Here is a 115343-nt window from a genome sequence, read left to right on the forward strand (position 1 = left end):
AGATAGGAGGAACGCATTTCCTCCTCAATGGTCACGGGCAGCAGGTCTGAGGGCGCCGGGGCTCCGGTCTGGTCAGAAATCTCGGTCAAGGCTCATCCGTTCCATCAAGCGGCGCGCGCACCGGGCACGCCATATCCATAAGCGCGCGCCGGTTGCCACGGTGCGCCCCCGACATCTAGCACACAAAGCCGCCGCGACCTAGCACCCCGGGGCCACACAGGCCGCGCGGCCCGCACAGCCGCGGCCGACGGTGCGGCAGTATTGCTGCCTGACATTGCGCGCATGATTTGAAACAAAACGGGCGCACTGACTATATGCGGCATATATGCGGGTGGGCACGGGGGCAGCTTTAGCGTCGGCGCATGCGTTGCCAGCGGTCCAGCACGCGCAGGGCCGGGGTGACGGTAATCCCGTGCAGGACGATGGAGATCAGCACGATCCAGCCGATCACGCTCCATAGCCGGGCGGGGTCGGTAAAGCTGGCCTGGTCGAGTGCGAAGGCCAGGTAGTAGATCGAGCCCATGCCCCGGATGCCGAAAAAGGAGATCACCAGTTTTTCCCACCATGGCAGGGGCGCACCCCACAGGCTGAGCATGCCCGCAACGGGCCGCACCACCAGCAGGGTGAGAACCGCGAAAAGCACCACCCGCCAGTCCGTCGCCCCCAGCAGGCCGCCATAGGCGATCATGCCGCCGAAGGCGATCAGCAGCAGCATCATCAGCAGGCGTTCGACTTCCTCGGCAAAGGCGTGCAGGCGGCGGTGGTAGCTGTCATCGCGGCTGGCGTGGCGCAGGCCAAGGGCTGCGATGAACACCGCCAGGAAGCCGTAGCCATCCACAAGCTGTGTCAGCCCGTAGGCCAGGCAGGTCGCCCCAAGGGCCACGAACCCGTCCCCCGTGCGTGACAGCTTGGCCCGGCTGGGCAGGTGGAAGGTCAGGTAGCCCAGCACCCGCCCGATCAGGTAGCCCATGGCCACGCCTGCAAACAGTTTCCACACCACGTCATGCGTCAGCCACGGGCCAAGGTCGCCCATGCTGTAATCCACCCCCGCCAGCACGATGGCCAGGTTCACGAAGGGAAAGGCCAGGCTGTCATTCAGCCCGGCTTCGGATGTCAGGGCAAAACGGGCTTCATCCTCCAGCCCTTCGCCCGGGGCCCCCACCTGCACGTCTGCGGCCAGCACGGGGTCGGTGGGGGCCAGGCTGGAACCGATCAGCAGCGCCGCCGCCGCCCCCAGCCCCAGCAGCCGATGGGCGAGAATGGCCAGCAGCACGATGGTCAGCGGCATGGCAATGCCCAGCAGCCGCCATGTCAGCATCCAGCGCCGTACCCCCAGCAGCCGGTCTATCTTCAGCCCCGCCCCCATGAGCGAGACGATCACCACCAGTTCGCTCAGCCGTTCGGTGGTGTGGGGATAGGCCAGCGGATGCACGGCCAGCGGGCGCAGGTCGGGCAGGCCCATCAGTGCGGCACCCGCCCCCACACAGACAATGGGCAGGGAAAGCGGCATCCGGCGCAGGACCATGGGCAGCCAGGCGGTGAGCAGGATAATGACGCCAAGCCCGGTCAGGACCTCCAGATACAAGGCGTTGGACGGGTGCATGACGCTTCCTTTGCCGCCTGGGCGCGCGACAGAAAGACCGCACGCAGCACAGCACCAACGCATGAACCGCTACCCCGTCCCCCGCTTATGCCGCACGCCCGCACGATCCCGTCCGGCACCGTGCGCGCCGGGGCGTCCCGACAGCATGGTGCGCAGAGAGTGTTTTAAAAGGCTGGAAGGTCGATATGGAAAGGTTGTCGGGCGCCACCTTTTTTAAAAAGGTGGCATTCCCCGAAGCTTTTTGAAAAAAGCTTCACCAAAGACTTCTGTGCTGATTTCTCAGCCGGTGGTTTTGAAACCGTCTCTTAGCGGCCGGTGCAGATGCGTTCCACCAGTTGGCCGACACTGGGCACGAAGCCGTTGGAATAGAACGGATCTGTGGCGAAACGCCAGGCATTGGTACCGCCGAACATCAGGTTGTTGTCCATGACCTTGTCCTGGTCGGGGCCCGATGCATGGGCCACGTCCTGCAAGGTTTTCTGGATACAGAAGGAACGCGGGTCCGCCTTGTGGCCGTTGGAATAGCTGGGGCCGCGCTGGCTCCAGTTGGAAAAACGGCATTCCGACAGGCAGCCCATGCAATCCGCCTGGTCGGCCAGGATTTCGCGCGCCCGGTCGGGGGTGACGAAAATCAGCGTGGAATCGGGGGTGCGCATGGCTTCGGTAAAGCCCTGGGCTTCCCAGTTATGGGCATGTTCCAGATCCTCGGCCGCCAGAAACACCTCGCGCTTGCGCGCGCCCACGCCGTAGGGCACCACATGCGTGCCCACCGGCTCGGCCGAGAACGCGACCTGGCGTTCCGAACGGGCCTGCAATTCGCGCAGGAAGCTGTTGTTGACGGCGGAAGAATAAAACCCCGTGGGCGAAAAGCGGTTGAGATACACATCGCCCTGCTTGAGCGTGCGCAGGCGCTGTTTCCATGCCTCGGGAATGGGGCTTTCGGTCGTCAGCAGCGGGCGGGTGCCGAACTGGAAGGCGATCGGCCCCAGTTCGGGGTTGTCGATCCAGTCTTCCCATTCCTCCAGCCACCATACGCCGCCAGCCATGATGATGGGGGTGTCATGCAGGCCGAAGCCGCGCATGGTCTGGCGCAGGGCCAGCACGCGGGGATAGGGATCTTCCGGCCCAAGGGGGTTTTCGGTGTTGGACAGGCCGTTATGCCCGCCCGCCCGCCAGGGGTCTTCGTACACCACGCCGCCCAGCAGGTCCGCCGCCTTGTTGTAGGACCGCTTCCACAACGCGTTGAACGCCCGCGCGGAAGACACGATCGGATAGTAATGCACGCCGTACTGGGTGGCGATATCGGCCAGTCGGTAGGGCATGCCCGCCCCACAGGTCAGGCCATGGATCAGGCCCTTGGCCCCTTCCAGCACGCCGATGATGACGCGTTCGGCCGAACCCATTTCCCACAGGATGTTGGCATGGATACGGCCCTTGCCGCCCGCCATTTCATGGGCGATGCGCACCTGCGCAATGCCGCCCGCAATGGCGTAGTTCACCAGTTCTTCATGCCGTTCGCGGCGCGTGCGGCCATGATAGATCTGCGGCACCACGTTGCCTTGGGCGTCATAGCTGTCGGCATTGACGATGGACACCGTGCCGGCACCCCCTGCCGCGGCCCAGGCCCCGGCCGAAGCCCCGGTGGATACGGAAACGCCCTTGCCGCCTTCGACCAGCGGCAGAATATCCGCACCACCCATGCGCAGCGTGTTGATCGCCTTCATAACTGTCCTATCGTCCCTGCCGCAGCCTGTAACCTGACCAAAATCCACATGTGGTGCGCAAAAGCCACCCGCCAAGCCACCCCGCACCTGGCAGCAAGTTCAAATGCCGGTGCAAGCAGGTAGCCCGCAAGCCTGTCCGCCCGGCCCGCATGGGCGTGACAGGTCCGTGCGGACCTGCCCGCCTGCGCGCGCTGGGTGGGCCCTATGCCTTATTCGGCATCGCGGCGGGGGCCGCGCGCGGGCTTTTCGCCTACGGTTTCCGTAATATCGGCACCCGTGGCCTGGTCTACAACCCGCATGGACAATTTGACCTTGCCACGATCGTCGAAGCCGATGACCTTGACCTTCACCAGGTCGCCGTCCTTCACCACGTCGGTGGTGCGGCCAACCCGGCCCTGTGCCAGTTCGGAAATGTGAACCAGCCCGTCACGCGCACCAAGGAAGTTCACGAACGCGCCGAAATCGGCCGTCTTGACCACCTTGCCGTCGTAGATATGGCCCAGTTCGGGCTCGGCCACGATGCCGTTGATCCGCTCCAGCGCCTTCTTGGCCTGTTCGTCGGACATGGCGGCAATGGTGATGGTGCCGTCATCGCCGATATCCACCTTCGCGCCCGAATATTCCACGATCTCGCGGATGACCTTGCCACCCGAGCCGATGACATCGCGAATTTTCTCGCGCGGCACCTTCATGGTGGTGATGCGCGGCGCGGTGGAGGACACGCCGGTGCGGTTTTCGGTCAGCGCGCCCGCCATCTCGTTCAGGATGTGCATGCGGCCGTCACGCGCCTGGCCCAGGGCGATCTTCATGATCTCGGGCGTGATGGAGGTGATCTTGATGTCCATCTGCAGCGCGGTCACGCCGGCTTCGGTCCCCGCAACCTTGAAGTCCATGTCGCCCAGGTGATCTTCATCGCCCAGGATGTCGGACAGCACGGCAAACTTGTCCCCTTCCTTGATCAGGCCCATGGCAATGCCCGCCACAGGACGCTTGAGCGGCACACCCGCATCCATCAGGGCCAGAGATCCGCCACACACCGTGGCCATGGAGGAGGAACCGTTGCTTTCCGTGATCTCGGAAACCACGCGCACCGTGTAGGGGAATTCCTTGCGGTCGGGCATGAGCGGGTGGATGGCGCGCCAGGCCAGCTTGCCATGCCCGATTTCACGCCGGCCGGGGGAGCCCACGCGGCCGCATTCGCCCACCGAATAGGGGGGGAAGTTGTAGTGCAGCATGAAGTTGGTGCGGTATTCGCCTTCAAGCGCGTCGATCACCTGCTCGTCCTGGCCGGTGCCCAGCGTGGTCACGACCAGGGCCTGGGTTTCCCCACGGGTGAACAGGGCGGAGCCATGCACGCGCGGCAGCACGCCCACTTCGGGCACGATGGGGCGCACGGTCACCAGGTCGCGCCCGTCGATCCGCTTGGACGTTTTCAGCACCGCCGTACGCACGACTTCGGCTTCCAGGTCCTTGATCATGGGCTTGGCGGCTTCGACATCCAGCTCGGCCTCGACCAGGCGTTCGACAATGGCGTCGCGCGCGGCCTTGAGCTTTTCGTAGCGGGCCTGCTTCTGCTTTTCCTTGTAGGCGTCGGCAATCAGCTTGCGGCCCAGCTTGTCCACCTGCTTGCGCAGGGCGATCTGTTCCTTGCTTTCGCTCGGCAGGTCCCACGGTTCCTTGGCGGCATGTTCGGCCAGGGCGATAATGGCGTCCAGCACGGGCTGGAAGGCGGCATGACCGAAGGTCACGGCCTCGAGCATCACATCCTCGGACAGTTCGGACGCTTCGGATTCAACCATCAGCACGCCTTCGGCCGTGCCGGCCACCACCAGGTCCAGGTCCGAGTCCTTGGTCTGCTCGATGGTGGGGTTCAGGATGAACGCACCGTCCTTGAAGCCGACGCGGGCCGCACCCACGGGGCCGAAGAAGGGAATGCCCGACAGGGTCAGCGCCGCCGAACAGCCGATCAGCGCGGGGATGGAGGGATCGTTTTCCATATCGTGCGTCAGCACGGTGGCGATCACCTGCACCTCGTTACGGAACCCTTCGGGGAAGAGCGGGCGGATGGGGCGGTCGATCAGGCGCGAAACCAGGGTTTCGTTTTCAGACGGACGGCCTTCACGCTTGAAGAAGCCACCGGGGATCTTGCCCGCGGCATAGGCTTTTTCCTGGTAGTTGACGGTCAGCGGAAAGAAATCCTGCCCCGGCTTGACGCTGCGCGCACCCACGGCCGTACATAGCACCACGGTTTCACCATAGGTGACCATGACCGCGCCATCGGCCTGGCGGGCGACCTTGCCGGTCTCGAGAATGAGCGGGCGTCCGGCCCATTCGATTTCTTTACGGAAATAATTGAACATTCTGTTATCAGCCTCTGCTGTCAAAACACATCATCAGGGCCACAGAAAGCAACGGGGGCAGAACCCGGGGGCGGACAGCGCCTCGGACGGCATGGAGACTGGCGGCAACACCGCCCAGGCGCCATGTGGTCGGAAACGCCGTGGCCGGACCGGGGCACGACGTGCCCGCATGCCTGACCTGTGGCGATCGGTCTTATATAGGGACAATCCACGCGCCTGACCAGCAGCGCGACCCCGGCGGGCGACGGGCCGGGGGTTCGCACCCCACCCGCTGCCAGCAAGAAACCCCGCCCGGCCCGCGCGTTCATGGCGGGGCCGGGCGGGGGCGCGGGCTGATTAGCGACGCAGGCCCAGGCGGCCGATCAGCGTTTCGTAGCGGGTCTGGCTTTTACCACGCAGGTAATCCAGCAGGCTGCGACGACGCCCGACCAGGATGAGCAGGCCACGACGGGAATGGAAATCCTTGGCGTGGGTTTTCAGGTGCTCGGTCAGGTTGTTGATCCGTTCGGTCAGGATCGCGACCTGGACTTCGGGCGAGCCCGTGTCGGTTTCGTTGGTCTTGTATTCACCAATCAGCGCCGTGCGGCGTTCAGCGGCAATCGACATCACATGTCTCCATCAAAAAATGGTGCTGTCAGAGAATCCGCACCGGTTTCAGCCACCCGTCTTCCAGGCGGCCTATGCCCAGCACGCGCTCCCCTTCCATGACACGGACGGTCCCGGCCTCATCCGTCTGGGGGATACGCCCCATCAGACCGACAAGCCCGAGCGACTGCCCGTGGCGCAGAAGGACCGCTTCATCCTCGTTCAGGGCCAGCGCCGGGATGTCGGCCAGCGCGGTCTCGACCGGAGACAAAAGGTCCGGGGAAGCAGGGGCCTTGTCGTCGTTTGGAGCGAGTTTGTCCAGCATAATCGCATCCGCCTCGGTAAATGGCCCCACGCGCAGGCGGCGCAGCACGGCAATGTGCCCCAGCGTGCCCGCGGCAAGGGCCACATCCCGCGCCAGTGCGCGCATATACACGCCCTTGCCGGATTCCACCTCGAACACCGCCGTATCGGCATCGGGGCGGTCGATCAGTTCGAACCGGTCCACCCGGGCGGGGCGGGGCGGCAGTTCGGGCGGGCGGCCGTCGCGCGCCATGTCATAGGCCCGCTCGCCCGCCACTTTCAGCGCCGAATACACAGGGGGCACCTGCATGATGTTGCCGGTCAAGGCGGGCAGGGCGGCACGAAGCTGCTCGTCCGTCGGGCGGGCATCCGTGGTGGCGGTGACGGCGCCATCGGCATCGTCACTGTCGCGGGCTTCGCCCATGCGCAGGGTGAAGCGGTACACCTTGGTGCCGTCCATGACATAAGGTACGGTCTTGGTGGCCGTGCCGAAGGCCAGCGGCAGAAGCCCCGTGGCCAGCGGGTCCAGCGTGCCGCCATGCCCCACCTTCTGCGCGTCGAAAACGCGCTTGGCGAACCCCACCACCTGGGTGGATGTCATGCCCGTGGGCTTGTCTATGATAAGCCAGCCATTCAATGGCCGGCCGCGTCTGCGTCGCATGCGCTCTCCCGTTCCCCGTGCTTCCTGCCCCGTGCCTCTTGCACCGTGTCCCGTGCCAGGCATCGGCACGCCTGTCCGGCCCTGTCCTGTATTCATTGACCTGCGGCGGCAAAGGCGTTGCATCTAGCCGAGCGCACGCCCGCCCGCAATGCCGCACGGCACCGAAAACACCCTCTTACACCGTACCCGCGCGCGCCCTGGCGTTTCATTGCCCTGCCCGTCCTGGTCCGATCACCATGGCGTCAACCCGCCGCAGGCAGGCGCATTTTCCCCGCACCATAGGCCGCCTGGCCCGCAGGGCTGGGCTGCCAAAATGGCCTGCCTGCACCGCCGGGCCGCGAATCTCCGCACTTTTTGGCCGGTTGGGCGGGGCCATGCGCGCGCGCAATAACGCAACGCTCGGGTCTAGCCAGCGCCACACCCATGCCTTAGTGTTACGGTTACGCCATGAACAGCCCCCTTGCCTTTCCGGCCCGCAGGCCGTCCTACCCCCTTGTCGCCGGTGCTGCTGCCCCCCGCGCGCCCCGCCTTGCGCGCGACATGCGGCGCACTACGCCCCGGGGCCCCCACCATGCCGGCTGAAGCCCCAGCATGGTCCGTGCAGCCCGGCGCCCAGGGGCCAAGCCTGGTGCTGAGCGGAAGCTGGACCGTGCGCGGCGGGGGCATGACCCCTTTCGGGGCCGACGCATTGGGGAACGAACAGGGCCACGGCCACGCGCTGCGGGTTGACGCAGCCGGGCTGAAAGACTGGGATTCAGCACTGATCTCCTTCCTGTGGGGGGCCAAGCAGGCGGCGGCCCATGCGGGGCTGGACTTCGACGGCACGGCCCTGCCCGCCCCGGCCCAGCGCCTGCTGGCCCTGCTGCCGCCCAACCCCGCCCAGAGCGCGCACCCCGAACGCCACCACCCCAATATTCTCGAACGCACGGGTGAAGCCACGCTGGTCGGGCTGGAAGAAACCGGCATTCTCAGCGAAATGGCGCTGCAAAGCACGCGTGGCGCGCTGCTGGCCCTGCGGGGCAGGGGCTTCATGCGCCCCAAGGATTTGCTGAGCGACATCTGGAATGCCGGGCCCAGCGCGCTGCTGATCGTGGGCGTGGTGAATTTCCTGCTCGGCGCCATTCTGGCCTTTGTAGGGCTGATCGAATTGCGCCGTTTCGCGGCCGAAATCTACGTGACCAACCTGGTGGGCATTGCCTGCGCGCGTGAAATTTCCGCCATCATGACCGCCATCATCATGGCCGGGCGCACGGGCGGGGCCTATGCCGCGCGCATATCCACCATGCTGGGGAACGAGGAACTGGACGCGCTCCAGGTGTTCGGCATTCCCATTTCCAGCTACATCCTGCTGCCCTCGGTGGTGTCGCTGTCGCTGATGATGCCCCTGCTTTACCTGTACGGCACGCTGATCGGCATTATCGGCGGGTTTGTCGTGGCCATGACCATGATGGACGTCTCGCCCATCGGGTACTGGATTTCCACCTTCGACGGGGTGGAACTCAAGGAATTCGTATTCGGGTTCATCAAGTCGTTCTTCTTCGCCAGCTTCATCGCCCTGGCGGCGTGCCGTGTCGGGCTCAAGGCCGGGCGCAGCGCGGCGGATGTGGGCATTGCCGCCACCCGCGCGGTGGTGATCGGCATCGTGGGCATTATCGCCATGGATGCGGTCTTTGCCGTGCTGGCCAACGCGCTGGGGATCTGATCGCATGGCCGCACCCACACCCCCATCCGCCGGCCCCGCCAACCCGCAGGGCGCACCCACCCAGACCACCCCGCCGGCGGGTGAGACGCTGATCGCGGTGCGCGACGTCACCCTGGCCTTTGGCGAAAAGGTGATCCAGCGCAACGTGTCCTTCGACCTCAAGCGCGGGTCCATTTTCGCGGTCATGGGCGGGTCGGGCTGCGGCAAGAGCACCCTGCTCAAGAGCATGATCGGCCTGCTGCGCCCCACCACCGGCCAGATCATGGTGGAGGGGGAAGATTACTGGGCGCAGGATGAACAGCGTCGCACCGAACTGAACCACCGCTTTGGCGTACTGTTCCAGAGCGGGGCCCTGTGGTCGTCCATGACGGTGGGCGAAAACGTGGCCCTGCCGCTTGAAATGTTCACCACCGAACCGCCCGATGTCATCCGCCGGCTGGTGGAGCTGAAACTGGGCTTTGTGGGCATGGAACAGGCGATAGACCTGTACCCGTCCGAAATTTCGGGCGGCATGCGCAAGCGCGCGGGCCTGGCGCGGGCCATTGCGCTGGACCCCGATATCCTGTTTTTCGACGAACCTTCGGCCGGGCTCGACCCCATGTCGTCAGCCCGGCTGGACGACCTGATCCTGACCCTGCGCGACGGGCTGGGTGCGACCATTGTCATTGTCAGCCACGAACTGCCCAGCCTGTTCGCCATTGCCGATGACGGCATTTTCCTGGATGCGGTCACCCACACACCCATTGCCCACGGCGCGCCCCGCACCCTGCGCGAAACCTGCGCCATACCCGAAGTGACGGCTTTCATGAACCGCTTATCCAGTATTCCCTCCTCCGGTCCCGCACCCGGTCAAACCCCCGGCAAGACAGAAGGCTGAACGGCATGTCGGAAAGCACAAACCGCAAGACGCTGATCGGCGCCTTTGTCCTTCTGGGCGGGGGGCTTGCCCTGTTCATCGTCATGGCGTTCGGGCATATGCGCCTGTTCTCCCCTTCGCGCGAAGCGGCGGTGGTGTTCCAGAACTCCATCACCGGCCTGTCGGTGGGCGCACCCGTCAATTTCCGCGGGGTCAAGGTGGGCACGGTCAAGTCCATCACGCTGCGTTTCGACCCCGAAGACCACAAGGCCTATATTCCCGTGGTGCTGACGCTTGAACCCGACCAGATCCATGTCGTCCGGGACGGCGTAGGCGGGGGCGAGATCAATATCCAGAGCCTGATCGCCAACGGCCTGCGCGCGGAACTGAACCTGCTCAGCTTCGTGACCGGGCAGTCCAATATCGAACTGGATTTCGACAAGACCGTGGTGCCGGTGCTGCACCCGCGCATTACCAACCTGCCTGAAATTCCGGTCCGGCTGTCCACGGTCGAAAAGCTCAAGGATACTCTGGGGCAACTGCCGATCAAGGATATCAGCCGCCATGCGGATGCGGCCCTGCTGTCGGTCACGGCCCTGAGCGACAGCCTGCGCACCGAACTGCCGCCGCTGGTCGAAAGTGTGAAGGCCACGTCCGATCATTCCCGCGTGACGGTGGATACCGCGACCACCGCCATCAAGGCGTTGCAGGAAAAGCTGAGTGTGACCCTGAACAAGATGGACACGCTGCTTGAAACCGGCAACACGCAGCTGAACGCACGGGGGGCGGACTTGCACGCCACGCTGACATCGGCCACCAAGACGCTGGATTCCCTGCAGGACGTGCTGTCGCCCCGTTCGGTCGACCGGGCCAATCTGGATGCCGCCCTGCGCGATATTGCCGCCAGTGCCGCCGCCCTGCGCGGCTTTGCCTCCGACGTGGAAAGCAACCCGCAACTGCTGCTGATGGGACGCCGCCAATGACCCGCCCCACTGCTACCCCTGCCGTGGCACACCCGTCGGGCAGGCTTTCTTCTGCCCCGCAGCACGCACCAATGGGGCGCGGGCGCATGCGGGGCATGGGACGGCTGGCCACGGTCCTGGCCGGGTGCGCCCTGCTGGCCGGGTGCGCCAGCCCGCCGCTGCGGCTGTACACGCTGGGCATGCCGGCCGACCAGGAAAGCCAGCGGCCACGCCTGTCCTCACGCGCCGCCACGATCGCCATCAGCCGTGCGGTCATTCCCGATTATCTCGATTCCCAGGACATGCTGGTGCGCCGGGGGGAAGAAATTGTCCGCAGTTCGCGTTCGCGCTGGGCCACGCGCCTGTCGCTGGGCATTACGGACCTGATTACCAACGAAATTTCAAGCTACCACCCCAACGAGCTGATAACCGACCAGCCGCTGACCGATGTCGCGACCATGCGCGTGCAGGTCAATATTTCGCGCTTTGACGTGGATGAAAACGGACAGGCCACGCTTGACGCCAACTGGGCGGTGCTGCCCAGCGACCCGAACAAGCCGCTGGTGCGCGACCGCGCGCAACTGCACGACACGGGCTCGGTCGGCACGGATGCCGATGTCGCGGCCCTGATGCGCCGGATGGTCATCAAGCTGGCCGATCAGGTCAATACAAGCCTGCCCCAGGCGCGCTGAACGCGCTGTTTCGGACAGGCGCTGAAAAAACGGAAGTGTCCGGGTGTCGCCTTTTTTAAAAAAAGGCGACGTGCCCTGAAGCGTTTTGCAAAAAGCTCCGCCAGGAACTTTTATTCGTCTTTACCAGAAGATTGTTGCGTCAGTCTGCCAGCTTGGCCGCGATTTCGGCCACGCGCTTGCCGTAAAGCTCGGCGGTGCGCAGGTCGCCCTTATGCACTTCCTCCACCGATGCATCGGAAGGTGAGCGCACCAGCAGGCCCATGGAGCCGCCAAGGTTGTTGATGTCATCTGCCGTCGCGGCCTTGGTGCTGGACGGCAGCAGGCCCAGGCTGACCCAGATCCCGCCATGCTGGGAGGCCAGGGTCTGCAACGTGATCAGCGCCACCTGCTTGTCCCCGTTGGGGCTGGCCGAATTGGTGAAACCGCCGAAAACCTTGTCGGCCCAGCCGCTGCTGAACCAGATTTTGGATGTGGCATCAGCAAATTTTTTGAACTGCCAGCTGACATTGCCCATATAGGTGGGCGAGCCGAAAATAATGGCATCCGCATCGTTCAGGGTCTGCCAGTCCGCATCCGTGATATCGCCATTCGCATCGATGGCGATCAACTGGGCCTGCGCCCCTTGTGCAACATGCTCCGCCACCACCTTGGTATGGCCGTAGCCTGAATGAAAAACGACTGCGACTTTCGTCATGTTTTATGTCCTTGCCTTATGGGGCGCACGATACGCCGCAACAGTACCAGTTTCTGTTTGATACCAGGTGTCACTCTGTTTCATACTCGGGACCACGCATACCAACAAGAAGGCACCCGAGCGAAACATGGTTACCCTGGAGAAACCGGCTGACAGCCACGCCCATGGCCCGGCCTTCAACGTCTATGCCAGCGAATGCCCGGCCCGCATGGTGCTGGACCGCGTGGGCGACAAATGGGCGCTTCTGGTGCTGGACCGGCTGCGCCATGATGTGGTGCGGTTCAACGCGCTCAAGCGCGACATTCACGGGATTTCGCAAAAAGTCCTGTCGCAGGTTCTGAAAAACCTCGAACGCGACGGGCTGGTCAGTCGCCAGGCCTTTGCCACCGTGCCGGTCACGGTGGAATATACGCTTACGCCGCTGGGCACGACCCTGACACAGGCCGTGGCGGGTCTGATCCATTGGGCGGAGAAAAACATGCCCGCCATCCAGGCCGCCCAAGCCGCGTACGACGCAAAACACACGCCCTGACACCCCCCGCCGCCAATAAAGAGATAAAAGTTTTTGGTGAAGCTTTTTTCAAAAAGTTTCAAGGAACATCACCTTTTTGAAAAAAGGCGACACCCAAAGACTTTTCTCTATATATCCTTACCCTTGCGCGTTTTCACGCCGTTCCGGCCACCAGGCGGGCAATCAGCCGTTCATAGGCGTCCAGCGTGGCGCGCAGGCACAGCGTGCGTTCGGCCATCTGGCGCGCGCCCCGGCCCAGGCGGCGGGCCAGGCGTGGGTTGGCCAGCATGTTCAGAACACCCTCCGCTATGCGGTGGGGGTCGAGAAAGGGCACGAGCAGGCCGGTCTTGCCATGGTCCAGAAATTCCTCGACCGGGGCGGTGGCGCTCCCCACAATGGTGCAGCCCATGGCCATGGCTTCCCGCAGGGACCAGGATGCCACGAACGGGTAGGTCAAATAAACATGCACGTTCGAGCGCTGGAGCAGGCGTATGAAATCCGCATAGGCCAGCTTGCCCGCAAAATGCACGCGGGTCCGGTCCAGCCTTGAACCCAGTTCACGCAGCATGATTTCCCGCCAGGTGCCCGATGCCAGGGGCGCGCCGTAGCTGACACCATCGCCACCCACAATGACCACCTGCGTATCCGCCCGTTCGGCCAGCACCCGCACCAGCGCGCGCATGAACACATGGAAACCGCGATAGGGTTCCAGATCCCGCGCGACATAGGTCACAAGTTTCTGCCCCGGGGCGATCCGCACACCGCCCAGCGTAAAAACCCGGCGCGCCGCCATGGGGTCGGGTCGGCACAGGGTCAGGTCCACCCCTTCGCGCAGCACGGTCATTTTATGTCCGGCCCAGGCGGGATAGGTGTTTTTCTGGAAATCTGTCGGTGTCTGGCCGTGGCCGGGCGCGTTGAGGGCAAGCAGGTTGATGGCGTTCTTGGCGCGAATGACCGGCAACATCTGCGGAGCAAGCGGAAATTCGGGGTCGAAATCCACATCGAACCCCGGCTGTGTATGATAAAAGAATTCCATATAGCCAAGAACCGGAACGCCGGGGAAAACATCTTCCATATTCAGCAACTCTCCCCACCCATGATGGCCGATGACGATATCGGGCACAAAGCCCAGCCGCCGCAGGGCGCGGGCGGTTTTTTCCACCTCCGCCGCGCGCACCAGCCCCCGCTCCAATTCCCGCGCGCCTGCGTGGCCAGTGCCTTCGTCCGCCTGCGGCATGCGGTACAGCACGCGACGCACCCCGGCCATGGCATTGGGATTATCCTCGCTGATAAAAACAATCTCGTTACCTACGTCACGCGCGAGATGACGCAGCAGGTGCAGATACTGTCCGGGAAAATTCTGGTGTATGAAAAGATATTTCAAGCCCACGCCCTGCACGCCCCATCCAGATCGGCCCGGGTCGCACGGCACTGTGCCTGACACGCGGCGCGGGGGGTGCGCGCCATATCACGCCTGACCACGGCCCGCCCGCCGCCTTACGGCCGCGACACCAGCGCTGCCATCGGCTTTCCTGCCCCCTTTCCGGGCAGTGGCCCGTCTGGGCACATCCGGCGCGACGGCGGATGCTTCGGCTCCCCGATCGCTTCCGGTGGGTTTTCGAGATCCCTTTCCCGCGCGTGGTTTTTTCTCGATGCCAGCTTGTTCGGCAGACTGTTCGGCAGAGGGTTTTTGACGACGGTCCTTTGCTGTCGCATGGTTTACACGACCCGCTTTCGGGGCCCCGGCTTTCAAGGCGCGGGACTTTGCAACCCGCCTTTTCGCGGGTGCGCTTGCGGGCTCGCCAGTCGAGGGGGTTCCGACCGTCTGCGCACCTGCTGCCTGCGGGGACGATGCAATATCATCGCACAGCAAGGCTGCCAGATCGGCACTGGCGCCCTCTGTTGGCCCGGCATCGTCCAAAGTTGCGTCAGTCGAGATGGGCAGGATTTCCACCAGAAAAGCTTCCAGCGGCGCCAGGCTTTCGGATGCCACCGGCACGCCCGCATCGACCGGGCCCGCGCGCGTGCCATCCGTAAAACTGGCGCGCACACGGCACAGGAACCGGCGGGCTGCATCCCCTTTCAACCGCACCGCCAGCCCCAGAACCGGCAAGGCCATGCCCCGGCTGCCGCAGTAATCCCCCCCTTCCATCCAGGGCGAAAGCCAGCCTTTGCCCAGAACGGCCTGATATTCGATATCCGCCGCCCCCAGCAGGCCGGTGGGGAGAATGCCAAAGCCTTCCACCCAGACACGGCTCCCCGGCTCGCCCATCCACTGGCCCAGGGCACCCCGCACATCGCCCCGGCACTGGATATGCGCCCCCATTTCACCCCCGACCATCGCAGGGCCAGTCGCATCCATCCCCTGCGCGGGCTGCTCCTGCTCTTCCTCATGCGTGGTTCCGGGCGGCCCCGCGCGCATGGGTGCCGCCTGCGGGCCGGGGGGCAGAGGGGCTTGCGCATGGCCCCGCCGCCCATCCTGCGCGCGCCCCGCCCCCCTGCGGTGTTTGCGCCCGTGCTCCGCCGTATCCGGCCCGTGCCCCGTCGGCTCCGCGCCAGCAGGTTCCCGTCCTGCCCGGGCGGCTGCGTGCGGGGCCTGCTCTCCGCCTGAAGGAGGCAGGCTGGCGTGGTCCCCGCCCGCGTATTCATGAACCGCATGGTCATGGGCCTTGTGTTTCCCCTTGCGGTCATGCGCCGCGCGATGCCCCGCGCCATCCCTTTCCCAAGCAGCGGCAGTCTGCCCGTCTCCGCCCTCGGCCGCGTCGGGCAGGGGCCAGTCGGGTAGGGTCGTGGGGTCGGCCGTGTTCGCACTACCCAGTTGCAGCACCTGCAGGCGTGGCAAGGCGGGGGCGGGTTGTAGCCCGGCCTGGGCCGCGTGTTCCTGGTAGACGGTAATCATGATCTGGGCGGGGCCCTGGTTCACGCGCACAAGGGCGGCGTTGCTCTGCCCGCCCAGCCAGCCATCGGGCGCGAATGTTGCGATCTCCACCGCGCCGGGCTGGCAAAGCGGGGCGGGGCTGATGCGCACACCCGGCAGCCCGGAGCAGGCCGGCACCACCCGCCCCCCGGCACCCTGCGTAATGCAGAACAGCCCGGCGCCAAGGGTCATGAGATGGCCCGAGACTTTCAGATCCGTAACGCGCTGCTGGAGTGTCTGTGACATGAACGGTCTTCCATCGCGGCTGGCCGAGAGACGGGGCGTTCGGCCTCATGCGTCTTTTCATAGCAGGGAAAAGCTAAATGTTTTCTTGCCGGTTTTTCACTTTCTTCAATAAGATTTCGTTAAGTTTCGCAGCCCCCAGGCCCGGCGGCACCAGCGTGCCACCCCCCGTGGCACGGATACGCAGCGCAGGCGTGCCGATATCGAACGCCAGCACATGCAGCCCAGCACGCCACAGCTCCGTCAGCGCGAAGCACCATGTTTCCGGCCAGATGGAGGGCAGCAAAGCGATATCGGCCCCCGCCGAGCGGATCAGCCGCACCGCATCCGCCGCCGCGTAAGGTCCTGTTACAAAAATACGCTCTGTCTGCATCAGTTTTTCATCGTCGGGTGTGTGGCCCACCAGCACGAATTCAAGCGGCAGGTTCCGCCGCGCCGCATCCCGACCGGCCTGAAGCAGAACGCCATAGCCTTTTTCCACCCCGATGGCCCCGACCACGCAGACCCGCACCCGCCCACGACTTTCAGTGGTAGTGAAAAATCCACGTCCGGGGGAAACGTCATTTTTATTCGGTAATTTTCCCGAATTCTTTTCCCGCCCCGGTATCGTAGCGCGGATACGGGAGCGATCGCGCTCCAGCGGCCTTACGTGCAGCTTCAGCCCCGGGAAATGGCGATCGAACCGGGCCGCGACATCGCCCGATGGCACCACGACACGCCGCGCGCCCGCAAGCAGGTTCCGCGCGCGGTCCAGATACGCCTGCCCGTCCAGCGCCCCGGCCACCCGGCGGCCCATGCGCGCAAGGCAGGTATCGCACCCCGTAACACCCGGTTCGCCGCAATAACGCCCGCCGGGGCCCAGCAGGGTCACGCGCTGACACAGCCAGATATAGTCATGCACGAACACATCATACGGGCAGCCCAACCGGGCAGGCAGGGCCAGTGTGGCATCGGCATGGCCCGCGGGGTGGTGGATTTCGACATGGCGCACGCCTTCTGCCGCCAGCAGGCGGGCCAGCAGCCGTTCATCCGCCGCGCCGCGAAAGACCAGCGCCGGGTAGCGTTCGGGCGCGGGCCCTACCGCGCCATCTTCCAGCACACTGCCCTGCGGGCCGGGGCGCAGCACCAGCACCCGCACGCCCCGGCCCCGCCAATGCGCCACGCGCTGGCCCTCCACCCGCGCCACCCCGCCGCCTGCCGCATGGGTTATCAGCAGCACGGCGCCCGACTTGGCCGGGGTCTGGCCCATGGGTTGCGACAGAGCTTGCGAGGGCGAGGGTGGCGCATCGGGGTGGGGTGCCGGGGCAGCATGTGGCCCGCTGGCGCGCAGGCGCACAAGGTCGAACCGCCGCCGCCAGGGGTGCAGCGCATCGCGCGCCAGCCAGCGGGCGATCCGCGCATGGTAGCCGGGGTGCAGATGTTCCAGCACCATCTGGTTGCGCTGGCGCAGGCCCGCCCCGGCCCCGCCGAAGGACGCCCCGCCCGCATGGGCGACAAACGCCCCCACCGCCGCCATGTGCCACCACCCCCGTGCCGTGGCGCGCAGGCAGAAATCGTTTTCCTCGCCATAGCCCTGGGCAAATACGTCTTCTCGCAAAAAGCCGGTGCGGGCCAGGCAGTCATGGCGGATATACATGCAGAACCCGTTGGCGGTCGGCACTTTTACCCCGTGCCCGGCATTGGCCGCCTGGGCCAAGCGCATCAGCCATCGGGTTTGCGCCAGATCGGGCATGGGGTTTTGCCCATCCTGCCCGGGATAGGAAAACAGACTGGCCTCGTTCGAAAACGGCGTGACCGTGCCTGTGCGGGGGGCCGCATAGGCCACATGGCGCAGTTCGGCCAGCCAGTTGCCCACCACCAGCGTATCGGCGTTCAGTACCACCACATCATGCCCTGGCACTTCGCGCAGGCCCGTATTCACGGCAGCGGGAAAGCCAGCGTTGCAGGCCCGTTCGATAAGGGCGAACCCCGCCTGTGCGCAAAAATCGGCCACCGCCCGGCAGAATGCGGGATCGGGCGAGGCATCGTTGACCACCACCACCCGGGCGGGCCCATTGCCGGTTCGGGCGTGATCGAGCGAGGTGCCAAGACTTTGCAGGCAGGCGATCGTCCGGGCCCGATCGGCATAGACCGGCACCACAACCGCGAGGGGTGCCGGTGCCGGAATGCTGGCGGGCGGGCCAGCCTGATCGACCGATACATTGCACATGACAGGCTTGTACAGAACGCGTTTTCTTATATCCGGCGGCTGCACATGATGCTGTTTGTCCGGCACGGCCTTTCCGCCAGCGGCATTGCGCACCGCCCGCCCAGCCCCGGCCGGCGCGGGCGCATATGCGACAAGCCCTGCGGGATGCAGGGGACTTCCCGCCAGGTCGCGGCCATCGGGGCCGAGGATACGCACAAGCCCTGACCGCACGTGCCGGGGCAAGGCGGTACAGAGCAGGGAAATGGTCCGGCACCGGGCCAGCGGCCGGCCTGGGGGGGCGGTTTCATGAAAATCCCCTGCCCTGAAAGAAAGAACAGGCGTATTATCCCGCGCATCCAGCACGCATAATTCGGGCACGGTATCCGGGTCATGCGGCAGCCAGACCCAGCCATGCAGGCGGTATCCATCGCTTTCCACCAGCCCTTCGCACTGGCGCACCATGCCCATATTCAGCCCGGCTGGCGGGAACAGCGGCACCGTATCGACACTGACCCGCACCCGCCCGTCGCGGCTTGCCGGGCCGGGCAGGGCCATAGTGGGGTTTTCGTCCTTGCCTTGTGGGAATGGGCCGCACCACTCAGGCGGGCAGAACCAGTGCCCATTATGGAAAATTGCCGGCTGTGTCTGGCCTTCGCATATCAGCAATGGTGGTGTGGTGGGCTGTGCGGGCAGGCCCAGCACAAGCCGGCCTTGCCCATTGGCCACCCCGCACCAACCCGGCAGGCCCGCCGCCCGCACCACGGCGGCCACAAGAACCGCGCTTTCGGGCGTGCAGGCATAATGGGCCAGCAGGTGTTCCACCGCACCCACCGCCCGGTCCAGCAAGCGACGACAAGCCTGCGCGCCCGCCGGGCCATTACGGCTTTGCGCCAGGCAGAGCGAGGCCAGAAGCACCCAGCCTTCGCGAAACTCGGCCTGGGTGAGCAGCTTTTCCACCAATGCGATGGCCCCGCTCCCCTGCCCCACCGCCTGGCGCGCCAGTGCAAGGGCGAAGACAACATGCGGTGTCTGCGGGGCCAGGCGATTGGCCCGTTCCAGCCAGTCCCACGCGCGCGCGGCCTCACCCGCCTGCCATGCCACATTGCCACGGGCAAACGCCTGCTGCGCACTGGCGCTGGCCAGGCGCGCGCGGGCCCGGCTGGCGCGCAGGGTCAGAAAACCCACCTGTACCGCATGGCTTTTACGGTTCCGGCCCATCGTCCATTCCCCCGCCGCGCACCAGCCGGTCCAGTTCCTGCGCGGCCAGGGCAATGTTCTGCGCCTGGGCCGCGCGGTACCAGTGCCGCGCGGCATCGGGGTCGGGCTTGCCACCCAGCCCCTGGGCCAGGTAGCGGGCCAGCATCAACTGGGCCAGCGCGTGCCCGCCTTGGGCTGCGCGCCTGAACCACTGCCGGGCGCGGGCGCGGTCCTGCGGCACGTCATGCCCCCCGCCATGCATGGCCCCGGCCGAAAACATGGCCGCGACCAGCCCGTTTTGCGCTGCTTTTTCGTACCAGTGCAGGGCCTGGGCATGATCGCGCGGGCCGCCTGTGCCCTCCACCAGCAGATGGGCATAGTCCAGCATGGCCCGGGCCATGCCCGCGCGCGCAGCGCTGGCCACCCATTGCCGCCCCCGCACAACGTCCCGCCCCGGATCCTGCGCCGCGCTGGTCGCGGCTGTTCCCCGGGCCGTTCCCGGGGCCGTTGGCTGGGCCGCTCCCTGGGGCGTTGCCCGTACCGTTTTCTGAACCGTTTCCCGGGCTGTTTCAGGGCTGGCCTCCTGAACCGCTTCCTGCCCCTTGTCCGGCACGACGCCGGGGGTGGTGGGGGGGCCCGCGGTCGTGTCGGGCAGCGGGTTGTGTCGCGCGCCGTCCGTCGCTCCATCAAGCAGCAGGCGGCCATAGGCGTATCGGGCGTTCACCACGTTGGGGGCCGCGCGCCTGAACCATTGCGCCGCCTGCGCCGTGTTATCGGGGCCCGCCATGCCGCGCGCCAGCCCAAGACCGAGGTTGAACGCGCCCAGCATGTCATCCGCCCCGGCCGCGTGGCTGTACGCCTGCATGATCCGGGGCCCGTGGACCTTGGGGGCCTCCCCGGCCTGCACCAGGTTGCCAAGCTCCGCCGCCGCCTGCGTGCTGCCCTGTTCCGCCGCGCGGGCCAGCCAGTGCGCGGCCGCTGTCTCGTCCCGGGGGGTGCCGATACCCTTCAGGGCCATAAGCCCCAGCGTGCGGCTGGCCGTGGCGTGCCCATGTTCGGACGCCAGACGATACCACGCTGCGGCCTCGGCCGGGTTGGGGGCCATGTCCAGCCCGCGCCCGCGCAGGTCGCCCAGCATGGCGGCGGCCTCGGCATCGCCTGCAAGGGCTGCGCGGCGCAGCCAGCTTTCCCCCGCCGTGACATTGCGCGCCACCCCGCGCCCGGCCAGCAGCGCCATGCCGTAGCGCGCCTGGGCGGGGCGCATGTTCTTTGCGGCGGCCTGGGCATAGCAGGCCACGGCCAGCGTGCCATCATGCGCCACCCCCAGCCCGCGATCGTGCAGCAGGCCGAGCATATACAGGGCCGTGCCCAGCCCCGCATTGGCCGCCACGCGCAGGTGCTCCGCCGCCTGGGCAAAGGCCTGAGCCGTGGTTGCGGTGTCCAGCGCCGCCAGGGCCAGGCCCAGATGCCCCTGCGCGCAGCCTGCCTGCGCCGCCCGCCCGTACCACGCCAGCGCCTGTGCGGGATCACGCAACGGGGCGGGTGCGGTGGCCAGCACATAGCCGTACAGAGCCTGGGCCTGCACATGACCGGCCCGCGCCGCCTGCCCCGCCCAATGCGCGGCGGCCGCGTGATCGGGCGCGGCGGGGGCCGGGGGCGCGGTCTCGAACACGGACTGCGCCTGTATGGGGCCCTGGATATGATCTTGCGTCTGGTCCTGTGCGATCTCCGCCTCCAGACGGGGCAGCAGGCCTTGCGGCAGGCCGCGCAGGCACAGGACCGCCAGGGTGAACCGGGCATCCGCCCAGCCATCGGCCGCCGCACGCAGGCACCAGCGCAGCCCCTCGGCCAGATCGGGCGGCACGCCCTGACCGGACAGATAGGCCTGGCCCACAAGAAACATGGCCTGCGCCACCCCCTGGGCGGCCAGGTCCGCGCTGGCGGCAAAGGCAGCGCAGGGGTCGCGTTCGCGCAGTTCGGCAATGGTTTGAAGGCGGGTTTGCAGGCGGGACTGCAAGCGGGCGCGCCGCCGTAGGGTGCGGCGGTCGGCCCCCGATGCGGCACCGGATACGCCAGCGGGTGCGGACCCGTGTTCGACGCCCGGCTTGCCCCCATGACCGCCCTCATGACAGGCGCTGTGCGCGACACCCTGTTCAGCCCCGTGCCCGGTGCCGGACACGCGCGCCTGTGCCGGCCCATGCTGTGACCCCCGGCCTTGCGCCCGTTCTGGCCCATGTTGCGGCCCGTGTTCTGGCCCATGCTCTGGCCCCTGTCGTGGCCCAGCGCCCGCCCGAATGGCCGAGCACGTATTTAGGCGCGTATCCGGGCGTGTTTCCACCCCCGCCGGGGTTGAGCGCCCACCGCGCAGCCGTGCGAATAGCGGGGCCATCAGGGTTCACGCATGCCGGTTGTGGCCAGCGGCACGATGGCGTTGAGCAGGTATTGCATGATGGTGCGCTTACCCACATGGATATCGGCCGAAACCACCATGCCCGGCAGCGGGTGAAAAAAGCCGGGCACGCCGTGCAGCGTGTAGCGGTCTATGCGCAGCCGCACGCGGTAGAAGGCCTGGGCCGCGTTCTCGGGCGTCAGCTCGTTGCCTGGCCCGGCCCCGCCCGTGCCATCGGGGGTGAAGGCATCCGCGCTGATGGTGCGTACCGTGGCCTCCGCCCCGCCATATTGCTGGTAGGGAAAGGTCGCGAACTTGACCAGCGCGTGGTCCCCCAGCCGCACGAACCCGACATCGTGCCCGGACATGACGGCTTCGATCTCCAGCCCCTGGCCGGTGGGCACCAGCGTCATGACCGGCTGGGCAGGGGTGACGACGGAGCCCACCGACACCTTGCCCAGGTTCAGCACCACCGCGTCCTCATCCGCGCGGAGCAGGACCATGGTGTCATGCAGCACGGCCTTGCTGTAGGCGGCCTGCGCTTCTGACAGCCTGTGTTCGGCGGTGACAAGATCGCGATACACCTCGGCCTTCCAGTTCTGTTCGTAGCTGTCGCGCTCGGCTGTCTGGGCGGCCAGGCGCGAACGTGTGGAATCGGCCTGCTGGCGGGCCGCCACCTGCGCGCGTTCGACCTCCATCAGGTCGTTGCGCGCGGCCAGGGTGGACAGGCGGCTGCCCACCTGTTCCTTCTGCAACTGCTGGCGCATGCCCAGCACATCGGACATGACCCGCGCGCGCGCCGCGTACAGCGCCGCACTGGCCTGATAGCCCAGCAGGTCGCTTTGCAGGCTGGCGATCTGGTTGGCGTATTTGCCCACGCTCGCATCGTATTCCGCCTTGCGGCGCAAGAAGGCCTCGGCCTCGGTCAGGCTGGCGGGGTCGTTGGGGTCGGGGTGGTATTGGGCACCCGTGGCTTCGGCCTTCAGGCGGTTTGTCTCGGCCTGGTACTGCGCGCGCTGGGCCCCCAGGTTCGCGCTATCCGCCCCGGCCTGCGTGGGGTCCAGCCGGGCCAGCACATCGCCCTTGTGCACGACATCGCCCGCCGTCACCGTAATGGCGCGGATGATGGCGGTATCGAGCGGCTGCACCAGCAACGTGGCCTGGCTGGACACCAGCCTGCCCTGCGTGGACACCACGCGCGAAAGCGGGAACACCGTCATGCCCAGCAGCGAGCACGCCATAAGCCCGCCCACGATCCATACGATATGCCGCGCCGCCGGCGTGGGCGGCAGGTTGACCAGGGCCGCCGTGGGGGAATGGAATTCCAGCAGGGCCAGGGGCATGTCACCCGGTGCGAAGGGATCGTCCGCCGCACGCAGGAAGGTGTCGTCGGGCAGGATGTCGTCCTGCGGGGGCTGGTCGGGGGCTGGCAGGGCGGGCTGGGTCATGGCTGGTCCTGCATGTGGCGGTTCTGCTGCATCCACAGGGCGCGGTAGATGGCGCAGCGTTGCAGCAGCACGCCATGCGGGGCGATATCGGCCACCCGCCCCTGATCCATGACGCAGATTTTGTCGCAGTTCACCAGCGAGGACAGCCGGTGCGAGACAATGACCATGGTGCGCCCCTGCCCGATCCGTTCGAGATTGGCGTTGACCAGGGCCTCGCTTTCCGGATCGAGGGCGGAGGTCGCTTCATCCAGGATCATCAGCCTGGGGTCGGTAATGATCGCGCGCGCAATGGCCAGGCGCTGGCGCTGCCCGCCGGAGATATTGGTCGATCCCTCCTCGATGAACGTCTCGTAACCGCCGGGCATGCGTTCGATGAAATCCTCCGCCCCGGCCAGGCGGGCTGCGCGCACCACGTCTTCCAGCGTCAGGCCCGGGCGGCCTGCGGTAATGTTCTCGCGGATGGTGCCGCGAAACAGGAAGTTGTCCTGCAACACCACCCCCAGCGAGCGGCGCAGATGGGTCAGGTTGATTTCACGCAGGTCCACCCCGTCCAGCCGGAGCGAGCCGCCATAAGCCCGGCTGACCCCCTGCAACAGCCGCGTGATGGTGGATTTGCCCGATCCCGACCGCCCCACCAGCCCCAGCATGGTGCCCGGCGGGACGGCGAAGGTAATATCGTTCAGCGCCGGGCCGGCCGCCCCCGGATAGGTGAAGGTCACATGTTCGAACGACAGCGCGCCTTCAATACGCGGGCGCAGGCCGGTGGTCAGGGCCCGGGTTTCCGTCGGCTGGTTGAGGACCGACGCCGCTTCGGACAGGGAGGCCATGACCTCGTTCACCTCATCGAGCAGGCGGGCCATGCCCACAAGGGGGGCGGCCACGCGCCCGCCCAGCATCATGAAGGCCACAAGTGCCCCCACCCCGGCGGCGGAGGGGGATTTGAGCGCCATATACGCCCCCACAAGGATAATGCCCCGGTTTATGAACAGCTCCAGCGGGGTGGCCAGGGTCTGCGGCCAGTTGGCCATGCGGCCCACCCGCAGCTTCCAGCCAATGACGGTGGCCGTGGCCTGGTCCCAGAACTGGCGGCGGATAGGTTCGAGGGCCAGCGTCTTGAGCGTGCGGATACCGGCCACGCTTTCATACAGCACGGCGGCCCGCGCGCGTTCGGCCCCAAGCTGGGCCACCGTCATGCGCGATACCGGTTTCATGGCCACCACCACGATCAGCCCGATCAGGCTGGCCGCGGCCAGTGTCATCCACGCCAGCGCGGGGGACAGCACGAACAGGAACGGCAGCAGCACCACCAGCGTGAACAGGTCCAGCACGGTGGACATCAGCCGCCCGGTCAGGAAATCGCGCACCTTGTAGATGGCCATGATCCGGCCCAGCACGTTGCCCGCCTGCTGGCGTTCGAAATAATCCAGCGGCAGGGCCAGCAGCCGCGCGAACACATGCAGGGAAATGCGCGCATCGATCCGGGTTGTCAGCACCATGGACAATTCGCGCCGCCCGTAGCCCAGCAGCACTTCGTAGAACGAGATAATGACCAGCAGGCCCGAAATCGACACCAGCGTGGACATGGACCGGTAGCTGACCACCCGGTCGATCACCTGCATGACGATAAGGGGCGGGAAGATCTGCAACACGCTCAACGTCAGCGAGGCAATGCCGATATCGCGCAGCGAACGGCGTTCGCGCAGGACCATGCGCGCAAGCCAGGCCAGGCCGATGGGGGCGTCGGCCTCACTTTCGTCGCGGCGGCGCTTGATCAGTACGATCTCGCCCCCCCACAGGCGTTGCAGGCGCAACTGGTCCACCGGCACGGCGGGGGCCGTGTCGTCCTTGAGCGGATCGCGCAGCCAGACCACGTTCTGCGCGGGCTGGGTGTTGACCATGACCGCCGCCCCGCCATCGCGCAGCAGCAGCACGATGGGGGGTGAATTGCTCATTTTCACCAGGTCGCGCCACGAAATGCGCATGGCCCGCGCCACCGCCCCCTGCCCATCCAGCCACGCGACGAGTGAGGCGGGAGAGGGCGTGGCCTCTGCGGGGTCTGCGACAAAATCGTGAATATCGAGTTCCAGCCCGTGAAAGCGCGCAACGGCCAGAACGGCACGCAGCCGGATAAAGGCAGGCGCTGGCCGTGACCCCGCCCCCTCCTGCGCCGATCCCGGCGCGTGTTCGTGCGGCTGTTCGTGTGACGGCCCCTGCGACGCCCCGTGCGACGCCCCCCGTGCAGACCCCCCGCCCGGCCCCGATGCCGCCCCCTGGGTGGATCCTTGCGCGGCCCCCTGCGCCTCGGGTACCGGGGCCTGCCGGCCTTTCCCGTCTGGCCCGTTGGGGCCTGGTGCATGTTCACTGCCGTCCACGCCGTGCCCTTATTGCTCTGGCCTGTCCCGGCTGAAGAACCCGCGCAGGAGAATGGCGGGGCGGGCGGGCCTTGTCCGGCTTGCCTTGCCCAAAGACCCGCCACCGGAAGGGCCGGGGCGCGTGGACAAGCCTCAGCCTCGAAAATGGGCGAAAAACGTAAAAATCCGATAAAAATCGGGCTTGCAGGGCGTGAAAGGGCAAATTTTATCCGCCCCCGCACGCGGCCGACGGCGGGAATAGGACCGCAAACGCATAACGGGAAGGGACCGCCTTGCCCGCGCAGGCCGGGGCCGGTGCGATGGGCGGGCAGGAATGCCTATGATGGAGAGGGGGGGAAAATTCAGCCGCTGGCGGGGTGCAGGGTATAAAAAGCCGACAGGAAGACCGAAGCCCGCAACGCCTTGCGGATTGCCGCCACATGCTGCGCCGGGCAGATAACGGTCAGGCTGGTGAATGCAGGGCCCGTGCCACGCGCCTGGTTCTGGGCCTGCACCAGCAAAAACTGGTCCAGCCCGCCGCGCCCGGTGCAGCAGGCGCAGCCCCCGGGGTGGCCCGGTGTTACCGCATCCTCCGGCGCGTGCCAGTGCCAGACGGTGGCCCACCCCGCGGCCCAGCCCCCGGCCTGCGCCTGCTCCGGCACCTGCGCTGGCACCTGCCCAGGGGCCGCATCATGTCCCGCCTGCTGCGCGCCCGTCTCCGTTGCCGCCCCCCCGGCTGAAGGGGGCAGTGTCACGAACACCACGGCCCCCGTGCGGCGCAGGGCGGCATTATCGGGCGGGTGGGCGGCAACGGTCAGGGCAATGCGCCCGTCACGCATGGCTGATGGGGAAGGTGCTGAAAGCGCCATGGATTTTCCTTGTCCTGAAAGCACGTATGACGGGTACGGGCGGCACGATGGTTAGCCCGAACGTGACTTACGATCCTGCTGGCGGGACGACGGGTGGGGCCGCCAGCAAGCCTGGCCGCGGGCCGGAGACTGGCCCGACGGGTAAGGCGACTGGCGCGGCAGGCGGGGCCGACCCATCTTCGCGTTGGGCGATCCCGGCAAGCCAGTCGCGCACGGCGGCAACCGGGGTGCCGGGTGGTGGCGTGCCGGGGCAGACGACATAAAACCCGCCTTCCACCTGCAAGACCGTGTCGAACAGGCTTTGCAGGCGGCCATCGGCCAGGGAATCCGCGACCAGAAACGGGTTGGCCAGGGCCACACCCTGCCCGCCTATGGCAGCATCGATCGCGAAGGACGTCTGGTTGAACACGATCCGCCGGGGCGAGAGAATGCTTTTTCCGGGAAAGGTTTTTTCCAAAAAGCGTGGCCAGAAATGATGTGCGTCATCCAGCAGCGCATAGGCGGCCAGGTCTTCCACACAGTGCGGGCGGCCCAGTTTTTCGATCAGCATGGGGCTGGCCACCGCCACGATCCGCTGCGCGAACAGCAGCCGGGCATCCAGCCCGGCTGCAAAGGGCGGGCTGGCCTGGCGCACCGCGATATCCACCCCGTCCGCCCCGAAACCGGCCAGTTTTTCGCTGGCGTGAATGCGCAGGGTCATGTCCGGGTAATGGGCCGTGAAATCCGGCAGGCGGGGGATCAGCCATTTGGCCGCGAATGTGGGGGTGACGCTGATCGTCACGGCCGCAGGGGCTGGCTGCAAACGCTCGGTCGCCGCTCCGATCAGTTCGAACGCGCGGCGGATGCTGATGGCGTAGCCCTGCGCGGCCTCGGTCAAGGCCAGTGTGCGGGGGTGGCGTTCGAACAGCCTGATCCCCAGTTCGGCCTCCAGCGCGCGGATCTGCTGCGCCACGGCCCCCTGCGTCACCCCCAGTTCCTCCGCCGCCAGACGGAAATTGGGGTGCCGGGCCACGACATCGAAAACACGCAGCCCGTTCAGGGAAGGCAGTCTTCTGCTCCGCCGGGTCATGATACCTCCCTACTGGCCACCCGCCGGGCCCAGACTTGCCGATAGTTTTTCTACTGCATGCGGCCTGATAAACTGGTTCGTCACCCCGCCGCAGGGCGTTTATAAAGGAGCGTGCAAGGGGGTCATTCCCCATAGTCAGCAAGGCAGGATAAAGCAATGTCAGTAGAAAAAGTAGCCCTTGTTACCGCCGGTGGCAGCGGCATGGGGGCGGCGGCCGCGCGCAGGCTGCACCAGGACGGCTACCGCGTGGGCATTCTGTCGTCCTCCGGCAAGGGCGAGACCCTGGCCCGCGAACTGGGCGGGTTCGGGGTTACGGGGTCCAACCAGTCGGGCGATGACCTGCAACGCCTGGTGGATGGCGCGCTGGAACGCTGGGGCCGAATCGACGTGCTGGTGAACAGTGCCGGGCACGGTCCGCGCAAGCCCATCCTGGAACTGACGGATGAGGACTGGCACAAGGGCATGGAGGTGTATTTCCTCAACGTCGTGCGGGCCACGCGGCTTGTCGTGCCCACCATGGCCCAGCAGAAATCGGGCGTGATCATCAACATCTCCACCGCCTGGACGTTCGAGCCCACGGCCATGTTCCCCACCTCCACCGTGTTTCGCGCGGGTCTTGCCTCCTTCACCAAGATTTTTGTCGATACCTATGCGGGCGAGAATATCCGCATGAACAACGTGCTGCCCGGCTGGATCGACAGCCTGCCCGCAACGGAGGAACGCCGCGACAGCGTGCCCCTGCGCCGCTACGGCACCAGCGAAGAAATTGCCGCGACCATCGCCTTCCTGGCATCAGACGGGGCGGCGTATATCACGGGGCAGAACATCCGCGTGGATGGCGGCGTCACCCGCGCGGTCTGACGCACGGCGCACACGGGCAGGCCGACACGCACAACGCACGGCCTGCCCGCCCGGCTTTTGCCCGCGCGTTGACGCGGTGCACCATCGCCCCTAGAACTCCGCGTTTCGAACCGGCAAAGCCCGCACAGGCGCAGCCTTATTCCGCGCCGGAGGCGCCGCTTGACCATGTCCCCCACTTTTGCAGACCTTTCCCTGGCCCCGTCCCTGCTCAGCGCCCTGGCGGAGGAAGGCTATGCAAGCCCCACCCCCATCCAGGCGCAGTCCATCCCGCTGCTGCTGGAAGGGCGCGACCTGCTGGGCATGGCCCAGACCGGCACGGGCAAGACCGCGTCTTTCGCGCTGCCGCTGCTGCACCGCCTTGCCGCGACCCCGCGGCCCGCGCCCAGGAACGGTGCGCGCGTGCTGGTGCTGGCCCCCACGCGCGAACTGGTTTCGCAGATCGCGGATGGGTTCAACAGCTTCGGCCGCTATCTCAAGCCCCGGGTCACGACGATTTTCGGCGGTGTCAGCCAGGTCAACCAGGTCAATGCGCTCAAGGCCGGGGTGGACATTATCGTGGCGGCCCCCGGGCGGCTGCTGGACCTGGTCGAGCAGGGGCTGTGCGACCTGTCGCAGCTTGAAGCCCTGGTGCTGGACGAAGCCGACCAGATGCTGGACATGGGCTTTGCCAAGCCGATCGAACGGATTGTCGCCACATTGCCCCGCGACCGCCATACCGTGCTGTTTTCGGCAACCATGCCCAAATCCATTGCGGCCCTGGCCGAAAACCTGCTGCGCGATCCGGCGAAAGTCGAAATTGCCCCGCCCTCCACCACTGTCGAACGGATCGAGCAGTCGGTCATGTTTGTCGATGCAGCCAACAAGAAAGAAGCCCTGCTGGAACTGCTGCGCACACCGGGCATGGGCCAGGCCGTGGTCTTCACGTTGCAAAAGAACATCGCCAACGAAGTCTGCGCCTTCATTACCGAGGCAGGCATTACGGCCGAAGCCCTGCATGGCAACAAATCGCAGGGCCAGCGCGAACGCGCGCTGGACGCCTTTCGGTCCGGGGCCGCACAGGTACTGGTGGCGACCGATATCGCCGCACGCGGCATAGATGTCGATACGGTCACGCATGTTTTCAACCATGACCTGCCCAGCCTGCCCGAAAGCTATGTCCACCGCATAGGCCGCACGGGCCGCGCCGGCCGCAGCGGCTTTGCCATCACGCTATGCGATGCCGAACAGAGGGCCTGGCTGCATGATGTGGAACGCGAAATCGGGCGCAGCCTGATCGTGCAGGACGACCACCCCTGGCATTCGGAAGCGGCGCGGACTTCGACCATGCGCCCACCCGTGCTGGGCGGCGGGCCGGTCAAGCAGGTCAAGCCGCAGAAAAAGCGCGAACGCAAGGTCTGGACCGAAGAAGAAAAGAACGCCGCCCGGGCCGCCGCCCAGCACGGCCTGATGCAAAAATCGATCTGACAGAACCGCGCGTGTCACATCAGGCGACGCACAGCCTCCACCACGTCGCGGTGGACACGCTCGGCAAGGGAGGACGGCAACAGGTCAAAGCCGTGCACCGCATTTGCATAGACGATCAGGTCGGTCGGCACACCCGCTTTCCACAGACGGTGCGCAAATGTTACGTCTTCATCGCGAAACAGGTCCAGCGTACCGGTCATTATGAATGTTGCCGGCAACCCTGACAGGTCGCGCATGAAGGCGGGGGACAGATAGCCAAATCGCGGGTCGTCGGTTGGCAGGTCCGCGCGCACGGCGGACCATGCATGCCGGTTCTGGGCGCGCGTCCATACGAATTCCCCTGTGGTCGGATCGTCAGAAGGGGCGTCTGGCCCGCCGGTTCGCAGATCGAGCATGGGGTAAATCAGAACCTGGGCGCGCAGGGGTATCCTGCCGCGATCGCGGGCCAGAAGCGCTGTGGCAGCCGCCAGGCAACCGCCGCCACTATCGCCCATGACCATGATACGACCGGGATCGACCCCCAGTTCGCCCGCGCAGCCATGCAGCCACACCAGGGCGGCGTAGACATCTTCCAGCCCGCCGGGAAAAGGTGTCTCCGGTGCAAGCCGATAATCGACCGAGACGATCAGCGTGCCTGTTTCCGATGCCAGCCGCTCAAGTGCGCCGGCCTGCATGTCCGGTGTGCCGGCAATCATCCCGCCGCCATGGACATAGAGAATGGCGGACGTTGTCTGCTTGCTTGCGGGGGGTCGAAACAGGATGACACGCACAGCAGGCACCCCGTCCGGACCGGGGATCGACCGCTCCTCATACCTGACCGATGCGGATTTCAGGAGAGCCGTCGTCCCCTCGACCAGGTCGCGGCGGAAGTCCATCAGATCACCCTGCTCCGGATCGAAGGATGGAAACAGAGCCACCATGTCGCGCTGCTCTGCGTCGACCAAACCAAGCGTAGTCATGGGAGAACTCTCCATCTCTCTTGCGGATCAACACGATCATAAAGAGCCGTGGACCGGGGCGACAGGCCCCCCAACAACAATTTGAATTGTTCCCTGTTTTTAAAAAATCCGCATGTTTCTTCGAGCACTGCGGGAAAGCGAAAACCCCATGCCCGAGCGGGACGCAAATGATGGCCCGCCTTCCCTGCCCCCCATTTCAGCCCGTTCGAAAAGGGCGTGATCGCAAAGGGTGGGGTAGCGCGTCTTTCCAACAGGGCATGGCGCTGACAAAAAAACCCTGTTCCAGCCGGAGATTTTCTCCTTTTGGAACAGGGCCGGTCATGTGGTATTGCCTCGGGGCCGGGTGTCAGGCGGGTGGGGTGAGCAGGACCGCGGCTTCGGCCGTCAGAAGCTGGAAGGTGAAGCTTTCCTGGATATAAAGCTCCACGCTGTCCGCCGTGTGGCTGGTATAGCCGATGGAGAAATCCTGCCCGATATCAAGCTCGAAGTCGCCACCCCGGGTGGACAGCACGAAGCCGCCTTCGATGGCTGGCGCCCAGATCACCTTGCCTTCGATCATGCGTTCGATATGGCGGTAGACGGGGTAGCCGTCTTCACTGCCGCCGCTGACCGCCTTGAACGCATCCGTGCCCAGCACGACCGTGTAGGGACCGTTCACACCCGCCAGACGCAGTTCGTTCAGGGCCGTGGCGATCACGCCGGGGTAGCCCTTGGGCTCGGCCGTCAGGGCCAGGGCGGGGTTGGACGAACCCGGCCCAATGCCCTGGATGCCCGCCTGCGCGTAGCCGTGGAACACGGCCCGGTCTTCGGCAAAGGCGATGGTCTTGGCGGCTTCCTTCACCGGGTCCCAGTCGGAATCCTGCGCACCGCGTTCGACATCGTCGATCGCTTCGCGCGTGAGGGTGAAGGGCACGCGCAGTTCCACCAGGCTGAGCACCTTGCGCTGCACCGCCTGCACGCCCGCCCCCGGGCTTTCAAGCCTGTGGACATGGCCGGTATTGATGGCGGAGCAGGCATAGCCCTGGGCCTCGGGCACATCGACCACGCGGCGCGCGCCAAGGTGGCGCTTGAGCGTGCGGGACGCTTCCTCCTCGATCTGTGCCCAGGCGGCAGCGGAAATCGGCGCAAGTTCCCGGTGGAGATTGTTCATGTCAGACCTCATTCTTCAGTGAGCCGATACCAAGTGAAGACCCCTTGGCCGATGCGGGCCGGGCATCGGGTGCGGGGGCTGGCGCGGGTTGGGGTGTCGCGTCCGCCACGACAGCCTGCTCAACCGCGATATTATCCAAAAACGTGCCGGTGGGCACGAAGAACAGGCACCCCGTGACCGCCCGGCTGACATCGAGCAGCCGGTCGTAATTACCCGGCGGGTTGCCGATGAACATGTTGTCCAGCATTTTTTCCGTGCGGCTGGGGGACTTGGCATAGCCGATGAAAAACGTGCCGAATTCGCCCTTGCTGATATCGCCGAACGGCATGTTGGCGCGCAGGATCTGCAACTGTTCGCCGTTTTCTTCAATATTGGTCAGCACGTTATGGGCGTAGCTGGGCTTGGCCGCGTCATCCAGTTCGATATCGGACAGCTTCTTGCGGCCGACGATCTTTTCCTGCACCTCCACGGGAATAAGGTCCCATTTCTTCAGATCATGCAGGTATTTCTGGATGATCACGTAGCTGCCACCGGCAAACGTCGCATCCTCATCCCCGATCAGGGTGGCGTCGGCCGCGTCCTGGTCGACCGGGTTTTCCGTGCCGTCGACAAAGCCCAGCAGGTCGCGTTCGTCGAAATACTTGAAGCCGTGCACCTCGTCCGTCACGCTGGCCACACCTTCCAGGCGCGAGACGATCTGGGCTGCCAGTTCGAAGCACAGATCCATGCGTGCGGCACGGATATGGAACAGCAGGTCGCCCGGGGTGGAGGGCGCATGGTGCACGCCCTTGATTTCGCGGAACGGGTGCAGTTCGCGCGGGCGCGGCTGGCCCAGAACCCGGTCCCATGCGGCCGATCCTATGCCCATGACGCAGGATAACTGCCCGTCAGGCACCCGGAAGCCCACCCCCCGCACCAGGGATGACAGATCCGCGCACAGCCCGCGCACCGTGGCGGCTGTTTCTTCCTCCGGCGCAGCGGCCTGGCCGGTCGTGTCATGAACCGCGCCATCCTTCAGGGTCAGGACCAGGAAGATCGCGGCGTGTGTCAGCCTGGCATCAACGGGTTGCGAATGCGCTGCGGGCAACACCACTCTCCTTCATATAATGGACACGAAACTTCAGTGCAGGCCCATCCGGGCTCTGGGCGAAGGTGGCATTCTTTTGCCGATTGATCCACCCCCCGCCACAAGGGCAGGCGCAACACAGGGTTGAAAACGCCCCGCCGCGCAGGCCCCGTGCGGGTGGGGCGCGCCACATCCACGCCGCGCAGTTGTGGACAGCAACACCACTCTCTGGAATAAGGAAGGCCGCGCTGGCCCGTTCGTGCCCCCTGTGCTGTCCGCAAGGTGTTTGTCGCACGCCCCCTTGGTCTGCCCCCTGGCATGGCCCGGGACGCTGCCACGAACGCGCCCCTGCGAACCAGTCCCCCGGGGTGGTGCGGGTTGCGCGCCCGATCCGGGTTGCGGCCGGCAGCATGCGTGCGCTGGCCGGGGCCTTGTCCTTACCCCCTTTTGTCTGGTTCCGTACTGTCATGTCCACTCGCCCCGCCCTTCTCGATGCCCTGCGTGACCAGGTCCTGCTTTGCGACGGAGGCATGGGCTCGCGTATCCAGATGCTGGACCTGGACGTGCAGCGCGACTACTGGGGGCAGGAAAACTGCACCGAGATCCTGACCCTGTCGCGCCCCGAACTGATCCGCGAAATCCATCGCGGGTATTTCGAAGCCGGGGCCGACATGGTGGAAACCAACACCTTCGGCGCATCCCCCATCACGCTGGGTGAATTCGGGCTGACGGATCGTGCGCGTGAAATCAACCGCAATTCCGCCCTTCTGGCGCGCGAAGCCGCGGACAGCTTTGCCGATGGCCGGCACCGCTACGTGGTGGGGTCCATGGGGCCGGGCACCAAGCTGCCGTCTTTGGGCAATATCGATTACGACACGCTGGAAGCCGCCCTGGCCGAACAGACACGCGGCCTGATCGAAGGCGGGGTGGATGCGGTGCTGATCGAAACCTGCCAGGACACGCTGCAGATCAAGGCGGCGGTGAACGGGGTCAAGATCGCCCGGGCGGAAGCCGGCGTGGCGCTGCCCGTTTTCGTGCAGGTTACGGTGGAAACCACGGGCACGCTGCTGGTGGGGCCCGATATTGCCGCGGCCGCCACGGTCATTCACGCGCTGGATGTGGACCTGATGGGCCTGAACTGCGCCACCGGCCCGCAGGAAATGGCCGAGCATGTGCGCTGGCTGGCCGAAAACTGGCCGCGCCTGATTTCCGTGCAGCCCAATGCGGGCCTGCCAGAACTGGTGGACGGCAAGACCAGCTACCCCCTGACGCCCGACGAAATGGCCACCTGGGTGGAACGCTTCATCCGTGAAGACGGGCTGAACCTGATCGGCGGGTGCTGCGGCACCTCCACCCCGCATATCGCAGCGCTTGACGCCATGCTGCGCCGTCGCGCGCAGGATACCGGCCGCATCCGCCCCGCCCCCGTGGCGCGCAGCGTGCATTGGGTGCCCGCCGTGGCCAGCCTGTACAGCCAGGTGCCGCTGCGCCAGGAAAACGCCTATTTCTCGATCGGGGAGCGCTGCAACGCCAACGGGTCCAAGAAATGGCGCGAATTGCAGGAAAGCCACGACTGGGATGGCTGCGTGGCCCTGGGGCGCGACCAGTTGCGCGAAGGCTCGAACGCGCTGGATATCTGCACCGCCTTTGTCGGCCGCGACGAACGCGCGGAAATGGACGAGGTGGTGACCCGCTTCACCTCCTCGGTCAATGCGCCGCTGGTGATCGATTCGACCGAAACCCCGGTGATCGAGGCCGCCCTGAAGCTGCATGGCGGCAAGCCGATCATCAACTCCATCAACTTCGAGGATGGCGAAGGCCCGGCCCACGACCGGCTGGTGCTGGCGCGCAAGTTCGGGGCCGCCGTGGTGGCGCTGACGATCGATGAAGTAGGCATGGCCCGCAAGCCCGAAGACAAGCTGCGCATTGCCGCGCGGCTGGTGGACTTTGCCTGCACCAGGCACGGCCTGGCCCAGTCGGACCTGATGATCGACCCGCTGACCTTCACCATCGCCACCGGAGCGGAGGACGACCGCAAGCTGGGCCAGTGGACGCTGGAGGGTATTCGCATGATCCGCGACGCCTTCCCCGATATCCAGATCGTGCTGGGGCTGTCCAATATCTCCTTCGGGCTGAACCCGGCAGCCCGCGCGGTGCTGAACTCGGTCTATCTGGACCACGCGGTCAAGGCGGGCATGACGGCGGCTATCGTCCATGTCTCCAAGATCCGCCCGCTGCACCTGATCGCGCCGGAAGAGGTCAAGGTGGCCGAAGACCTGATCTTCGACCGCCGGGCGGAAGGCTACGATCCGCTGCAAACCCTGCTGGCCATGTTCGCGGACCGCAAGGCGTCCGAAGCCGTTGCCCGCAAGCGCGCAGAAACCGCGCCCGAACGCCTGAAGGACCGTATTGTCGATGGCGACCGCAAGGGGCTGGAAGCCGACCTTGAGGAAGCCATGCAGACCATGGCGCCCATCGACATCATCAACACCGTGCTGCTGGACGGCATGAAGGTGGTGGGGGAGCTGTTCGGCGCGGGCAAGATGCAGTTGCCCTTCGTGTTGCAGTCGGCCGAGACCATGAAGGCCGCCGTCGCCTGGCTGGAACCGCATATGGAACGGGTGGAAGGCCAGCAGCGCGGCACCATCGTGCTGGCCACGGTCAAGGGCGACGTGCACGATATCGGCAAGAACCTGGTGGATATCATCCTGACCAATAACGGCTACCGGGTGGTGAACCTTGGCATCAAGGTGCCGGTGGCCGACATGATCGAGGCCGCCCGCCGCGAAAAGGCAGATGCCATCGGCATGTCCGGCCTGTTGGTGAAGTCCACCGTGGTCATGCGCGAAAACCTTGAGGAAATCTCCCGCGCGGGGCTTGAAACCCCCGTGCTGCTGGGCGGTGCGGCCCTGACCCGCAACTACGTGGAAGAAGACTGCGTGGCCGCCTACGCCCCCACGGGGCGCGTGGCCTATGCGCGTGACGCGTTCGATGGCCTGACGCTGATGGACCAGATCGCGCAGAGCGGGTTCGACGGCTATCTGGCCGCCATCCAGAAACGGCGCGAAGGCAAGGCGTCGCGCCGCAATGCCCGCACGCCCGAAGCCGCTGAAACACGCGGTTACGCGCCGGTGGATGTGGCCGAGGTACGCGCCCGCCGCGCAAGGCTGAACGCGGACGAACAGCCCCCCACCCCACCGTTCTGGGGTGCGCGCGTACTGGAAGCAACACCCGAGGCGGTGCTGCCCTTCCTGAACGAGCGCGCGCTGTACCAGTTCCAGTGGGGTTTTCGTAAACAGGGTCGCTCGCTCGATGATTTTCTGATCTGGGCCCGGCAGGAACTGCGCCCCATCCTCAAGCGCATGCTCGACCTGGCCAAGCAGGACAATATCCTGACCCCACGTGCCAGCTACGGCTACTGGAAAGCCGCGGGCGATGGCAACGACCTGGTCCTGTTCGAACAGGACGGCGTGACCGAGGCCGCACGCTTCGCCCTGCCGCGCCAGCCCCGCGCGGATGGGGACTGCATTGCCGATTTCGTGCGCGACATCAACGACCCCGAGCGTGACGTGGTGGGGCTACAGGTGGTCACGGTCGGGCAGAAAGCCTCCGACATCGCGCGCGACTGGTTCGAGGAAAACCGTTACCAGGACTATCTGTACCTGCACGGCCTGTCGGTGGAAATGGCCGAGGCCATGGCCGAATACACGCATAAACGTATCCGTGCGGAACTGGGCTTTGCGGGCGAAGACGCGCGCGAACTCGACGCCCTTCTGCAACAGGGTTATCGCGGGTCGCGCTATTCCTTCGGCTACCCCGCCTGCCCCCGGCTGGAAGACCAGGCCCCCCTGCTACGCCTGCTCGACGCCGAACGCATTGGCGTATCCCTGACCGATGGCGACCAGTTGCACCCCGAACAGTCCACCTCCGCACTGGTCATCCTGAACAGGCACGCGAAGTACTTCACCATCTGACCCCGCCAGCCCCCGCCCGCAACCGTGCGGGGGCTGCGAGCTGGAGGGTTCGAAGAACCCCTGGTTTTGATGGGTCCTCTATGATTCCATCTCTCATCTTGTGATGAAGGATGGACGGAATGAAGCCCTGGTTTCTTTGATGTTGAAGAGCGTCTTGCTCGTCTGAGCGGGCTTGGTGACCAACTGGAAGCGTTTTCCCAGACTGTGGATTTTGAGCTGTTCCGTCCTGACCGGGACAAGGCTCTGGCGTATTCAAATAGAAGCAAAGGCGGTCGTCCACCCATTTTGCTTCGGTTCTGATGTTTAAAATCCTGGTGATCCAGATGCTGAATAATCTGTCCGATGAACGGACGGACTACCTGATCAATGATCGCCTCTCTTTCCGGCTATGCAGTTGCTCTCGCCAGAAGCCGGGGGCGCGTCACTTGAGCCGATATGAACAACGCCACTATCATTTCACTTTTCTTATTTCTTTTGCACAGAAATAATATATTCCACCATGCGGCAACGCGATGCCAAAGCGATGAACTTCATCGGGAGCAAGTCCATCGTCCTCAGGACCTGCGTCCAATTTTATATCCTCTATTACGCCAATATAATCCAGATCATAATTATAAGGCCAACCGGTGTGAATACGGACCGTATCACCTACCGAAAACGGATTTATGGCCTTTCCTTTTCTAAAAACTCTCATTTTACTGAGATCATTTCTGGTTTACCTCCTGAATAAATATGAAAAATACACATTGCCGCAACTCTCCCTTCTGTTTGGTTCACTTTCGAATGGGTCTTGGCATTTGACAAAGATCCTGAGCCGAGTGACAGCAACACCATTATCGACGGCAGATGTTGCCGTGATATCCCGTGCATTCATGTCAGTCAGCACTATCCCTCAAAGAAGAGTTTTGAGTCGTATAGAACTAAATATCAAAACATACAACTTTTTTGGCCGGGATAATACTGAGATATTTGTCTCATTTATGTCTTCTTTTCTTTTTTGTTTTCAAATTGTCTTTTTTTTCTAAGATCTGATTGTCTTGTTTCTGATGGGGGGATATCAAAGGTTATGTTCATTTTACTCTCATAGAGCCCATTTCATCACTCCGCGGCTGGAGTGTTCCGTTCTGTTGAAGTCTGTCATGCCGTGAAAGATGTCTCGCAGGTGCCTGCGGGGTGCGGCCAATAGGGAGTATGAATGCGTGGGTTGTGGTGACATCACTTATGATTATCGAACATAATATGGTCACATAGACGACATACATCGCCGATCCGAAAACACAGAGCAGGAGGCGTTGGAGGTCGGGTTATTGTGGATGCGTGCGACAATATCCCTATTGACTGGCGTATCTTACTTGGACGGGAAGTCTCTGTGGCCAGTCTCTATTGTTAATTCTTGGTACCGAAGTGACAAATAGCCTGAAAAATCCCGAGTAAAGGCACAATCAAGGATACGTTGGGGTGATGGCAGCAGATACTGGAATGGCGCGCGTTCTGATTGTCGAAGACGACGAAATAACACGCAATTTATACGAAGCCGTTTTGGTTGGCGCAGGGTTCGCAACCGAGGCCGTCGGCTCTCTTGCAGACTTGCAGGCGCGGATTAACCAAGAACGCTTCGATGTCATTCTTCTTGACCTCCGGTTGCCTGATGGCAATGCACTTAAACTGGTATCAAAGCTCCGATCCACGACATCAGCTGGCATCATCGTCGTGACATCCAGTAGCGAAGCCGCCGATCGTCTGAAGGGCCTGGAAAGTGGTGCCGATGAATATGTTGAGAAGCCTCTTCATCCACGCGAACTGATTGCCCGCGTCCGAAATCTGGCTACAAGACTGCATGAAATTGTTAGACCGGTTCCAGGTAGCCCTGTTCATTGTTTTGAAGGTTGGACGGTTGATTTGGAGGCCCGAAATATCTGTTTAGAGACGGGTGCGAAGATTCATCTGACTGAAAATGAATTCCGGCTACTAGACATCTTGATCCGCAGCGCTCCCAAGCCGGTGTCTCGCGACCGTCTCCTTGCAGGGCTTCGACACGATGGCACCGTCACTGCACGGGCTGTAGATAAAGCTATCTACCGTATACGATCTAAACTTCAACGGATACGGGGCGTGATGCCTTTGATCGAAACGGCGCATGGCTTGGGCTACCGCCTTGTAGATAAGCAGATGAATAGTACGGACTAACTTTCCCCATCCAGATGCTGGCGAGGTGGAGAGCAGATGTCCCTTTTTTAGGACAGGATTGGTCCCGAGCAATTGGGAAAAAGGAGCCTTCGTGTTTGATCATGCTATAAATGCGGTTGCTTTCGCTGTCATCGACCCGAATGGACTTATTCTCTATTGTAGCCCACGTTTTGCACGCGTCATGAATCCGCGACCGGGGCAAACGGCTATTGCGTCCCACATCGGAAGTTGGCTTGAACCCGTATCGGATAACAGCACGTCTTCATGGTTTACCGGTGATACCATTGAGGAAGGAACTTTGCGGCTCAGACAAAATGGACGCCCGATCCATTACCGACTGGACCCTATGAAAAACAGAGACCGACCGGCTGGTGCCGTGGTTTTTCTCGGTGACGATGCTTTTGGTTTAGACTTGGTCCATGCGAGAGCCTTTCATCTTAATCCTGGACTTTCTGCGGTTTCGGTCCTGGAAACGGGTGAACATCTGGATGTGAACCCCGCGTGGCTCAACGCGATGGATTATCAACGCACTGACGTAATCGGCAAGACTGCCCGCGAGATGAATATCTGGGAACACGATGCGTTTCGTTCTGAGGTCGTGGGGCAACTGACCGAGCACGGGCGCGTCGAAAACCTTGAAGGACGAATGCGGACACGCACCGGAGAACTACGGGATATTATCGTCAGTGCGGAACTCGTTGCCTATTCGGGCCGAAAACTGGCCTTCTTTGCATCGCATGATATTACGGAGGTTAAAAAGATACAGGCAGATCTCGAAACCTTGAACCGGCAGCTGGAAGCACGGGTAAACGAGAGAACTGTAGAGCTTGAAACAAAGAATGAGCAACTCATCAGCGCTGTGACACAAGCTGAAGCTGCCAACGAGGCCAAAAGCCAGTTTCTGGCAATGATGAGCCATGAACTCCGGACGCCGCTGAATGCGGTAATCAACATGGCGGAGCTTCTGATGGAACCAGGCAATGAACACGGCTACCAGCATTATGCTACCAATATCGTCAGTTCTGCGCGGGCCCTTGCTGCCATTGTAGATGATACTCTCGACTTCTCTCGAATTGAAGCCGGTCATCTCAAAATTATACCATCCGTGGTTGATGTCGGTAGAGTCGTCGAGGAGGTCGTTCGAAGCTTAGCGCCACTGGGGCATAGCAAAGGGCTCGACATAGTTCTCGCCGTCGCAAAGAATGTTCCCAAGACCGTAGTTGTCGACCCCGTCCGCCTGCGCCAGATTCTGTTCAACCTGGTCGGCAACGCCATTAAATATACCGCAACTGGCTGGGTTCAAGTGGATGTCGATCTTGTAAATGCGCAAGGCGATTGCGAACTGGTTCTGGTGGTGACCGATACAGGAATTGGTATTGAGCCAGCGGATCAGCAACGAATCTTTGGCAGATTTTCTCGTCTTGAAGACGGAGCCGACGGGGCGACAAACGGTACTGGTCTCGGATTAAGTATCGCACTTGGCATCGCGCAGGCGATGGGTGGATCGATCACAGTGAGCGGACAGAGAAATTACGGCAGCGTGTTCCGTCTTACTCTCCCCGTCATGAACTGCAGCGCGCCTGTTCCGGCTACCGTGGCGACCAATATAGCTATAGTGGGACCAGCTAGCAGAACACGCCAAGTATTACAAACCGCGTGCGTTGCCGACGGGATGCAACTTCATGTTATCGAAAGAATTGAGACCGGAAAACTGCCGCAATCTGGTTCCGTGGACATTGCCATAGTCGTAGCACCTCTCGATGAGGTTGGGCCCTCGGTGGAAGAGTGGTGTCGCTTCGCTCGTAACCAATGTCGTCATGTCGTATTGTTGGCCCCCATTGGGAGAAACATCAATAATGTGGAAGCACTTATATCCGAAGGCGTGCATGTGGAGACTTACCCCATAGGAAGGGCCAGCTTGATGGCCGCCCTCGACCTCAAGGATATGACTTTGCGCTCGGATGCGAAAACGGGGAGAGATACGCTTACCGGCAGCAATATCCTGATTGTCGACGATGTTAAAGAAAATCGATTGGTCGCCGAATGGGGGTTGAAAGCATCAGGGGCTAACGTCACTGCAGTTCATGATGGAGAGGCCGCCATCTCTGTTGCGGCACAGGGCGGGTTTGATCTTCTACTTCTGGATCTCCGTATGCCTGGTCTGGATGGATACGAGACCGCCAAAAGAATTCGGGCAACCGAAGGAAAGGCCGGTGACGTCCCCATTGTTGTGGTTTCTGCCAATGTAGCGCCTGATCCGTCAAGAATGGCAGCGGCGGGGATCAACGGCTTTCTTGCAAAGCCTTTCACACCAGCGGCCTTGCGGTCGATAGCTGACCGTTTCCGAAAGAAACCGTACCCTCTGCATCTTTCCGACAGGATAGATCGTCCGTCCCTGATTTTGGACAGAGAGTTCTTGAATGCTCAACTGGGTTATGCGGGGTCTGAAGCTGTAAAGAGCGCCATTCATACTTTTAAGACCTCGCTTGAACAGCGCTTGACTACCATTGAGGCCGCAACGGATGGCAATATACAGGCAGACGGGGTGCACCAACTGGCCGGAGCAGCGGTGGCGCTGGGTTTGCTAAAACTTGCCAAACTTTGTCGACAAGAAGAAAACGCAATACGTGACCAGGGTATTGCTTCCCCTAAGAGATCTCACAGATTGCAAGCGATTCGCGCGTCGGCCATAGCGGCCCTCCACGCCCTTTTGCATTATCAAAGAGATATGCCGGTCTGACTTAGTTTTCTAGCCTGTGCCTAGCATTCCGGCGGGAGAGAAAACCATTTGTGTGGTGTGATATCTGCCGATCCATTCTTCGGAAGAGATGGGCCTCATCTTTATCGTTGCAATGAATATCAACCGTTACGACCAAGAAACTATATTACCGCAGTGGCCAGGGTGGTATATTCATGTTCTCTTTTATTTTCCCCACAATAGCGGTAGAGTTTATTCCTATTGTCGTCGCAATATTGTCAATAGTATTTTTTGATAGAATTAACATTCTGGCGATACTCGCGGTACAAATTATGTTATTATTTTACTTAAGCGATATTTTTGATATCGGCGTCTACATTTCGGAAAAAATGTTACAAATCGAATACGCTCACTATATTTTCGATATTGGATAGCTCTACAAAGGACGAAGATTGTAATATTAGTAAACTCAAAATATGCAATGTCGTTAGGGTAAGAATCTCAGTTTGTTGAGCAAACTTACAATTGTTTCCCTTGCCGGAAACACAGACCATCGCCCCTTATCTTCTATTGCTGTTTGGTATTCTAGAGATCAACCAAATTCTGGTGACGGCCAAACAGAGAAAGGTGGGACCGAAGATAACCCTGCCACGCCGCGTGAAAGACCCCATGACAGCGCGCATACCCTCTGCTTCGGGAAGGTTAGGCACAGGACATTGACCCACGGCGAAAAAGCAACGCATCATGCAACGATGGTCTTGTCCCGCCCACCCGCGCACTGGTCTGCTGCCCGCGCCACCCACAAACAGGGGACGGGGAAGGTAAACGTGCGGAAAAAAGCCCCCGCGAGCAAAACGCAAGCCCGCACTGCCGAGCAGGCGGCCACGCCACGGGCCACCACCGTGCAAGCCGCAGCGGCGAACAACAGCACCCGCGCCTTATCTTCGGGCAGGCAGGTGGGCAGGCAGCCTGCCTCTGGCGGCAATCCGGGCGTTCCCGCCACGGCACCCAGCACTGCCGCATCGCGTTCCGAAAACCCGGCGGACGGGGTGGAGAGTGTCGATATCGCCCTTTTGCGCCTGAGCCAGAAAGTGGGCCTGCACGCCACGAACTGCACGGCGGCGCTGATCGCCAACCGGCGGGACGACATCATCCGCGAAAGCGCTTCGTTCCTGAAGGCCCTGGAACAGCTCTGGGCGCATGAGACGGTGGACCCCGCCGATATCTGGACCGAACTGCTGCGCCGCCTGGAAGTGGCCGAACTGCTGCACCAGCTCAACCAGCCGCCGCACCGCAAGAAACGCAGCGGCAAGGTACCCAGGCCATGGCGCATTACCACCAGCAAGCTGCCCTGATCGGCCGCCGACCAGGCGCTATCCGCACATCCGAGCGCCGTAATGGCGGGCGCATGACCCGACAGGGGCCAGCCAGACGGGTGGACGGCAGGCGTGCGGACGAGGCTGCGTAATTTTTTTCTTTCCTTCGGCCGGTCCGGGCTATAAGGCGCAGCTATGGCGCCGCTTGATGGTATTTCCCTGGCCATTATGGCCTGTTCCGTTGCCCATGGGTTCTGGCGGGGCTTTACGCGCCTTGCCCTGGGGCTGAGCATGTGGGTGCTGGCCTTCATGGCGGCATTGCGTTTTCACACAGTCCTGATGGGGGTGGTGGGGCGGTATGTCTCATCCCCGCTGGTTGCCCAGGTGGTGGCCTTCGTGCTGGTGCTGCTGGGCGTGGTGCTGGCGGGGGGTCTTGTCTCAGCCATGATCGTGCGCGTGATCCGCGCAACCCCGCTGGACGGGCCGGACCGCCTGCTGGGCGCCGCATTCGGGGTGGTGCGCGGCGCGCTGTTCGTGGTGGTGGGGTTCCTGGTGGCCCAGTGGGTTCTGCAACCGCAGGATCTGCAGGCCCTGGTGGACGGAAGCAGACTCACTCCCTATATCCAGTCTGGTGTCGCCCAGGTTCAGCCCTATCTGCCCGATTTTGACGTGAAAAGGGTTGCGCCAAAGCCCTCAACAGGCCATGACGCCAGCTTGTAATCTCCTTACGGCCCTAGCCAGCCCATTGCGGAGGCCCCTGCTCAGCTATGTTGCTTCATTCCCGTCTGCCCGGAACCCCATCTGCAACCCCGCCTGACGCCCTGGCCGGAACACCGGTCGACCCCTCGGCTGAAACGCTGACAGGACTGCCCGCCCCCTTTTCGGCGGATGATGACCACCCGCATGAGGAATGCGCCGTATTCGGCGTATGGAACGCGCGCGACGCCGCCGCCCTGACAACGCTTGGCCTGCACGCCCTGCAACATCGCGGGCAGGAAGCGGCAGGCATTGTCTCCTTCGATACGGAGGAGGAGCGTTTTTGTTCCCACCGTGGGCTGGGCCTGGTCAGCGATGTGTTCAGCGACCCGCGTGTGATGGCAAGCCTGCACGGCACGCGCGCCATCGGCCACAACCGCTACGCCACCACCGGAGCCACGCAGCTCCGCAACGTGCAGCCCCTGTTCGCGGAATTCGCCTTTGGCGGGCTGGCGGTGGCCCATAACGGCAACCTGACCAACAGCGCCATGCTGCGCCGCGAACTGATCCGCCGGGGCTGCCTGTTCCAGTCCACCATGGACACGGAAGTGTTCGTCCACCTGATCGCCATTTCGCTTTACGCCACGGTGGAAGACCGGCTGATGGACGCGCTCAAGCGCGTGACCGGGGCCTATTCCCTGGTCGTGCTGTCGCAGGAAGGGCTGATCGGCGTGCGCGACCCCATGGGCGTGCGCCCGCTGGTGCTTGGCCGCCTGCCCGGTGAAGACGGCAAGGAAGGGGCCTGGGTTCTGGCGTCGGAAACATGCGGGCTCGATATCATCGGGGCCGAATTCGTGCGCGACGTGGAACCGGGCGAGCTTGTCATCATCAACGACAGCGGCATTCGCTCCCTCCGCCCGTTCGGGGACACCAAGCCCCATTTCTGCGTGTTCGAATACATCTACTTCGCCCGCCCCGACTCCATTCTGGAAGGGCTGCCGGTCTATAACGTGCGCAAGCAGATCGGCCGCGAACTGGCCCAGGAAAGCCATGTCGATGCCGATGTGGTGGTGCCGGTGCCCGATTCCGGCGTGCCATCGGCCATCGGCTATGCCGAAGCCAGCGGCATTCCGTTCGAACTGGGCATTATCCGCAACCACTACGTGGGCCGCACCTTTATCGAACCCACCGACCAGATCCGCCATCTGGGCGTGAAAATGAAACACTCGCCCAACCGCCCCACGCTGGACGGCAAACGCGTGATCCTGGTGGACGATTCCATCGTGCGCGGCACCACGTCGCGCAAGATCGTGGACATGGTGCGCGCCGCCGGGGCGACGGAGGTGCATATGCGCATTTCCTCCCCCCCCACCAAGCATTCCTGCTTTTACGGCATCGACACGCCCGAACGCAGCAAGTTGCTGGCCGCCCAGCACGACCTGAAAACCATGGCCGAACTGATCGGCGTGGACAGCCTGGCCTTTATCTCTCTCGACGGGCTGTACCGCGCCATGGGTCATGAAAGCCGCGAAGGCTGCCGCGAACGCTATTGCGACGCCTGCTTTACCGGCGACTACCCCATCCCCCTGGTCGACCACGACGCGGAATACGGCCCCGGCACGGCCTGATACCCTCCGGCCGGGGGCCATTCGCCCCCGGAGTCACCGGACCGCAAAAGCCGCACAGCTACACGAAACGGCCGGCAGCGAATATTAGCCTTTTTTGCCCTGGCCAAGAATGGTACCAGCGCAGATAAACCCCCAGGTCATGTTGGGGCCGATTGTGGTTCCCGCACCGACCGCTCGAGTTCCGATTGGATTGGCCATGGCAAGGCCCGCTGCATAAAGCCCTTCCAAAACAGAACCATCCGTACGCAGAACCTGCCCAGATGCGTTGGTACGTGCGCCCCCTTTTGTACCCAGAATAGATCTGTTCAGGCGAAAAGCCAGATAAGGCCCTTTTTCGATTTTACCCAGCGTATTATTCGACCCATGAGATTTGTACGTATCCCATGTGCCTGTGCCACGCCCGAAATCGCGATCAACGCCCTCGTCACAGAATGTGTTGAAGCGTTTGACTGTATCGGCCAATGCCTGGGGGGATAAACCGATCTTGCCAGCCAGGTCTTCAAGCGTATCGGCCCGAACTGTCCAGCGTTTGTCGTAGGACGCATACCACCGAAAGGGTAATGAACGGCCTAAAAAGCGTATATCCGCGATCAACCACGCAGGCAGATGAACCGGTTCACCCGTCTCTGGATCACGCTGGTCAAGTATTTCTCCAATATTAAAATCATATTCGCTCAGAAAACGACGCCCGTCACGATTGACGATAATTGAATGTGGCTCGGCCTGGTACGTGACCGGCAAACCGTGCGACCTTCCTTCGTAACGCGTTGGCAGACAGGGATAGATATTAGCCTGATCCATGCGCGCCAATAGGGCACCCGCCTCCGACGCCATTTTCTGGCCATCCCCTTCATTCGTGCGGGGGCTGCCTATGCGATCAACCGGACCGGGAAAAAATTCCTTGCGCATCATCGTGTCCCATTCGAATCCGCCAGTGGCAAGAACGACGCCCCGGCGCGCAGCAATCACGCGCTTGCTGCCGTCATGCTCCACTTCAACGGCCGTCACCCGCCCGCTCTTGTCAGACACGAGGCGACATGCCCGTGTCCGAAGCAGGAATGTGCAGCGTAAATCCAGGCAACCCTTTATCAACCCTGCCATCAGGGCCGTGCCCTGCCCGCCACTTCGCGTAAGCCAGCGTCGCGCAAGCTGTGGCAACAGCCGCAGCCCTGTGCGGATTGGATGATGGTACGGATCGTGTCGCACCATTTCATCGTAATCGAAAAGCGTCACCAGGGTGGAGTCACGTAACGAACGCGAAAAACGTCCCAGTATGCGACGGCTCAGGACTTTCGGGGTGACCATCCGGCCTACAGACTTACCGCCGGGGCTTTCGGGAAACGGATCAGGTTCATCAACCAGTTTGAAACGGAGCGGAGTATGGGCTTCGACAAATTTCAGCATCTGCGGGGCGGCATAAGCAAAAGCGCGCCAAAGCGGGGCCTCATCACTCTCCCATCCAGCGGGGGAAACGGCGTGCAAATAGGTCAGCGCTTCCTCGCTGCTGTCCTGAACACCCGCTTTTGCAGCGATATGGTTGGCTGGCACCCATGTCCCGGCCCCGGACATGGCACTTGTGCCCCCTAATCGCGCGGTTTTTTCAACAACGAGAACCTTCAGCCCGCCTTGGGCCGCACGCAGCGCCGCAGTCATGCCAGCGGCACCGGAACCCAGTACGACGACATCGTACGTTTCATCCATAATAAGGCCTCCACGAGGATATTTGTTATATGGTATATCGTTTATGCCCATAATCAAAGATGGCATGCATCCTTTTGATGCCTCTGCCTTAAACGGCGGAAATCAGCGTTTTTAGCCGCGGAAATCCACAATGTTCGACGCGACCGTTTGTGGCAATTGTTCGACTTTGATATAAGAATGCTATACGCAATTATATCCAAGTCACCGTATTATCTTTGGGAATCTTTCTATGTCTGACGCCTTGGCTAGCTTCGTGCCGTTTGAACGGGTGGAAACACTTGGCACACGCGTGCGCGAACAACTACGTCGAGCCATAATGGTGGGACTTTTCAAACCGGGCGAAAAACTGACATTACGTGCAATCGCATCGGCACTGGGGGTCAGCCTGACACCGGCGCGGGAGGCTTTGCTCAATCTCGGTGCGGACGGAACACTGGATATCGGCCCCAAGGGGTCCATTCACATCCCCGTTCTGGACAGGGAGAAGCTGCGTGAACTGCTTAAGGTTCGTCTTTCGCTGGAAAGCCTGGCAGCGCGGGAAGCAATCCACAAACTGACGTCTGAAGATATTATCGAGATCAGCGCGATTAACGACCAGCTGATCGAAGCGAATCAAGCCAAGAACTACCGTGAACTGATTGACCTGAACTGGTCTTTTCACTTCACCATATACAACGCGGCGCAAATGCCGTTCCTTGTCCGTATGATCGAAAGCTGCTGGTTGCGCGCGGGATCATACCTGAACGTGATTTATCCCGACTTTGCATCCAGCGACAAAGGCATCCTTAATCATATTGCAATTCTTCGCGCCATTCGCGAACATGATGCGGATGCGCTTGCCAATGCTCTGATGCATGACATTGAAACATCGGCAGAAGCGCTTTACGCGCAACTGGAATCCTGACTCCGGATAACGATCCACACGCCCCAGAACAGGGCCCGAAGACCGTTTCAACTCGATCCACGAAATATCAACGCATTCTATAAAAATTTTTGGTGAAAATTTTTATAGATCTTGAGGGACCGTCACCTTTTCAAAAAAAAGGCGACACCCAAAAACCTTTATCGCTCTTGATCATGGATTGTTTTGAAACAGTTTCTCAGTCCGTCGCTGAAACCAGAAACTGGCGGATGGGCAGGCAGGAAACGATAGCGCCAGCCAGCAGAAACAGTGCCGCGACACTAAACGCCGCCTGGAAACCGGAATTGGCTGCGACAAGATACCCTGTGGCAACCGGCGCTGTCGCCCCAAGCGCGCTGCTAACCGTTATAATCACACCACAGACTGACCCTGTCAGATCATGAACGGGAGTCAGATCGCCGATCAGCGCGACACTTTCCCCGTAAGACACGACAATCATCGCCATCCCGAAACTGACAATAGCCAAACAGAGGGAAAGATTGTCGATAAAGGGCACGAGCCAGATAACCATGGCACCCGCTAGGGAAAGCGCGACCAGATAGCGCCGTCCCCCATGCCCAAAATCGCGCAGTCGCCCCAGAAAATAGAAAAGCCGCCCCAGTCCGATGGAAATGAACACGGAAACAAAATAGCAAAGAGAGAAATAATTACCCGATTGCGCTGCGGTAATATGGAACGTGTCGATCAGATAAAGCGGCAACCAGGACAGCATGAGAAAGGTGGCGTAATTTGCAACGCATTGCGGAATGGCGACGGCCCAGAATACCGGCTTTGTGACCACATGCAGCACAGCAAGGCTTGAACCCTTCCGTCGTACGGGCGGTGTCGCCACGCCCGGCTGCCGATAAAGCAGCAGCCAGATCCCTGCCCAGGCCAACCCGGCCAGCCCCAGAACGAAAAAAGCCATGCGCCACCCCCAGCGGCCGATAAGCCAACTGCCTAGCACGGCACCCGCAGCAAGACCTCCCTGAATGCCGCTCATGGAAAGGGTCAGCGCAAAACCGCGTTCGGACGGGGGAGCCCAGTCCTTGACCGCCCTGCTCCCCAAGCTGAACGTGGGGGATTCACCGGCCCCCAGAATAACGCGCGACAGCAGGAACTGCGGAATGCTGCGCATGACGCCACCCATTACCATCGCAACCGACCACAAGGCTGCCGAACAGGCCCCCACCCAACGGGGCCCGACACGATCGACAAGCAGTGCTGAGGGAAAATTCAGCAATGAATAAGACCATAGAAAGCTCGACAGAACCCAGCCTGCCTGCTCCGTACTTAAGCTGAATTCCTGGCATAGTTCGGGCATCGCTACGGACAGCACGGAGCGATCGGCATAATTTGTAAGGCTCATGACAAAAAGCAGAAGGTATATGACGTAACGATACTGGCTGGGCCGATCCGCCTGGGGCCTGTCGAGAAGGGACATGCGTGGTTCTCCGTGGGTCCGTCAGTACCCGGTATAGGAAAAGATCGTGCTATCGCGTCATGATTTCTTCATGGCGTCAATACGGTCCTGCACCGCATGCAGCGGATGCATATAGCGACCATACTGGACACCCATGGCATGAAACGGCACGGTCCGCAGGCCTGTCATCGGCACAGGCAGGTCACGTTCGGCGGTTTTCCCCAACATCAGATCTGCTGTCATGGCACCCCACTGCACGCTGAGGGCGACCCCACGCCCCGAATAGATCCCCGAAAAATGAAGTCCCGGCCCAAGGGCCATCATGCGTGGAAAACGGTCTGGCACCACGGCAAAAATACCCTCCCAATAGCGGTCGGCCACGGAAAGGGGCAGGCCAGGGAAAATCTCTCGCAGCCTGGCTGCCACGTCACGCAGGCCACGATTGGCGGCGTCATGCCACAAGGTATGAAGGCCGACCATGGCCAGCCCACCCGTCGAATCATAACGAAAGGCCCGGATAATGCGGCTGGTGTCGGAAACGCCTTCACGCCCCGGCAAAACGCGGGCCTGCCAGTTTTCATCGAGCGGGCCGGTGGAGACCTGATAGACATGCAGGGGCACAGAAACTTTCCGGATTCCGGGCCAAAAGGAGGATTGCGGAATATTTGCGGTTATCAGAACCTGGCGGGCCGTCACCTTTCCCCCCGGGCAGGCCAGTTGCCACCGCCCCCCTTCGCGTCGAATGTCGGTCACGGCCGAGTCCTGATAAATATGGGCACCGGCTTGTACTGCTGCGCGCGCCATACCTTGGCAAAACGCATAAGGGTTCAGATACCCGCCACTTTTTGCCCGCCATCCACCGTAAAAGGAGGTCGATCCTATGCAGGCGGACATGGCGTCACGCTCAAGCCAGTCCACATCGTAGCCAAGCTGATTCCATTGTCCGTAAAATGTGCGCAGTCGCGGTACGACCGATGGCGCATGGGCCGCCTGAACCCAGCCGCGTTGGACAAAATCGCAATCGATTGCGTGCTCACGGATGATATCCGCCACGTGCTGGGCGGCACGCCCCACCATCCGGTTGAAAATGCCACCGCGATGGCTCCCGAAAATCCGCTCGATTTCCATGGGCGAATTCCGCGAATGATGAGGAATGACCTGCCCGTTATTTCTGCCCGAAGCCCCTTGGCCTATACGCCCCGCATCAAGCACAACGACTTTCTCGCCCGTTTTTGCAAAGCGAAGAGCCGCAGCAAGACCAGTCAAGCCCCCCCCCACCACCACGACATCGGCTTCCAGATCGTCACGCACCTCCGATACGGGGCATTCGGGTTCTTTCGAAATAAGGCGCCAGTGGAACGTGGCAGGAAGCGCGAACATCATCTTGAAACCTCTTTATCCGAACACCCCCCGCAGGGCGCACGGCCCTGGGGAGACGACAGGCAAACAATAAGGAGCGTCAGAACTGGGCGGCAATGGATCCAAAGAACATGCGCGGCGCCCCGATCATGAAGGACTGGTAGCTGTAAGCCCCTGTGGAGAGAGACAGTGGATTACCCCCCTCACCCATGGTGGAGATCCAGTGGGAGCCAGTCAGGTTGGAAATATTGAGCGACACCTTCAGGTCATTGAGATAGCTGGAAAGGTTATTGAAATCGTAGCTGGCGCCGAAATTGGACATCCAGTAACCAGGAGCCTTCAGATCTCCGACGTAGCTGAAGTTACGGGCACCTGTATAAGACCCGTCAATATAGGCTTCCACCTGCTTCCAGTGAAAAGACAGCCGTGCTTTGTACATGAAGCGGGGATAGTTGATAACCTGCTGATTCTTGAGATGGTAGACAATACCCTGCTGGGTTATGTTCTGGTCGTAAACAGCGTGATTATAACTGATGCTATTGTACAGAGAGAGGTATTTCGTCGGCCGGATCGTCAAGGCGGCATCGACCCCGTTCATGGTCACGCCGCCAACATTCGCGACAGCCGAGACCGGGTTGATGACCGAACCCGCCGTGATCTGCTGCAAGCGATTGAAAAAGTTTGTACGATAGGCATAGACACTGGCATCAAGCAGTTTGTCGCTGAAACGGTAACCGATGGCATAGGTCCAGTCCGTTTCCGGCTTCAGCTTCGCCGCCGACGCGTTATAGGCCGATTGCAGGACCGAAAAAGGAGACGCGCAAAGCTTGTATCCACATTCGGCGTAAGAATGCACGTTTTCAGAAATGTCTATGAACAGTTCGTGATGAGTCAGGAATTTATAATCAAGACCGATATGCGGCAGGAAAGGCTTGGAAATGGTCTGGCCCACACCGCTGGCAATGGGATCGCTCGATCCGTAATAGGCCGCATCAAGATACCCGTTTCCCACACGTGTCGTATTCAACATCGACTTGAAGCCGAAATGCAGGGAAAGATCCGACGTGACGTGATACGTGTCGCTGAAAAACCCGGTAAACGTATTGGTATTGTACGTTTGCGAGAAGATTTTTGCAAAGGGGTTGGTGAAATGCCCCAGATCGTTCAGGATACCGCCTGACAGGACGCCGTTGACCAAAGACGGTTCCGCATAGGCGTACATCGGTGAAACATAATGATTGTTTTCGTACCAGACACCGACGGAAAGATCATTATGTGCGATTTTGTACGTCATGGACGATAAAATGCCAAATCGGCGTATTTCAGGCTCTTTCACCAGATCGCTGAGCGGGGATCCTGTCGGTGATCCAAAATAGGGCGAAACCCATGTTGTCTGGTTCTGCTGATTATGTCCATACACAGTCGTGACCCAACGCAGGTGATCAGTCAACGCCAGGTTCGCGGTCAAGCCGCCCAGCAAGTCGACATTGTTGGTACCGCCGGCGTAATAAGCCGCATCCAGCGGGTCTGACAGACGGGAGATGGACGGGGAATAGGAACCATTCGCAGCATTGACCGCAGTCTGGTAACCCGAAAGACGCCCATTATTGTAATAATTCTGGTTGGGCCCGATTTTATCCAGCATTTCGAAGGAATAATCGTCATATGAATGCATATGAAGATCGCTCCAGTTAAAGAACATGCTGATCTTGCTGGCCTCGCCAACCGGCTGCACCAGTTTGGCGTTGACCTGTTGCAGAAACTGCTGCCCCCACCCTTTCCACAACTTGGTATCGTTACGCATGTAGGAGGCATAAAATTTCGTGCCACTTTCGTTCAGTTTACCGGAATCGAAGCGAATGAACGTGTGGTACATATTATAGCTGCCGAATGTCTGGGCAATTTTACCGCCCATCTTATCCTGCGGATCGGACGATACGTATTGAATCGACCCGCCCAGGTTATTTGTCGCCGCGACATCTTCCGCCCCCGCAGATTGCGACACGTCAAGGCGTGCAACGTTTTCTGACGAAATTGCCTGGAGGGGATTAAGACCATTGTAATTACGATACGTCATTTCCCCCAGCGGTATGCCATCCAGCGTCATGCCAATTTCCTGCTGCTGGAAACCATGCATATAAAGCTGCGACGTATAGTTATCCAACCCCTGCGCGTCGGCCGACTGGAACATGACACCCGGCATTTCACCCAGGACTTTCATGGGATTGGTACCGGGCACTTCCCGCGCAATCATCTGGGCCCCGACGGATAGCATTGTGCCATGGGGTTTGCGCGTTGTCGCAACCGTCAGTTCTTCCACGTTTTTTGACTTCAGCGCACCGGACGCCCTGGCCCGTGCCGGCGCCGCATCCGGTTTGACACCAACATGACTTTTCGCGCTTGCGCGCGATACGGTGCTTTTCTGACCCTGCGGCAAGGCATGCACCTGTGCTGCGGCAGGCTGCGCCGCAACAACGAGGACTCCAATGCATGAACCTGCGGCAAGCAACCTTCGCTGCATTGCTCCTGTCATTCCACACATGATCCGCGACATGTTCATTCCCAATTTCTCAAAGGGTTAAAAAGAAAACCGGTTCGTACTGCCACTGCCGCGCCTGGCTGCGCTCCGATAGCTCGGGCCTTTCACAACACATACCGCTATAACAGAGAACATATAACGCTCGGAACGATGAGATTGTTATTCCGATATGTCAATGAAGTTTTTCTTCGATCGGCGAGAAACCCTATATTTTGTGCTGTAAACAGCGCAGAAACTGCCCATATGCGTCCCGCTGGACATAAGCCGTGCCGAAGGGACAAACTTTCCTTGACAGTTATATGTTATATCGATTAGCATCCAATATCATCGGCGTATTGGAAGATTGTCGACCGTGCCTGCGTCTTGGTCGCTCCCATTCATGGAACTTTCTTCCAATCGCTCAGGTAAAGGATCGACGATAATGACTGTCCTATCGGTCGACGAACGCGTGGTCATGCACAAGCGTATGCTGCTCGTTCGTCTTCTTGAAGAAGAACTCGGTACATTGCACAAAGCGGGAAAGACTCGGGGGCCCATTCATCGCTGCGACGGCCAGGAAGCAGTGGGGATCGGTGCCACGGCGGCTCTTCTACCAAGCGATTTCATAACCACCACCCATAGGGGGCATGCCCATTACATTGGCAAGGGTCTCGATATTTATGGCGTATTCGCGGAAATCATGGGCAAGGCCGACGGATGCTGCGGCGGGCGCGCGGGGCATATGCTCATTGGCGATCTCGAGGCGGGCGTGATTGGTGGCAACGCCATTGTTGGGGCCAGCATTCCCGCCGCAAGTGGTATTGCACTTTCTGCGCAGATCAAAAAAACCTCTGATGTTTCGATGTGTTTCTTCGGTGATGGCGCAGCCCAGACAGGGATCTGCCACGAATCCATGAATATTGCCGGGCTGTGGAAACTGCCGGTTGTTTTTGTGCTTGAGCACAACCAGTACGGTCTGACCGTGCACCAGAGTGTCCAATCCCCCGTGGCCGATCTCAGCCTGCGCGCGCGCGGCTACGCCATGCCCGGCGTGATTGTGGATGGTAACGATGTGGCGGCAGTCTATCAGGCCGCGGTAGAGGCCGTCGCCAGAGCCCGGAAAGGCGACGGACCGACCATGATTGAGGCCAAGACCTATCGTGTGGAGGGCTTTTCCACCTCCGACATGGGCGGCTATCAGGACGCCGAAGAAATTGCCCGATGGAAAAAACGCGATCCCTTGCAGATCAGTTACGACGCGTTACTGCCGTTGATCGGCGCCCCCGCCCTGCAAGCCATGGCGGATGACGCTGCCCGGGAAATGGCCAGCGTGACACAGAAGGTGCTGGCGGCACCTCTCCCCGAATTCGAACTTTTCACGCCTTCTTCACCCTATGTCGAGGTTCTGTGATATGACCATGATGCGCTACGCAGAAGCTCTGAACCAGGCTTTGCGCGAAGAAATGCACCGTGATCCATCAGTTTTCCTGTTCGGAGAAGACATTGCCCGCTACGGCGGCGTGTTCAAGGTCACACGGGGGCTTATGGACGAATTCGGCGCATCGCGTGTGCGCGACACGCCCATTTCGGAACAGACACTTGCGGCAATGGCTGTTACCGCCGCCATGACCGGCACGCGCCCCGTCCTTGAAATCATGTATGCGGACTTCGTGCCACTTGTCCTGGATGCGCTGATCAACCAGGCGGCGATTTATGAATATCTCTGGCAGGGTGTCCAGATGCCGTTCGTCCTGCGTACGCAAGGCGGCGGCGGTGCCGGAGCGGGCGCGCAACATTCCAAGGCGCTGGATTCCCTTGTCGCGCATATTCCGGGCATAAAGGTGGTCGCCCCTGTCACCCCGGCCGATGCCAAAGGCCTGCTGAAGGCCGCAATCCGGGACAGCCAGCCGGTTGTCATGCTCGAACATAAACTTCTGTATAACCAGCGGGCCGAAGTGCCGGACGATCTGGATTTCACGGTCGAGATCGGCAAGGCGCGCACTGTCGTGGAAGGGCGCGATGTTTCCATTTTTGCAACGTCACGCATGGTGCTCGAAAGCCAGAAAGCCGCTGAACTGCTGGCCAGGGACGGCATTTCGGCAGAAGTGATCGACCTGCGCACCCTGCGACCGCTGGATCTGCCCGCCATCAAGGCGTCCATCGCCAAGACGCATAATGCCGTTGTCGTCAACGAGGGATGGCGTTTTTGCGGCTACGCGGCGGAGCTGTCCGCCACCATCATGGACCATGCCTTTCACGAGCTTGATTCGCCGGTCGCGCGCGTGACACTGCCCGATATGCCAGTGCCCTACAGTGAACCTCTTGAGACGGCAGTACTGCCGAACGCGGAAAAAATCGCTGCGGCGGCACGTCTTACCCTCTCCTGACCCTGCTGGAATAACAAATCATGTCCGTTACAGAGATAACTGTCACAGGTGCCGGCGGAGAATATATGGAGGCGGTCGTCGTACGCGCCTGGCACAAGAAACCGGGCGAGCCCGTGGCACAGGGCGAAACCGTTGTCACGATCGAGACCGCGAAGGCCGCAACCGATATCGAAGCCCCTGCAAGCGGTGTTCTGGCTGAAATTCGCGTTCCCACGGATGATGAAGTCCCGATCGGCGCGGTTCTGGGCATTATTGCCGATACAATGGCTGAACCGCCGAAACAGGCCGATGCACCTGCCATCCCTGCCAGCGAACAGCCTCGCTGCCCTGAACCTTCACCCGAAGCCGCTCCTGCTGCCCCGGCCCCGCCATCCTCCCCGCTGACATCCGCTCCGGTCCGGGTACCGTGCTCCCCCCTTGCGCGGCGCATCGCCGCCGCCGCCGGGGTGAAACTGGCCGATATTCCCTGTCCTGCCCGCGGTCGTATCCGGGCGGCGGATGTGCAGGCCTTTCTGGCGACCCGCAAGAACACAAGCGCCGCACCCTTGCCGCCGGGCCAGGCCGGATCGGGGCACATGCCATATGCGACCCAACCCGAAGCGGCCCCGCTTGTGGTATTCATTCACGGATTTGGCGGGGACAGGCACGGCTGGAACCCGCTCCTGCGTTGCCTGGACGGCAGTTTCAGAACACTTACCCTTGAACTGCCCGGCCATGGCAGCAACAAAGCCAGCCCTTCGGCCTATGATATCGGCGGGCTGGCAGATTCTATTGCCGGTCTTCTCACACAGCAGGACAAAGGGGCGATCCATCTTGTCGGCCACTCGCTCGGCGGGGCGGTCGCGATCCTGCTTGCCGCAGACCCCAGACTGGACGTACGGTCCCTGACATTGCTGGCCCCTGTCGGACTTGGGCCCGAAATCGACGGGGCGTTCATCAACGGGTTTGTCGCCGCCCGGCAGGCCGCGAGCATCGCCCCGTGGTTGCGACGCCTGGTGCACGATCCTTCCCTTGTGACGGACGCATTCGTGAACGCCACGGTCAGGGCCCGCACCGACAGTACCGTGTGTGAGATACAGCAGCACATCGCGTCGGCTCTTTTCCCCGACGGCACACAGGCAAACGACCTGCGCGCCACGTTGCACAGGCTTGCCGTACCCACCAAGGTCATATGGGGCGAAAGCGATCGTATCATTCCCGTCCAGCACGCCCGGAACGCTGGCCCCATGGCTGCTGTACATTTCCTGCCCGATACCGGTCATTTGCCGCATCTGGAGACACCCGCCATGGTGGCGCACCTGCTGCGCCAGATCGTACGGTCATGACCAGGCCGTTGCGTGTCGTCGTCAGCGGCGCCAGTGCGGGCATAGGCCGGGCAAGCGTAAGCTGCCTGGCGCGGGCGGGGTTCGACGTGCTGGCCTGCGCACGGGATGAAGCGGCACTCGCAACCCTGGCCAGCGAAACGGGGAGCCGCTACGCCAAACTGGACATCAGGGATGCGGCTGCGACAGATACCCTTCTGTGCACAGAACATGCGGACATACTGGTTCACGCAGCCGGCATTCTGGGGGAGGCCGCCGCGCTGTATGACCTGTCGCCCCAGGCTGTTTCGGACGTGATCGAAACCAACATGACGGGAACGATCAACCTGCTTCGCGCCTGCCTGCCATCCATGCTGGCCCGGCAGTGCGGAACGATTGTCCTGCTGGGATCGATCTGCGCGGACACACCTGGAACGGGGCCCACGCTCTACGCCGCGACCAAGGCTGCGACACAGGCGATTGCTGCCAACCTGCGGTATGACCTGCGTGATCGCGATATCCGTGTCAGCGAAATTCGACTGGGGCGGGTGCAAACGGGCATTCACGCCCAGTTGGGCACGCATTCGAATTTTTACGACGGCTTCCGTTGCCTGAATGCAGACGATATAGCGGATACGATTCTGCACATCATCCGTGCGCCCGCCCATGTCGATTTCCCGATTGTGGAAATCATGCCGACCCGACAGGTGCGCGGCGGCGCCTATTTCGCAAAGGGATGACACTTCATGCCATCGATCTATTTCCGCCTGGATGACACACGGCACGAAATCGAACTCTTTACGGATCGTGCACCCCGTACACTAGGCAAGCTGCTGGCAACACTGCCCGCAAAACTGGATATTCACTGTGCCAAGATCGCCGGGCAACATATTTTCTGGCACGCACCGCTGGTGGAAGATGCAGAACAGGATGCCGATATCCTGACATTAAAACCCGGCTCCTTTCTTTACTGGCCGGAACGCCAGTTCCTGGAACTGATCTATGGTGAATTGCAAGCCGAAGATGCGCGTGTCACTCTTCTGGGCCAACTCCGGGGCGATATTGGCTGGCTACGCACCTATGGCCAACAGGTTATCGCCCAGCATGGGCACCGGGTTCTGGACGCATGGCTGGAAGCAGACGAAAACACCGCCCTGTCCACGCCCGCGCTGCCTGTTGCCCTCTCGCTTCAGAAATTGCAGACCGCACGAAAGGCGATCTGGCAGGCCCCGCCCGTCGAATTTATGGAACTGGCCCAACGCGAGGGACTCATGCTCCCCTTCGGCCCGCTGGCAATGGCGGAAGGAGAGTTTCGTAAACTCCATGAACTCCTTTGGCGTCTCCGTGTCGAGTGGCAGAAGCTATCGCCGGGCGAAGGCACGACAATACTCCGCTTCCTTATCGACGCGTTCAACGCCCGGATTGCAGGATTTTGCCATTTGCATGAAAGTGCCGCAGTGCTGGAAGAGGCCAGGCAGCACGCAGCGGAGATGGATATTTTCCCCCTTCTGCTGGATGAGCTGATCTTGTATTGCGGTCGGGCCGCCGCGTGGCTGGATACCTTTATTCCGTGGAACGATCTGAACGAAGTGACACGGACCATCCTGACTGCCCGAAAAGCCACGGACCGCAGCCTGCTGTCATGATGCTTTAAAAAGCCTGCCCAAGAAATATCATGCCAACAGATAAAATTTTTTGGCGAAGCTTTTTCCAAAAGGCTTCTGCAAACGTCACCTTTTTGAAAAAAGGCGACACCCAAAAACATTGATCCTTATTGATCAATGCGGTGTTTTGAAACAGTCTTTTACTGATAGCCTTCTGCCTGCAACGCAAACAGTTCGGCATAGCGACCGTGCATGGCAAGAAGTTGCTCATGCGTGCCGGTTTCAAGCACTTTGCCGTGTTCCAGCACCACAATGCGATCGGCGGTCCTGACGGTGGAGAAGCGGTGCGAAATGACAAGCGCTGCCTTGCCATGCCGCAGGGCACGCATGCGTTCGAAGACATCGGCTTCGGCCCGGGCATCGAGGGCGGAGGTGGGTTCATCCAGGATCAGCAGATCGGCATCGCGCATATAGGCCCGCGATATGGCGATTTTCTGCCATTCACCGCCGGACAGGTCGCGCCCCTTGGCCACCCGCTTGCCCAAGGGCTGCTCGTACCCCATGGGCAGCTTGCCCACCACGCCGTCGGCCAGTCCTTCGCGCGCGGCGGCCTTGATCCGGGCGGTATCCGCCAGGGCCGATATCCGCCCCACGGCAATGTTTTCGGATGCGGTCAGGCTGTAGCGCACGAAATCCTGAAAAATCACGCCGATATGTGCGCGCAGGTCGTGCAGGTCCATGTCGCGCAAGGAGACACCATCGACCGTGATCTCACCCTCATCCGGTTCGTAAAGACGGGTCAGCAGTTTGACGATCGTTGTCTTGCCCGCCCCGTTTTCGCCCACCAGGGCGATGGTTTCACCCGCGTGGATCGTCAGGTCCAGATGGCGGACAGCCCATATATCCGTTCCCGGATAGCGAAAGCCCACACCCTGAAAACGGATACCCTCGCGAATGGGCGAGGGGAAGGGCCGCGCAAGTGCAGGGGAGCGGATAACCGGGCGCAGGTCCAGGAATGCGTAGAAATCGTCCAGATATTGCGCCTGGGCGGCGGTCTGGGTGATGCCCAGCAGCAGGCTGGACAAAAGCCCATGCAGGCGCAGGAATGAACCGGACAGAAAGGTCAGATCCCCGACCGAAAGACGGCCATGCACCGTGTCCCACACGATCACGACATAAACGCCATAATACGCCGCCGACCCGATTGCCGCGAACACGCTGCTCCAGACAAAGCGACGCGTGGCCAGCTTGCGGTTCTGGTCCAGCACCGTGGCCGCGGCACTGCGAAAACGCCCGACAAGGAAGTCGCCCAGCCCGAACAGCTTGAGTTCCTTGGCATGTTCGGCACTGGCGCCGACATAGCGCAGATACTCCATTTCACGCCGTTCGGCGGTCTTGGTGCGGGCCAGGCGATAGGCCCGGGCGTTGAAATGGGCCTCCCCCGCCGCGGAAGGCAGCAGGGCCACCACCAGCAGAAGCACCATCCACGGGGCAAAGACCGTAACGCCGATGGCAAGCATGAGCGCTGTCACCGCTGTCTGCGCGATGTTGAAAAGCTGCACCAGCAGGTTGTTCCGGCCCGAAGCCTGCCGGCGGGCGCGTTCGAGCAGGTCCTGCAACGCGCTGGATTCGAACTGCTGGAGGTCGAGTGTCGCGGCATGTTCCATGAGGGCAAGGCTGACGGCATTGACATAGCGTTCGTTCAGCAGGCCATCGACCAGGGCCACGCCGCGCGATGTCAGGTCGAACAGGATGATCAGCCCGAATTCCGCGCCAAGCAGGCCTTGCAGCCGCCCCGCACCCCCTTGTGTCACCCATTCCATCACGGAGGCGGAGGGCCCGGCAACATGGCTGAGATGGATGACCTCATCAACGATCAGCTTGGCGACATACAGCGCCACGGCGGGCTGGACAGCCTGCACCAGCCGCAGGACCGCGCTGGCCAGTGTCAGCGACGGGCTGCACGCCCAAAGCTGGCCAAACATGCGCGGAAGATGCCCGTACACACCAAACCGCCGGATCAGGCTTGCCGCCCAGGCCGATTGTGGCCGGCTTTCACGCTCCCCATCGGGGTGGGCGGGCTCCGCCCCGGGCGGGGATTCAGGATTATCGTCCAAGTCCGGTTTCCATCGTAACACTATGCCAAAAGGCGGGACATTCCCTGCCCTGCGCCCTTTCATAGCATGGGTCAGTCAACGCTGTCCGCGCGCGCATGCTTGCGGCGGGTATGCGACGGCCATTAGCTCATTCATGGGTTCGTGGGGCACACCTGGCGTGGCCGTGACCGGTGCGCTTATGTGCGCAGGGCTTCATCGCGCTCGTTCATAAAAAGAACATGGCGGACAAAGCTGGCTGTGTTCGATACGTTTTTTCAAACCGTCGGGGCGAGCAGATTGTAAAACCAAAATATCTGCGCCATCGGAACGAAAACCTGCGCCCCAATCACATGGGAGTCGTGTTTTTCCATCATCCCGAGAAACTTCAAGATTATAAAATTCGATGTAATAGGGCAGATCATTTGGCGATATATTTTCCACCCGCAAGCATCGCAAGGCGCCTGGTTAAGAAGAGAAGAGAAGAGAAGAGAAGAGAAGAGAAGTTTTTGGTGAAGCTTTTTTCAAAAAGCTTCAAAGAATGTCACTTTTTTGAAAAAAGGCGACACCCAAAAACTTTTCTCTCTTAACCGTCCCTACCCCAGCAGGAACACGCAAACCGAGCAGGCAACCAGCGAAATGACAAAGGTGACGGATGTGAAGGCCATCACGCGCTGGATGCCGATGCCTGCAATCGCGACAATAGGCACGGCCCAGAACGGCTGGAGCATGTTTGCCACATTTTCCGCAATGGCCACACCCATGATCACATGCGGGATGGACGCATGCAGGCTGAGTGCGGCAGGCACCACGAACGGCCCCTGCACGGCCCAGTGCCCACCAGCACTTGGCACCAGAAATGTGATGAGCAGGGAACTGACAAAGCTCCAGAACGGCAGCGTATGGGCCGATGCCACATGCACGAAGAACAGGGAGATCACGCCGGCAAGCCCCGTTGCCGTCATGATACCCATTATACCACCATAAAAGGGAAATTGCAGAAGAATCGGACCTGTTTGCGCAATGGCCTCCCGCACCGCATTCACATAGGCGATCGGGCGCTTTTGCAAAAGCAGCCCCACGATCAGAAAGGTGAGAATCAGGCTGTCGATATCGAAACCGAAGCCCTTGTCGCGCCAGTGCAGCACCAGGGCCGCCAGCGCGAACAGGGCGATCAGCACAGACAGAACGGGCGAATATTCCGCCGCCAGCCGGGGGGACCACCGTGCCGGGGGCGCGGTGCGGGGTTGCTCATCCTCATGCCGGTCCAGATAGACAGACTGCCCCGGGGCAGGGCAGAACCGTGGAAAGACCAGGGCCGAGACAATGACCGTGATCGCCGTGGGCACAAGTGTAAAAGCCGAAAACAATGTTGCCCGCAAAGGCACCATCTGGCCGGTCATCTGTTCGACAATGTTCATGGGATTGCCATGTGACGCCTGCGAAAGGGCGATGGAGCTGGACAGCCCGCTATTGCAGATCCACCATGCCGAATAGCCGCAGGCGACCAGCCAGGCGTAATCGACCCGCATATGCCGCGCGATTTCGCGGGCCACGAACGCGCCGACCACCAGCCCGAGTCCCCAGTTGAGCCATGTGGACGCGCCGACCAGCACATAGATCATCAGCACCGCCTGGGCCGGGGTCCTGACCCAGGAGACCATGCGGCTGAGCAGGCGTTTCATGGGGGCCGCCGCCGCAACCGCGTGGCCTGTCACCAGGATCAGCATCATCTGGAACGCGAAGGCGACAATCTTGAAAGCACCCCCATACCATGCCCCCAGAATGTCAGCAGGCGTTCCGTGCGGGGCAAAGCCCATGGCAAGGGCCGCCGTAACGAATGTCAGCAACAGGGCGATGGCGAACGGATCGGGCATGTAGCGATCGAAAAAAACCACGCAGAATTCGACAACCGCGCGTTGGAATGCGTTTTGTCCTGCCAGTTCGTATGGGATTTTTTTAACGTTGGACATTGTTCGAGATCCCGTTATCGGATGGGTGAACAGCACCCCCCAGGAAAGCGAAATAAAGAAAAACCCTGGCCCGCCTTAGCGGCCGATTTCCGATACGGCCTCCTGCTGCATAGCGTGCTGCCCCGTTCCTGCCGCTGGCTCAGCCACGGGCCGCAGCCCCAGCATCTGCCGTGCCTGGGCGGGTGTTGCCGGTGCGCGCCCCGCCGCTGCCAGCCGTTCGCACGCGATCTGCACCAGTTCGGCATTGCCCCGGGCCAGCCGGTCGCGCGTGATGCGGATATTGTCTTCAAGCCCGGTTCGCACGGCATCGGCCTTGCGCGCCAGCGCCCAGTCCATGACCGGGGTCTGGAACTGGCCGATCCCCGCTGCGGTCCATGTCGCGTCTGGCAGGATGCGCTGTTTTTCGGCCAGCAGGATGTCCAGCAGGTGTTCATCCGCCGGCATGGCGTTCTTGACCCCCAGCACGAACTGCACATGGGGCCTGGGGCCCATAAGCCCTGCATCGATCAGGCGGCGCGCGCCATGAATGTGCGAAAGATCGAAAATCTCGATTTCAGGGGCGACATCGTACGTCTTCATGGACGAGGCCAGCGATGTCACCAGGGCTGCGCCGTTTTCGTAGACAATGGTCGGGAAATTGACTGATCCGGTCGAAAGGGATGCCATATCGGGCCGCAGGTACAGCGCGCTGCCCCGCTGCGACGGATCGCGCCCCCGCCCGCCGGTGGAAAACTGGACGATCATGCCCGGGCAGTGCCGCTGCACGCCTTCCTGCACCGCTGCGAACAAGGCCGGATCGGAGGACGGTGTTTCATCGGCGTTGCGCACATGGATATGCACCAGTGTGGCCCCGGCCTCGAACGCCTGATGGGTGGATTCGATCTGTTCCGACGGGGTGACGGGCAGGGTCGGATTGTCGGACTTGCGGGGGACCGAGCCCGTAATGGCTACGGCGATCACACAGGGGGCACCGCCATGCGGCGGAACAATATCGGGGCTGACAATACTGGAACACATGGGGGTTTTTCCCTTCTTTCTTGTTATGGACCGGGCCCTGCCTGCCGGATGCAACCCGTGCCTGGGGCGTGGGTTCCCGGTCCGGGCGGCAAGGCCCGGTGTCAGACGCGTTCGAGCAGAAGTGCGATACCCTGGCCCACGCCAATGCACATGGTGGCAATCGCGCGGCCCAGACCCAGAGAGTCCAGCGCATTGACCGCCGTCAGCGCCAGCCGCGCCCCCGACATGCCAAGCGGGTGGCCCAGTGCAATCGCCCCGCCATGCGGGTTGACGTGCGGGGCGTCGTCAGGCAGCCCCAAGGCGCGCAGAACGGCCAGAGACTGGCTGGCAAAGGCTTCGTTCAGTTCGATCAGGTCGATATCCGCCAGGCCAAGACCCGTGCGCGCCAGCAGTTTTTGCACGGCAGGGGCGGGCCCCATGCCCATGATCGCGGGTTCGACCCCGGCGGTGGCCATGGCGACAATCCGCGCACGCGGGGTCAGGCCATGGCGGCGTGCGCCTTCCTCGCTGGCCAGGAGCAGGGCCGCCGCACCGTCATTCACCCCCGATGCGTTGCCCGCCGTCACGGTACCGCCTTCCTTGCGAAAAGGGGCGCGCAGCTTTGCCAGGGTTTCCAGCGTGGTGTCAGGCCGGGGGTGCTCGTCCCGGGCTACTGTCGTCTCGCCCTTTCTGGTGGGGATGGTGACGGGCGTGATCTCACGCGCGAAAAAACCGTTCTCCTGCGCGCGCTTTGTCCGCTGCTGCGACGTGTAGGCGAAAAGATCCTGGTCCTTGCGCGAAATCTGGAAACGCTCGGCCACGTTCTCGGCCGTTTCGGGCATGGTATCGACCCCCCATTGCGCCTTCATGGCGGGGTTGACGAAGCGCCAGCCAATGGTGGTGTCCTGCAATTCCGCCTGGCGGCAGAAAGCTTCGGGCGCCTTGCCCATGACAAAGGGGGCGCGGGTCATGCTTTCGACCCCGCCCGCCAGCAGCAGGTCGCCCTCACCCGTGCGGATCATGCGGGCCGCCGTGCCCACCGCATCCAGCCCCGACCCGCACAGGCGATTGAGCGTGGAGGCAGGCGTTCCGACCGGATAACCCGCCAGCAGCACGGCCATGCGCGCAACGTCGCGGTTATCTTCCCCCGCCTGGTTGGCGCAGCCCATGTAGCAGTCGTCCAGCGCGTCCCAGTCCACGCCGGCATTGCGTTCGCGCAGGGTGCGCAGCGGGTGGGCGGCCAGGTCGTCGGCGCGCACATCTTTCAGCGCCCCGCCGAAACGGCCGATGGGCGTGCGGGTGAAATCGCAGATGAAGGCTTCAGCCATGGGTGGTCTCCAGCATCCGCAACCGCGCACCCGTGCGGTTCTGGAGCGTTTCGAAATCCAGGCCGGGCACGATCTCGACCACCTCGAAACCCTGCGGCGTGACATCGATGACCGCGAGATTGGTATAGATGCGCGTCACCACCCCCGATGCGGTCAGCGGGTAGGTGCAATGTTCGACCAGTTTTGGCGCGCCATCGCGGGTGGTGTGTTCGGTTACGACCCAGATATGCCTGGCACCCACGGCCAGATCCATCGCCCCACCCACCGCCGGGGCCGCGTCCGCCGCCGATGTGGCCCAGTTCGCAAGATCGCCATTCTGCGCCACTTCGAACGCGCCCAGCACGCATAGATCGATATGCCCGCCGCGGATCATGGCAAAGCTGTCGGCATGGTGGAAAAGGGACGCCCCCTTGAGCAGGGTGACATGCTGCTTGCCGGCATTGATCATCCACGGGTCGATCGCATCGGGCGCGGGGGCGGGGCCCATGCCCAGCAGCCCGTTTTCCGAATGCAGGACGATCTCGCGGTCGGGGGGCAGGTAATCAGCCACCAGCGTGGGAATGCCGATCCCCAGGTTGCAGTACCAGCCTTCGGGAATGTCGCGGGCCACGCGCTGGGCCATCTGCTGGCGGGTCAACGGCTGAAATTCGCTCATGGTCTTCTCCTTACCGGTCCGCCATGGCGGGTACGGGCTGCGGAACGTGAACGACACGGGTGACGTAAATGCCGGGCGTGACAATGCATTCGGGATCGAGTTCGCCCAGTTCGGCAAGTTCGCATGTCTGGACAACGGTCAGCGGCGCGGCCGTTGCCATGACGGCGTTGAAGTTGCGCCCGCTGCCCCGGTAGATGCAGTTGCCCCACCTGTCCGCGCGCCATGCCTCGATCAATGCGACATCGGCGGGCAGCCAGCGTTCGAGCAGATAGGTCTTGTCCCCGAAGCGGCGCGTTTCCTTGCCTTCGGCAATTTTCGTGCCCACACCCGTTGGCGTGTAGAAAGCGGGAATACCCGCCCCCGCCGCGCGGATACGTTCGGCCAGCGTGCCCTGGGGCACGATTTCCAGCTCCAGCCTGCCCGCCCGGAACAGGTCTTCGAACACGACCGAACCGGCCGAGCGCGGAAAGGAGCAGATGATCTTTCGCACCCGCCCCGCTTCCATCAGCCGGGCCAGCCCCACATGCCCGCTGCCCGCATTGTTGGCGATGATCACGAGATCCCGCGCCCCCTGTTCGATCAGCCCTTCGATCAGCGCGTCCGGCTGCCCGACGGCGCCAAACCCCCCGACCATGACGGTTGCCCCGTCCCTGATCCCGTGCAGCGCCATGGCGATATCACGCACGCGCTTGTCGATCATTCTGCCCCTCCTTGCCGGATTTGTTGTGCGCTTGGCGCACTATCATGCGCCAAACGAACATACGCCCAGGCAGAGGGGCCTGCGCAAGACAAAACAGCACGCCGCTGCATCGCTTTTGCGCGAGGTGGTGCGTGCCCTGATCGGGAAGGTGGAAAAAGGCGGCGTTCAGCCAGCCAGGTCGCGCCCGGCAAAGGCCGGGGCAAGAAGGGCTGCGGCTTCGCGCAGGGCGGGCAGCAGGGTGCCGGTCAGCGTTTCGATACTGGTGCGCTGACTTTGCGTGCCGATATTCAGGGCCGCGGCAACCGTGCCATCGGGCCGGACGACCGGAACGGCAAGCGAGCGCAGGCCCAGTTCCAGTTCTTCATCCAGAATGCAGTAGCCATCGGCCCCGACACGATCGAGCACCGCCATAAGCGATACCCGGTCCGTCAGCGTTCTTGGCGTGCGTGGGTTCAGCACGGCGGGCACATGGGCTTGCCGTTCGGCCACGGGCAGGCTGGCCAGCAGCACGCGCCCCATGGACGTGCACCACGCAGGCAGCCGGGACCCCGCCCCCAGGTTGAGCGAGACGATGCGCCGGGCTTCGGAACGGACAAGATAGACGATATCCGATTCGACCAGCGTGGCCAGGGAAAAGCTTTCATCGAAACGGCGGCTCAGATCGTCCAGCACCGGCTGTGTCGTGCGCACGATCGGGGCGGAGGCCAGCGGCGCGGCCAGGGCAAGCACCTTTGGCGTCAGGCGGAACAGACGCCCATCCGTGATCAGGTAGCCCTTGGCGACAAGGGTCAGGAGCGAGCGGCGCGCACTGGCGCGCGTGGTACCCGTCCGGCGTGCGGCTTCGGCCAGCGTCAGGCCGGCGGGTTCGTTGGCGCAGGCCATGAGGATATCGAGGCCGCGCGCCAGGGCGTCCACATAGTCACGGTCGGTTACGGGGCGTGACGTGCTCATGACCCTTATGTTGCATGGGCCCTGCCCCATTGCCAAGCAGGCCGTGCCCTGCCTGTGCCCCTTCGCCTGCCCTGCCCCTTCCCGTGCCCGTACGTTGCCCGGTTGGTATTCCGCCATGGCGTGATAAGGTTCGCCCAAAACAGGAGAACCACGCCGTGCCCGAGGATCTGTTCCATACCTACCGGCCCGATACGGGTCACGGCCTGCGGCACGATCCGTTCAATGCGATTGTCGGCCCGCGCCCGATCGGATGGATTTCGACCACCGGCGCAAACGGGCGCGACAATCTTGCCCCCTACAGCTTTTTCAACGCCTTCAACTACAAGCCGCCGGTGATCGGGTTTTCGTCCATCGGGTGGAAGGACACGGTCCGCAATATTCAGGAAACGGGCGAATTCGTCTGGAACCTTGTAACGCAGCCGCTGGTGGAGCGCATGAACATGTCATCGGCCGCATTTGCGCCCGAAATCGACGAGTTCGAGATCGCACGACTGGCCAAGGCGCCATCCGTCGCGGTCCGCCCGCCCCGGGTCGCGGCCAGCGCCGTGCAGTTCGAATGCCGCCTGACACAGATCATCCGCCTGAATGCGGCATCGGGCGAGGATTTATCGACCTGGCTGACCCTGGGCGAGGTCGTATTCGTCCATATCCGCCGCGACCTGGTGCAGGGTGGCGTCTATCAGACGGGCAAGCCCCATCCGGTCCTGCGCGCAGGCGGTGCGGGCTGGTACAGCATGGTAACCCCGCAAACCATGTTCGAACTCGACCGCCCCCCCTCGGTGGAGACAGCACTGGCCATGGCCGCGCAACTGGCCCCAACGCCGCTGGGCCCGTAAAGGCGCCCGGGCTGTCCGGGACATGGGACGTCCGTCCGGCAGGATCGCTGGCACTTATGCGCTTTGCGGCGTTTCAGGGCCGCCGGGTATAAGACATTAGGGAAAGATAATATGGCCAGCGCCGCGCCGGGTCTGCCCCGCCAGGGCCAGGGCCAGGGCGACCGCCCAGCCGATCACGGTCCAGCCCAGCAGAAGGTTGAGCGCCAGCACCGTGCCTTTTTTGACGATATCGCGGCGACAGGCCACGGCAAACGGTGCGAAATAGACACATAGCCCCAGGGCGCCGGCCATAAGCAGCAAGCCCTGCCTGAACGCTGCATGCGCATTTGCGCTGGAGGCCACAGGTGGCGGGGTGGTGGGCGCCTGTGCTGTCGTATCCAGCCCGCTATCGGGTACGCTCCCTGCCCCGCCCCCTGCACTGGAGCTGGTGGACGCATCTGGGGTGGCCTGCGCGGGTGTTGTATCGGCGGGCGTGCCGGGTGCCCCGTTCCGGCTATCGTCAGGCTCCGCATTCGCCGCGGCAACCTGCCCTGCGGGCTGTGCGCCATCCCCCGTATTCTGTGGCTGGGCATCGCCCGGGGCTGCACCATCGGCCAGTGTTTCGGATGGCGGGGGCAGTGGCATAGGGGCGGAAAGCAGAAGCGCTGCTTCGGTATCGGACAGCAGGCCATCGGCCCGCGGGCTTTGCCTGATCCGCTGCCATGTCATGATCGCGTGGCGGGTGGGTGCGCTGTAAACGCCGTCTTCCACCATATTGGCGGGCAGGTAGCCCAGGGCCACCAGCTTGTGCTGCACGGCGATATGCGTATCCAGCGGGCGGGCCGATTCCTCCCGCGCGGGGCCGCTCAGCCTTCTGCGGTAGCTCTCGGCCAGCCGGTCCATGGCGGCGGCGTAGCAGGGCACGGCATTGGGGGGCATGCTCTGGTTGGCCTGACCGGGAAGGGGCAGGCCGCAGCGCTGATACGCCGCGTTTTCACTGGCCAGCACCTCCTGCGTCAGGCCGCTGAGCGCCCCGGCCCCCATTGTCTGGCGCAGGGCATAATAGACCTGATCGAACATGAGTTCATGCCGCGCGGCCTCGCTGCTCTGGCACAACATGGTGGCGATGGCATCGTTCCAGGGGGGCAGCTTGCAGGAAAAATCGGGCCAGTAGCGGGGGGGCGCGTGGCCGGTATCGGGGGTGGGCCCGGGGCCCCGCGAAGCATCGGCGGCCATGTTCGCAGCGGACGCACCACCGGCAGGTGCGTTCGGGGTGGCCATAGCCGGGGCAGGCGCGCCCGGCGCTCCGGCCGCCTGGCTCTGCGCCGCGTCGTTCTGGCCGGGCTGTGCGGGTGGCAGCACCATGGGCAGCGTTGCGGCCTGTTCGGGGGTCAGGTAATGGCCCGCGACCAGAAAACCCGCCAGGGCCTGTGGAAAAGGCAAAGGCTGGCGTTCCTTTTCCGGGCAGGGCTCGGGCCCGGCATCGCCTGCTGCCGCACGCAGGTCGCACAGGGACATGCCGAACATGGGCCGGGGCTGTTCGGCATGGTCGAGCATGTCGCGCCAGCCCTGCGGCAACTGGCCCAGATTGGCGCGCGTGGCCACCATATAGGCCAGAAAGCCGTTGGGGTCGGCCCGCCCGCCCTGCACCCAGTTCGCCCGCTGCGCCATCAGATCCTGCGCCACGAAAGAACTGTAGAGCGGATCGCGGGTGACGGTCTGCAACGCCCCGTCATGATAGCGTTGCAGCACCAGCGGGGCGTAGGAATTGGAATACGGCGCAAAACGGTAGAAAAACGACTGGTCCAGCCCCACCAGTTCAGCCGTGCCGTCATGGGCGATATCCACCACCCGGGGCGGGCTGTCACCATCGACTTCGCCCCACAGGGTGGTGCTCCAGCGGCCACCGGGTTTCTGGCCGAAAATGGAGGTGATCTCGCAGCAATGCGCCCCGCCGGAATAGGCTGAAACCATGACCTGCGGCAGGGGCGATGCGTTGTCGAGCCTGTATAGCGCCAGGTGCAGCCCGCTCAGCCCGCTATCGGGGCCGTAAGGGGTCAGCAGGTAGGTGACGGGCATCGTGTTGGGGTGGGAAAGATCGTACAGACGCAGCCTGGCGATGGTGCAGGACGCCGGGGCCTGCGGGTCGGGCTTGCGCCAGACCATGGCCGCACTGCACTGGTGCCACGCCATGACCTCCACCACCGCGGACAGCCCCCCTGCGGCCACGCTGGCGCGCATGTCATTCCCCAATCCGGCCTGCGCCAAGGGGGGCTTGTCATACGGGTCGGGCGTGGGCGTTGCGGCCTGCGCGCGGCCGGGGAACGCGGCAGGCAGGCACACCGCCAGGCAGGACACGACCAGCAGACCCAGCCAGGCCCTGGATACGCTGGCCTTGGGCACGCACACTTTGGCCACGGCCGCTTTGGCCGCCAGCATGGCCGCACACAGCCGGGCCAGACCCGGCCAGATCAGACCGGGACCGAAATGGACGCGCGCGCGTGATGTCATTCCCTGCCTGCTCCGCAGCTTGCATGATCCTGCGTCCATATAACCGTAACACGGGCCGGTTGTAATGGACCTTGCCGCAGGGCGGCCCTGTGAGGCGCACTGACCGGCCCGCGCACCCCGGCAGGCCGCATGGCGGGCGGGTAGCCCCGCGACCGTGCGCCTGCTAAGGTTTTTGGCAAAGACGTTTTCCCAAACCGGACAGAACACGAATGGTCTCGCTCAGCACACCCATTACGGCAGCCCATGTCTATTACGATATCGCCGCCGAACTCGCCCGCAGGCCCGACGCCCCCGCCTGCCGCCAGGTGAAAACCGCCGCCGATCTTGAAGCCCTGCTGCCCGAAACGGAAGTGCTGGTCATCTCCATGCTGTGGCAGAACCGCTTTCTGGCCATGGCCCCCCGGCTACGTTATATCCAGTCCATCAGTTCCGGGGTGGACCAGTTCGACCTTGACGCCCTGAAGGCGTGCGGGGTGCGGCTGTGCAATGCGCGCGGCGTCAATTCCCGCGCCGTGGCCGAACATGCGCTGGCCCTGCTGTTCTCCCTGTCCCGCCGGCTGTACGAAGCGCGTGACAATCAGGCCCGGCACCGCTGGTCCACCACCGGCACCGACCCGCGCCCCCGCCTGACCGAACTGGCGGACAAGGTGGTGTATGTGATCGGCATGGGCACGATTGGCGATGAAATAGCCCGGCTGTGCCAGGCCCTGGGCATGACGGTGCTGGGCACCCGCCACAGCCCCCGCCCGCTGGACGTACCCGGCGTGACGCAGATCGCAGCAGACGATATCGCCACCGGGCTGGCCGCCGCCGATCACGTTATTCTGACCTGCCCGCTGACCGAACAGACCCGCCACCTGATCAATGCGCGCACTCTCGCTCTCATGAAGCGGAGTGCCACCCTCATCAACGTGGCACGCGGGCCGGTGGTGGAAGAAAACGCCCTGATCGCGGCCCTGGAATCGGGGGCCCTTGCCGCCGCCGCACTGGACACGTTCGACACCGAACCCCTGCCCGCACAAAGCCCGCTGTGGTCCGTGCCCAACCTGGTACTGACCGGCCATATCGCGGGGGAAACCGAATATTACGAACGCAATGTGGTGAATATCCTGCTGAAAAACCTGGAAGCACTTCAATCCGACGCGCCCATGACAAACCGTATTGTGTGAACGGGTTTTTTTAAAAAGAGCCCCAATAGGCGATCACGCTTTTCCCGGACGGGGGTAACGGGTCAGGCGCCCCCTTTACAAACGGACGCATGACGCCCCATGGACCGGCGGGAGTGGCTGGATAGCCCCAGCCGGACCCGGGGGGCCTAGACAATCGACATGGCGGGCCGGGCGTTCGTGCTACCGGTTCGCGCAGACCGACCGCACCGCCGACCCGAAGAGTGATGCCCCATGGCCTTTGCCCGACGATTCCTGCCCCCCATATCGCTGCTGTGTTCGTTCGAAGCCGCGGCAAGGCACCAGAACTTCACCACCGCCGCCAAGGAACTGCACCTGACGCAAAGTGCCATCAGCCGGCATATCCGCCTGCTGGAGGAGCAGCTTGGCGCGTTGCTGTTCGTGCGCGAACGCCAGACGGTGCGGCTGACCATTGCGGGGGAATCCTACGCGCGGGAAGTGCGGGCGGCACTCAAGCAGATTGCCGCGGCCACGTTGGGGCTGCGGGCGGCACCCGCGGGCGGCACGCTGAACCTGAGCATCGTGCCCACCTTCGGCAGTTTGTGGCTGGCCCCGAAACTGCCCGACTTCAAAAGCCGTTATCCGGAAATAACGGTCAACCTGTTCACCCGCTCCACCCCGTTCGACTTTGCGGCCGAAACAATGGATGCCGCCATCCATTTCGGCATACCCGACTGGCCGGGCACGGAATCCAGCGCGATCTGCGGGGAACGGATCGTGCCTGTCTGCGCGCCATCCCTTGCGGCACGGCATGATTTTCAAACCCCGGCCCACCTGCTGGATGCACCACTCCTGCACCTGGTCTCCCGCCCCGATGCGTGGGAACGCTGGTTCAACGCCCAGGGCCTGGATGCCGATCGCATTCATGGCATGCTGTGCGACCAGTTCTACACCATTACCCAGATCGCCATGGCGGGCGGCGGGCTGGCCCTGCTGCCCGAGATTCTGATCCAGCCCGAACTGCACGCACGAACCCTGGTGCAGATCGGGCCGACCTATGAAGAACAAGGCGAGGCCGCCTATTACCTTGTCTGGCCGCAGGACAAAACCCAGTACAAGCCACTGGAACTGTTCCGCCTGTGGCTGGCCGAACAGATCCTCAACCCGCCCCTGAACAGACCCGACCCCACCTGAGCCGGGCCATACGACATTCTGCGCGCAGCACGGTTTCACACAAACCACATGGGATAACGTGTGCCTGTCCGACAAAGCGGAGCGAGTGGAAAGCCCACTTCAGAAACAGGCCAACGCATGAAAACAGATATTCCGTATTGGCGAACGACCTCCCCCTACGCGTTCGGATCAATCTCTCTTCCCGCCTGCACCTCAGGGTCATTTTCAAAAGTGTGCAGAACGGCTGACCAGAATGCCCGCAGGCTGGGAAATCGTCCCCAGTTGGGTGGTTCTTCAACCTCCGCCGTGGGATCTATACCGAGCACAGCCCAACTGATACGCTCAATGTCCTCATCGCTGCAGGCCATTACAGTTCTTAACTCGTTGACTGTCTGCTGTTTGAACAGCAGACGATGACCTCGCGGTGCATCTTCAATGGCCTCGAACAGCGTATCGCCAAAAGTATCTGCATCTTCGCCAAACGAACTAGCGCCCAGATTAGTAAGACGCGGGAACAGATCGAGAATATCATATTTAGTCAAGTTTAACGGTATGGACATAATAGATCATCCCATTGTGTTCTTTTTTGATAATTGCAACTTGAATACGCTGCGCAGATGTATGTTGCCGACCAGCACTCTTGATTACAACAGCTCCCCTTCCAGAGATATGTCCGTCAAGCAAGGCTTTGTCTCCATTTCTGGCGTTTTTCCTTCGTGAATCGCCGATCGATATATGCGGCGGTCGGATCAACATATTTTAGAAGCACATGGCCCCCCGCTTTGCGATTATGCGGAGGTGCCTCATGATGGTCGAGATCAAGGTTCTTCTGTCGATGCGGTGAGAGAAGATTCTGGTTGGTGGGCGATCTAGCTGGGTGAGTGGCATACGGCGAAGGCCGGTGAAAATGCTCCGACGTGATGTCGGCATGCCTGAAGGTCAGTCGGCTTGTGTCCGCCGATGCAACGCGAATGGCCCGGGTGGCCGCGAAAGACCCGACTGCATGCAGCAGACTGCCAGGGATCAGGGCATCTGCGGCCGTACCGGCGAAATCGGCAATAGCGGGAGGCGCATAGGCCCTCAGGGCCACGGCACGGATCGCGCGTTCGGTCCGGGTTTGGGGTAGCGTGCCTGTAGTCCACGCACGTCGTCCGGCGGCCATCATGTCAACGCCGTGGGCGGCAAGAGCAATGCCGCCCACTTTGCTGAGCAACGGTTCAGGGGCAGCCAGAAGGCCAGCGGCTCCGGCCATTTCCGCAGCCCCGAAGCCGATCGTGGCCAGCCCCTCGGCCCGATTAATGGTTTGCTGGCTCGGCAGGTATCGTCTGACAACACTGACAAGCTGATGTTCGCTCATGACGAATGTCAGAGCGGGATGCTGGTTGGTATCTGGCATGGTGTGTCCTGAAATACAGACACAAAAAAAGCCCGCCGGTGAGGGCAGGCTTTGCGTGTCGCATAGGTTAATCCACGCCGTGGCTTATGCCATAGCGCTTTTTAGGAGGATCATGATTGTGTGGGAAAGTCCGGATCAGTGGCTACAACACTTCGAACTCTATTAAATATATAGCAAAAACTGCGCGCGGGTACTAGATGAAAACAGGCCGATCTGGCCTCGACCAATATCAGATGGCGGCGGCAGCCTCAGGCAACCGTTAAAAATAACAGTGCAGGGCGGATTATCCGGTTACATCACTTATGCATCGTCAAGGGTAGCAGAGCTGGACACTGACAACGCAAAACGGCGTGGGAGAAAACCTCCCACGCCGTTCTTGTCTTTTACCAATCCGACCGGGACGGGCTTTGCCCGGAGCCCCGGTCCGGGCTTACGGTAAAGGGTCAGCCCACGTCGAACTTCACGCCCTGGGCCAGGGGCAGCGTGCGCCCGTAATTGACCGTGTTGGTCTGGCGGCGCATGTAGCCTTTCCACGCATCGGAACCGGATTCACGGCCACCGCCGGTTTCCTTTTCGCCACCGAAGGCCCCGCCAATTTCCGCACCCGAGGGGCCGATATTCACGTTGGCGATCCCGCAATCGGACCCGGCAGCGGAAATATACTGTTCAAGCTCGCGCACATCGGTGGTGAAGATGGAGGACGACAGGCCCTGCACCACGTCGTTCTGCAAGGCAATCGCTTCTTCCAGCGTGTCGTATTTCAGAACATACAGGATGGGAGCGAAGGTTTCCTCCAGCACGGGGCCGGTCTGGGCGGGCATTTCCACCAGCGCCGGGCGCACGTAGAAGGAGGCCGCACCGTTCACGTCAACCCGTTCGCCGCCGCATACCGCGCCACCGGCGGCCTTGGCGGCCACAAGGCTTTCCTGCATGGCGTTGAACGAGGCTTCGTCGATCAGCGGGCCGACCAGCGCGTCGGATGTCAGCGGGCTGCCGACACTGATCGCGCCGTAAACCTGCTTCAGGCGCGGCACCAGCGTGTCATAGACGGAAGAATGCACGATCAGGCGGCGCAGCGTGGTGCAGCGCTGGCCCGCCGTGCCCATGGCGCCAAAGGCCACGGCGCGCAGGGTCATGTCCAGATCGGCCGACGGGGTGACGATGGAGGCATTGTTGCCGCCCAGTTCCAGAATGGCGCGGCCGAAGCGGCGGGCCACGGCCCCACCCACGGCCCGGCCCATGCGGGTGGACCCGGTGGCGGAAATAACCGGCACGCGGCTGTCATCGACAAGCTGGCGACCGATATCCGCCCCGCCGATCAGCAGGCCGCTCAGCCCCGCCGGCACGCCGCCAAAGGCTTCGGCCGCTTTTTCGAACAGGGCCTGGGTGGCCAGGGCAGTCAGCGGGGTTTTCTCGGACGGTTTCCAGATAATGGAATCGCCGCATACCAGGGCCAGCGCCGCATTCCACGACCACACGGCAACGGGGAAGTTGAAGGCCGAGATAATGCCGACCGCACCCATGGGGTGCCACTGTTCCATCAGCCGGTGTTCGGGGCGTTCGGACTGGATGGTCAGGCCGTAAAGCTGACGGGACAGGCCGACCGCGAAGTCGCAGATATCGATCATTTCCTGCACTTCGCCCAGACCTTCGGACACGACCTTGCCCGCCTCGATCGAGACCAGGCGGCCCAGAAGCTCCTTGTTGTCGCGCAGGACATTGCCCAGAAGGCGCACAAGTTCACCCCGGCGCGGGGCCGGCACGGTGCGCCAGACCTTGAACGCCTCGGCCGCGGAAGCGATCACGGTATCGGCCTGGGCTGCGGTCACTTCGGGCACATGAGCGACGATCTCGCCCGTGACAGGGGTGCGCACGGCCAGCGTGCCGCCGGTATAGGCACTTTCGGGCACGCCCAGCTTGTGGAAAATGCTTTTCACGTCGTGTTGGATCGAACTCATGACTTTCTCAGCTTTCTTGTCAAAAAACGCGGTAGGCTCTGGCTGTTAGAGACGGTCGGAAATCGCATGCACGGCAACCGATCCGTGGGCGTACATGTGTTCATGCAGCCCACGCCGGGGCACGGACGCGGTGGGGGTTACGGGCAGGGGCATGTCGGCGTCCGTCAGGTCGCCGCAGATCCGGCGGGCCAGCACGCGGCCGAACGCGGTACCGGTGGAAATACCGCGCCCGTTATAGCCGCTCAGCGACAGCACGGTGTCATCGAACTTGTGGTAGCGGGGCACGGAATCGGTGGTCATGCCGATGGTGCCGTACCATTCGCTCTCGAAGCCGACATGCGCCAGTTCGGGGTAGAGCTTGGCCAGAATCCGGCGCGACCAGTCATGGTGCACCTTGCGCGCCACACCCTTGAGCGCGCCGATACTGCCCACGATCAGCCGCCCCGCCTGATCCAGGCGGAAGGAGGTCAGCACTTCGCGCGTGTCCCATGCGCCCTGGCGGTCGGGCAGCACGCGGGAAAGCTGGTCGGCCGAAAGGGGGCGCGTGGCGAAGTTGAAATACGGCAGGGCGATCACTTCTTCGCGCAGGGCGGTCCAGGGGGCCGCCGTATAGGCGTTGGTGGCGACAATGACCCATTTGGCCCGCACGGTCCCGCCTGGCGTGCGCACGTGCCAGGTTTCGCCCACCTTTTCGGCCCCCGTCACGGCGGTTCTGGTGTAGATGGCGGCCCCCGCATCCTGCGCGGCACGGGCAAGCCCCCGCGCATAGGACAGCGGCTGGATGGTGCCCGCGCGTTCGTCCAGCAGCGCACCCAGATAAAGGCTGGTGCCGGTCTGGCGGCGGGTCTGCTGCGCGTCCAGCAGGCGCACAGGGGCCCCCAGGCGCTGCCACTGGCGTTCACGCTCGGCCAGGGCTTTCATGCCCGCGGCATCGGGGGCGCAGTGCAGCGTGCCCGTGTGCTCGGCCTCGCAATCCAGGCCGAAGCGTTCGATGATCTTGAACACCAGTTCCGGCCCGTGGCCCAGCAGGGTCAGCACGCGTGCGCCGTATTTGGGGCCCAGCGTCTCGAACACTTCGGAAGGCATGTTCCACAGGGCTGCGTTCACCAGCCCCACATTGCGGCCCGACCCGCCATAGCCGATAGCGTGCGATTCCAGCACCGCGACACTGCGCCCGGCAGAAGCCAGGTGCAGGGCGGCGGACAGGCCGGTATAGCCCGCCCCCACCACAGCCACATCGACAGTGCTGTCTTGCGACAGGGGTGCGGTCAGGGGTGCCGGACAGGCACTTTGTCCCCATAAACCGTGACTGCGAGGATCATCCGTAATGCTCATTGCTTTCCGCCACGTTCCTATTGTCAGACACAAACCACAAAGAAAGGGCCTGCCACAAGGGACAGGGCCCGCACGGATGGCCACCACGCCGCCACCCCCGTTCCCTGCCACCGCCCGCACGCAGCCGGGGCAAGGGGAGTCATGACAGGCAGCTTCGCCCAGACTGTTCTTTGTGCAAAACAATGTTCACCCATGAGGTCATTCCATTTTGGAATGACCTGCCGGGGCGTGGTCGGCAACGGCCCGCAAGATGACCGTAAGCAGACCCGCAAATGCGCCCTGGCGCGCCGGGACGGGAGCCGGCAAGGGGCCTGAGCGTGCGCCCTATCGCGCGCCGATGGTGGCGCGCACCGCATCGGCCTGGGCGTGAAGGATCACTTCCTCCTCATCCGCAAGGCCTGTGTCGCGGTGCGATGTCCGAATCCCGATGGCGTAGATCGCCCAGGCGAACAGGGCCACGGCCACGTCATCCACCGGGTGGGGAATGAGGGCGATCCCTTCGAACGAGCCCAGGCGCGAAAAGACCAGAAGCCCCGCGAAATAGGCGATCACCCAGCCGCAACTGCGCAGGTCTTCGCGGCAGTCGATCTTTTGCACGAAATGGCGCACCAGCACCGAGCCCGCGATAAAGACAAGCTGGAGGCTGAGCAGCCAGGACAGGATGGTCCAGCCCGACCAGAAAATGATCAGTGTGGCGACAATGAACGCCACCGGGCCGACAAAGCCCATGAACGGCACCTGGAACGGCCGCGCCAGTTCGGGGTTGCTGCGCCGCAGGGCCCCGGCGGCCACGGGGGTGAAGGTGTAGCTCATGACCAGGGCGGAAGACACGACGCCGATCAGCGCATCCCATGACGGGAAGGGCAGCATCCAGAACACGCTCAGCCCGAAGGTCAGCATCACGGCGCGGCGGGGGCTGTTGGTCTTGGGGTCCAGCTTGGCGAACCAGGAACTGAACGTGCCGGTCTGCGCCCAGGCGAACAGCACGCGCGAACACGACCCCATGTAGATATTGCCCGTGCCGGAGGGGGAGATAATGGCGTCCAGCACCACGCACGACGCCAGCCAGCCCAGGCCCAGCATGACAGCCAGGTCATGGAACGGCAGGGACAGCGAACGGTTCACACCGCTCCAGCCATTCGTCAGCAGGTCGGGGGGCACGCTGCCGACGAAGACGAACTGCAACAGCACATAGACCAGCGCCGCCATGACCACCGACAGGATCAGCGCAAGTGGAATGGTGCGTTGCGGGTCCTTGGCTTCCCCCGCCACGGCCACGATGGGGGTCAGCCCCAGATAGGCGAAAATGATGCCGCCGGTGGAAATCGCGGTCTCCAGGCTCTGCCAGCCATGGGGGGCAAAGCCGTGGCTGTGGAAGTTGTCGCCCCGCACATACATGAACAGGCACACGATCACGAGCGTGGGCACCACGAACTTGAAGATGGTGATGATGTTGTTGAAGACGGCGAACGTCTTGACGGTGGACATGTTCAGCTTGGCCATGAAGCACAGGGCCGCGAACTGCACGAACCAGCCCAGCAGCGTGGGGTCACCCGCGACATTGCGCGTCAGCCCCGGAATCCACGATCCGGCATATTGACGGGCGGCGACAATTTCCACCGAGGTCAGGCTGGAATAGGCGATGACCGTAATGAACCCGAGCAGGGAGCCCAGCAGCGGCCCATGCGCATAGGCCGGGTAGCGCACGATGCCGCCCGCCTTGGGCAGGGCCGCCGAAAGTTCGCAATACACCAGCCCCAGAAAGAAGACCGCAACACCCCCCGCCAGCCATGAAAAGATACTGGCAGGCCCGGCCAGGGCCGCCACATGCGATGCGGCGAACAGCCACCCCGACCCGAACATGGACCCGAAACCAAGCAGGGTCAGGTCCACCAGGGACAGGGACCGCTTGAAGGATACTTCCTGCGATTGCTGCATTACCGACACCTCATTCCTCAACGTCCCCCCGCGCGCGGCACGCCACACGGCGTTTTTACTCCGGCGCGTTCTGCCACAGAACACGCGCGCGAGGCCACCCCCACGTCAGCGTGGTGGGGGGTGGTGCTGTCTGTTTTCCGGCCGGGTGAATTTTCCTTCCGGTTTAATTTCGTTTATCGTATACGAATCGTTATCGAAATCAAGACGCGGGCGTGCCGCGGAAAAACCGGCAGGACCAAAGGGCGGCGGCAGGCCGCACCCTACCCCGTCCGGGCAGCCCCGCAACACCCACCCCCAACGCAAGGACAAAACTGTGCGCCATACATTTTTTTGCGTCGACGGACACACGGCTGGCAATCCCGTTCGCCTTGTGGCGGGTGGGGCACCCCTGCTGGCCGGTTCGTCCATGAGCGAGAGACGCCAGGATTTTCTCAACCGTTTCGACTGGATCCGCACCGGGCTGTGCTTCGAACCGCGCGGCCATGACATGATGAGCGGCGGCTTTCTCTACCCCCCCACGCGCGAAGACACGGATGGCGGCATCCTGTTCATCGAAACCAGCGGTTGCCTGCCCATGTGCGGGCACGGCACGATCGGGCTTGTCACCTTCGCGCTGGAAAACGGGCTGCTGACCCCGCGCACGCCGGGCAGCCTGAAGCTGGAAGTGCCCGCCGGCATCATCGACATCACCTACACGACCGAAGGCAAGCGCGTCAGCAGCGTGACCATCCGCAACGTGCCGGCCTGGGTCGCCAAGACGGGGATCGAGATCGACGTGCCCGGCTTCGGCCCGCTGACTGTCGATGTGTCCTATGGCGGCAATTTCTACGCCATTGTGGAACCGCAGGGGCCGTACACGACGCTGGACGCGCTGGGGGCGCGCAAGATCCTTGAACTCAGCCCCATCATCCGCGAACTGGTGCGCGAGAAATATACCCCCGTCCACCCGCTGGATTCCACCATTGCCGGGGTCAGCCACGTTCTGTGGGCCGAACCGGGGGCCAACCCGGCCACACAGGGCCGAAACGCCGTTTTCTATGGCGACAAGGCCATAGACCGCAGCCCCTGCGGCACCGGCACATCGGCCCGGCTGGCGCATTTGTGGCACAAGGGCATCGTGCGGGAAGGCCAGGCCGAACCCTTTACGCATCAGAGCTATATCAAAAGCGAGTTCAAGGGGCAGATTGGCGGCACCACCACGGTGGGCGACACGCCCGCCATTATCCCGCTCATTACCGGCTCGGCCATTGCCACGGGGTTCAACACGATCTGGATCGACCGCGACGACCGGTTCTGGCAGGGCTTTCAGGTTACCTGAAAGCATGCGTGCCCACGCATGTTCCCCGCACAGGATCGGGGAACATGCCCGGAAAAACCGGAGACTTTGATAAAAGAGGCATTGCGCCATGAACCGCCAGCGACCGCGCACCTCCCCCGCCACCGCCGCAAGCCAGCCCCTGACAGACCGGCCCGAAACCACGGGTGCGACCGCGGGTACGACGGGTGGCGCAATCGGGGGCAAGGGTGCGGGCGGGGCGGCAAACGGGGCGGCGCCAGTCGATGGCGGGCGGCCAAAAGCCGCCAATGCGGGGCTGCTCAATACCCGATCACTCGCTGACCAGCTTTTTTACCTCCTGCGCGCCCGCATTGTCTCGGGCGAACTGGCGCATGGCGAACCCATCCGCCAGGACACGCTGGCGGCGGAATTCGGCATCAGCAAGATCCCCCTGCGCGAAGCCCTGGCCCGGCTGGAACAGGACGGGCTTGTCGCATCCTATGTCAACCGGGGCTTTGTCGTTACCGCCATGACGCTGGCCGAAGCGGATGAAGTCTTTACCCTGCGCGCCAAGCTGGAACCCGATGCCGCCGTGGCAGGCTGCATGCAGGCCACCGAGGCCGACCACCACCGCGCGCGTGAGGCATTTGCCGCGTTCAGCACCGCTCCGGTCGGGGAAAGGGCCGAGCGCAACAGGGCTTTTCACCTCAGCCTGATCCGCCCCGGCGTGGGGGAACTGACCTACCGGCTGGTGGAACGCCTGAACGTGATCGCCGAACGCTACGTGCTGTTCCACCTGGCCCCGCCCAGCCGCCCGCAGACAGCCAATGCCGAACACCAGAACCTGCTCGATCTGTGGCTGAACCGGCAGGAACACGACCTGGCCAGCTTCGCCCGCACCCATATCGAGGCGACACACCAGGACCTGCTGCGCGATATGCAGGCACGGATTGCGACCACGGCGCGCTGAACGCTGCTTTTTCAAAAGTGATTTTTTATTTAAAGCTTTTTACAAAAAGCTTTACCAAAAAATTTTATTCGTTTTCTGTTCTGGCTTTAACAGGCAGGTTCGCGTACTGTCAGTAACTGTTCGTAAAATCCGCCTATCTGTTTTTCCCGGTCCACAAGGTGAATTTCCAGAATCCAGTGCAGGGCCCGCCCGCTGGCATCGACCCCGCGCAGGCGTGTCGTGCTGCCCGGCATGATATAGGAGGCCACCCGGTCCCCCGGTATGGTTTCATGCGGGAAATCCCCCACCAGATGCCCGGCAATGGAACCGCCAAAGCGCCACCCCGCCCGCTCGGCCGCCGCACAGGCGCGGGCGTACAGTTCCTCCCCCGTGATGTCGGGATGGGCGTCGAATTCCGCGCTGACCTGATCGAACACGGGAGCCAGCGAATCGCGCAGGCGCAGCTTGTCGGGGTCGTTCCCCAGAACGAAGGTCCGGCCGAAATCGGCCTCCCACTGGTCGAAAATGGGGCCCAGATCGACGAACAGGATATCGTCCGGGGCGATCATCCGGTCGGCAGGGTTTTCAACGTAAGGCAGCAGCGTATGCGGGCCCGAACGCACCACCCGCCGGTGCCAGTGGCTGGATACCCCGAAACGCGCTTCCGCCAGCGCGTAGATTTCCTCGCTCAGGGCGCTTTCCGTCACACCTGGGCGCACCAGTTCGCGCCCGATCGCCTCGAACAGGGCCACCGCCCTGTCCTGTGCGGCCAGCAGCGATGCGGCGCGGCGTGCGTCATCCGAATGGGGTGTTGCGGTCATGCGGGTTCTCTCCCTCTGTGCCGGAACATGCAAGCCCAACACGCACGCCCTGTCCAGCCCATGTCGGGCCGCCGGTCAGGGCGCGGAAGCCGCGTGCTGGATAATAACGGGAACCACGCTAAGCGGAAAATTCACGGAGCGGGCAATAAAGCACATGGCGTGCGCCTGCTGGTGCAACGCGGTCGCCTTGGCAGTATCGGACGTGGCGGAGATCGTCACCCGGGGGCGCAGTTCGACGGCGGTGAACTGGCCTGCCCCATCGGCCTGTTCCACCATGCTGCCTTCCGCTTCGTCCTCATACGCCAGCACGACCACACCCGCCTGCGCGCACAGGCCCAGATACCAGAGCTTGTGGCAGGCGGATAACGACGCCACCAGCAGTTCTTCAGGGTTCCAGCGGCTGGCATCCCCGCGAAAGGCCGGGTCCGATGACCCGTCAATAGGGGGCTTGCCTTCAGCCAGAATGACGTGATCGCGGCTGTAGCCCCGATACTGGGCCGTCCCCTCACCCGTATTGCCGGTCCATACCACCTTGACGGTATAAGTGTGCCGCTGCTCCGCCATTGCCGTCTTCCCCTGAAATGCCACAGACCATTCCAATAGCCGGTCCAGGAAACATCAGGTCAACAGATAAAAGTTTTCGGGTGTCGCCTTTTTTAAAAAAGGCGACGTTCCTTGAAGCTTTCTGAAAAAAGCGCCACCAAAAACTTCTATCATTCAGCCGTTCAGATCACCGCCTCTTCCACAAACGGTTCGCCCTTGACCACGCGGGCATAGCCCAGCGGGGACAGGTCGAGGGCGCGGTATTCCCCATAAACGATCTGCTCGGACAGCCCACGCCCGATGGCGGGGGATTGTTGCAGGCCATGACCGCTGAAGCCGTTGGCGAACAGGAAGTTCGTCACCACCGGATGGGGGCCGACGATCACATTATGGTCAAGCGTGCAGTAATCGTAATGCCCGGCCCAGGAACGAATGACCTTGAGCGCTTCGAACGCCGGAACACGCTCGGCCAGCACGGGCCAGATCTCGTTTTCGAACTCGTCATGGGCGACATCGAAATCGTCCGGGTCCACGGCAGGATCGGGGTCGGGTTCGGTACCCATGAGGAAATACTGCCCCTCGGGCCGGAAGAACACGCCGCTGGGGTCGATGGTCAGCGGCACCTTGCCCGCCAGCCTGTCGCGGCAGTCCACCACGAACAGCGAACGCCGCCTGGGCTCGACCGGAATGACCAGCCCCGCCATGGCCGCCACCCGCGTGCCATGCGTGCCCGCCGCATTGACCATGACCCCGCAGGACACCGAAGCCCCGCTGCGCAGTTTGACCGCCGTTACGCGCTCGCCCGCGCGTTCAAGGCCTACGACCTCGTCCTCGATATAGGTCACGCCAAGCGCGCGCGCCTTGGCCCGCAGGCCGAACAACAGGCCGGTATTGTCGAACCAGCCTTCACCACTCAGCCCGTAGCTGCCCAGTTGCAGGTCATCGGCCATCAGCCACGGAAAACGCGCGCGCAGGTCATCCTGGCTTAAAAGCGCGGTTTCGGCCCCCAGATCGGTCTGGGTTTTCCAGTTCCGGCGCAGAATGGCCTCGGCCCGGTCGTTATTGGCCAGGAACAGATAGCCGTTTTCATGCAGGGCCAGGTCGGTCCCTTCCCCATCCACGGCCGAGATGGACTTGAAATCGCGAATGAACTCCACCCCGAACATGGACATCTGCACGTTCAGCGGGTTGGAGAACTGGTGGCGGATGGAGCTTGAAGAGAGCGACGTGGCCGCCTTCTGGTAGGTCCAGTCCTTTTCGATGACCAGGATCGAGCCCTTGAAATCCGGATTGGACGCCAGGAAATACGCGGTGGCACTGCCAACGACGGCGCCCCCCACGATCACGACATCATAAGCCGCCTGCAATCCTGAATTGGACATTTCCGACATGGATCAGTCTTTCCGGGCAAGATCGTCAAAATGACCGGCAGCGCAGAAGCTGCCGCCCTGGAACCGCACGGCCGGATCGTTCGGATCGCCCTGTTCCACCTGCGCCATGACTTCGGCCGCATAATCGTCCGCGCTGTCCTGCGGCGCGTAGCCCAGGACGGAGGCGCAGTCGTTATTCCAGAAGCGCTGGCTGTTGCGCGATGTTGCAAAGCTGATCATGTGCCCCACGCGCGGCGCGTCCAGGCAGCAGGCCACAAGGGAGCGGAAGTCGCGGTAGGACAGCCAGGTGATCAGGTGCCGCCGGTCCACGGGCTTGGGAAAGCACGAGCCAATACGCAGGCAGACGCTTTCGATCCCGAACTTGTCGAAGTAGTAGCGGGACAGGTCTTCCGCATAGGCTTTGGAAACACCATAGAGGCTGTCGGGCCTTTTGGGGGCGTTGGCGTCTATGGTGCGCGTGCGTTCGTGAAAGCCCACCGCATGGATGGAACTGGCATAGACGATACGCGTCACCCCGCACTGGCGCGCGGCTTCGTAAATATTGTACGTGCCGACAATATTGGCGTTCAGCACATCCGTCCACGGGCCTTCGATCGCCTGCCCGCCCAGATGCACGATGGCGTCGCACCCGCGCACGGCGTTCAGCACCGCATCCCAGTTGCCCAGGTCGGCCACGCCTACTTCCTCATACGGGGCGGGGTCGGTTACGGCCACGCGGTCGCTCAGGCGCAGGGCGGGGGCCAGGTCCTGGCCGGACAGCCGCAACTGCCGGCCCAGCGCACCGGCGGCACCCGTTATCAGCACACGCTTGAATTTGCTCATGACCCGGTCATCCTTTTTTCAATGTGGAGAGACACGCGACCATCGCCGCCAGGGCGGTTCGCAGGTTCTCCTCCGATGTCGCGAAAGACAGGCGCAGATAATTGCCAACCCCGAAGGCCTGGCCCGGCACCACGGCCACCCCGCCTTCGTCCAGCAGGTAGTCCGCCAGGGCGATATCATCCCCGATCGTGCGTCCGTCGGGTGTCTGGCGGCCGATATAGGCACTGCATTCGGGAAAGACGTAGAACGCGCCATCGGGCGGGACCACGCGCAGTTCCGTCTGGGCGAGTGCTTCCAGCACCAGGGCGCGGCGGCGCGTATAGGCGGCCTGCGCGGTGGCCAGGAAATCCTGCGGGCCGTCGAGGGCTGCCGCCGCCGCCACCTGCGAGATGGAAGACGGGCAGGTCGTGGTTTGCGATTCCAGCTTGTTCAGCACCCGTATCAGGGCCGCCGGGCCCGCCGCGTAACCCAGCCGCCAGCCGGTCATGGCATAGGCCTTGGACACGCCGTTCACCACCAGCGTGCGGTCCTTCAGGGCCGGGCACGCCTTGGGGAAGGAGCAGACCTCCACCCCTTCGAAACGGATATGCTCGTAAATCTCGTCGGACATGATGCAGACCTGCGGGTGGCGTTCCAGCACCGCACCCAGCCCTTCCAGTTCCGCGCGCGTATAGACCGCGCCCGATGGGTTGGAGGGGTTGTTGAGCATCAGCCAGCGTGTCTGCGGCGTAATGGCGGCGGCCAGCCGTTCGGGGGAGAGCTTGAAGTTCGTCTCCGCCCCGCAGGGCAGCAGCACGGCCTGCCCGCCATTGTACTCCACCATGTCACGGTAGGAGAGCCAGAAAGGGGCTGGGATCAGCACGCTGTCGTCGGGGTTGAGAGAGCCCATGAACAGATCGAACAGGATCTGCTTGGCCCCCACACCGATGGCAATTTCATCGGCCTTGTAGGTCAGCCCGTTTTCACGCGCGAACTTGCGGATAATGGCCTCTTTCAGCACCGCAAGGCCGGACGGGCCGGTATAATGCGTCAGCCCCGCCTGCATGGCGTCCAATGCCGCCTGCACGATGGGTTCGGGCGTGTTGAAATCCGGCTCGCCCAATGACAGGTCGAACACCGTGCGGCCCTGCGCGCGCAGGGCGGTCGCGCGCATGGACGCCGCCATGGAAGCCGACAGGCGGATACCCGCCGTGCGCGCGTTTTCGAACGACACGGCGGGGGCCGCACCCGAAGCAGCGCCGGATGCAGGCGGGGCGGTAGGGGTGCCTGCCACGCTCATGCGCCCGTACCTGCCTGGCCTGCGGGCACGTAGCCGTTGCTGGTATCGTATTCCTGCCATTCGGCCGGGCGCTGGGCGGGATCGCCATAGCCACCGCCACCGGGCAGGTTCAGCACCAGTTTGCGGCCCGGCGGCACGTCCTGCTTGCCCTTGCCGCGCAGGCGCGTGCCATCATCGAGTGCGACCGAACCCGGAGCACCCGCCTGCCCGCCCGCACGACCCCGGGCCGGGTTGTCGATCCGGTCGAACATGGCGGAAAACTGAAGCTTGTAGCCAGTTGCTGCCTCGATCTCGATCGTCTGGCCCAGACCGCCGCGATACTGCCCTGCCCCGCCCGAACCTTCGCGCAGTTCCTTGCGCCAGATAATGACCGGCCCGACATGCTCCGTCGCTTCCACGGGCATGGTGTGCACCCCGCTGGGGAAGGCCGTGGCGTTCATGCCGTCCAGTGTGGGGCGCGCACCCGTGCCACCGCTGTTGAACATGAGAATTTCCGCATTCCGCCCCGTCTGGCCCGGCTGCGGGCGCAGGCTCATATGCAGGTTCCAAAGCGCCCCTGCCCCTTCGGCCGGAACGCGGTCCGGCAGGGCCTTGTGCAGCGCCCCCAGCACCAGGTCGGGCACGAAATGGCCCAGCACGTGCCGGACCGAAACCGGGGCCGGGCGCTGCGCATTGAGAATGCAGTTATCGGGGGCCGAGACGCTGAACGGTTCGAGCGAGCCGAAATTATTGGGAATTTCCGGGGCCACGATGCATTTGATGCCGTAGCACGCATAGGCCATGACATAGACCAGCGGCACATTGATGCCAAAGCGGCTGGGGCCCGACGTGCCCGAGAAATCGACATGCACGGTGTCACCCTTGATGGTCAGGGTCGCGTGCAGTTCCACCGGTTCGTCATACCCGTCCAGGCGCAGGCTGTTGGTCCACTGGCCCTGCGGCAGGGCGGCCAGCCGTTCACGCGTGGCGCGGCCGCTATGGCCGAGAATGAACGCGCCCAGATGCTCCAGATCCGCCATGTCGAATTCGCGCATCATGTCCACAAGGCGGTTGTGGCCCGCATCGTTACAGGCGGCCAGGGCGAAGATATCGCCCACGACCTTGTCATCCTCGCGCACATTGTTGCGCACGATATGGAGCAGCGTGTCGTTCTCGCGGCCTGCGTCAAACAGTTTCATGATGGGGATGAACAGGCCTTCTTCATAGACCTCGTTCGCATCCGGCCCGAAACCGCGCCCGCCCACATCGACCACATGGGCGGTGGAAGCGAAATACCCGATCAGCCTGCCATCGAGAAAAGACGGCGTAACCACCGTGATATCGTGCAGGTGGCCCGTGCCCTTCCATGGATCGTTGGTGATGTACACATCACCTTCATGGATATTGCCGGGCCCGATATCGGTAATGAAATGCCCCACCGATTCCGCCATGGCGTTCACATGCCCCGGCGTTCCGGTCACGGCCTGGGCCAGCATGCGGCCATGGACATCGAAAATACCGGCCGACAGGTCCCCCGCCTCACGCACGGAGGTGGAAAATGCCGTGCGGATCAGGGCCTGGGCCTGTTCTTCCACCACGGAAATCAGCCGGTTCCACATCACCTGCATGTGGATATCAACAAATGTGTCCTGCATTGATGTCTGCTCCACGCTGCGGGGGTTAATGGCGGGTGGCCAGAAGGCTGCCATCCGACTGGACGGTGGCCGTGAACTGCGCGCTCAGGATTGTCGTGGTCTCGGCCTCGGTAATAATGGCGGGGCCTGCCACGCAATCGCCCGGCACCAGCCCCGCGCGTTCCACCACCTGGGCGGAAACGAAAGACCGGCTGACGGAATCGAACAGTTTGCGCGACACATCCGATGTGACCTGGCGCGTGGCGGCAACCGGCGTTACGGACTGTGCGCGTGCGACCGGCGTGCTGACCCGCAGCGACCAGCTTACGATCTCCACCTCCGGCCCGACAATGGCGCGACCGAAAAACCGTGTATATTCCTTCATGAATTCAGCACGGATCGCCGCCACGTCGCCCGCGTGGAAAACCTCGAACGGCAGGCGGACGGGAATATCCCACCCCTGGCCCGCATAGCGCATGAAGGCCGTGCATTCGACACTGGTGGGGGCAGTGCTTTCAATGGCGGAGACAAAACCCAGCGCCTCCTCACGCATGGAGTCCAGCAGGGCTGCCACCTTGGGCTGTTCGAAAGCAGACAACTCCACCCGCCCGCTGCGCACCGTCTCATACCCGAAGGGGGCCAGCAGGAAGCCGATGGCCGAACCCACACCCGCGCCGGGGGGCACGATAAAGCTGTCGATCCCCAGTTTTTCGCACAGGCGGGCCGCATGCAGGGGGCCGCCGCCGCCAAAGGTGATCATGGTGAAGGTGCTGATATCCTTGCCACTTTCAATGGCGTGCACGCGCGCCGCATTGGACATGTTCTCATCCACCACCTCGCACACGCCGTAAGCCGAGGCATCGACCGACAGGCCGATCTGCGCGCCGATATCCTGGTCCAGCGCGTGGGATGCGGCCGGCACGGACAGCACCATCTTGCCACCGGCGAAATTATCGGGGTCCAGCTTGCCCAGCACCAGGTTGGCATCGGTCACGGTGGGGTTCTGCCCGCCGCGCCCGTAGCAGGCGGGCCCGGGTTCGGAGGCAGCACTTTTCGGCCCCACGCGGATCTGGCGCAGCGAATCCACGCTGGCGATGGAGCCGCCACCCGCCCCGATCTCGACCATTTCCACCACGGGAATGGAAATGACCATGCCGCTGCCCTTGCGGAAGCGGTATGTGCGCGCGACCTCGAAGCTCTTGGCGGTCTTGGGCACGTAGTCCTCGACCAGGCAGATCTTGGCGGTGGTGCCCCCCATGTCGAAGGACACAACATGCTCGCAGCCATGGCGGCGGGCCACGTCCTCGGCAAAGATCACGCCGCCAGCGGGGCCGGATTCGACCAGCCGCACCGGAAATTCCGCCGCATGTTCGAGCGAGATGATCCCCCCGCCGGAATGGATCATGTAGACCGGGCAGCCCATGCCGCGTGCCACCAGCGCCTTGACCAGCCTGTCCAGATACGCCTTGATCACCGGCTTGACATAGGCATTCGCGCAGACGGTGTTGAAGCGTTCAAGTTCGCGGAACTGCGGCGCCACTTCAGAGGAAATGGAGATCGATATGTCGGGCAGGCGGGCCAGGATGGCGTCGCGCACCAGGCGTTCGTGCGCGCCATTGGCATAGGCGTGGATAAACCCGATGGCGATGCTTTCGTAACCGCCTTCGGCCAGGCGGGTGATCAGCGCATCCAGCCCGGCGCGGTCCACGTCGAGCAGGACGTTGCCTGCCGCATCCATGCGTTCGCGCACCACAAAGCGGTCGGCCCGGGCGATCAGGGCCGGGGGCAGGGTGATGTTCAGGTCATACTGTTCGAAGCGGTTTTCGGTCCGCATTTCCAGCACATCGCGAAAACCCTCTGTGGTGACGAAGGCCGTGCGCGCGCCACGCCGTTCGATCAGCGAATTGGTGGCCAGCGTCGTGCCATGCACCACGACCCCGATATCTTTCAGGGCCACGCCCGCATCGGCGCAGACCTGGTCGATCCCCTTGAGAATGGCCCGCTCGGGCGCTTCGTAATCCGTAAGAACCTTGGTGGAAACCAGCCGCCCATCGATCTTGAGCGCGACATCCGTAAAGGTGCCGCCAATATCCACGCCTACACGGCAGTCCTTGTGCCCCGACGCCATCCTGACACTCCCAGATTCGTGGCGGCGCCCGGCACCGCCCCATAAATTCATAATACAGGTCATATTGACTTGTATGATTTGTGTCAATGACGTATCGTTCTTTTATCACAACGACCAGCGCCACTGTTCCGGACCGCAAAACTGGAGATACGCAAAGGCATGACTGAAAACGCCCCCCAACCCGCACCGGACGGTGCCCGGCGGCTCGGCCTGCTGGACCTGGTGTTTATCGGCTGCGGCGCCACGTTCGGTTCGGGGTGGCTGTTCGCGGCGTCCAAGGTGGCGGGCATGGCCGGGGTGTATTCGCTCTATAGCTGGGCGGTGGGCGGGCTGATCGCACTGCTGCTGGGCTTTATCTACTGCGAACTGGGGGCCGCCCTGCCCAAGACGGGCGGCGTCGTGCGCTACCCCTATATTTCACACGGGGATTTCCTGGGCTTCAACATCAGCCTGGTCACGCTGGTTGCCTTTTCCTCCATCGTGGCGATCGAGGTGGTGGCCGCCCGGCAATATGCCTCGGGCGCGTTCCCGTTCCTGGGCCACCCTGACGGATCGCCCACGCTGGCGGGCTGGCTGGTGCAGTTCGCGTTCCTGCTCTTTGCCTATTTCATCAACCGCAAGAGCGCGAAATCCTTTGCCTGGGTCAACAACATTGTCACGACCCTTAAATTCTCGGTCCCGTTCCTGAGCATTGTCGTGCTGGCCACGCATTTTTCATCCGCCCCGTTCCATGTGCCGCTGGGCAGCGCCACACCGCTGGCATCGGTGGTGGTGGCCCTGTCCACGGGCGGGATCATTTTCTCCTATCTGGGGCTGACGCCCATCGTGGCCGCGGCGGGCGAGGTCAAAAACCCCCAGCGCAACGTGCCCATCGCATTGTGCACGGCGGTGCTGTTCACCGGGGTCGTGTACCTTGCGTTGCAGACGGTCTTCATCGGCAACCTGCCCATGGCCGACCTGAAGAACGGCTGGGTTGACATTCCCGGCCTGTTTCCCCTGCCTTTTCACGATATCATGATGGTGATCGGGGTCGCCTGGCTGGGGCGGCTGGTGCTGGTGGATGCCTGTATTTCCCCCCTTGGCACGGGCAACGTGTTCATGAATTCCACCTGCCGCGTGGCCCAGGCCTGGCTGGAGGAACTGGGCGCCGCCCCCGAACAGACCGACCCCGACAAGCCGGTGGGCCCGCGCGCCATGGCGCTGTCCTTCGCATTGTGCTTTTTCTGGACGCTGCCTTTTCCGTCCTGGTCCAGCCTGGTGGGCGTGGTTTCCACTGCCCTGGTCATGAGCTACACCTTCGTGCCCGTCATCATGGCGGCGCTGCGCAATACGGCCCCTGACATGCCCCGGCCCTTTCGCGTCTGGTGCCCGCAGGTTGTGGGCCCCGTCTCCTTCATCCTTTCCTCCTTCGTCATACTCTGGGCCGGATGGGTGACCGTGGCGTGGCTGATCGGCGTGCAGTTCGTGCTGTGCCTGGGTTACCTGATCTACCAGTTGCAGAACCGCACGACATCGAACGGCCTGCGTTCGGCAGGCTGGGTGCTGACCTATTACGCGGGCATGATCGCCTTTGCCTGGGCGGACCAGAGCCAGGCCATGGAAACACTGCGCAGCCCAGCCCTGCTGGCGGCTTTTGTCGTGTTCCTGTGGGGCATTTACCTGTGGGCCGCGCGTTCGGGGCAGGATGTCGATCACGCACAGTTCGCATGACAGGCGCGGCCCTGGCGGGTATTGCGCCTTTTCTTTTCCCTACCAGACAGGAACAGTGTTTTTCATGATATCGCACACGCTCTTCGCCTCCTGCCTTCCATCTTGTGGCGGGCACCCGGTCCCGACCCGTGGGGGCTGCGCCCATGTCTGAGACCACCCATACCGCCACGCGCGCGCATACAAGCCTTGTCACCGGGGCGACAAGCGGGATCGGCGCTGCCATTGTGGCCACATTATCGGCGGCAGGGTATAAGGTTTTCGCAACCGGGCGCAATGCGGATACCCTGGCCCGGCTGGAAGCCCTGCCCGGTGTCACCGCCATACAGGCCGATGTGCGCGATACGGACGGACTGTGCGCGCGCCTGGGGGACGTGCAAATTGACAGTGTCATCAACAATGCGGGGCAGTTGACGACAACCGGCCCGTTCGTGGGCACCGATCCTGCCCAGATCGACACCATGATCGACATCAACCTCAAGGCCCCTATCCGCCTGACCCACAGGCTGCTGCCCGCCATGATCGAACGGCGCGCGGGCCACCTGGTCTTTGTCGGCTCCATTGCCGGGCATGCGCCTTTTCCCGGTTCCTGCGTGTACGGCGCGTCCAAATCGGGGATTGGCGTGTTCTGCGACGCGCTGCGCTGCGAATTGCTGGGCAGTGGCGTGCGCGTGACCGAACTGGTGCCCGGGCGGGTGGAAACATCGCTCTACCGCGACACGCACGGCCCCGACGGCGCAAAACGCGCGCTGTATGACGGCTACCGCTCCGTGCAGCCGCACGATGTGGCGGGGCTGGTGCGCACGGTGCTGGAACTGCCCGATTATGTCGATATCTCGCGCATGGAAATCATGCCCACCGACCAGGCGGCGGGCGGGGGTTCCATGGTCAAGTTCGCGGCAGGATAACGTGCGGCCATGACCTTGCGCCACCCCTCCGTCTCCGCCCCGACAGCGACGACAAGCCCCCGCACCACCGAACGCTCCACCGCCCCGGCCACGCCGCAAGCGCAGCCCGACGGTGGGCCCCCACAGCCGGCAGGGGGAAAGGTGCGCTACAGTGCGGTAGTACCCCTGTTCATGGCCGTGCTGCTTTCGGTGCTGGATTATGCGGTCGCCAATATCGCCCTGCCCACCATTTCGGGCGCATTGTCGGTCTCGCAGGCGGAATCGGTCTGGGTGGTCAACGCCTATCAGTTGGCCAACGCCATGCTGCTGCTGCCTTTGGCCGCCTGGGCGGACCGGCTGGGCAGTGCGCGGCTGTGCCAGGCGGGGCTTGTCGTCATCATGCTGGGTTCGGCGTTATGTGCGACCACCTCCTCCTTCGGGATGCTGGTTTTCGCGCGCATTATCCAGGGTGCGGGCGGGGCATGCGTCATGTCCGTCAGTGCGGCACTGGTGCGCTCGGTCTATCCACCCGCTTTGCTGGGGCGGGGCCTGGCGCTGAACGCGCTTGTCACGGCCCTGGGTTTTGCCATCAGCCCGGCTGTGGCGTCCCTGATCCTGTCCGTGGCGTCATGGCGGTGGCTGTTCCTGTTCAACCTGCCTTACGGCGTGCTGACACTGGCGCTGGCCCTGCGCTTTTTCCCCGCAACGCCCGTGCATGCCAACAGCATGAAAGCGCTGCCGGTGGTGCTGAACCTGCTCTTTTTCGGCGGGGTTCTGGTGGGGGCGGACCTGCTGGCCCATGGCAACGCGCCGGTGGCAGGCTGGGCGACCCTTCTGGGCGGGGTGGGCTGCCTGCTGGCCCTGCTGCATGTGCAACGCGAGGCGCAGACCCCGCTCCTGCCTGTGGACCTGCTGCGCAAATGGCCGTTCGGCCTGGCGTTCACGGTGTGCTTCATGGGGTATATGGCGGCCAATTTCTTCATGGTGTCCATTCCCTTCACGCTGACGGGCATTTTCGGCCGCACCGCCGTGCAGAGCGGGCTGATCATCATGCTCTGGCCCCTGGGCATGGTGCTGGCAGGTCCCGTCGTGGGCCGCCTGTCCGACCGGGTACCCGCGGCCGTTCTGTCCACCTTCGGGCTGGGCGTGGTGGGGGTGGGCTACCTGCTGCTGCGCGTAACGCCCGTGGTGGCTGCTGACTGGAATATCATGTGGCGGCTGGGGCTGGCGGGCATCGGCTTTGCGTTTTTCGTGGCCCCCAACAACAAGGCCATGATGGATGCCGCCCCCCTGCACCGTTCGCGCAGCGCCAGTGCCATGCTGTCCGTCGCGCGGATCATGGGCCAGTCCACGGGGGCGATTTTCGTGGCCCTTGTCATGGCCCATGTGCATAACGGCGCTGCCCTGCTGTGCCTGGACCTGGGTGTTGCCACAGCCTGGGGGGCGGCCCTTCTCAGCCTGTCGCGGGCGGGCCTGCGCCTGATACCCGCCCGGCCTGTTTCGTGAATGCAAGGGTGACACGCATGCAGTCCCTTCCGTCCTCCTCCCTGTCCGACACGATCGCCACGGCACTGATGCAGCGGATCGTGAACGGCACATACGGCCGTGGCGACAAGCTGCCGAGCAATGCCGAATTATGCGAGGAATTCGGTGTCAGCCGCACGGTGGTGCGCGAAGCCCTGGCCTCCCTCAAGCTGGGGGGGCGTATCATCTCGCGCCAGGGTGCGGGGGTGTTCGTGTCCGACCGCGTGCAGAAAATGCCCGCCATGGCCTGGCCCTTGCCCAATATCCGCGCCTGCCTGGAAATTCTGGAATTCCGGATCGGGGTGGAAATGCAGGCCGCGGCCCTGGCCGCCCAGCGCCGCACGCCCGATACGCTGCAAGCCCTGTACCAGGCCCATGCTGCCTTTGCGGAGCAGGACACGCACGACCCGGAAAAGGAAGCCCTGGCCGATTTCGGCTTTCACCTGGCCATAGCCAAAACGGCGGGCAACCCGCGCTTTGCCGAATTCCTGCAAACCACCATTGCCGAGATCTGCCGCGACCTGCACACCAAATATACCGAAAGTGCGAAACACAGCGCAGCCTATTTCGCCCAGACGGTCACCGAACATACCGAAATCCTGGCCGCGATTTCGGACGGCAACGCCCCCCTGGCCCAGACCCGCATGCAACTGCACCTTGAAGACGGGCTGAACCGATACCGCCGGCTGCTCAGCACCGCGCGGTAGGACCGGGGCAGGCCATGCGTCCTAGCGATGGACCCGCACGGCCAGGAAGGACGCCGCACTGGCCATGACGATCACCCCCGCCATGGCGGCAACGCCAAAGAACCCGTACGCCGCATAAAGCGAGCCCATGCAGAGCGGGCCCGCAAAAACCGCTACATAGGTCACGGCAGAATAAATACCCATGACAACGCCGCGCGCTTCCGCCGCATACCGGTTCAGCGTCACGATCAGGGCGTTCAGGCCCAACTGGTTCAGAAACCCCCAGACCGCACTGTTGGCGAACGCCCACATTCGCGTGGAAGACGCAGGCAGCCACGCGAAATAGCACGCGCTGATCAGCACAAGCGAGCAGACGATATACGTTTTGGAAGCATGGGGCGCGAAATGGCTGAGCATGAGCCCGGCAATGCCAAAGCCCAGCCCGTAGGCGAACACGAAAGACCCCGCCCCCTGCGCCGACAGATGCAGGAGCACGCGCAGCCCTTCGCCAAAATAGGCGAATGTTCCGTAAAAGGCGGTCATGTAGCCGAAAACGATCAGCAGCATGAAGGCAACGCCGGGAATGCGCAAAGCCCCGCGCAGGGAAACCCGCTCCGCCGGGCGGGACATACTGATCCCGCGCAAAGACAGCCACAGCGCGCAGGCCACGATCAGGGATAATGTGCCGGTTATCCTGTAGACCGAACGCCAGCCGATATGTTCGGTCACATAGGCCGCGAACGGCACCCCGAACACGAGCGAGAGCGACCAGCCGGTCAGCACCAGGCCGATGAACCGGGCCTCCTTCCCGCGGGGGGAGACCGCGGCCGTCGTGGCGTAGGTGCCGGGCAGCAGCACGCCGACCGCCACCCCCGCAATGGCCTGGGCCAGGCACAGATGCACCCAGTGCGTGCTCAGGCTGCTGGTAAATTCCGCCACACCCAGAAGCAGGGCCGAAAGGGACAGAACCCGTGCGGGGCCCCACCGGTCCAGTTCCGAGGACAACACCAGGGAAGACACCGCCGTGGCCGCGCCGAAAGCCGAGATCGCCCAGGCGACATGGTAGGGCACGGTCCCCAGTGACGCGCTGACCTCACGCAGGATGGGGGTGAGAATGAATGCATTGGACCCCACGGCCACCACGGCCGCGAACAACGCCGCGACCTGATTCCAGCGAGCATGATGTGCCACCGTACGCAAACCCTCCTGAATGGTTCCGTGAGGTGGCACGCCGGGGCAAAACGGATCAACAAAAATCGTCACGAACCGGAACGAATTTTTGCGATATTTTTGCGCGCGATACAACGGCAAGGCCCGCCGGCCCGAAGGTGCCACCGGGGCAACAGGCTGGGGCCGGCTACAGGCTTTGCAGCGTGTACAGGCGCTGGTACAGCCCGCCCGTGCGCGCCAGCAGGGCCTGGTGCGTGCCATCTTCGACAATGCGGCCGTGTTCGAACACTAGAATACGGTCCAGCCCCACCACGGTCGCCAGCCTGTGGGCGACCACCAGCACGGTACGCCCCTGCATGAGGCGCTGCATGGCCTCCTGCACCTGGGCTTCTGATTCCGAATCAAGGCTGGCCGTGGCCTCATCCAGCACCAGAATGGGGGCGTCGGCCAGGAAGGCGCGGGCAATGGCCACGCGCTGGCGTTCCCCGCCTGAAAGCTTTATGCCGCGTTCGCCCACCAATGTGGCGTAGCCATCTGGCAGGCGTTCGATAAAGCCTGCCGCATTGGCCTGTTTCGCGGCATGGGCGATCTGTTCGGGTGTGGCACCCGGCCGCCCATAGGCAATGTTTTCGGCCAGGCTGCGGTGGAACAGCATGGGGTCCTGCGGCACCAGGGCAATCTGCGCACGCAGGGCCGATTGCGCGACCGTGGCCAGATCCGTGCCGTCCACCTCCACCGTGCCCTGCTGGGGGGCGTACAGGCGCTGGAGCAGCTTGGTAAAGGTGGACTTGCCCGAACCCGACGGCCCCACCAGCCCCACGCGCGAACCGGGTGCTATTGTTACCGACAGGTCGGAAAAAATATCGCGCGTCTGGCCGGGGTAGCGAAAGGTCACGTGGCTGAAACGGATTTCCCCTTTGGTAATGCGAAACGGCACGGGGTGTGCCGGATCGCTGACCGCAACGGGGGTGCGCCACAGAAGCAGCAGTTCCTCCATTTCATTGACCGAGCGCTGCACGACCGAAACCTGCTGCCCGATTTCGCGCAGATAGCCTTGGACCAGAAAGGTCATGGTCAGCACATAGGCAACGTCGCCCGCGCCCGCCTGCCCACGCCACCACAGCCACACGGCCCCACCCGCCAGAGCCAGGCGCATGACCATGACGGCGGCCCCCTGGATATTGGCGCTGTCCGTGCCGCGCACCCACATCAGGGCCGTGGCCGTGCGCCAGCGCGTCATGATGCCTTCCAGCAGGCGTTCCTCGCGCTCTTCCGCACCAAAGGCCTTGACCACGGCATTGCATGTCACGGCATCGGCCAGGGCGGCCCCCATGCGGCTGTCCCCCTCGTTGGCGGCCTGGGCGGAAGGGGCGACGTAACGCAGCGTCAGCAGGCAGGACAGCAGGATGAACAGCGCCGAAAGCACGCCCAGCAACACGCCCATGGCGGGCCAGTGCCACCCCAGCACCAGTGTTGTCAGCAGCAGCAGGCAGGCTTCGGGCAGCAGCATGAGCAGCAGCGTGTCGTCCAGCATGTCCACCGCCCACATGCCGCGTGTCAGCCTGCGCACGGTCGACCCCGCGAAGGTGCTGGCGTGCCAGTCTGTGGAAAGACGCTGCACATGGGCAAAGGCCTCGGTGCCGATTTTCTGCATCACCCGCGTGGTAAGGGCCGTAATGCCCAGATAGGCGTAGCGCTTGGCCAGCACGCTGCCAAAGCCGCATGCCGCCATGGCCCCCAGCATCCACCCCGCATCGCGCACGGGGCCTGCCTGCCCGGCGGGGCCTGCCACATCCCCCACCAGGCGGCCCGCGATCACCGGCATCATGACATCGGCCACGGTGGCGACCAGCGTTCCCGCCAGCGTCACACAAAGGGATGCGGGAAACGCCAGCCAGTGCCGCGCCACGAACCGCAGCACATCGACAAAAAGCGACGCCTGGCGCGTATCACTGGTATTCTGAGCCGTACCGGAACCTGAAGCAGACATGCGCAACCCGTCAAAAAAACACAAACCCTGCGGCACCGGGCCACACGGCACCCGTCCTGTATCGTGATGCGCCCCGGCCACGCAACCACACATGGCCCGGCGGCGGCGCACTCAGGCGGTGGAAAAACGGCCCGGACAGATATCCGCCAGACCGCGCCCACCTATACGCCGCATGCCTGCCGCACCACGCATCGCGCCACGCAGCACCAGCGTTACGCGGGCCATGGGTGAAAAATGCCGCATCACCCCGCACCCCTAAGGACGCGACCGGCAAGGGACGTCCTATGGGGGACGCCCGACTGGGAACGCCCGACGGGAGGGCGAGAAGACCCTTGCCAAGCCCGCCGGGGCCAGCCTAGGCTGCGCCGCGCAACGGTTTGCCAGCGCCACACCAGCCCGCCAGGCAAGGCCCGGGCGATAACTCCCGGGTGACAGGACAATGACAGCAACGCGCGACCCCGCACCCCAGACCCCGCACCCCACGCAGGCCACGGACGGCAAGACCACCGGGGGCAAGACTGGCGATCGCAAGACTGGCAATCACAAGGTGGGCAACCGCAAGGCGAGCGAAAGCAGGACCGTGCAAAAAACGAAGGCTGCCGCCCGCAAGCCCGAGAACGAGGGCGCGCCCGCTGTCACTGCTCCCACGGCAGCAACCAGAACCGCACCCCGGGCCACGCCCAAGGCGGTTGCCAAAGCCCCCGCGAAAAAGGGCGCGAAAGCCGCGAAACGACCCGGCGCGGCCCGTGCCGCCGGGGCAAAAACACCGCCCGAACCCGTATCGGCCCTGATCGCCCCGCGCGACATGACGCCGGAGGAAATCCGTGCTTTCCTGCTCGATCTGGCGCGCACCTGGCCGGATGCGAAAACGGAGCTGCATTATACCAGCACGTTCAGCCTGCTGGTGGCGGTGGTGCTGTCCGCTCAGGCGACGGATGCCTCGGTCAACCGGGTGACACCCGCCCTTTTCGCCGCCGCCCCCACGCCCCAGGCCATGGTCGCGCTGGGGGATGAAAAAGTGGGCGAGTTGATCCGCACCATCGGCCTGTGGCGCGCCAAGGCGAAGAACGTGGTCGAACTGTCGCGCCAGCTTGTGGCCGAGCATGGCGGGCAGGTGCCTTCCACGCGGGACGCGCTGGAAAAACTGGCCGGGGTAGGGCGCAAGACCGCCAATGTGGTGCTGAACGTCGCCTTCGACCAGCCGACCGTGCCGGTCGATACGCATGTGTTCCGCCTGGCCAACCGTTCGGGCCTGGGGCGCGGGAAAACGGTAGCGGCGGTGGAAGCAGCGCTGGAACGCCGCATTCCGCCGGACATGAAGCGCGACTCCCACCACTGGATGATCCTGCACGGGCGCTATGTGTGCAAGGCGCGCAAGCCCGAATGCTGGCGGTGCGCGGCAAGCGGGCCCTGCCTGTTCCCCGCCAAGACCCCCGCCCCACGCGCAAAGCCCGCCAGGACGATCCGATAAAAGTTTTTGGTGAAGCTTTTTTCAAAAAGCTTGAGGAAACGTCACCTTTTTGAAAAAAGGCGACACCCGGAAACTTTTATGAATTTTCAGGCTCTTTCGTGGGGCTCCCTGCCCCAGCCGCACACACCCTTGTACGTCGGCACAAAGCGTCCTACAGCCAGCCTGCCAGTTCACGGCGGGCAAGTTTTTCCAGCAGGTCGATACTGGCGGGGCTGTCGTTCAGGCAGGGGATAAGAGTGAAGGATTCCCCCCCGGCGGCCAGAAATTCCTCACGCACCTCATTGCCGATTTCATCCAGCGTTTCCAGGCAGTCGGCCATGAAACCGGGCATGACCACGGCAATCCGCGTAACCCCCCGCGCCGGCAGGGCTTTGATGAACGGGGCCGTATAGGGTTCAAGCCATTTGGCCGGGCCGAAACGGGACTGGAACGTCATGGGCAGGGTGGTTTCATCCATGCCCAAGGCCGCGCGCAGGGCCGTGACCGTTTTCAGGCAGTCCGCCGCGTAGGAATCGCCCTTGGCCACATAATCCTTGGGCAGGCCGTGGAAGGACGCCACCACCATCTGGAAGGGCTGGGCCTGCGACGGGGCCTGGGCCTGAACCTGGGCCTGCGCGTCACGCACGCTCCGGGCAAGGGCTGCGATAAAATCCGGATCGTCCGCGAAGGGGGGCAGGGTGCGCAGGGCGGGCTGGTTGCGCAGTTTCATCAACGCGCGAAAAATCTGGTCGTTGGCCGTGGCGGTCGTGGTCGCACTGTATTGCGGGTACAACGGCATGGTCAGGATACGATCGCAGCCCTGGCGCAGCAGGTCATGCAGCGCCTCGGCCAATGACGGGCGGCCATAGCGCATGCCCCACACCACCGGCACGCCCGATACGGCCAGGCGTTCGGCCAGTTTTTCGGCCTGGCGGCGCGTGACCCCGCGCAAGGGGCTTTCATTGCGCTGCGTATCCCATATGCGGGCATAGGCGCGGCCGCTGGCCCGGGGCCGCGTGCTCAGCACCACGCCTTGCAGGATGGGCTGCCACAGCACGGGCGGGCCTTCTATCACCCGCCGGTCTGACAGGAATTCAGACAGGTAGCGGCGCACCGCGCCATAGCCCGTATCGTCCGGCGTGCCGAGATTGACCACGATAACCCCCGGCTTGCCCGAAGGATACTGCCCGTCCGACCCTTCGGCCGGAATGTGATGAAAGACCATGAAACCCCCGTACGTTACCGTTCCTGGCGCGCAAGACCGCCCGCCGTCAAGCAGGGCTTCCCCGCCGCCCCGCCCGCGCGGCACCCCGGCGGATGGCGTGGCGCCCCCCACCCGTCCGCGAAGCCGCCGTGCGGGCCGCGCCACGCCGCGATGGGCCGGGCGTGGAGACAGGCGCTGGAACGGGCTCTGGCGGTGCCGCACCTGCTGGGGGCTCCGCGTCCCCGGCCTTGGAGGGGGGCACCTGCGTCCTTGCCGAACCTGCCCGCCCACGCCGGGGCACACCTGCCTTGGCAGACGGGGCCAGTAAAGACCCCGTGCCCGCAAAACCATGCTGCACAGGGGCGCAGGGTGCGGGGGCTTGTTCGGCACTATCGGTCCCGCAAGCCAGAACCCGCGCCCCCAGGTCAAGGCATTTGCGCATGACCGATGGCAGGGACGCCCCGCGCGCCTGCTCCAGCGGCAGCAGGAAACCGTCGCGCACATCGTGGTTGGAAAAACGCTCTAGCCGGGCTGCGTACACCACAAGTTCGAGCGTGAAATGCGTGAATACGTGCCGCACATTGCCCGCCACCTGCCACGGGGTGTTACGGGCCGCCTGAACCGGGGCGTGGGACAGGGCCTCAGCCTCCGGCCAGGGCTGGGGCCGCCAGTCCGTTCCGGGCAGTTCCGTCATGGCGGCCAGCAGCCCGGTTTCGGGCCTGCGGCGCAGCAGCACCTGCCCCGCCGCATCCATGGCCAGAAAATGCACCCCATACCGCACGGGGCGCGCCACCTTGGGGGCCTTGCGCGGCAGGCTGGCCGCTGTGCCCGCCGCATGGGCCGCACAGTTCGCATGCCAGGGGCACAGGCCGCAGGCTGGCTGGCGCGGCGAACACAGCGACGCCCCCAGGTCGAACAGGGCCTGCGCAAAGGCGGATGGGCGGGCCCGGGCCTGCGGGTCCGCGTTCAGGCCGGCGGCCAGTGTGGCCAGCGTCCTGCGGGCGGCGGGCAGGGGGTCGGCCATGTTGAACAGCCGCGCGGTCACGCGTTCGACATTGCCATCCACGGGCACGACCGGCACGCCAAAGGCAATGGCCGCAACGGCCGCTGCGGTATACGCACCGATACCGGGCAGGGCCTGCAACCCCGCAACCGTTGTGGGGAACCCCCCACGGGCCGCGACCGCCTGCGCACAGGCATGCAGGTTGCGCGCGCGCGAATAATAGCCAAGCCCCGCCCACGCCGCCAGAACCTGCTCGCGATCGGCGGCGGCCAGGGCCTGCACGGTCGGGAACAGGGCGAGGAATTTTTCGTAATAGGGAATGACCGCCTTGACCGTGGTCTGCTGGAGCATGATCTCGCTCAGCCAGACGCGGTAGGGATCGGGGGCGTGCGTGCCTGCGCCATCCCCCGTTTGCCGATCCGGCAGCCGCCATGGCAAGGTGCGGGAATGTCTGTCATACCAGTGCAACAGGGCATGGGCGGGCGGTATAGTCACGGAGGCAGTTATGGCGAAGGAACCCCGCGCAAGCAAGCAGCAGGCGCAAGAACCGCCGCGCCGGGCCATGACGGCACGCAGCCTGGCGGCCCTGCTGCCCGCCGTAACAGCCCCGGCCTTCCGCCGCCGCTCCCCCACGGGCGCACGGCTCCTGGCCTGCTGGGCCGACGCCATAGGCCCGGCGCATGCGCGGCTGACCACCCCCCAACGCCTGAGTGCGGGAACGCTGACCATAGGCTGCGCCAGCCATGTCGCGCTGGAACTGCAACACCAAGCGGATATGCTGATCGCCCGGATCAACACATGGTGCGGCGACCGGCTGGTGACACGCCTGCGCTTCGTGCATGACCCGCAGGCGGGCAGGCGGCCCTCCTCCGCGCGGCAAAAGCGCAAGCCCGCCCAGCCCTGCACCCTGCCCGACCTGCCCGAAGGCCCGCTGCGCGCAGCACTGGAAGCATTGGGCACGGGCATTGCGCAGGACTAGGGCGGCAAGCGCTTTTCACCTCCGCCGCGCCGGGGTTCGGGGGGCGAAGCCGTGCCGTCAGGCCTGCAAGTGCCCAACGACCCTCATGCCCCATTGCGCAGGGCCGCACAGGCAGGCACCATGGCGGCATGTGGCGTGGCTTTTCCTTTCCCCTTCTGCGTACCGCGCTATCGCGTGCAGCGCGGCCCCATGCTGCGCTCCGTGCGGCATGGCCCCCCACGCCACGGCCCGATGCGGGACAGCCCCCCGTGGCCCGGCCCGTGACGGCCAGATCCGGGGGATTCCTGGCACCGCCATCCCTGGCCCGGTTCCTTACGGCCCTGCTGTCTGGCACATGCGCCCGCGCCGCAGCGCCCGGTATGGGCTGGCAGCGCGTGCGGGCCGGGCTGGCGCTGGGCGCGCTGGCGGTGCTGGCCGCCTGTGCCGGGCCCAGCCGCAGCTACCGCCCGCCCGGTTCCGCCCTGAACCCGTGGGGGCCGTATATTCGCGAGGCATCGCAACGGTTCTCCATCCCGCAGGGGTGGATACGCGCCGTGATGTGGCAGGAATCGGGGGGGCACCAGTATATCCACGGCCAGTTGACCCGTTCGGTCCATGGGGCCGTGGGGCTGATGCAGGTCAAGCCCGATACCTACCACGAACTGGCGCAGCGCTACGGGCTGGGTTCGGACCCGTATGACCCGCATGACAATATCATGGCGGGCAGCGGGTATATCCGCGAACTGTACGACCGGTTCGGCTCCCCCGATTTTCTGGCCGCCTATAGCTGCGGCCCGCAATGCATGGCCAATTACCGTGCCGGTTCGGGCTCCCTGCCCGGCTATGCGCGCAGCTACCTGGCCGCTGTCGCCCCGCATCTGAACGACCCCGTGCCCGCCGTGACCGAACCGGGGCCCGAAATCACGCCGCTGTCCACGCCCGTGCGCGTGGTGGCCGACAGCACCCCCGCCCCGGCGGAGAACGAAAACGCCCAGGCGGACGCGCAGGCCGCGGCATCGGACATGCAGGCCCCCAACGCGGCCCCCGTCGCCGTTGCCAGCGCGGACATGCCCGCCCCCGAATCCACCCCCGGCGGCCCCGCCGATACCACGGTCCTGGGCCCGGGCGAGCCGGATACGACCAGCCAGGCCCTGCGCGCGCCGGGCATGGCGGGCAATGGCAGCACGGGCGCAACGCCCGCCGTGGCCAGCCCACCCATCATGGCAGGCACCACCGCCAGTTCCACCCTGCGCGGGCGTGGACCGGCTCTGGTCTGGCAGCAGAATGCGCAAACCGGCAATGCGGTGATCCAGATCGGCGCGTTCTCCACCCAGTCCCGCGCGCGGGACGCCCTGCGCCTGGCCCACAGCACCACACAGGCCCTGAACCGCGCGACCGATCGGGTCGAACCGGTCCAGCACGGGGCGCAACCCATCTGGCGCACCCGCATCGCGGGCCTGCCCGCCGGACGGACCCAGGCCATATGCGCGAGCCTGCGCCAGCAGGGCCTGTCCTGCGTGACCGTTTCGCAATAACGGCCCTTGTCGAACAATCGGTCGGGCGCGGCTGGCGGGTCTTTGCCGCTGGTTTTGCATGTTATCGCGATACGGCGGGGCCGCCCGGGCGGGCAACGGTCGCCCGATGATCATTCGAGCGATTTGAAAACAGCGTTTTAATCTTTCTGCGCTAGAGACCTGGAATGCGGGGCCGCAAGGCTGCGCGCCATCGCTTCCAAGACTTTGTGAATTTTCCGTTAATTTTTCCTTGTGGTTAAAATAACGGGCATTGCACGGGTACTCACGCGCATGCACATTGCCAGCCATTCCCCACCCCCGTCCGGGCAGGCCAGCACCAGCCAGACCGGCATCGGGCAGGCCAATACCGGGCAGACCGGTGTTCTGCATATCACCCTGCTTGGGCATATGGCGGTGACCTCCGCCGCCGGGGTGTCCCTTCTGCCCACGGGGGCCAAGACACGGGCCCTGCTGGCCATTCTGGCCCTGTCGGACCGCAGGGCCGTCGCGCGCACGCGGCTGGCCGAACTGCTGTGGTGCCGCCGTGGCCCCGAACAGGCGCGGGCCTCGCTCCGGCAGGAAATCCACCGCCTGCTGGGCGCACTGGCACCCCTTGGCCCCAGGGTGCTGGACGTGCAGCGCCATACCGTGGCGCTGCGCCGCGCGAGCGTGACAGTGGACGCCGAACGCGTGCTGGCCAGCACGCCGGCAACCGTCCTGTCCCTGCCCGATGCCCCACCCCCCCTGCTTGAAGACCTGGGCACGCTGGATGGGGCCTTCAGAACCTGGCTGGACGGCGAACGCGCGCGCCTGGATGGCCATGTGCGCCACCAGCTTGAAGCCCTGCTGGCACACGCCCCCGACCCCGCCACCGTAAAGGAGGCGGCACGGCGGATCCTGCTGCTGAGCCCCCTGCACGAAGCCGCCTGGCAGGCACGGATCAAGGCCGAAATCCGCAATGGGGAGGAAGGGAACGCCCTTTCAAGTGCCAAGGCCTGTCTGGAGATGTTTCGCACCGCGCTGGGCGGCCTGCCGGGGCAGGAGACCATGCGCCTGATCGCGGAACTGCGCGCAGCCCATGACCGCAACGCCTGCGCGCCCCACACCATGCGCGGGCCCCAGCCTTCACGCCTGCGGGCGGTGGTGTTCCTGTCCTGCCCGGTCACCACATCCCTCGCGCCCACCGCCGGACGTGCAGCCGGACAGGCCGCCAGACAGGCCACTGGCGTTTTCCCCCCGGCTTCCCCCGCTCCCGCACGCGGTACGGCCATGGGTGCCGATACCCTACGGAGCACGGCCGGGTGTTGCGGCCCGCACCCCTGCGGCACCCCCAAGGACGATACCCGGGCCAGCGGCGCGACAGGCCCGTGCAGCCCGGCCCCGGATAGCGACCCCTATCGGAACAGGCCGGGCGGTATGCAGGGGACCGACCACGCGCGCCGTTCCGACAACACATTCGCGGCCGCCGATGGCGTGCACCCCGTGGCAGGGGCAGGCCGCGCGGAAGGCCCGCAGGGGGCGGCGGACCAGCCGGGCGATGTGGACCAGGCAGCCGGTGTGGCGGCCAGTGCCCTGGCGGATACGTATGCGAATATGTCAGCCGGTGCTTCTGGCGGAAGGGGGACCGGTGTCCTGGCTCATGTTCGGGCTGGCATCCCGGCTGACCCTTCCCCCGCCAGCGGCCTGCCTCTGGCCGAGCAGTTCCGGGATGAGCTGACACTGAACCTGGCCGTGCACGATGTCTTCGACCTGAGCATCCTGCCCGAACGGCTTGCGGGGGTACCGGCCCCGGCACCGCCATGCCAGCGCCAGGCCGATTTTCTGATCGGCATTACCCTGACAGGCGGCGACCGGCATGAAATCCGCTGCACGCTTCAGGCCTTCGACGCGCGCCGCAACGATACCGTCATCTGGGGGCAGCGGGCCACCATTCGCGCGCAGGACGTGTCCGATCTCAGCCACCGGCTGGCCAGCACACTGGTCTCAACCCTTATCCTGGCCGCCGCACGGCATGTGGCGGGCAAGCCCGACAGCGCGCTCAGCCCCATGGAAAAAGGCCTGCGCGCCTTTATCCTGACCCTGCGGGCCGACGCCATGCCAGAGGGTACGCCACAGGGTGCGCCGAACGGTGCGCCAGAACGCCTGCCGGAGCATCTACCTGAGCACCTGCCAAGGCACCTGCCCGATCACGCGCCAGATTCCCGCCCCGGCCACCTGCCTGACCGCCGGGCCAGGCACCCCCATGGCACCATCGAAAAGCTGATCCGCACGGCGCAGGCCAGCAGCCCCGAAGACCCGTTCCTGTATTTCGTGCATGCACGCTACCTGCTGGCCCGCCTGCATGACGACTGGCGCCGACCCGCGGCCCAGACCGCGCAAAGCCTGGTGCATGTGCTGCGGCGCGCGCTGGCCGTAACCCCCACCAGCCTGCCCTGCCGCTACCTGCTGGCCGCAGGCCTGTTCCATGCCGGCCAACTGGGTGAGGCCCAAGCCCTTCTGGCCCTGATGCACGACGCCAGCCGTATCGATTCCCGCTGGGGCATGCTTGTCATGCTCGACGCGCTCAGTGCGCTATGCGCGGGGGATGCGATAACGGCCGCGCGGCTGTATGGGGAATTCTTCAGCCTGACAACGCCGCTGCCCGGCGGCCTGCTGCCTTCGCAGAATTTTATTCTCTCCTGTTTCCTGGCCGGGCGGCACGCGGACACGCTGCGCCACGCCCAGGGAATGCTGGCGGTCAACCCCGGGCGCATGGCGGTTCTGGTGCCTGCGATGGCTGCGGCGAATAGTCTTGGTTATCAAGACCTTGTACGGGATTACCAGGGCAAGATCCGCGCACGCCACCCCGATCTGTGCCCCCGTGCGATAGAGCAGCATTACAGCTACGTGCCCCGCTCGCTCCGCCATCAATTACTGGCCGCGATAGGCCCCGAACACGGCCACGGGCCCCCCGCACGCCCCAAAGCGGGCCGCGAACACCATGCAGACGCTTGGCGGGACAGACCTGAGAGGATATGAAGGCTGGCAGGAACACCTGAGCCGCCAGCCAGGCCCGAGCACGGCTCAAGCGGCGGACCGGGAAGGACGGATACCCCAGCGCCAAGGAGCCGTATCAACATCATGCTTCGCCGTCTCAAGCACTTCCGCCCTGCCGCCGGTCGCGCATTCTTCTCGCCCCCATCCCTGCGGGCTTCCCTTCTTGCTCCCACACTGGCCCCCACCCTGGCCCTGAGCGGGCTGTGCCTGCTGGGCGGGTGTTCGCTGTTCGGGCTGGGGAGCAACAACACCAGCAGCAGCCTGACCCCCCCCAACAGCGAATTGCTGAGCGAAGATCGCGGCGCATCGGGCGGGGAGGCCTCGCTCAAGGGTGGGGTGAACGCCTATCTGTGGCGCGCCGCACTGGATACGCTGTCCTTCATGCCCATCGCCTCGACCGATGCGGAAGGCGGCATTATCCTGACCGACTGGTACACCCCGCCGGCAGCGCAGGGCGAACGCTTCAAGATCACCGCCTTCATCCTGGACCGCCGCCTGCGCTCGGATGCGCTGCGGCTGAGCGTGTTCCGCCAGGTTCGCCAGGGCGATTCGTGGGTCGATACCCAGCCCGCGCCCAACACCGCCTCCGATATCGCAACGCGTATTCTCTCCCGCGCGCGCAAGCTCCGCGCCGATAACGGCAACCGCGACTGATAACCCGGCACGGGGCCCCGGGCCGGCTGCGGGCCGCCCGGAGGCCCCGCGCCCGTCGGCCCTCGCTCCCGGCCCTGGCACCCTGTGGCGCTGCATGGCCGTTTTCCGTCCTTTCAACACTGGCTGCGTAGTTCTTCATGTCTCAATCGACCAGCACTTCCCTGTCCTACGATTTTCATACCGTCGAACCCAAATGGCAGGCCGCCTGGGACAGCGCGGGCATTTTCACCGTTCCCGACGTGCCTCCGGCCGACCGGCCCAAATATTACGTGCTGGAGATGTTTCCCTACCCGTCGGGGCAGTTGCACATGGGCCATGTGCGCAACTACGCGCTGGGCGATGTCATTGCCCGCTACAAGCGCGCGCGCGGCTATGCGGTGCTGCACCCCATGGGGTGGGACGCCTTTGGCCTGCCCGCCGAAAACGCGGCGCGTGAACGCGGCGTGCACCCGCGCGAATGGACGCTGAACAACATTGCCGCCATGCGCGCGACCTTGCAGCGCCTTGGCTTTTCGCTGAACTGGGACCGCGAGATCGCGACCTGCCTGCCCGATTACTACGGCAAGCAGCAAAAGCTGTTCCTGGACTTCCTGGCTGCGGGCCTGGTGGAACGGCGCGAAAGCTGGGTGAACTGGGACCCGGTGGACCAGACGGTGCTGGCCAACGAACAGGTGGTGGACGGCAAGGGCTGGCGCTCGGGCGCACCGATCGAGAAAAAACAGCTTTCGCAATGGTTCCTCAAGATCACCGATTTCGCGCAAAGCCTGCTGGACGGGCTGGGCAAGCTGGACCGCTGGCCCGAACGCGTGCGCACCATGCAGGAACGCTGGATCGGCCGGTCTGAAGGTGCTCGTATCCGCTTTTCGCTCCATCAGCCGCCGGCGGGGCTGGATACGAACCTGAACGCGGTGGAAGTGTTCACCACCCGCCCCGACACATTGTTCGGCATGTCGTTCCTGGCCATTGCCCCCGATCACCCGCTGGCCGCATGGGCTGCGGCGCAGAACGCCGAGGCGGCCGAATTCGTGGCGGAATGCCGCAGGCTCGGCACCTCGGTCGAGGCGGTGGAAACGGCGGAAAAACGTGGTTTCGACACCGGGCTGCGCGTCAACCACCCGTTCATGGACAAGAGCTTTCCGGTCTGGATCGCCAATTTCGTGCTGATGGATTACGGCACCGGCGCGCTGTTCGGCTGCCCGGCGGGGGACCAGCGCGACCTGGATTTCGCGCATAAATACAACCTGCCCGTGCTGCCCGTCGTCCTGCCCCCGGGCAAGGACCAGGCCGATTACACCATCACCACCCAGGCCTATGCGGGCGACGGGGTCATGATCAATTCCGGCTTCCTGGACGGGCTGAGCACGTCCGACGCACGCAGTGCCGCCATTACCCGGCTGGAAGAGCAGGGCGTGGGCGAGGGTGTGACCAACTGGCGCCTGCGCGACTGGGGCATTTCGCGCCAGCGCTACTGGGGCTGCCCCATTCCCGTGATCCACTGCGAAACCTGCGGCCCGGTGGCCGTGCCCGATGCGCAACTGCCGGTGGAACTGCCCGAGGATGTCACCTTCGACAGGCCCGGCAACCCGCTGGACCACCACCCCACCTGGAAGCACACCACCTGCCCGTGCTGCGGCAAGCCCGCCCTGCGCGAGACCGACACGTGCGACACCTTCGTTGACAGTTCGTGGTATTTCGCCCGCTTTACCGCCCCCCACGCGCCCACGCCCACCGTGCGCGCCGCAGCCGATGGCTGGCTGCCGGTGGACCAGTATATCGGCGGGATCGAACACGCCATCCTGCACCTGCTCTATGCGCGCTTCTTCACCCGCGCCATGCACCGCACGGACAACCTGGATGTGGACGAACCCTTTGCGGGGCTGTTCACCCAGGGCATGGTCAGCCACGAAAGCTACAAGGACAGTGCGGGCAACTGGCTTTACCCCGAAGAGGTGGAACGCACCGCCAATGGTGTGGTCAAGACCGGCACCACCGAGCCCGTAACCGTGGGCCGGGTGGAAAAAATGTCCAAGTCCAAGCGCAACACGGTGGCCCCGGTGGCCATTATCGAACGCTTTGGCGCGGATACCGCACGCTGGTTCGTGTTGTCAGACAGCCCGCCCGAACGCGACATGGAATGGACCGAAGCCGGTGTGGCCGGGGCCGCGCGCTTTGCCCAGCGCCTGTTCCGCACCGTCAGCGCCATTGCGGCCAGGGTGCCCGCGAATACCGCCTGCCCGGAAGAAATTTCCGCCCAGGCCGATGCGCTGCGCCGGGCCACGCACCGCACCATTGCTGCCGTGACCGAAGCGCTGGAAAGCTTTGCCATCAACGTGGCGGTGGCCCGTATTCACGAACTGACCTCGGCCCTGGCGGAGGCGGAAAAAACCATCGCCAAGGACAAGGACACACCCGCGGGCCTGGACTTTGCCCTGCGTGAGGCCGCACGCACGCTGTGCCTGCTGAGTGCGCCCATGATGCCCCATCTGGCCGAGGAAATGTTCGCCGAACTCGACCCCAAGGCCGGGCTTGCCGCCAGCCAGGACTGGCCCCAGGCCGAACCCGACCTGCTGGCCGCCACCAGCCTGACCATAGCCGTACAGATCATGGGCAAGCTGCGCGGCACGGTGCAGGCCGAACCGGATGAAGACCCCGCTGCCGTGCTGGCCCGCGCGGAAGCCGAGCCCAATGTGGCGCGGCTGCTGGAGGGCAAGCGCATTGTCAAGCGCGTGCATGTGCCCAACCGTATCGTCAACTTCGTCACGGCTGGCTGATGCGCACCCCCTGCCTTGTCCCCCGCGCCGTACGGGCCGTGCTGTCCGCAATGCTGGCGGGGGCCCTGCTGGTGCCGCTGGCGGGCTGCGGCTTCAAGCCCCTGTACGGCACACAGGACGGGCAGGCGGATATCGCGGCCGAAATGGCGCAGGTCTATGTCGCCAATATCGGTGACCGCACGGGCCAGCAGCTTCGCCTGGCCCTGCAGGCCGAGCTGGAGCAGGGGGCGGCCGAAGATCCGCATAAATACACGCTGGTGGTCCGCCCCTCCTTCGGGGGGGAAGCGGTGGATATCCATGCCGACAACACATCGGGGCGTATCCGCATTACGGGCCACGCCCATTGGCAGCTTTACACCGTGGCCATGACCCCCAAGCTGCTGGCCCAGGGCGATACAAGTGCCCTGGACGGGTATACCGCCACATACGAACAGTATTTTGCCCAGACCCTGAACACCGAGACGGCAAACGGGCGGCTGGCCCATACGCTGGCCCATCAGGTGGCGCAGCAGGTGGCCATATGGTTCCGCACCAGGGCCACCCCACCCGAGACGCGTGACCGTGGCCCAAGGGCCATGTACCCCGCGGGCGGCAGCGCCATCACGCAATCCGAAAAGCAGGGCCCGATGGAGCAGGAAGGCGAAGACGCCATTCCAGACATGGCCACCGGGCGTTCCACCCCAGATGCCGGGCAGCTTTAGGGCCGCCGCCTATGAGCCCGGTCGTGACTTCAGCCCATGAGCCCGGCCCATGAAAATTGACGCCCGCACCCTGCCCCGCGTCCTGGCCGACCCCGGGGCGTGGCGGGTTATCCTGCTCTACGGCGAGGATACGGGGCTTATTCGCGAACGCGCGCAGGATGCCGTGCGCAAGATCGTGGGGGCGACAGACGACCCGTTCCGCATTGCCGTGCTGGACCGCGAAACCCATGACCGGCTGGAGGAGGAGGCAACGGCCCTCTCGCTCATGGGGGGGCGGCGCGTGGTGCGCGTGCGCGATGCGTCGGACAGCCAGCTCAAACCGCTCGAACACAGCCTGGGCCAGAAGACAGACACGCTGATTGTGCTCGAGGCGCCGGGCCTTGCCTCGCGCTCCAAATTGCGGGCCTTTGTCGAAAGCCGACCCGATTGCGCCTCCATCGGCTGCTACCCCGAAGAAGGCCGCAACCTGGAAAGCAGTGTCGCCAAAATGCTGGGCGCATATCAGGTGCGGATCGATGCCGATGCTCTGCACTGGCTGGCGACGCGGCTGGGGGCCGACCGCGCGGCGGCACGCAGCGAGGTTGAAAAACTGGCGCTTTACGCAGGCGATGGCGGCAAGCTGGACCTGGAAGACGTGCGCGCCTGCATTGGGGATGCGGGCAGCGTTTCGGTGGAGGATGCAGCCTTTGCCGCAACCGAGGGCCAGAGGGCGCAGGCCGACCTGGCGCTGGAACGCGCACTGGCCGAAGGGACGAGCCCCATTGCCATTATCCGCGCCTTTTTGGCGCATCTGCACCGCCTGCGCCGGGTGCGTGCGGCCATGGCCAGCGGGATGAGCCGCACCGACGCGCTGAAAACCCTGCGCCCACCTGTTTTCTTCAAGCGCACGGCAAGCTTCGGCCGCGCGCTTGAACTGTGGTCCCTGCCCGCCCTGACGCGCGAAACCGCGGCCTGGCAGGCGCTGGAACTGGCCTGCAAGCAGACCGGAGCCCCCGACACGCTGCTCTGCCGCCGCCAGGTCGCCATACTCAGCGCCCGCGCGGCCCAGGCCGGCAGCAAAAGCGCGCGGGGCTGAACACGCTCGTTCACACTCTGCCGCACGCCCTGCCCGTACGGCCCCCTGGCACAGACCTTGGCACGAAACCTTCGGATAGCCGTCGCACTAACCCCAGGGCCGCCGGCAATGCCACCCCCGCTCCCCGTCCCGGCGTTCCCCCTTGCCGGGAGAGAACGGGTTTTGTATACAGGGCGCGTGTGTCCGCGTAGCTCAGCAGGATAGAGCACAGGATTCCTGGGTAAAATTGGGCACCATGTCAGGAAACGTCATGGTGAATCCGCTCAAAGTCGGGGAACGCTACGGCCGCAAGGCCTTGCCAATCCCGAGCCAAGCCGCCCCTTGGGGCGGAAGGTGTAGAGACTGGACGGGCGGTGCCTAAAGACCTGCATGCAGGTCCATGGCAAAGGGACAGTCCAGCCCACAAACGTGCCCCCCGGCCTGCCGGTGGCGGCAACGGCTGTGAAAACCGCAGTGGGATGAATCCTGGGGCCGTGGGTTCGAATCCCGCCGCGGACACCAACACACACTTTCAGCCTGTTTTTCCTCGTTTTATTCGATGGCAGGTAACGCCCGCCTTCCGTGCCATCGTTGCATCCTGTTCCAACCCGTGCCATCCAATCCATGCGTTTGGGGGTATACCGGGGCGTGCGGCACGCAGCAGGGGGAATGAACGATGCAGCCAGACCGGACAAGCCAGGCAGCCCCTTCCGCCGAACCGGTGTCGGCGGCGCAGGCCCCGCATCCCCCCGGCAGTGGCGAAGCGCTGCAACTGGCCGGGCATCTGGCCGAGGCTGAGCAGGCCTACCGGCAGGCCCTGGCCCGAAACCCCGATGACGCCCGAACCCTGAGCAATTACGGCGGCCTGTTATGCACCCTGGGGCATTTTGACCAGGCGCGGGAGGTACTGGCGCGGGCCCTGGCCCTGGCACCCGACCTGGCGGATGCCTGGTCCAACATGGGCAACGCGCTGTTCCGGCTCCAGATTTATGATGACGCCATTATAGCCTACCAGCAGTGCCTGAGGCGCAATCCCGTGCATGCGCTGGCCCTGAGCAACCTTGGCATGCTGCTGGACCAACGTGGACAGCACGAACTGGCGCAGAAATTCCATGCCGCCGCCGTGCAACTGACCCCCCGGAACGCGCTGACCCGCACCAACTACGCGTTGTCCCTGCTGGCACAGGGCGATTATCGCCGGGGTTTTGAAGAATATGAATGGCGGTGGAACACGCTGGACAGCCGTAACAGCCTGCACGCCCCCTTGTGGAACGGCGAATCCTTTGCCGGGCGCACGCTGCTGATCCATACCGAAGGCGGGTTTGGCGACATGATCCAGTTCGCCCGCTTCATCCCCCTTGCAGCGGCACGCGGCGGGCGCACGCTTACCTGTGTCAGGCCTCAGTTGCTCAGCCTGCTGCGCCAGTCCTTTCCCGACCAGGTCTTCCTGAGCGAGGACGATCCCACCCCCGCGCATGACCTGCAATGTTCCGTGCTCAGCCTGCCCCGCGCGCTGGGCACGACGCTGGACACCATTCCCTGCCCGCAGGGATATTTGCGCACAAATCCGCGCAAGGCCGCCTTCTGGGCCGAAAAGCTGGCGCAGGATGCACAGGCCAGCGGCGTGGCATCGGGGGCCGGAACCGGAGCGGGGGCGGCACCCTTGCGCGTGGGCCTGGTCTGGGCCGGTGCCCCGCATGCCGAAGTGCTGGTGGCCGAACAGGCCAACCGCCAGCGCTCGACCGATCTTGCAACCTTCGCGCCCCTGGTCGGGGCCGTGCCCAGCACCCTGTTCTACAGCCTGCAAGTGGGCGAAAAATCGGACCAGGCCCGCATACCCCCACCGGGCATGCGCCTGTTCGACCACACAGCGCTTTTGCATGATTTCAGCGATACGGCGGCCCTTGTCAGTCAGCTTGACCTTGTGGTCACGGTCGATACCGCCACGGCCCATGTCGCGGCAGGGCTTGGAAAACCGACCTGGATGCTGTCGCGCCTGGAACAATGCTGGCGCTGGCTTTCCGGGCGTATCGATTCCCCCTGGTATGACAGCCTGCGGATTTATCGGCAGGTCGAACCCCGCGACTGGTCGGACCCCATGGCGCGGATGACCGCCGACCTGCGCCAGTTCGCCCGCACACATGCCCGCAACGAACAAGGCAGCCCAGCATGAATGCCCACAACCATGACTACGAACTGGATATGCAGATCGGCCATCTGCTGCGCCGCGCCTATCAGCGCCATACGGCGATTTTCCAGAAGGAAATCGCTGACGACCGGCTGACCTCCGTACAGTTCGCCACCATGGTCGCCATAAGCCAGCTTGGCACCGCCCCGCTGGTCCAGATCAGCCACGCCACCGCGATCGACCATGCCACATTGCGCGATATTGTCGCGCGGCTGAAGGAACGCGGCCTGCTTTGCGTGGTGCAGGACAAGGCGGACCGCCGCCAGCGCCTGGTATCGCTTTCGCCCGAGGGGGAAAAACTGCTCCAGGCCACCATACCCGCGGCCCGTGCGGTAACGGAACTGACCCTTGCCCCGCTGGATGCGTGCGAACGGATTGCCGCCTTGCAGGTTCTGAAAAAACTGGCCCTGGAGGATATCTGAACCCACGCGCCAGCCGTTGTACAGGACACCGCCCGCTGTCGGGCGCAGGCCTGTTCAGCGGGCAAGGAACAGGCCGGAGCAGCGAAGGACCATGTGAAAGGCCGACGGGGCCCGCGCCCCGTGCAGCCAGCCACGC

At 63.6% G+C, this 115343-nt stretch carries 87 protein-coding genes and 2 pseudogenes (1 of these 89 only partly in view); 41 read left to right on the forward strand and 48 right to left on the reverse strand.

The window, feature by feature from the left end:
* From gyrA to truB, 6 genes are all read right to left on the reverse strand, one after another.
* A protein-coding gene (gene gyrA, locus J2D77_RS13005) for a DNA gyrase subunit A (RefSeq protein WP_207846757.1) crosses the window boundary here: on the reverse strand, positions 1-89 show its beginning. Its footprint begins 2773 nt before the window's first position; only the first 89 of its 2862 coding nucleotides appear in the window; the start codon lies at positions 87-89; its stop codon lies beyond the left edge, outside the window.
* Positions 90-349: 260 nt separating this feature from the next.
* Entirely contained in the window at positions 350-1603 is a 1254-nt protein-coding gene (locus J2D77_RS13010) for a cation:proton antiporter (RefSeq protein ID WP_207846758.1), read from the reverse strand.
* 305 nt (positions 1604-1908) lie between these two features.
* Complete coding sequence (locus J2D77_RS13015) at positions 1909-3327, reverse strand: NAD(P)H-dependent flavin oxidoreductase (RefSeq protein ID WP_207846759.1); 1419 nt, start codon at positions 3325-3327, stop codon at positions 1909-1911.
* 209 nt (positions 3328-3536) lie between these two features.
* Complete coding sequence (gene pnp / locus J2D77_RS13020; RefSeq protein WP_207846760.1) at positions 3537-5687, reverse strand: polyribonucleotide nucleotidyltransferase; 2151 nt, start codon at positions 5685-5687, stop codon at positions 3537-3539.
* 336 nt (positions 5688-6023) lie between these two features.
* A complete protein-coding gene (gene rpsO, locus J2D77_RS13025) occupies positions 6024-6293 on the reverse strand; it encodes a 30S ribosomal protein S15 (protein ID WP_207846761.1) in 270 nt (89 codons plus the stop codon).
* A gap of 28 nt (positions 6294-6321) precedes the next feature.
* Positions 6322-7236: a tRNA pseudouridine(55) synthase TruB gene (truB, locus tag J2D77_RS13030; protein ID WP_207846762.1), complete on the reverse strand. Its 915-nt coding sequence runs from the start codon at positions 7234-7236 to the stop codon at positions 6322-6324.
* A 447-nt stretch (positions 7237-7683) separates the two neighbouring features.
* Here truB and J2D77_RS17460 point away from each other — a divergent pair, with 447 nt between their 5' ends.
* Genes J2D77_RS17460 through J2D77_RS13050 form a run of 5 tightly spaced genes read left to right on the forward strand, consistent with a single transcriptional unit; the run spans position 7684 to position 11448 of the window.
* The gene (locus tag J2D77_RS17460) at positions 7684-7818 is read left to right on the forward strand and encodes a hypothetical protein (RefSeq protein ID WP_269142558.1); all 135 of its coding nucleotides are present in this window, start codon (positions 7684-7686) and stop codon (positions 7816-7818) included.
* The gene (locus J2D77_RS13035; protein ID WP_207846763.1) at positions 7808-8938 is read left to right on the forward strand and encodes an MlaE family ABC transporter permease; all 1131 of its coding nucleotides are present in this window, start codon (positions 7808-7810) and stop codon (positions 8936-8938) included. Before J2D77_RS17460 ends, J2D77_RS13035 begins: the two co-directional genes overlap by 11 nt.
* Before the next feature lie 4 nt (positions 8939-8942).
* The gene (locus tag J2D77_RS13040; RefSeq protein ID WP_207846764.1) at positions 8943-9815 is read left to right on the forward strand and encodes an ABC transporter ATP-binding protein; all 873 of its coding nucleotides are present in this window, start codon (positions 8943-8945) and stop codon (positions 9813-9815) included.
* Between the two features lie 5 nt (positions 9816-9820).
* Positions 9821-10777 carry an MlaD family protein gene (locus J2D77_RS13045; protein WP_207846765.1) on the forward strand — a complete coding sequence of 319 codons (957 nt, stop codon included), beginning with the start codon at positions 9821-9823 and terminating at the stop codon, positions 10775-10777.
* Positions 10774-11448: a PqiC family protein gene (locus J2D77_RS13050; RefSeq protein ID WP_230975795.1), complete on the forward strand. Its 675-nt coding sequence runs from the start codon at positions 10774-10776 to the stop codon at positions 11446-11448. The genes J2D77_RS13045 and J2D77_RS13050 overlap by 4 nt, the downstream gene beginning before the upstream one ends.
* 139 nt (positions 11449-11587) lie before the next feature.
* On the opposite strand, the gene J2D77_RS13055 is transcribed toward J2D77_RS13050, so the two are convergent.
* Entirely contained in the window at positions 11588-12142 is a 555-nt protein-coding gene (locus tag J2D77_RS13055) for a flavodoxin family protein (protein ID WP_207846766.1), read from the reverse strand.
* A gap of 127 nt (positions 12143-12269) precedes the next feature.
* Between J2D77_RS13055 and J2D77_RS13060 the strand changes: the two genes are divergently transcribed.
* Positions 12270-12674 (forward strand): winged helix-turn-helix transcriptional regulator, encoded by a 405-nt coding sequence (locus J2D77_RS13060; protein ID WP_207846767.1) that lies wholly within the window; start codon positions 12270-12272, stop codon positions 12672-12674.
* A 133-nt stretch (positions 12675-12807) separates the two neighbouring features.
* On the opposite strand, the gene J2D77_RS13065 is transcribed toward J2D77_RS13060, so the two are convergent.
* The 8 genes from J2D77_RS13065 to J2D77_RS13100 all read right to left on the reverse strand — a co-directional run bounded on the left by J2D77_RS13065 (position 12808) and on the right by J2D77_RS13100 (position 27324).
* The gene (locus tag J2D77_RS13065) at positions 12808-14037 is read right to left on the reverse strand and encodes a glycosyltransferase (protein WP_207846768.1); all 1230 of its coding nucleotides are present in this window, start codon (positions 14035-14037) and stop codon (positions 12808-12810) included.
* Positions 14038-14121: 84 nt separating this feature from the next.
* Complete coding sequence (locus J2D77_RS17630; protein WP_407927103.1) at positions 14122-15816, reverse strand: hypothetical protein; 1695 nt, start codon at positions 15814-15816, stop codon at positions 14122-14124.
* Between the two features lie 73 nt (positions 15817-15889).
* Positions 15890-19273: a glycosyltransferase gene (locus J2D77_RS13075; RefSeq protein ID WP_230975796.1), complete on the reverse strand. Its 3384-nt coding sequence runs from the start codon at positions 19271-19273 to the stop codon at positions 15890-15892.
* The gene (locus tag J2D77_RS13080) at positions 19203-21377 is read right to left on the reverse strand and encodes a tetratricopeptide repeat protein (RefSeq protein ID WP_207846769.1); all 2175 of its coding nucleotides are present in this window, start codon (positions 21375-21377) and stop codon (positions 19203-19205) included. Before J2D77_RS13080 ends, J2D77_RS13075 begins: the two co-directional genes overlap by 71 nt.
* 209 nt (positions 21378-21586) lie before the next feature.
* Positions 21587-23035, reverse strand: coding sequence for an HlyD family type I secretion periplasmic adaptor subunit (locus J2D77_RS13085; protein ID WP_207846770.1), 1449 nt, complete (start codon positions 23033-23035; stop codon positions 21587-21589).
* Entirely contained in the window at positions 23032-25164 is a 2133-nt protein-coding gene (locus J2D77_RS13090) for a peptidase domain-containing ABC transporter (RefSeq protein ID WP_207846858.1), read from the reverse strand. Before J2D77_RS13090 ends, J2D77_RS13085 begins: the two co-directional genes overlap by 4 nt.
* Positions 25165-25748: 584 nt before the next feature.
* Positions 25749-26255, reverse strand: coding sequence for a hypothetical protein (locus tag J2D77_RS13095; RefSeq protein ID WP_207846771.1), 507 nt, complete (start codon positions 26253-26255; stop codon positions 25749-25751).
* Positions 26256-26322: 67 nt separating this feature from the next.
* Entirely contained in the window at positions 26323-27324 is a 1002-nt protein-coding gene (locus J2D77_RS13100) for a LysR substrate-binding domain-containing protein (protein WP_207846772.1), read from the reverse strand.
* A 156-nt stretch (positions 27325-27480) separates the two neighbouring features.
* Between J2D77_RS13100 and J2D77_RS13105 the strand changes: the two genes are divergently transcribed.
* Positions 27481-28185 carry an SDR family oxidoreductase gene (locus J2D77_RS13105; protein WP_207846773.1) on the forward strand — a complete coding sequence of 235 codons (705 nt, stop codon included), beginning with the start codon at positions 27481-27483 and terminating at the stop codon, positions 28183-28185.
* Between the two features lie 165 nt (positions 28186-28350).
* Positions 28351-29649 carry a DEAD/DEAH box helicase gene (locus J2D77_RS13110; RefSeq protein ID WP_207846859.1) on the forward strand — a complete coding sequence of 433 codons (1299 nt, stop codon included), beginning with the start codon at positions 28351-28353 and terminating at the stop codon, positions 29647-29649.
* A gap of 14 nt (positions 29650-29663) precedes the next feature.
* Here J2D77_RS13110 and J2D77_RS13115 read toward each other — a convergent pair whose 3' ends face one another.
* From J2D77_RS13115 to J2D77_RS13125, 3 genes are all read right to left on the reverse strand, one after another.
* Positions 29664-30608: an alpha/beta hydrolase gene (locus tag J2D77_RS13115; protein ID WP_207846774.1), complete on the reverse strand. Its 945-nt coding sequence runs from the start codon at positions 30606-30608 to the stop codon at positions 29664-29666.
* 346 nt (positions 30609-30954) lie between these two features.
* Complete coding sequence (locus tag J2D77_RS13120) at positions 30955-31758, reverse strand: family 1 encapsulin nanocompartment shell protein (RefSeq protein WP_207846775.1); 804 nt, start codon at positions 31756-31758, stop codon at positions 30955-30957.
* 1 nt (position 31759) lies between these two features.
* Positions 31760-32845 (reverse strand): Dyp-type peroxidase, encoded by a 1086-nt coding sequence (locus J2D77_RS13125; RefSeq protein ID WP_207846776.1) that lies wholly within the window; start codon positions 32843-32845, stop codon positions 31760-31762.
* Positions 32846-33291: 446 nt separating this feature from the next.
* Here J2D77_RS13125 and metH point away from each other — a divergent pair, with 446 nt between their 5' ends.
* Together metH and J2D77_RS13135 are read left to right on the forward strand one after the other, a co-directional pair.
* Positions 33292-36798, forward strand: a complete 3507-nt coding sequence (gene metH, locus J2D77_RS13130) for a methionine synthase (protein WP_207846777.1) — start codon at positions 33292-33294, stop codon at positions 36796-36798.
* A 162-nt stretch (positions 36799-36960) separates the two neighbouring features.
* Positions 36961-37214: pseudogene (locus tag J2D77_RS13135) on the forward strand (transposase); the annotation flags it as partial.
* Between the two features lie 35 nt (positions 37215-37249).
* Here J2D77_RS13135 and J2D77_RS13140 read toward each other — a convergent pair.
* Complete coding sequence (locus J2D77_RS13140; protein ID WP_207846778.1) at positions 37250-37492, reverse strand: hypothetical protein; 243 nt, start codon at positions 37490-37492, stop codon at positions 37250-37252.
* Between the two features lie 767 nt (positions 37493-38259).
* Between J2D77_RS13140 and J2D77_RS13145 the strand changes: the two genes are divergently transcribed.
* The 5 genes from J2D77_RS13145 (at position 38260) to purF (ending at position 45323) form a co-directional block, all read left to right on the forward strand.
* Positions 38260-38985, forward strand: a complete 726-nt coding sequence (locus J2D77_RS13145) for a response regulator transcription factor (RefSeq protein WP_207846779.1) — start codon at positions 38260-38262, stop codon at positions 38983-38985.
* 91 nt (positions 38986-39076) lie between these two features.
* A complete protein-coding gene (locus J2D77_RS13150) occupies positions 39077-41725 on the forward strand; it encodes a PAS domain-containing sensor histidine kinase (RefSeq protein ID WP_207846780.1) in 2649 nt (882 codons plus the stop codon).
* Between the two features lie 785 nt (positions 41726-42510).
* Positions 42511-43038: a phosphoribosyl-ATP pyrophosphatase gene (locus J2D77_RS17340; protein WP_230975797.1), complete on the forward strand. Its 528-nt coding sequence runs from the start codon at positions 42511-42513 to the stop codon at positions 43036-43038.
* A 156-nt stretch (positions 43039-43194) separates the two neighbouring features.
* Entirely contained in the window at positions 43195-43719 is a 525-nt protein-coding gene (locus J2D77_RS13160) for a CvpA family protein (protein WP_207846781.1), read from the forward strand.
* A 47-nt stretch (positions 43720-43766) separates the two neighbouring features.
* Positions 43767-45323: an amidophosphoribosyltransferase gene (gene purF, locus J2D77_RS13165; protein ID WP_207846782.1), complete on the forward strand. Its 1557-nt coding sequence runs from the start codon at positions 43767-43769 to the stop codon at positions 45321-45323.
* A gap of 84 nt (positions 45324-45407) precedes the next feature.
* On the opposite strand, the gene J2D77_RS13170 is transcribed toward purF, so the two are convergent.
* Positions 45408-47090 (reverse strand): FAD-dependent oxidoreductase, encoded by a 1683-nt coding sequence (locus J2D77_RS13170; RefSeq protein ID WP_331000095.1) that lies wholly within the window; start codon positions 47088-47090, stop codon positions 45408-45410.
* A gap of 163 nt (positions 47091-47253) precedes the next feature.
* Here J2D77_RS13170 and J2D77_RS13175 point away from each other — a divergent pair, with 163 nt between their 5' ends.
* Positions 47254-47928 carry a GntR family transcriptional regulator gene (locus tag J2D77_RS13175; protein WP_207846783.1) on the forward strand — a complete coding sequence of 225 codons (675 nt, stop codon included), beginning with the start codon at positions 47254-47256 and terminating at the stop codon, positions 47926-47928.
* Between the two features lie 196 nt (positions 47929-48124).
* Here J2D77_RS13175 and J2D77_RS13180 read toward each other — a convergent pair whose 3' ends face one another.
* The 3 genes from J2D77_RS13180 to J2D77_RS13190 all read right to left on the reverse strand — a co-directional run bounded on the left by J2D77_RS13180 (position 48125) and on the right by J2D77_RS13190 (position 53267).
* Positions 48125-49369, reverse strand: a complete 1245-nt coding sequence (locus J2D77_RS13180) for an MFS transporter (RefSeq protein ID WP_207846784.1) — start codon at positions 49367-49369, stop codon at positions 48125-48127.
* A 57-nt stretch (positions 49370-49426) separates the two neighbouring features.
* On the reverse strand, positions 49427-50731 hold the full coding sequence (locus tag J2D77_RS13185; RefSeq protein ID WP_207846785.1) for an NAD(P)/FAD-dependent oxidoreductase: 1305 nt from the start codon (positions 50729-50731) through the stop codon (positions 49427-49429).
* A gap of 76 nt (positions 50732-50807) precedes the next feature.
* On the reverse strand, positions 50808-53267 hold the full coding sequence (locus J2D77_RS13190; protein ID WP_230975798.1) for a TonB-dependent receptor: 2460 nt from the start codon (positions 53265-53267) through the stop codon (positions 50808-50810).
* 400 nt (positions 53268-53667) lie between these two features.
* On the opposite strand from J2D77_RS13190, the gene J2D77_RS13195 reads away from it, so the two are divergent.
* From J2D77_RS13195 to J2D77_RS13215, 5 genes are read left to right on the forward strand one after another with little or no spacing between them, the layout of a single operon-like run.
* Positions 53668-54636, forward strand: coding sequence for a thiamine pyrophosphate-dependent dehydrogenase E1 component subunit alpha (locus J2D77_RS13195; RefSeq protein WP_207846786.1), 969 nt, complete (start codon positions 53668-53670; stop codon positions 54634-54636).
* Between the two features lies 1 nt (position 54637).
* Entirely contained in the window at positions 54638-55612 is a 975-nt protein-coding gene (locus J2D77_RS13200) for an alpha-ketoacid dehydrogenase subunit beta (protein WP_207846787.1), read from the forward strand.
* Between the two features lie 20 nt (positions 55613-55632).
* Complete coding sequence (locus tag J2D77_RS13205; protein WP_207846788.1) at positions 55633-56937, forward strand: acetoin dehydrogenase dihydrolipoyllysine-residue acetyltransferase subunit; 1305 nt, start codon at positions 55633-55635, stop codon at positions 56935-56937.
* Positions 56934-57653: an SDR family oxidoreductase gene (locus tag J2D77_RS13210; protein WP_207846789.1), complete on the forward strand. Its 720-nt coding sequence runs from the start codon at positions 56934-56936 to the stop codon at positions 57651-57653. The genes J2D77_RS13205 and J2D77_RS13210 overlap by 4 nt, the downstream gene beginning before the upstream one ends.
* A gap of 6 nt (positions 57654-57659) precedes the next feature.
* Entirely contained in the window at positions 57660-58559 is a 900-nt protein-coding gene (locus tag J2D77_RS13215; RefSeq protein WP_207846790.1) for a hypothetical protein, read from the forward strand.
* Between the two features lie 158 nt (positions 58560-58717).
* On the opposite strand, the gene J2D77_RS13220 is transcribed toward J2D77_RS13215, so the two are convergent.
* Positions 58718-60634 (reverse strand): ABC transporter ATP-binding protein, encoded by a 1917-nt coding sequence (locus J2D77_RS13220; protein ID WP_269142559.1) that lies wholly within the window; start codon positions 60632-60634, stop codon positions 58718-58720.
* 218 nt (positions 60635-60852) lie between these two features.
* Between J2D77_RS13220 and J2D77_RS13225 the strand changes: the two genes are divergently transcribed.
* Positions 60853-61200: a hypothetical protein gene (locus J2D77_RS13225; RefSeq protein WP_207846872.1), complete on the forward strand. Its 348-nt coding sequence runs from the start codon at positions 60853-60855 to the stop codon at positions 61198-61200.
* 6 nt (positions 61201-61206) lie between these two features.
* Here J2D77_RS13225 and J2D77_RS13230 read toward each other — a convergent pair whose 3' ends face one another.
* The 6 genes from J2D77_RS13230 to J2D77_RS13255 all read right to left on the reverse strand — a co-directional run bounded on the left by J2D77_RS13230 (position 61207) and on the right by J2D77_RS13255 (position 67213).
* Positions 61207-62583: a short-chain fatty acid transporter gene (locus tag J2D77_RS13230; protein ID WP_207846791.1), complete on the reverse strand. Its 1377-nt coding sequence runs from the start codon at positions 62581-62583 to the stop codon at positions 61207-61209.
* A 75-nt stretch (positions 62584-62658) separates the two neighbouring features.
* Entirely contained in the window at positions 62659-63600 is a 942-nt protein-coding gene (locus tag J2D77_RS13235; protein ID WP_207846792.1) for a BKACE family enzyme, read from the reverse strand.
* Positions 63601-63701: 101 nt separating this feature from the next.
* Complete coding sequence (pcaF, locus tag J2D77_RS13240) at positions 63702-64907, reverse strand: 3-oxoadipyl-CoA thiolase (RefSeq protein ID WP_207846793.1); 1206 nt, start codon at positions 64905-64907, stop codon at positions 63702-63704.
* Entirely contained in the window at positions 64900-65562 is a 663-nt protein-coding gene (locus J2D77_RS13245) for a 3-oxoacid CoA-transferase subunit B (protein WP_207846794.1), read from the reverse strand. Before J2D77_RS13245 ends, pcaF begins: the two co-directional genes overlap by 8 nt.
* Before the next feature lie 10 nt (positions 65563-65572).
* On the reverse strand, positions 65573-66262 hold the full coding sequence (locus J2D77_RS13250) for a 3-oxoacid CoA-transferase subunit A (RefSeq protein ID WP_207846795.1): 690 nt from the start codon (positions 66260-66262) through the stop codon (positions 65573-65575).
* A 165-nt stretch (positions 66263-66427) separates the two neighbouring features.
* Positions 66428-67213, reverse strand: coding sequence for an IclR family transcriptional regulator domain-containing protein (locus tag J2D77_RS13255; protein WP_207846796.1), 786 nt, complete (start codon positions 67211-67213; stop codon positions 66428-66430).
* 155 nt (positions 67214-67368) lie between these two features.
* Between J2D77_RS13255 and J2D77_RS13260 the strand changes: the two genes are divergently transcribed.
* Complete coding sequence (locus J2D77_RS13260) at positions 67369-68049, forward strand: flavin reductase family protein (RefSeq protein ID WP_331000094.1); 681 nt, start codon at positions 67369-67371, stop codon at positions 68047-68049.
* Positions 68050-68145: 96 nt separating this feature from the next.
* Here J2D77_RS13260 and J2D77_RS13265 read toward each other — a convergent pair whose 3' ends face one another.
* Positions 68146-70539, reverse strand: coding sequence for a superinfection immunity protein (locus J2D77_RS13265; protein ID WP_207846798.1), 2394 nt, complete (start codon positions 70537-70539; stop codon positions 68146-68148).
* Positions 70540-70748: 209 nt separating this feature from the next.
* Between J2D77_RS13265 and J2D77_RS13270 the strand changes: the two genes are divergently transcribed.
* Both J2D77_RS13270 and J2D77_RS13275 read left to right on the forward strand, forming a co-directional pair.
* Complete coding sequence (locus J2D77_RS13270; RefSeq protein WP_207846799.1) at positions 70749-71708, forward strand: D-2-hydroxyacid dehydrogenase; 960 nt, start codon at positions 70749-70751, stop codon at positions 71706-71708.
* Positions 71709-71939: 231 nt separating this feature from the next.
* Positions 71940-72860: a LysR substrate-binding domain-containing protein gene (locus J2D77_RS13275; protein ID WP_207846800.1), complete on the forward strand. Its 921-nt coding sequence runs from the start codon at positions 71940-71942 to the stop codon at positions 72858-72860.
* 155 nt (positions 72861-73015) lie between these two features.
* On the opposite strand, the gene J2D77_RS13280 is transcribed toward J2D77_RS13275, so the two are convergent.
* From J2D77_RS13280 to J2D77_RS13305, 5 genes are all read right to left on the reverse strand, one after another.
* Positions 73016-73399 carry a hypothetical protein gene (locus J2D77_RS13280; RefSeq protein WP_230975799.1) on the reverse strand — a complete coding sequence of 128 codons (384 nt, stop codon included), beginning with the start codon at positions 73397-73399 and terminating at the stop codon, positions 73016-73018.
* A 116-nt stretch (positions 73400-73515) separates the two neighbouring features.
* A complete protein-coding gene (locus tag J2D77_RS13285; RefSeq protein WP_230975800.1) occupies positions 73516-74235 on the reverse strand; it encodes a hypothetical protein in 720 nt (239 codons plus the stop codon).
* Positions 74236-74678: 443 nt separating this feature from the next.
* Positions 74679-76193, reverse strand: coding sequence for an L-piperidine-6-carboxylate dehydrogenase (gene amaB, locus J2D77_RS13295; protein ID WP_207846802.1), 1515 nt, complete (start codon positions 76191-76193; stop codon positions 74679-74681).
* 45 nt (positions 76194-76238) lie between these two features.
* On the reverse strand, positions 76239-77528 hold the full coding sequence (locus tag J2D77_RS13300) for an NAD(P)/FAD-dependent oxidoreductase (RefSeq protein WP_230975801.1): 1290 nt from the start codon (positions 77526-77528) through the stop codon (positions 76239-76241).
* A gap of 324 nt (positions 77529-77852) precedes the next feature.
* Positions 77853-79466, reverse strand: a complete 1614-nt coding sequence (locus tag J2D77_RS13305) for an APC family permease (RefSeq protein ID WP_207846803.1) — start codon at positions 79464-79466, stop codon at positions 77853-77855.
* Between the two features lie 313 nt (positions 79467-79779).
* Here J2D77_RS13305 and J2D77_RS13310 point away from each other — a divergent pair, with 313 nt between their 5' ends.
* On the forward strand, positions 79780-80784 hold the full coding sequence (locus J2D77_RS13310; protein ID WP_207846804.1) for a 4-hydroxyproline epimerase: 1005 nt from the start codon (positions 79780-79782) through the stop codon (positions 80782-80784).
* Positions 80785-80872: 88 nt separating this feature from the next.
* Positions 80873-81712 carry a GntR family transcriptional regulator gene (locus tag J2D77_RS13315; protein WP_207846805.1) on the forward strand — a complete coding sequence of 280 codons (840 nt, stop codon included), beginning with the start codon at positions 80873-80875 and terminating at the stop codon, positions 81710-81712.
* An 86-nt stretch (positions 81713-81798) separates the two neighbouring features.
* Here the strand turns inward: J2D77_RS13315 and J2D77_RS13320 are convergent, their stop codons facing one another.
* The 7 genes from J2D77_RS13320 to J2D77_RS13350 all read right to left on the reverse strand — a co-directional run bounded on the left by J2D77_RS13320 (position 81799) and on the right by J2D77_RS13350 (position 90288).
* Positions 81799-82512 carry a M24 family metallopeptidase gene (locus J2D77_RS13320; protein WP_207846806.1) on the reverse strand — a complete coding sequence of 238 codons (714 nt, stop codon included), beginning with the start codon at positions 82510-82512 and terminating at the stop codon, positions 81799-81801.
* Positions 82513-82587: 75 nt separating this feature from the next.
* Complete coding sequence (locus J2D77_RS13325; protein ID WP_207846807.1) at positions 82588-83076, reverse strand: OsmC family protein; 489 nt, start codon at positions 83074-83076, stop codon at positions 82588-82590.
* A gap of 161 nt (positions 83077-83237) precedes the next feature.
* Entirely contained in the window at positions 83238-84446 is a 1209-nt protein-coding gene (locus tag J2D77_RS13330; protein WP_230975802.1) for an NAD(P)/FAD-dependent oxidoreductase, read from the reverse strand.
* 3 nt (positions 84447-84449) lie between these two features.
* Positions 84450-85268, reverse strand: coding sequence for an NAD-dependent epimerase/dehydratase family protein (locus J2D77_RS13335; protein WP_207846808.1), 819 nt, complete (start codon positions 85266-85268; stop codon positions 84450-84452).
* A 7-nt stretch (positions 85269-85275) separates the two neighbouring features.
* Positions 85276-86547: a pyridoxal phosphate-dependent aminotransferase gene (locus tag J2D77_RS13340; RefSeq protein WP_230975803.1), complete on the reverse strand. Its 1272-nt coding sequence runs from the start codon at positions 86545-86547 to the stop codon at positions 85276-85278.
* Positions 86544-88181 carry a hydantoinase B/oxoprolinase family protein gene (locus J2D77_RS13345; RefSeq protein WP_207846809.1) on the reverse strand — a complete coding sequence of 546 codons (1638 nt, stop codon included), beginning with the start codon at positions 88179-88181 and terminating at the stop codon, positions 86544-86546. The genes J2D77_RS13340 and J2D77_RS13345 overlap by 4 nt, the downstream gene beginning before the upstream one ends.
* 25 nt (positions 88182-88206) lie before the next feature.
* Entirely contained in the window at positions 88207-90288 is a 2082-nt protein-coding gene (locus tag J2D77_RS13350; protein ID WP_207846810.1) for a hydantoinase/oxoprolinase family protein, read from the reverse strand.
* Between the two features lie 159 nt (positions 90289-90447).
* Here J2D77_RS13350 and J2D77_RS13355 point away from each other — a divergent pair, with 159 nt between their 5' ends.
* The 4 genes from J2D77_RS13355 to J2D77_RS13370 all read left to right on the forward strand — a co-directional run bounded on the left by J2D77_RS13355 (position 90448) and on the right by J2D77_RS13370 (position 95113).
* Positions 90448-91998, forward strand: coding sequence for an APC family permease (locus tag J2D77_RS13355; protein WP_207846811.1), 1551 nt, complete (start codon positions 90448-90450; stop codon positions 91996-91998).
* 143 nt (positions 91999-92141) lie between these two features.
* Positions 92142-92903 (forward strand): SDR family oxidoreductase, encoded by a 762-nt coding sequence (locus tag J2D77_RS13360; RefSeq protein ID WP_207846812.1) that lies wholly within the window; start codon positions 92142-92144, stop codon positions 92901-92903.
* 9 nt (positions 92904-92912) lie between these two features.
* The gene (locus tag J2D77_RS13365) at positions 92913-94388 is read left to right on the forward strand and encodes an MFS transporter (protein WP_207846813.1); all 1476 of its coding nucleotides are present in this window, start codon (positions 92913-92915) and stop codon (positions 94386-94388) included.
* 17 nt (positions 94389-94405) lie between these two features.
* Positions 94406-95113: a FadR/GntR family transcriptional regulator gene (locus J2D77_RS13370; RefSeq protein WP_207846814.1), complete on the forward strand. Its 708-nt coding sequence runs from the start codon at positions 94406-94408 to the stop codon at positions 95111-95113.
* Between the two features lie 21 nt (positions 95114-95134).
* Here the strand turns inward: J2D77_RS13370 and J2D77_RS13375 are convergent, their stop codons facing one another.
* The 3 genes from J2D77_RS13375 to J2D77_RS17465 form a co-directional block, all read right to left on the reverse strand.
* Positions 95135-96283 (reverse strand): MFS transporter, encoded by a 1149-nt coding sequence (locus J2D77_RS13375; RefSeq protein WP_331000093.1) that lies wholly within the window; start codon positions 96281-96283, stop codon positions 95135-95137.
* A 166-nt stretch (positions 96284-96449) separates the two neighbouring features.
* Complete coding sequence (locus tag J2D77_RS13380; RefSeq protein ID WP_207846816.1) at positions 96450-98252, reverse strand: ABC transporter ATP-binding protein; 1803 nt, start codon at positions 98250-98252, stop codon at positions 96450-96452.
* A gap of 111 nt (positions 98253-98363) precedes the next feature.
* Positions 98364-98495, reverse strand: coding sequence for a hypothetical protein (locus J2D77_RS17465; RefSeq protein ID WP_269142560.1), 132 nt, complete (start codon positions 98493-98495; stop codon positions 98364-98366).
* A gap of 562 nt (positions 98496-99057) precedes the next feature.
* Here J2D77_RS17465 and nth point away from each other — a divergent pair.
* A complete protein-coding gene (nth, locus tag J2D77_RS13385; RefSeq protein WP_230975818.1) occupies positions 99058-99723 on the forward strand; it encodes an endonuclease III in 666 nt (221 codons plus the stop codon).
* 151 nt (positions 99724-99874) lie between these two features.
* Here nth and hemH read toward each other — a convergent pair whose 3' ends face one another.
* Positions 99875-100927, reverse strand: coding sequence for a ferrochelatase (gene hemH, locus J2D77_RS13390; RefSeq protein ID WP_207846817.1), 1053 nt, complete (start codon positions 100925-100927; stop codon positions 99875-99877).
* A gap of 385 nt (positions 100928-101312) precedes the next feature.
* Positions 101313-102404 (reverse strand): annotated as a pseudogene (locus tag J2D77_RS13395) (A/G-specific adenine glycosylase); the annotation flags it as partial.
* Between the two features lie 10 nt (positions 102405-102414).
* Here J2D77_RS13395 and J2D77_RS13400 point away from each other — a divergent pair.
* The 9 genes from J2D77_RS13400 to J2D77_RS13440 all read left to right on the forward strand — a co-directional run bounded on the left by J2D77_RS13400 (position 102415) and on the right by J2D77_RS13440 (position 115207).
* On the forward strand, positions 102415-102888 hold the full coding sequence (locus tag J2D77_RS13400) for a DciA family protein (RefSeq protein ID WP_230975804.1): 474 nt from the start codon (positions 102415-102417) through the stop codon (positions 102886-102888).
* Positions 102889-103148: 260 nt separating this feature from the next.
* A complete protein-coding gene (locus J2D77_RS13405) occupies positions 103149-104402 on the forward strand; it encodes a transglycosylase SLT domain-containing protein (RefSeq protein WP_331000092.1) in 1254 nt (417 codons plus the stop codon).
* A 270-nt stretch (positions 104403-104672) separates the two neighbouring features.
* Positions 104673-107399 (forward strand): BTAD domain-containing putative transcriptional regulator, encoded by a 2727-nt coding sequence (locus J2D77_RS13410; RefSeq protein ID WP_207846819.1) that lies wholly within the window; start codon positions 104673-104675, stop codon positions 107397-107399.
* 102 nt (positions 107400-107501) lie between these two features.
* Positions 107502-108071, forward strand: coding sequence for a DUF3576 domain-containing protein (locus J2D77_RS13415; RefSeq protein ID WP_207846820.1), 570 nt, complete (start codon positions 107502-107504; stop codon positions 108069-108071).
* A gap of 137 nt (positions 108072-108208) precedes the next feature.
* Positions 108209-110842 carry a leucine--tRNA ligase gene (gene leuS, locus J2D77_RS13420; RefSeq protein WP_207846821.1) on the forward strand — a complete coding sequence of 878 codons (2634 nt, stop codon included), beginning with the start codon at positions 108209-108211 and terminating at the stop codon, positions 110840-110842.
* Positions 110842-111543, forward strand: coding sequence for an LPS assembly lipoprotein LptE (locus J2D77_RS13425; protein ID WP_207846822.1), 702 nt, complete (start codon positions 110842-110844; stop codon positions 111541-111543). The genes leuS and J2D77_RS13425 overlap by 1 nt, the downstream gene beginning before the upstream one ends.
* A 49-nt stretch (positions 111544-111592) precedes the next feature.
* On the forward strand, positions 111593-112618 hold the full coding sequence (gene holA, locus J2D77_RS13430; RefSeq protein ID WP_207846823.1) for a DNA polymerase III subunit delta: 1026 nt from the start codon (positions 111593-111595) through the stop codon (positions 112616-112618).
* A 655-nt stretch (positions 112619-113273) separates the two neighbouring features.
* Positions 113274-114770 (forward strand): tetratricopeptide repeat protein, encoded by a 1497-nt coding sequence (locus J2D77_RS13435; protein ID WP_207846824.1) that lies wholly within the window; start codon positions 113274-113276, stop codon positions 114768-114770.
* Complete coding sequence (locus J2D77_RS13440) at positions 114767-115207, forward strand: MarR family winged helix-turn-helix transcriptional regulator (protein WP_207846825.1); 441 nt, start codon at positions 114767-114769, stop codon at positions 115205-115207. The genes J2D77_RS13435 and J2D77_RS13440 overlap by 4 nt, the downstream gene beginning before the upstream one ends.
* The last annotated feature ends 136 nt before the right edge of the window (positions 115208-115343 follow it).

It is taken from the genome of Acetobacter garciniae (assembly GCF_017377735.1).
Classification (GTDB): domain Bacteria; phylum Pseudomonadota; class Alphaproteobacteria; order Acetobacterales; family Acetobacteraceae; genus Acetobacter; species Acetobacter garciniae.

Excerpts from the sequence above, each read along its gene's own strand:
- J2D77_RS13045 (WP_207846765.1), top strand. The coding sequence starts at position 9,821 with ATGTCGGAAAGCACAAACCGCAAGACGCTGATCGGCGCCTTTGTCCTT.
- J2D77_RS13205 (WP_207846788.1), top strand. The coding sequence starts at position 55,633 with ATGTCCGTTACAGAGATAACTGTCACAGGTGCCGGCGGAGAATATATG.
- J2D77_RS13440 (WP_207846825.1), top strand. The coding sequence starts at position 114,767 with ATGAATGCCCACAACCATGACTACGAACTGGATATGCAGATCGGCCAT.
- J2D77_RS13175 (WP_207846783.1), top strand. The coding sequence starts at position 47,254 with ATGTCTGACGCCTTGGCTAGCTTCGTGCCGTTTGAACGGGTGGAAACA.
- J2D77_RS13325 (WP_207846807.1), bottom strand. The coding sequence starts at position 83,076 with ATGGCGGAGCAGCGGCACACTTATACCGTCAAGGTGGTATGGACCGGC.
- J2D77_RS13195 (WP_207846786.1), top strand. The coding sequence starts at position 53,668 with ATGACTGTCCTATCGGTCGACGAACGCGTGGTCATGCACAAGCGTATG.
- J2D77_RS13370 (WP_207846814.1), top strand. The coding sequence starts at position 94,406 with ATGCAGTCCCTTCCGTCCTCCTCCCTGTCCGACACGATCGCCACGGCA.
- J2D77_RS13180 (WP_207846784.1), bottom strand. The coding sequence starts at position 49,369 with ATGTCCCTTCTCGACAGGCCCCAGGCGGATCGGCCCAGCCAGTATCGT.
- J2D77_RS13200 (WP_207846787.1), top strand. The coding sequence starts at position 54,638 with ATGACCATGATGCGCTACGCAGAAGCTCTGAACCAGGCTTTGCGCGAA.
- J2D77_RS13315 (WP_207846805.1), top strand. The coding sequence starts at position 80,873 with ATGAACCGCCAGCGACCGCGCACCTCCCCCGCCACCGCCGCAAGCCAG.
- J2D77_RS13435 (WP_207846824.1), top strand. The coding sequence starts at position 113,274 with ATGCAGCCAGACCGGACAAGCCAGGCAGCCCCTTCCGCCGAACCGGTG.
- J2D77_RS13410 (WP_207846819.1), top strand. The coding sequence starts at position 104,673 with ATGCACATTGCCAGCCATTCCCCACCCCCGTCCGGGCAGGCCAGCACC.
- holA (WP_207846823.1), top strand. The coding sequence starts at position 111,593 with ATGAAAATTGACGCCCGCACCCTGCCCCGCGTCCTGGCCGACCCCGGG.
- J2D77_RS13115 (WP_207846774.1), bottom strand. The coding sequence starts at position 30,608 with ATGACTACGCTTGGTTTGGTCGACGCAGAGCAGCGCGACATGGTGGCT.
- metH (WP_207846777.1), top strand. The coding sequence starts at position 33,292 with ATGTCCACTCGCCCCGCCCTTCTCGATGCCCTGCGTGACCAGGTCCTG.
- J2D77_RS13425 (WP_207846822.1), top strand. The coding sequence starts at position 110,842 with ATGCGCACCCCCTGCCTTGTCCCCCGCGCCGTACGGGCCGTGCTGTCC.
- J2D77_RS13275 (WP_207846800.1), top strand. The coding sequence starts at position 71,940 with ATGGCCTTTGCCCGACGATTCCTGCCCCCCATATCGCTGCTGTGTTCG.
- truB (WP_207846762.1), bottom strand. The coding sequence starts at position 7,236 with ATGCGACGCAGACGCGGCCGGCCATTGAATGGCTGGCTTATCATAGAC.
- J2D77_RS13340 (WP_230975803.1), bottom strand. The coding sequence starts at position 86,547 with ATGAGCGTGGCAGGCACCCCTACCGCCCCGCCTGCATCCGGCGCTGCT.
- J2D77_RS17630 (WP_407927103.1), bottom strand. The coding sequence starts at position 15,816 with ATGTCACAGACACTCCAGCAGCGCGTTACGGATCTGAAAGTCTCGGGC.
- J2D77_RS13015 (WP_207846759.1), bottom strand. The coding sequence starts at position 3,327 with ATGAAGGCGATCAACACGCTGCGCATGGGTGGTGCGGATATTCTGCCG.
- J2D77_RS13060 (WP_207846767.1), top strand. The coding sequence starts at position 12,270 with ATGGTTACCCTGGAGAAACCGGCTGACAGCCACGCCCATGGCCCGGCC.
- J2D77_RS13140 (WP_207846778.1), bottom strand. The coding sequence starts at position 37,492 with ATGAGAGTTTTTAGAAAAGGAAAGGCCATAAATCCGTTTTCGGTAGGT.
- J2D77_RS13305 (WP_207846803.1), bottom strand. The coding sequence starts at position 79,466 with ATGCAGCAATCGCAGGAAGTATCCTTCAAGCGGTCCCTGTCCCTGGTG.
- nth (WP_230975818.1), top strand. The coding sequence starts at position 99,058 with ATGACGCCGGAGGAAATCCGTGCTTTCCTGCTCGATCTGGCGCGCACC.
- J2D77_RS13380 (WP_207846816.1), bottom strand. The coding sequence starts at position 98,252 with ATGTCTGCTTCAGGTTCCGGTACGGCTCAGAATACCAGTGATACGCGC.
- J2D77_RS13245 (WP_207846794.1), bottom strand. The coding sequence starts at position 65,562 with ATGAGCGAATTTCAGCCGTTGACCCGCCAGCAGATGGCCCAGCGCGTG.
- J2D77_RS13360 (WP_207846812.1), top strand. The coding sequence starts at position 92,142 with ATGTCTGAGACCACCCATACCGCCACGCGCGCGCATACAAGCCTTGTC.
- J2D77_RS13265 (WP_207846798.1), bottom strand. The coding sequence starts at position 70,539 with ATGACATCACGCGCGCGCGTCCATTTCGGTCCCGGTCTGATCTGGCCG.
- J2D77_RS17465 (WP_269142560.1), bottom strand. The coding sequence starts at position 98,495 with ATGCGGCATTTTTCACCCATGGCCCGCGTAACGCTGGTGCTGCGTGGC.
- J2D77_RS13335 (WP_207846808.1), bottom strand. The coding sequence starts at position 85,268 with ATGAGCAAATTCAAGCGTGTGCTGATAACGGGTGCCGCCGGTGCGCTG.
- amaB (WP_207846802.1), bottom strand. The coding sequence starts at position 76,193 with ATGAGTTCGATCCAACACGACGTGAAAAGCATTTTCCACAAGCTGGGC.
- purF (WP_207846782.1), top strand. The coding sequence starts at position 43,767 with ATGTTGCTTCATTCCCGTCTGCCCGGAACCCCATCTGCAACCCCGCCT.
- pnp (WP_207846760.1), bottom strand. The coding sequence starts at position 5,687 with ATGTTCAATTATTTCCGTAAAGAAATCGAATGGGCCGGACGCCCGCTC.
- J2D77_RS13050 (WP_230975795.1), top strand. The coding sequence starts at position 10,774 with ATGACCCGCCCCACTGCTACCCCTGCCGTGGCACACCCGTCGGGCAGG.
- J2D77_RS13170 (WP_331000095.1), bottom strand. The coding sequence starts at position 47,090 with ATGCCATCTTTGATTATGGGCATAAACGATATACCATATAACAAATAT.
- J2D77_RS13225 (WP_207846872.1), top strand. The coding sequence starts at position 60,853 with ATGGCGGACAAAGCTGGCTGTGTTCGATACGTTTTTTCAAACCGTCGG.
- J2D77_RS13355 (WP_207846811.1), top strand. The coding sequence starts at position 90,448 with ATGACTGAAAACGCCCCCCAACCCGCACCGGACGGTGCCCGGCGGCTC.
- J2D77_RS13365 (WP_207846813.1), top strand. The coding sequence starts at position 92,913 with ATGACCTTGCGCCACCCCTCCGTCTCCGCCCCGACAGCGACGACAAGC.
- J2D77_RS13280 (WP_230975799.1), bottom strand. The coding sequence starts at position 73,399 with ATGTCCATACCGTTAAACTTGACTAAATATGATATTCTCGATCTGTTC.
- J2D77_RS13320 (WP_207846806.1), bottom strand. The coding sequence starts at position 82,512 with ATGACCGCAACACCCCATTCGGATGACGCACGCCGCGCCGCATCGCTG.
- J2D77_RS13105 (WP_207846773.1), top strand. The coding sequence starts at position 27,481 with ATGTCAGTAGAAAAAGTAGCCCTTGTTACCGCCGGTGGCAGCGGCATG.
- J2D77_RS13055 (WP_207846766.1), bottom strand. The coding sequence starts at position 12,142 with ATGACGAAAGTCGCAGTCGTTTTTCATTCAGGCTACGGCCATACCAAG.
- J2D77_RS13345 (WP_207846809.1), bottom strand. The coding sequence starts at position 88,181 with ATGCAGGACACATTTGTTGATATCCACATGCAGGTGATGTGGAACCGG.
- J2D77_RS13330 (WP_230975802.1), bottom strand. The coding sequence starts at position 84,446 with ATGTCGGAAATGTCCAATTCAGGATTGCAGGCGGCTTATGATGTCGTG.
- J2D77_RS13285 (WP_230975800.1), bottom strand. The coding sequence starts at position 74,235 with ATGCCAGATACCAACCAGCATCCCGCTCTGACATTCGTCATGAGCGAA.
- leuS (WP_207846821.1), top strand. The coding sequence starts at position 108,209 with ATGTCTCAATCGACCAGCACTTCCCTGTCCTACGATTTTCATACCGTC.
- J2D77_RS13350 (WP_207846810.1), bottom strand. The coding sequence starts at position 90,288 with ATGGCGTCGGGGCACAAGGACTGCCGTGTAGGCGTGGATATTGGCGGC.
- J2D77_RS13145 (WP_207846779.1), top strand. The coding sequence starts at position 38,260 with ATGGCAGCAGATACTGGAATGGCGCGCGTTCTGATTGTCGAAGACGAC.
- rpsO (WP_207846761.1), bottom strand. The coding sequence starts at position 6,293 with ATGTCGATTGCCGCTGAACGCCGCACGGCGCTGATTGGTGAATACAAG.
- J2D77_RS13010 (WP_207846758.1), bottom strand. The coding sequence starts at position 1,603 with ATGCACCCGTCCAACGCCTTGTATCTGGAGGTCCTGACCGGGCTTGGC.
- J2D77_RS17460 (WP_269142558.1), top strand. The coding sequence starts at position 7,684 with ATGAACAGCCCCCTTGCCTTTCCGGCCCGCAGGCCGTCCTACCCCCTT.
- J2D77_RS13230 (WP_207846791.1), bottom strand. The coding sequence starts at position 62,583 with ATGTCCAACGTTAAAAAAATCCCATACGAACTGGCAGGACAAAACGCA.
- J2D77_RS13215 (WP_207846790.1), top strand. The coding sequence starts at position 57,660 with ATGCCATCGATCTATTTCCGCCTGGATGACACACGGCACGAAATCGAA.
- J2D77_RS13085 (WP_207846770.1), bottom strand. The coding sequence starts at position 23,035 with ATGACCCAGCCCGCCCTGCCAGCCCCCGACCAGCCCCCGCAGGACGAC.
- J2D77_RS13400 (WP_230975804.1), top strand. The coding sequence starts at position 102,415 with ATGGCGAAGGAACCCCGCGCAAGCAAGCAGCAGGCGCAAGAACCGCCG.
- hemH (WP_207846817.1), bottom strand. The coding sequence starts at position 100,927 with ATGGTCTTTCATCACATTCCGGCCGAAGGGTCGGACGGGCAGTATCCT.
- J2D77_RS13100 (WP_207846772.1), bottom strand. The coding sequence starts at position 27,324 with ATGACCCGGCGGAGCAGAAGACTGCCTTCCCTGAACGGGCTGCGTGTT.
- pcaF (WP_207846793.1), bottom strand. The coding sequence starts at position 64,907 with ATGGCTGAAGCCTTCATCTGCGATTTCACCCGCACGCCCATCGGCCGT.
- J2D77_RS13415 (WP_207846820.1), top strand. The coding sequence starts at position 107,502 with ATGCTTCGCCGTCTCAAGCACTTCCGCCCTGCCGCCGGTCGCGCATTC.
- J2D77_RS13235 (WP_207846792.1), bottom strand. The coding sequence starts at position 63,600 with ATGTGTTCCAGTATTGTCAGCCCCGATATTGTTCCGCCGCATGGCGGT.
- J2D77_RS13035 (WP_207846763.1), top strand. The coding sequence starts at position 7,808 with ATGCCGGCTGAAGCCCCAGCATGGTCCGTGCAGCCCGGCGCCCAGGGG.
- J2D77_RS13255 (WP_207846796.1), bottom strand. The coding sequence starts at position 67,213 with ATGAGCACGTCACGCCCCGTAACCGACCGTGACTATGTGGACGCCCTG.
- J2D77_RS13160 (WP_207846781.1), top strand. The coding sequence starts at position 43,195 with ATGGCGCCGCTTGATGGTATTTCCCTGGCCATTATGGCCTGTTCCGTT.
- J2D77_RS13210 (WP_207846789.1), top strand. The coding sequence starts at position 56,934 with ATGACCAGGCCGTTGCGTGTCGTCGTCAGCGGCGCCAGTGCGGGCATA.
- J2D77_RS13185 (WP_207846785.1), bottom strand. The coding sequence starts at position 50,731 with ATGATGTTCGCGCTTCCTGCCACGTTCCACTGGCGCCTTATTTCGAAA.
- J2D77_RS13250 (WP_207846795.1), bottom strand. The coding sequence starts at position 66,262 with ATGATCGACAAGCGCGTGCGTGATATCGCCATGGCGCTGCACGGGATC.
- J2D77_RS13110 (WP_207846859.1), top strand. The coding sequence starts at position 28,351 with ATGTCCCCCACTTTTGCAGACCTTTCCCTGGCCCCGTCCCTGCTCAGC.
- J2D77_RS13120 (WP_207846775.1), bottom strand. The coding sequence starts at position 31,758 with ATGAACAATCTCCACCGGGAACTTGCGCCGATTTCCGCTGCCGCCTGG.
- J2D77_RS13095 (WP_207846771.1), bottom strand. The coding sequence starts at position 26,255 with ATGGCGCTTTCAGCACCTTCCCCATCAGCCATGCGTGACGGGCGCATT.
- J2D77_RS13040 (WP_207846764.1), top strand. The coding sequence starts at position 8,943 with ATGGCCGCACCCACACCCCCATCCGCCGGCCCCGCCAACCCGCAGGGC.
- J2D77_RS13190 (WP_230975798.1), bottom strand. The coding sequence starts at position 53,267 with ATGAACATGTCGCGGATCATGTGTGGAATGACAGGAGCAATGCAGCGA.
- J2D77_RS13270 (WP_207846799.1), top strand. The coding sequence starts at position 70,749 with ATGGTCTCGCTCAGCACACCCATTACGGCAGCCCATGTCTATTACGAT.
- J2D77_RS13300 (WP_230975801.1), bottom strand. The coding sequence starts at position 77,528 with ATGAGCATTACGGATGATCCTCGCAGTCACGGTTTATGGGGACAAAGT.